Genomic DNA, 115,343 nt, shown 5'->3' with positions numbered 1-115,343 from the left:
GGCGACGCGCCGCTTCACCATTGCTTGATACCGCAACGCGCTCCACATTAGGGAAATTCACATCTAGCCAATGACGACACTGCGCCAATGACTGCTGGTGCGAATAAATACGGCTCAAACCATCAAGCTTAGTATGCTCAGCGACCAAGAAGTTTTGATGAATCGGTAGTTCAACTTCACCAATAATTTTTAGACTAGAAGATAAGAATCCATCCAAAGTATGATTGACCACCCCTTCTGAAGAGTTTTCGACAGGGACAACGCCATACATCGCCGTGCCTGCTTCAACCTCACGGAATACATCGGTAATGGTCGTCATTGGCACGGTATCAGCAGCTTTACCAAAATGCTTTAATGCAGCGGCATGGGTAAAGGTGCCAACTGGTCCTAAGAAAGCAATACGCTGCGGCGCTTCTAAGTCTAAACATACGGACATAATCTCACGAAACAAACGTGCCATCTTTTCGTCAGCGATTGGACCCGTATTGCGCTCCATGACCGCTTTTAGCACCTGTGCTTCACGCTCAGGACGATAAAAAATAGGGTCACTACTGTCATCAGCGGCCGTGTGGTTTTTCTTTACCGCTGCTACTTGTTGCGCCAGCTTGGCACGATTATTGATGAGTGTTTGAATCTCGCAGTCGACCGCATCAATGTTTTGGCGAATATTATCTAAAAATTCTTTTTCAGTTGCGGTATCGCTAGCGCCTGCGGCGGTTTGATTTAGATTATCCATGGTTTGTTCTGGTGACTGCTCGCTCATTACCGCCCATCCTTTTTAGATTTTATCACTGTTAGGTATTATTAATATTTAGATATGAATATCTGCTAAATTTTACTGTGTTTTTTAAATGCTTCGACTATCTCTATATACCGATAGTGCTTGAGAGTGTCATTATGAAGTCATTGGTAAATAGCGGTCAATGACCAAAACTATTTTAACCATCATCCAAAAACAGTCTATCAGAAATATCGCGTGTCATTGGCGTTCTCTGGAATTACTGCTATATTGGTCGCCAAGTACAGCAGACCAGTGGATGACCGGCTCTACTATAGCAAAAACTCAGGTCAGTGCCCATTCGTAAATAGTGATAAGCCAGCAAATTATTATTAGGGCGTATTGAACATTCGCAAATAGGCACTGCTGATCGCTAAAATTGTTCCAGACAAGACACAAAGCGACGATAATGCAGATGCCTTAGCGAGATTTGTAACACAGTATGGGGCAATTTTAGCATCAGCCCCAACGATAAAAGCAGGGGACAGGACTCTTTTTTGCCGCTTCATCGTTAAAAATAAGCGCTTAGAATGACTAAACTTATTATTTTTAACATCGAATCGCCTAAAAAATAGTCGCTGTCAGTGCCATGGTCGAATGTTCAACACGCCCTAATATTATCACAGTTAAGTGATATGACAGTGGCGCATAGCACAACTATGAGCAAACACACGTAGTAAACTGTGTTACAGTTTCCATTCAGCTCCCTACCCTGCGACATATAAGAGGAGCACCATATCATTAATAAGAAAAAGGATATCTGATGAGCGCATTACAACAATTACGTACCATGACGACCATTGTCGCTGATACTGGCGACCTTGCTGCTATTGCCCGACTAAAACCTATCGATGCGACCACCAATCCAAGCCTCATCACCAAAGCCCTCATTCATCCTGATAACCAAGGTATGCTATCAGAAACAATGAGCCGCCATAATGGCGATGTAGATGCAGTGATTGACGCCCTGACCATTCAAGTTGGTTGTGATATTTTGGCGCTTATTGAAGGGCGCGTTTCTACCGAAGTCGATGCGCGTTTGTCTTATGATACTGGGGCGACGATCGATAAAGCCTTGGCTTTTATGGACGCTTATCAAAAAGCTGGCATCGACTCAGAGCGAGTATTGATCAAAATGGCAGCAACTTGGCAAGGCATTGAAGCGGCGCGTTATCTTGAAACCCAAGGCATCCACTGCAATTTGACCCTATTATTTGGTCAACATCAAGCAATTGCCTGCGCAGATGCGGGCGTGACGCTCATCTCTCCTTTTGTAGGGCGTATTTTGGACTGGCAAAAACGTCAACAAAACCGTCAAAACGTACCGGCTTCTGAGGACATGGGCGTACAATCTGTCAAACGCATTTACCAATACTACAAGCAGCATGGCTATCATACGCAAGTCATGGGGGCGAGTTTCCGCTCAACTGAGCAGATATTGGCACTTGCAGGTTGCGATTTGTTGACCATTGCACCCAACCTAATCGATGAGCTGGCAGCCATGGATATTGATGTGCCTCGTCAGTTATCGCCGAGCATGTCCATGGATATGCAAGTGATGAGCCAAGTGAGCTTGACGCATGAAGAGTTTAGCGCGGCCTATCAGCAAGACACAGTCACACAAGACCTATTACCAAAAGGTATTGATGGTTTTATTGGAGCACGTGATGAGCTGGCAAAGACGTTAGCGGCCATCCGCGGGCAATAAACGAGACACAATAAGCACTCGTCTGGCACAAAAGATATTTGCCTGCCCACAGTAAGTTGGCTATTATGAGCGACTTCAGATAACAAGAAGCAAGGCTTAAGTATGAAACGGCTATCAATGTTATTGGCAGGCAGTGTTTTAATGACCAGCGCCCATGCGGTCAATTGGGTCGAGGTGACCAAGAGCGACTCTGGATCGACGTTTAGCTTAGATGTAGACTCTATCGAACACTCTGACATCAACATCATAGACGAAAAAGACGTCGAAAATATCACTGTCTCTTTGCTAAGAACCTATCCTTATCCTACGCAAAAAGATAAGAGCACAGTGAAAGAAAAACCCATCCATCATAGTGATCAGCAATTACTGATTTCTTGTAAAGATTTCAGTTACTATAAAAGAGCTTACGTCGATTATAGCGCTGATAATAAAGTCATTAAGTCGTGGCAATCAGAAAAGCCTATACTGACCACCAAAGACTTTAAGATCACCACACCAAAGACGGTTGGTCGCACGCTGATCGAGTACGCCTGTAAAAGCTATGAGCAAAACAAATCGTAATATCATTAGACTCACCACAAAAAAAGCGCCCTGATGATTTTCAGGGCGCTTTTTTATACTCTATAAACTCTCTTGAACAATCAGACTTACGCTTTTAATACCGTATAGACAGGTACTGGGAACTCGCCATGTAGCTCAACCAAATCTAATAAAACTAATGCGCCGACCACAGTATGATCGGCTGACTGGCATAACTCATAAGCGGTCGTCAATGTGCCTCCAGTCGCCAAGATATCATCGACCAGTAATACACGTTCAGGTGGCAAATTATTTTGCATCTCAAGCGTGTCTTTGCCATACTCAAGCGCATATGCTTTATTAGCGACAGGTGGTGGCAGTTTACCTGGTTTACGGAGCAAGATCATACCCTTACCCAATCTTCCTGCCAGCATACTGGCAAATACAAATCCACGTGCTTCAACAGCCCCTAAGCAATCCACCTCATCCATCAGTCCCTCTGGCAACGCGGCAAGCAGCGCATCAATGACAGCATCAATATGACTGCGCAGTAACGGGGTAATATCATAAAAATCAATGCCGACTTTTGGAAAGTCTGGTACTGTGCGAATAATCTGCCAAAACGGATGGTCTGTATTGAGCATTGGAGTCGTCTCATTTTCGGTAGTGGCAGATGTGGCGGCGTTAATACTCATGAAAACCCTTAGCTTGTATATGTTATATGGCTTGGACAATAGTTAGACACTGATAGATCAGCAGGCAATTATGGCTGACAGTGTCAATTTAGCGGCCGTTATTATAGCATGATTGGCTTTTTTGTGGCGGCTTATAGCCCAAGATCGTACTTCGCTTCGGTACAATGGTACAGATGATGGACTTGATAAAAGCCAATTTCATCTCAATATACAAGTGTAAACTTAACTATGAAAATAACGGTTATATGCTAAACTACGTGCGCTTTTACCGTCTAATATAATGACTGTAATACGAAATATAAGCGTTTATGGCGCACTGTGACACTGGTAATGATCGATAGGACTATTTATGAAACGTTATGAATGTATTGTCTGCGGCTGGATCTATGACGAAGCGCTTGGCTGCCCTGAAGAAGGTATTGCCCCTGGCACCAAATGGGAAGACATCCCTGATGACTGGACCTGCCCTGAGTGCGGTGTCGGCAAGCTTGATTTTGAGATGCTTGAGCTGTAGTAGATGACCCTCTAATTAGGACACTTCATGACAACATCAAATGACATTAATAGTGCCAAATTGCCGGAAACGTCAGATACCAGTTTAGACAATACTCTAGACTTTTACCCTAATCCTGAATGGCAACGGTTTGGGGAACATCAGTGGCGCGACTCCGATCTTAGCCAACACCTTCATCAAGCGATGATTGATATTGGTGATGGTATAGAGTTGTGTGTCGAAGCGGGTGGCAACCCTAATAATCCGCCCCTACTGATGATCATGGGACTGGGTTCGCAAATGATATTTTGGCCAGACAATTTTATTAAGCGCTTTATTGATGCTGGTTTTTTTGTGATCCGTTTTGACAATCGTGATATTGGCCTGTCTTCTAAAGTACAGATCGAGGGCCTACCGCGTATCAACCAGCTCAAAATGATGGTACGCCTACAAACGGGTCTATCAAACAAAAGCACTCAGGTGGCTTATAACTTGACTGACATGGCAGAAGACACCGCCCGTTTGATCAAGGCGCTAAAGCTTGGCAAAACACATCTGCTTGGTGCCTCTATGGGCGGGATGATTGCTCAAATTGTGGCGGCACGTTATCCAAGCTTGGTGCAGCGTATGGCGCTTATGTTTACCACGACCAATCGAGCATTTTTAAAACCGCCAAGACCTAAGCAGCTATACACCCTTATCAATCGTCCAGAGAGCCACTCTGAGCGTGATATCGTACGCCATAGTGTCTGGTTTATGAAAACGGTTGGCACACCAGGTCACGTCAATGTGCGCATGGTGCGTGAAATTGCCAAAATCCGCTATCAACGCAATTTTCACCCACTCGGTACGGTGCAGCAGCTCAATGCTATCTTGGCATCAGGCTCTATCAGCCGCTTTAGTAAGCAAGTCAAAGCACCAACGATTGTCTTACACGGTAGCGCTGACGGACTACTACCGGCGTCACAAGGTCGAGTGGTGGCAAAAACCATTCCTAATGCCAAGTTTCATTTAATCGAAGGTATGGCGCATGATATTCCAGAATATTATCAGCCTTATATGGTCGATTTGATTAGCAATCATTTGTTAGAAAAATAGCTATTCGCCTATAGTAACACTAGCCATAAAAAAGAGTGTAAACCCTATCGATAACGAATAGAGTTTACACTTTTTTTCGTTGTATACCAATTATAGATTATGGATATAACGCTAATCGCAGCTGACACCTGTACCTTCTTTATTGATGCACATTTTATTGCCGTTTTTTAAATTGCCGATCCATGCCTTACCACCTGTAAATACAAATGAGGGTTGACCCTTATAATTATCATCAGTTAATACCCCATCACTAGTGAAGCGAAAAGGAATCACTAGCTCACCGCCCAGATTGACAAAGCCCCACTCCTCTCCGATACGAACGCCCGCGAATCCTTCAGAGAATGGACGGACTTCATCGAACGAATAGGTAATCATCGTGACGTCGTTGTCGTCAACGAAGCCCCACTTTCCATCTTGCTGACGTGATTGTAATGTCGTAAAACGTGTAGGTGCAGGTTGTCTTGATTGTGATGACGTATTGTTAGTAGAAGCTGTGGATTTTTTAGTCGACTGACTCTTATCCTGAGCATTTGGATCACGCGTTGCATTACCATTTTTATCTAACCAGCTTATCACACTGTTTTTACGGACGCGCGCTCTCCCATTACGATAATCATCGATCTCGTCAATCGATGCTGAAAACGAGACAACCGTGCTGTTGGAGGTATTGATAACACCGTAGTTACCATCTTTTTTTACGACGATACGTCCTTCAGATACTGGACGCGCCCACCCTTGATTTCCTTTGAGCATATCGTACATTGCAGGCACGACTTCACGTCCCTGCATATTGAGATAACCGACCCGACTGTTGCGCAATACAGGTAGTAACCCGCCCGATATCTTGTCGGCATCGACTTTCTGATAACGTGATAAATCAACGACCCTTTTACCTTTGCTGTCAATCAGAGCGACTGGCGCACCAAAATCTTTGATTGCTAAAAAATAGCCGCTAGTAGACGTACAAGAGACGTTTTTATAGTAGCTTTTGGGGAGCTTGCAACTGGCCGCTTGGGCGCTAGGCATTAAAAAAATTGCACTAGAGACGATACCTATCGCAAAGCTAAATTGCGATATTTTTAGAGGCAAACAAGAGGTCACATTTGGTTGTATTTTTGACATAAAATGTCGGAGTATAAGCAAACCTAGGCAAATAATATTGTTTGATATAGCGAATCATGACTGGTGATTTTATGAGTACTAGACTAACAAATTGCGATATCAGAGCCAATATCATTCCTGTAAGGATGTGACTCGATTATATAAGCGCTGTTGTACAAGCATTATTGTGTGAGTAAGGTCACAAGATGGTTCTACTGCCTACGAGACTTTTTCGTACTATTTGGTTTAATAAATTATCTACAGCAACGATCTATCTAATAACCAGAATAAATTTTGGTTTTGCCATTTTATTTTTTGCTTAAAACCACGACAATAGGGCTTTGGCTAACCCTCACATTGGTCTAGGACCATAAGAATAATAATATAAGGACGTTTTATGGCGACTGCTTCTTCACGCGCTGCCCCTATTGGTCTAGTTATCGGTTGTATTATCTTTGGGCTGGGCAGTCTGATTGTCGCTCACGTCGATATCGGTGGCTGGGCGATGTCATTTTGGCGACTGGCCATTTCAGGTATTGTCTTTGCGATTTTAGCCAAGGTGATGCGCCAACAGATGCCACAATCAAAACGTGCTATTTTTTATGGTTTATTGTCAGGTGCATTTTTAGGATTAGACTTGGCGCTTTGGCACGAGAGTATTTATGCTGTGGGTCCTGGTATTTCAACCCTGCTCAATAGCTTACAAATCTTCTTTTTAGCTGCCATTGGTTTTTTATATTTCAATGAGCGCCAATCTATCGTGCAGATCATCAGTTTATTTTTAGCGATGCTGGGCGTTGCAATGATAGGCAGTCCTGAATTTGCATACAATTCCGCTGCCACTTGGGGATTTGTCACGGGTATTGTGTCAGGAGCAATGCTAGGTGCGTCGATGACTTTTATTCGAAAGACACATGATACCGAACCGACACCGATATTTATGCTGATGCAGCTGATTAGTATCGGTGGCGTCTTAGCCATGATTGTGCCTATGTTTATATTCGATACAGGTCATATTTTGCCCAACACATGGTCTAAGATTGGTTGGGTGCTTATCTACGGGACAGTGATGCAGTGTTTGGCATGGGGTCTGATTGCTTATTCTATTCCTAAGTTGTCTCTGGCATTGACGGGTCTGTTATTGTTAACTGAACCCATCGCCGCTTTGGTTATTGACTATAGCTGGCTGGACAAACCTATCAATGGCTTACAATGGGGCGGCGCCTTGTTAACCATGCTTGCTATTTATTTAGGGTCACTAAAACCAAAACCACGCGCGCTACGCCGCTATCGATTTTTTTCAAGATTTTATAAGCGAGACTATAAGTAATTAAGTAGTATTGATACGATTGTCTCACGCAGACATTTAATAAAAAGCGCCCATACTATTCATAGCATGGGCGCTTTTTATTAGAGAAGATATACGTTTACTATTTTTATTCGATAGGCTCAAATTTTAATCTTATCAGCATTACTTATTTAACGTCAGAACTTTTATTAAATAAGGCATTTAGCAAGATAGCAGCCAACGTAGCGGTGCCGATACCACCCAAATCAAAACCACCTAAGTGCAAGCTAAAGTTACCTGTACCCATGATTACGGTCACTGCCGCGATGATCAGATTGCTATTTTTACTAAAATCAATGTGGCTGTCGATCCAGATTTTTATCCCAGCGATCGTGATCAGACCGAAAACGACGATAGAAGCGCCGCCCAATAAAGCCGCTGGTATCGTTTGAATAATGGCACCAAATTTTGGTGATAACCCTAATATAATAGCGACCATACCTGCGACGACAAATATCGTTGTGCTATATACTTTGGTGACCGCCATCACCCCGATGTTTTCAGCATAGGTAGTCACACCTGTACCGCCAAATCCTGCTGAGAAAGTCGTTGCCAAGCCATCGGCAAAAAATGCTCGGCCCATATAAGGGGTCACGCGAGACTTGGTCATACCTTCCACTGCCTTAAAGTGACCTAAGTTTTCAGCGACCAAAATAAAGGCGACAGGCGCAATGAGAATAATAGCGCTCATCTCAAAGCGTGGGGTATGGATGCTGGGAAGACCAAACCATGCAGCCGCAGCGACTGCGCTAAAATCAATTGCCGTCCCAAAACCTAGGATATTGGTCATCACAAAATAAGCGATGTATGATAATACCAAACCCACGAGTAGCAGCAAACGACGTAACATGCCACGGGTAAATACCGCCACTCCACTGATGAGTAGTACGGTCAACGTAGCCATCCAAGCATCAAACTGATTGGCAGAAACCCCTTGGATAGTAACTGGTGCCAAATTAAGACCAATAATCATGACAATAGCACCAGTGACGATAGGCGGCATCAAGCGCTCAATCCAGCCAGTGCCTGTTTTCATCACTAACAGGCCAATCAGCGCATAAATGATACCGCAGGCCATGATACCGCCTAGCGCGACATTCAAATTGGCATTGAACCCTGCCCCTGCATACGCAGTTACCGCAATCACTGGACCAATAAAAGCAAAGCTTGATCCCAAGTAGCTTGGCATACGCCCACCAGTGATCATAAAGAACATCACCGTACAGATACCAGACATCAAAATGGCTAAGTTAGGGTCAAATCCCATCAATAATGGCGCAAGGACGGTCGCACCAAACATGGCAAATGTATGTTGTATACCAAGTAATACACTCTTTGACGGTGGCAGATAATCATTGATGCCTACAGGATCGCGATCCAAATCGCCTTTGTAAGGTCGCCATGTCGGAAACCAGCGACCATTTTCAAAATCTGGATTGTGCGGATAACTGATGGCTGCTGAATCAATACCTGCAGCTTCCAATGCATTGTGAGCTGACTGGTTTTGAGCGCTGTTGTCTGAAGCTGATGATGGGTCTTTTTGAGATGGCATGCGCGCGTGTCCTATGTGAGCTGAGGTAATAGGCTAAAATAACTAATAAAGTAAAAACTGAGCTAAATTGAGAGGCTGATAGACAGGGTTGTATGGATAGCAGGTCATATAGGTAGAAAAACGTTATAATCCTCTACTCCTAATATGTCATCCCAATTCATTCATTTATGTTGTAATATGACAAACCAAAAGTATTATTTGGTATGATAGCCAGTTCTTGGCTGGTTGTATTAGATCACTATGTATAACCAAAGATGCTGTGTGATCAAAAGCACGTTTGCTCTTCTACCAACCAGCCTATTTAATAGCGATATTGACTTACAGGATGTTACATAGTCGTTGACTCCGAGCATGATAGCGGAGTTTCAAAACAAATAAAAGTGATTATTCAGTCACCATCTGTACTCTTTAATAGCAATATTTTTATAGACGGTCGCTCACAAGTCTTCTGTAGTGGGCCTTGAGAGTAATGACTGCCTATTATATTTTCAATAAAAGCGCTCAAGGCAATTATCACAATTGTTCAAGCCTTTGAATTTTCGGTAACTCATTATGATTAGTATTTTTGATTTATTTAAAATCGGCATTGGTCCATCGAGCTCACATACAGTGGGACCAATGGTGGCAGCCAATTTATTTTTAGCCTCATTGACCAAGCAAATGGAACTGACGGCTATCGCAAAGATTGAAATCGAGCTTTATGGCTCTTTGGCGGCGACAGGAAAAGGGCACGCAACAGATACTGCCATATTGTTAGGGTTACTTGGCCATACACCTAGCACCATCGATACACGTATGACCAGCAGCTATCTTTCTCCTATTTTTTCTGGCAAGACATTAAATGTGTCAGGTATTCACACGATTGCATTTGATACAGAGCAGGATATTTATTGGTACGACGATACTGTCCTGCCCTATCACCCTAACGCACTGACGCTTCGTGCTATATCGACTGACGGTACTCGTTATCAGCAGACCTACTATTCGATTGGTGGTGGTTTTGTCATCAATAAAGAAGATGCCACCGATCCAGATGAAGATCATGCCAGCCCAACGATCGATAGCGTTCCTTATCCTTTTAATAATGCAGCAGAACTACTAGAACAATGTCGTCAGTATGATTTGAGCATCAGCGAATTGGTACTGGCCAATGAATGCCACTTCCATGACAAAGAAGAAGTATTTGCCTACCTAGATAGCATTTGGGAGGTCATGCAAGATTGTGTTAAGCAAGGCTGTGAAAATGGCGGTATTTTGCCAGGTGGCTTGGATGTCAAACGCCGCGCACAAGATTTGCACAGGCAGCTGTCTGCGGAAAAAGACCAACCTGTCACCAACAATGACAAATTGGCCGCCATGGACTGGGTAGACTTGTATGCGCTCGCCGTCAATGAAGAAAACGCCAATGGCGGCAAAGTTGTGACCGCACCCACCAATGGCGCAGCAGGTATTATTCCTGCAGTACTGCACTACTATCGTGATTTTTTACCTAACTATAGCCAAGATGGTGTCCGCAAGTTTTTATTGAACGCCACCGCTATCGGTAGCCTAATCAAGCAAAACGCTTCCATCTCTGGTGCTGAAGTCGGCTGCCAAGGCGAGGTTGGATCGGCATGTGCGATGGCAGGTTCTGCATTAGCAGAGATCATGAATGGGACACCAGCTAAATGCTTAAATGCGGCAGAAATCGGTATTGAGCATAATTTAGGTCTAACCTGCGACCCTATTGGTGGACTGGTGCAGGTGCCTTGCATCGAGCGCAATGCCATGGGGGCGGTCAAAGCTATCAACGCAGCACGTCTAGCCTGTAGAGGAAATGGCCAGCACTTCGTCTCTTTGGATAAGGCTATAGAAACCATGAAGCAGACAGGTGCTGATATGTCTGATAAATATAAAGAGACCGCTCGTGGTGGCCTAGCTGTCTATGCTGATAATAGAATTCCTACTGCGATGCGCGGCGTTAGTGTTAACTACAGTCAATGTTAATGCAATTGATAAATGTTACTTTTAACCACGCTATCTCATCATAGCAGCAGATATCGTATCAATAAAAAGGCCGCTATATATTAGCGGCCTTTTTATTAGTTGTATACTTGCAAGCTGTACTATTCAGCAGTTTTTGAAACGACTTCGTTTAAAATCCAAACTGGTTTGACCACATTAGATCCTTCAGCAGTGACTGCTTCTTGGCGTACATCTAATACATAACGGTAGTTTGGCTCATAAGTGAAGCCTTGAATGTTACCACTTAAAGTGGTGTAGTTTTTCTGATAAGTTTGGCGATACTGTAGGCACTGTGATTCAACCATCGTACCGTCTGTTGCAGTCAGGTCACAAACTGCTTTACGCGGTGCGATTTCTACTTCAAAACTTGGAATATTTACCACTTTGACGTTCATAGGCTGTCCTTCTACAACCATTGTACGCTCATTGTCCATGTCCATAGTAGAACAACCAGTAAGAGCAAAAGTTGTCATCAATGCTGCAAGTGCTAATCTTTTCATTATTCAATCCTCAGATAATTGGTAATAATTCTTCATTTTCTATCTAAATTTATTATTTTAAAAACTCTACTGCATTTCTTCATACAACAAAGCTTCTTTCTATCATGATGATATTTAGAGTCACGCTAATTGAAATCTCTAGCCAGCTTTACTAGCGTTGTAGTGGATATCATCTGCTTACCCCAGCAAGTATAGGTCGCAACTCACCTTACTCTCTATGACTGCTTTGTAAAGTAACGTCAGCTTTTGCAACTGATGTTAATAAAGCGTATTGAATAAAAGAGTAATTTGATAACAGCTTAGTATTAGACATAAAAAAGCCAGAGCAATAATCACTCTGGCTTTTTATAAATAGATTTAAAAAATCTGTCAAGATTGAAACTTTTAAGACTGTTTCTAACTGCGATAGTCAGCGTTTATCTTGACATAGTCGTATGACAAATCGCAGGTATACACCGTATCGCTAGCATCACCACGAGCCAAATCAATGTGAATAGTAATCTCAGCGCGGCTCATGACGGCCTTACCTGCTTCTTCTGTATAGCTGGGCGCGACACCGCCATTTTGACAAATCATCACCTCATCTAAATACACATCAACTTGCTCGGTGTCTAGGTCGTCAATACCAGCATAACCGACTGCCGCCAAGATGCGCCCCCAGTTTGCATCACTCGCAAAGAATGCCGTTTTTACCAGCGGCGAATGCGCCACAGCATAAGCCACATCGCAGCACTCTTGCGTGGTCTGCCCGCCAGTCACTTTGACGGTCATAAACTTGGTCGCCCCTTCACCGTCACGGACAATGAGCTGTGCCAAACGTACAAACACGTCGCGCAGTGCATCAAAAACGGCCTGATAATGCGGATGCGCTGGACTATCAATCACCTCTGAGCTGGCAGCGCCTGTCGCAATCAACACGCAGCAGTCGTTGGTCGATGTATCCCCATCAACGGTAATACGGTTAAACGACTGTTCATTGATAGCGCTGAGCATCTCTTGCAACAGATCAGCGGCGATATTGGCATCGGTTGCGACATAACCCAGCATAGTCGCCATATTTGGACGTATCATGCCTGAGCCTTTTGACATGCCAGTGATATGATAGCTAGTACCTGCAACGTCGACTTTTTGGCTAGCAAGCTTAGGGACAGTATCTGTCGTTCGGATACCGTTAGCAGCAGCCAACCAGTTATCAGAGGCTAAGTTTGCTAACGCATCGTCTAAACCTGCAATGACCGCGTCACTATTTAATGGTTCGCCAATCACGCCAGTAGAAAATGGCAATACTGTATTAGCCTCTACGCCAGCTTTTTCAGCCAAGGCAATACAGATTTCAGTAGCGCGGCGTTTGCCATCAGCGCCCGTCCCTGCGTTTGCATTACCTGTATTGGTTACCAGATAACGCGGACTAGCCTTGGTAAAGTGCTCACGTAATATACGTACAGGCGCGGCGCAAAATGTATTTTTGGTCGTGACAACTGCGGTCGTGGCCTGTTCAGCGATTTCAATCACGACCAAATCATCACGATTTTTGTAGCGTACCCCTGCTGCGGTTGCGCTAAGCTTGACGCCATCGATGGGATAGATTGTGTTAGGTACTGCTACGTTTCCAACAGCCATAATAAAATCCTTATTTTTCAATTTTTATCGTTGTTTTTAGGTGATGTAATAAACACTATAGTTGATCCAATTTAAAGGTGGTACAAGGCAACCGAGTGCAGATGTATATGTCATACTTCAAGCGAGGTTAACGCCGTAACGCCTTTATAGTGGATTGACTATATATCTGAATATTACAGTTTTTTTAGATCAAATGCCGACCAGATTGGCGCATGATCTGAGGGTTTTTCCATCGCACGTAGCTCATAGCTGATGCCAGCACCAATGCATTCACTAACGAGGTCTGAGGTGCATAAAATATGATCGATACGTAAACCGCGCTTGGGTTCATCATTAAAGCCGCGGCTGCGATAATCAAACCAACTGTATAATTCGGTACTCTCTGGATAATGCAAACGGTACGTATCGGTCAACTCACGCGACATTAATGCTGAGTACCATTCGCGTTCCTCTGGCAAAAATGAGGTTTTTCTATTTTTTAACCAGCGCTTTGCATTGACCTCACCGATACCGATATCTATGTCTTCTGGTGCAATATTCATATCTCCCATGACAATGATCGAACGACCTTCTGCCTTTAGTGTATCAATATAAGCCATTAAATCTGCATAATAAGCACGCTTCATCGGAAATTTAGTCGGATGGTCTTGGCTCTCTCCTTGTGGAAAATAACCATTGAGCACATCAACCTCACGCCCTTCAAGCTCATAGCGTGCGTGTATAAAGCGCTTTTGTGCTTCTTCGTCATCACCAGGAAAGCCTTTTTGTACAAATATAGGCGCAACTTTTGACAGTAGTGCCACGCCATAATGTCCTTTTTGCCCGAAATACTCTACCTGATATCCTAGAGCTTTTATGTCATCAAGTGGAAATTGATCGTCATGAACTTTGGTCTCTTGTAGACCCATGACATCAGGATCGATTACCTCGCGCACTGCCTCAAGCTGATGCTGGCGAGCGCGGATACCATTGATATTAAAACTGACAAAACGGGTCATAAACTGTCCTATACTGATTGATTAAAATACGATGCTGATATAGATGAATCTGATACAAAAGCCTATGATAACAGACCTAGGCTGCCCTAGCTGTTGCATGGCCTTATATCTTGAGCTAGAGTAGCGCTTATTATAAATATAATAGAGACTATTTTTTGTCGGGTTTTTTATTTGCCCACATATATAAATTACGTTCGCTAAACAACCTTTATCAAAAATACTGAGCCCGTTATGACGACAACTGAGCATAAAAATACAAATACAGCCGTAAATAACGACATTGAACCACTATTTGCTAAAGATTATAACGTCTACATCAACCATACGGATGCAGGCGGCATCGTTTATCATGCCAACCATCTGGTGTTTTTTGAGAACTGCCGCCGTGATTGGTTTACCAAACTGGGCTTAAACGGATACTTTTTGCAAACTGATGATGGCGACATACAGCATTTTGTCGTGAGTCAGGCGGATTTACAATACAAGAGAGCCATTCTCTTAGATGAAGTCATCTCTGTACGTATCGATAAAGTAGAGCTAAAGCCTGCTAGCATCATATTTTATCAAAGCATTCGCCGTAGCACATCAGATAATAGCGCTACAGACAAAACCACTAGCCAGATATTAAGTAGCACTAAGATCGTCATTGCTTGTGTACAAAACCTCGTTAAGCCAGAACCAATGGCTAATAACGAAACAAATAACGCTCAAGCTGACAACGCAGTAAATACCACACCCATGCGCCCTATCCGTGTACCAAAAGAGCTACGCGATGCCATTGAGCAGGCGATTAGTGAGCAAACGAACGAGCGACTGTAGAACGCTATGCGCATTGATCCTGATAGAACTTTGCTTGAATTTAATAATCTCTGGGTGCATGGCAGGCCGGTAGTCGGTAGCAATAATCCTAAGCATAGTAGTGGTGAACAGACAAAAACCTTTGTACCGCATAAACTCTATCAAAGGTGGTTAAATAAGCGACAAAAAAATGCGCTATCTGATGGACTATCGCCTCATAGCCGCATATTGATAAACGGTGCGAGTGGCAAGCTACTATCAGGACAAATCACCGTGTTGACAGGGGCTTCTGGTAGTGGCAAATCTGTCCTCTTGCGGGTGCTGGCAGGATTGTTGCCGATGAGCACTGGTGATATTCATTTGCGTAGTGATGCCACGCCACATCAGCGAGATGAAAGCATTCACGCCACATCGCCAATTACTTGGCGCAAGCAAGTGGCGCTGCTTGCTCAACAGCCACAGCTGTTAGAGGGCAATGTCCTTGATAATTTAAAGATGCCTTATGCTTTAGACGCGCATCAGACCCAAAGTTTTGATATAAACTGGCATTTGACCCAACTTGCGTCTTTGAATAAAAATGCAGACTTTTTGCAACAAGAGGCCAACCACTTATCGGGTGGTGAGCGTCAGCTGGTCAATACCTTACGCCTACTACAACTCAATCCGCGAGTACTATTACTAGATGAGCCAACCGCCGCGCTAGATATCGACACCTCAGCGCAGTTGGTCAGCTTGCTGATGAGATGGTTGCAGGCCAACAGGCAGCGCTCGTTATTATGGGTAACTCACGATACCAAAGAGATTATGTCATTGGCCAGTAGACATTGGCATATGCAAGCAGGTGTACTAACCGAAGCGCTCTAGGGCACGATATGATGCTCAAAAACTTGCTCGAAACCTTCATTACATCGTGCTCATGACATTACTGCCTTCCTTTATAATGAGCCCCATCAACGGTATGAATCATATGCAAGTATTTTTAACTTACAGTGATGTTGCGCTTGCCAGCGGTCTGATTGTCATCGTATTACTCATCTCATGGAAGCTGCGTTTGAAGCTGACGAGCACACTCTTAATGGCCGCTGTTCGTACTATCGTGCAGCTGAGCTTTATCGGTCTGATACTCGCATGGATTTTTGCACGCGAACAATGGTACGAAGTGTTGCTGATTTTGACCATTATGACCCTGATTGCAGGGAGTGCTGCCAAAAATCGTGTCAAACGCAGCTATAAAGGGCTGCTAACCGATACGCTAATAGCCGTCGGCACCTCAGCGACACTGGTCACTGCGGTAGCGATGATCGTTATCCTAAGAGTACAGCCTTGGTATACGCCGCAATTCATTATTCCTATATTGGGGCTGATATTGGGCAATTCTTTGACAGCCATCTCCTTAACGAGCAATCAGCTGATCGAAGCTTTTCATGAGCAGCAAGGGCGTATCGAGATGATGCTGAGTCTTTCTGCTCGACCATTTGAGGCCGTCCATGAGCAGATTCGTGCCGCAATCACAAATGGCATGACCCCAACGCTCAACTCTATGCTAGTCGTCGGTATTGTCAGCTTGCCCGGTATGATGACGGGGCAAATATTGGCTGGTGCCGACCCCACACAAGCGGTCCGCTATCAGATAATCACGATGTTTTTGATCTGTGTGAGTAGCACACTTGGCTGTACCATCAGCGCGCTGCTCATTTATCGACGCTTTTTTAATAAAAACAAGCAGTTTGTTCTGCCTCATTGATACCATTTTCTCTTTGCATGATATTCATCTTATTGACCATCAAACGTTGCCAGCTTAGCGACTTGCACCATGAATGAGTCATATCCATTTTAATACTTACGCAATCACTTCTCTGTTTTATCAATAAATCCTTCTACCCTATTGACACGTTTGACTCACTCAAAAACTTACCTTGCGGTAGCAAATTTCTTATACATCATATATCTGCTGTAGTGTTCAGCTTTATCTATGCACTGCTCAGTCTTGCTTTCTATTATTGTCTTCAACATTATTCATGCTACTGTATTGCTTAAATGTATCGTTTTTTTGATACCATAGTTGCAAAAACCAGATAATATCTACTTGAAATACAGCTTATTTCTGTCATCGGATTATCTAATTGTTTGATTCATTTAACTCACCCATCAGTAGTTAATTAGATTGAACAACGGCAACAACAGCAAGCAGACATGGACGTTACTGCATCCAATAGCAGGTTAATCACATTAATGTTGATTTGTGATATTGACATGCATATGACTGCTTTCTTAAAAAACATTCACCTATATCAAACTGCAAGGACGCTGACTATGATGCGAAACAAACCTTGGCTTGACCAATATCCCGATGGTGTACCTAAGACTATCAACCCTGATAGATATAGCAGCATAATGGAGCTGTACGAGGAATGCTTTGACCGCTTTCGTATGCACCCTATGAGTATCTGTATGGGTGTGACTCATACTTATCATGATGTGGATGAAGCCTCGTTGGCCGTCGCCGCATGGCTACAATCTCAGGGACTACCACAAGGCAGTGTGGTGGCACTGATGATGCCAAACGTGCCGCAATATCTGCCCACGATGATTGGTATCTTGCGGGCAGGCTATGTATGCACCCCAGTCAATCCACTCTATACAGGCCGCGAGCTGCGTCATCAGCTCAACGACTCAGGCGCACAAATTATCTTTGTGGTAGACAACTTTGCCCAAGCGCTCGAGCAGGTCATCGGCGAGACCAAAATCAAATGTATTGTCTTATCAAAAATGGGCGATATGATGGGGCTCAAAGGCATCTTGGTCAATACTATCATTCGCCAAGTCAAACGTCTGGTCCCCAAATACAAGCTCAACGACCCAAAGTATCAAGTCACCAAACTCCCTGATGTGCTCAAAAAAGGCAAAAACCTTCCCTTTCAAAAGCCAAAAATGTCACTTGATCAAAAGGCGTTTTTGCAATATACCGGCGGCACGACAGGATTATCAAAGGGTGCCATCTTGTCGCAGCGTAATATCGTGGCGGCGGCGATGCAATCAGAGGCTTGGACCCGCCCTATCACCTCTGAGATCAATGAGGTATATATCAATATGGTCATGGCGCTACCGCTGTATCATATCTTTGCCTTTATGCTCAGCTTGCTCGGCATGCGCTCAGGTTATACCTTTATTTTGATACCCAACCCGCGCGATATACCAGGGTTTATCAAAACCTTATCAAAACAGCCTTTCCATATTTTTCCAGCGGTCAATACGCTGTTTAAAGGCTTGCTAGATCATCCAGACTTTAAACACCTAGATTTTAGCTCGCTACGTATCTCGCAGGCAGGTGGTATGGCGGCGACCGAACAAACCGCCACTCGCTGGCTTGAGACCACTGGCTGTGCGATGATCGAAGGCTGGGGGATGACCGAAGGCGTGGCGGTCGGTACGGCCAACGTCATCACATATCGTAAGTTTAACGGCACAATTGGTGTGCCTGTCCCTAGCGTCGATGCCATTGTGATTGATGATGAGGGCAAGCGCGTCGGTGTAAACCAAGCAGGCGAGCTGTGTATCAAAGGCCCTAACGTCACCTCAGGTTATTTAAACAGAGACAGCAGTGATGACTTTACCAGCGATGGTTACTTCCGTACTGGTGATATCGTTAGTATGGATGAAAAAGGCTATTTTAGACTGTTGGACCGTAAAAAAGACATGATTTTGGTCTCTGGTTTTAACGTCTTTCCTAATGAGGTCGAGTCTGTCATGCTTGACTGCGACGGTATCATTGATTGTGCGGTCATTGGTATTCCTGATGAGCGCCAAGGCGAGGCAGTCAAAATCTATGTGGTGCCTGCGGACAACAATGTCACCAAAGAAGCTATCAAAGAATTTGCGCTGGACAACTTAACGGGTTATAAATGTCCGCGCTATATTGAATTTGTGAGTGATCTGCCAAAGAGTAATGTCGGTAAAGTATTACGTCAAAAACTGCGTGAGAAACATCATGCAGACCACCCTCAACACTAAGTAACTTCTCTTGAAAAAGCGCCCTATATCAATAATAAGGCGCTTTTTTGTTGCGCCTATTTGCTTTTAATATCTCATTGAAAGCTAAATGTATCGAGCACAAATTTTTATCTACTCTGATCAATTCTTTATACCTTTCACTCTCCAACATATATTTTTTCATATATCAAACCCAAATATAAACTACCAAGTTCTCGTATGCCTGTAACGAGTTTAGTTGTAGTTATGTTAATGTAAGTCCGCAATGTGTCACTAAGTTTTCTGTCGATTTAGATTAATCGAATATTGACTTTAGACACGTCAAAACTGTTGATTTGAAAGGTATTTCAATTTTAGAAACAGTAACCCGTTATTTGATCTACCCAGAAGCGTATTTATTAAGCATTTAGTCTTGGTAGTTAAATCAAATTTTATAGAGGACTCTGTACGTTAGCAGTATGTGAAAACAAAGGATAGCACTCGACAATTCATCGCTCGAAGAGCACTGATGTATATCGTCGACATGGATGTGACTACTTTTTTATAGACCCTTAACTTATCTTAATTTAAGGACGCTTGGCATGACAGTAGAGAAACCTTGGCTTGCTCAATACCCAGAAAACGTACCCAAGACCATTAATCCCGATCAATATGAAAGCCTCATAGAGTTGTATGAAGAGTGCTTCAACCGTTTTCGTATGCATCCGATGACTATCTGCATGGGTGTGACTCATACTTATGATGACGTTGACAAAGCATCATTGGCAGTAGCAGCATGGTTACAAGCTCAAGGCTTACCTAAAGGCAGCGTCGTGGCACTCATGATGCCAAACGTCCCACAATATTTACCAATCATGATTGGTATCTTACGCGCAGGTTACGTCTGTACCCCGATCAACCCACTATATACAGGTCGTGAGCTGCGTCATCAATTGAATGACTCAGGCGCTCAGGTGATTTTTGTGGTGGATAACTTTGCTCAAGCGCTAGAGCAAGTCATTGAAGAGACCAATATCAAGCGTATTGTACTCTCAAAAATGGGCGATATGATGGGCTTAAAAGGTATTTTGGTAAATACTGTCATCCGTCAAGTCAAACGCTTAGTGCCTAAATACAATCTAAATGACCCTAAGTACAAAGTCACGAAATTCCCTGAAGTACTGAAAAAAGGACGTAATCTACCGCTTCAAGCACCCAAAGCCACCTTGCAGCAAAAAGCGATTTTGCAGTACACAGGCGGCACAACGGGTCTGTCTAAGGGTGCTGTTTTGACGCAGCGTAATGTCGTCGCAGCGGCGATGCAATCAGAAGCATGGTATCGTCCAGTCACCTCAGATATCAATGAGGTATATATCAATATGGTAATGGCATTGCCGCTCTATCATATTTTTGCGTTTATGCTCAGCTTACTTGGTATGCGTTCAGGCTACACTTTTATTCTAGTACCCAATCCGCGTGATATGCCAGGGTTTATCAAAACGCTATCAAAACAACCGTTCCATATTTTCCCTGCGGTAAACACTTTGTTTAAAGGTTTACTTGATCAGCCAAATTTCAAAGATTTGGACTTTAGCTCATTGCGTATCACGCAAGCCGGTGGTATGGCGGCAACCGAGCAAACAGCAGCCCGTTGGTTAGAAGTTACTGGCTGTCCGATGGTTGAAGGTTGGGGTATGACTGAAGGTGTTGCAGCGGGTACCGCCAACGTCATTACTGATCGTAAGTTCAACGGTACAATCGGCATACCAGTTCCTAGTGTCGATATCATCGTCGTTGACGAAAATGGTGAACGTGTCGCCATGCATGAGGCAGGTGAGATGTGCATCAAAGGCCCAAACGTCATGTCAGGCTATTTCAATCGAGACAATACCAATGATTTCACAAGCGATGGTTACTTCCGTACTGGCGATATTGTGAGCATGGATGAAAAAGGCTACTTCACTTTACTAGACCGTAAAAAAGATATGATTTTGGTGTCAGGATTCAATGTATTTCCAAATGAGATTGAAGCGGTCATGCTTGACCATGAAGGTATCGTCGATTGCGCCGTGATTGGTATCCCTGATGAAAAACAAGGTGAAGCCGTCAAAATCTATATTGTGCCTGCAGACAACAATGTCACCAAAGAAGACATCAAAGAGTTTGCATTAGACAATTTAACGGGTTATAAGTGCCCGCGTCATATCGAGTTTGTCAGCGAACTACCAAAAAGTAATGTCGGTAAAGTATTGCGTCAAAAGCTACGTGAGCAGCACATATCAGACAACCCGTAAACACTATAATCTGTACATGATTATCTAGCCATAGAGACAAAAAAGCCCACTGTTATTAGAGTGGGCTTTTTGTTTTTATTGCACGAGCGTGTTGCATCAGCTCAATCGACTCATCACTTGCAGCGGCAAACGCTTCATCGCCTGTCCCACGATTGACCATGGTAAGCTCGGTACACACGCCTCTTCTACCTCGGCCTCAATCGCGGCAACGATCGCTTTGGTACCTGTCTCAGTATCGACTTCAAACGGCAATGGCTTGGCATTCGTATTAATCTCAGTACGGATGTAACCGGGATAAATAGTAGAGACCTTAATAGGCAACTTAGTCAATAGCATATCAGCACGAATCCCTTCTGCAAGATGTGCCAAACCTGCTTTACTCGCGCCATAAGCTGTCAGGTGCTTAGGCAGGCCGCGCATCGCTGACATGCTCGACATGACGACCAGATGACCACTGTTTTGAGCCCGAAAGATATTCATCGCCGCTTCGCATTGCGCCAATGCCGAGATGAAATTAATCTCAACGGTACGGCGATTGGTATCAAAACGTCCTTTACCAATACGGCGACTATCGCCAATCCCTGCATTGACCACGATACGATCAATAGTGCCAAAGTCAGCAGCAAATGCGTCAAATACCTTAAAAACAGCCTCATAATCACTGACATCTAACGCTTGGTATTCAACGCGTATATTAGGATATGCTGCTACCAGCTCTGACTGCAAGCGCTCTAAACGATCAGTACGGCGCGCACAGATAGCAAGATTATAACCAAGCTTAGCAAACAATCTTGCCATACCCTCGCCCAATCCTGAGCTTGCTCCTGTGATCAGGACGGTTTTGCCTTGACCAACCTGCTGTTTGTTTAGGTCTTTTAGATAGCGTGATGGCTGAACGGCGCTAAATACCTGAGCTTTACTTTGTTTGGCGCTTTTAGTGACTAAATTAAGCAGTTTGTGTTGCATAAGCCCTCCCTTGTATCGACTCTAAATGACACTCCAGTTTTATAGATCCTCTGTACCAACGACAAAAACTGGTTGACTAAAATCGTTTATTGTAATGGCTAATGCTCTACAAATACGTGGCGATTATGTATAAAAGCGCATCCAAACCCATTGACTCAATTATCGCCACGTCACAAACTGCTTACCTTCAGAAAATAAATGACTGTATTCATTTAAAGACAATAAATGCGCGCGCTGACTCTTTAGGGTGATCGATGTCACGCCCGTATTGACTAAGCTCTTATTTAACTGATAAGCGGTTTGACTGCCTTGGCTCAGTAGCTTTGCGGTAATGGCAGCGATGACACCGCCTGAGGTAAAGACCAATACAGTGCTATGTTGGTCTAAGTGCATATCGGCTATCTTTGTACGTACTTGTTCAAGCGCTTGCTGCGCTCGCTCATTGAACTGCGGCCAGCTTTCAATATAATCCTGATCATTGTTGCCACCATGCCAGCGCTGCATCGCTTGATCAAACAGCTCAGCAAGACGCCGATTTGGTGATTGAGCATTGGCAATTTCAGCGGATATCTCAGCTTGGTTATCAAAATCACCAGCGGATTTCACAAACACATCTTTGTGATTGAACTCGTCAAATTGTGGCAAAATATAGCTTTCATGCTCATCAAAGTTGATGGCTGTCGCAATGGCCATGTCGTCATTATTGGCCTGAGCAAACGGTTGATACCCTTGCCAAAAATGGCGAGCAGAGTCTTGTTGCCTGACCAGATTACCCGTAAATATCGCATCGATACGGCGCTGGGTATTTGCATAGTGTTGACCCAGCATTTTTGCTTGGGTTTCACCTAGCTCTGACAGCCGATCATAGTTTTCTTGACCAAAAGAAGCCTGACCATGACGGGCTAAAAGTATGGTTGTCATAAAATACTGCCTTTTATTATATTGTCCAAATTGCGGTTTTTCTTATACTTCAGCTGAATCAGAGGGCTTAGCAAAATAGCCTTTTGGTAAAATGCCTTTCACTACTTTTTGTACAGGGTCTGGCAATTTCTCAATCGTTGCCGCATCGACTCCTCTGTCTTCTAAATATGGCTGAACGTGTGTATTGAACAGCGCTTCGCCTTCATATTGTGCAATCAGTTTGAGACATTTGGCATGCATGACATGTATGGCAAGCCACGCGTTTTTAAATGCTGGATTGGTGGTTTGTTTATGATAGTAGCGATAGTAGATTTGCTGAATGATACCTGATAGACGAAACAGCCCAAACACTTCATAAAAGGTCCAGTTATCTATCTGTAGTCCAGATTTTTCTAGATAATAAGCAACCACTTCGTCACGCGTCATCATACCTTCTAAGTGAGTTGGCTGGCGACGAAACTGCTGCATGACAATATTGTCGTCTTCCTCAATCCAGTAAGCCAACGCACTACCCAAGTCCATTAGTGGATCGCCAAGGGTTGCCATCTCCCAATCGAGGACTCCGATAACTTTAGTCGGCTCGTTTGCATCGAGTATGACGTTGTCAAAGCGCCAGTCATTGTGAATAATGCACGTTTTGCTATCAGCAGGGGTATGCTTTTTGAGCCACTGTCTGACCAAGGCAAAGCTTGGGACGTTGGGTGTCTTTGCTTTGATATAACGCTTGTCCCAGCCACTAATTTGGCGCGCGCAGTAGCCATCACCGCGACCCAAATCAACCAAATCAGGATGCGCTGTATAATCTATTTGATGCAGCTCTACTAGCGCATCTAAAACATTGGTGCAAAGCTGACGGATTTGTTCAGGATCTAGATCGACCCCTTTTGGTAAATTGGCACGGGGAATGATCCCTTCCATACGCTCCATGACATAGAAATCAGCACCGATGACAGATTCATCTGTACATAGCGCAATCATTTCGGGCACATAAGGATAAGCATTTTTTAATGCTTTTTGAACGGTATATTCGCGTACCATGTCGTGCGCAGATTTTGCCTTGGTACCTTTTGGTGGACGGCGTAAGATAAGATCTTGGTTTTTATCATCGCCTTCATATTGTAAGCGATACGTCCAGTTAGAAGCCCCGCCTGAGAACTGAGTGACTGTAGGCTCGCCTACGACATCGACACCTTGGCTACGTAGCCATTCACTTACCGCTTTGGCATCAAGCTCCTCACCCTCACGTACGGCACCGCCTTTATCGAGTACTTTATTGTCAGTTGACATGTGACATTCCTTATCATGTGATCAGTTATTTTTATAACTTATACTTATAGTAGTAAAAAATTAGTAGTAAAAAACAGTCATAGTGATGAAAAATTCACTACTAAAACGTTAATAGTGAATTTCCAATTTTTTATTTTCAGCAATAGTGGCGTGAGCAACTTAAGGTTTACTCACACCCAATGATTAATATTAGGCTTTGTTAGACTTAGAACGGCTAAAACCCTGACGCTTTAGCTCTAGCTTGGCAATCATGGTTTTATGTACTTCATCAGGACCATCTGCCAACCGTAGCACACGAGCTTGCGCATAGAAATTTGGTAACAATGTGTCTTGGCACACACCCATGCCACCATGAATCTGAATCGCCATATCAACCACTTCTTGTAGCACCGTTGGCGCAACCACTTTGATCGCAGAGATTTCCGTCAATGCCGCTTTGGTTCCTTGAGCATCCATTTTTTGCGCCGCATAAAGGGTTAGCAAGCGCGCTTGGTCAATTTTGATACGCGCCTCAGAGATACGCTCAAAGTTTCCACCCAATTGTAGTAATGGTTTACCAAAGGCCGTGCGCGACATGCCGCGTTTCACCGCCAGCTCTAAAGACTTCTCAGCCGCGCCAATACAACGCATGCAGTGATGAATACGACCTGGCCCCAAGCGACCTTGCGCAATCTCAAAACCCTTACCCGGCCCACCAATAAAGTGACTGACGGGCACACGTACATTATCAAAGCTGATCTCACCATGACCGTGCGGCGCATCATAATCGCCAAACACTTTAAGCATACGTTTAATATTCACACCCGCAGTATTGACTGGTACCAGTACCATCGAGTGCTGATGATGACGATCTGCGCTTTCATCCGCGGTATAGGCCATAACAATCAAAATATCAACCGCAGGATCGCCAAGGCCCGATGACCACCATTTGCTACCGTTAATGACAATTTCATCACCATCGACCACAGCAGTTGCTTGCATATTGGTGGCATCGCTTGAGGCCACATCAGGCTCAGTCATACAAAACACTGAGCGGGTCTCACCTTCTAATAGCGGCGTGAGCCATTTGTCTTGCTGTTCTTGCGTACCGTAGCGCCATAATAGCTCCATATTGCCGCTGTCAGGCGCATTGCAGTTAAACACATGCGGCGCGAGCAAACTGCGACCCGTCAGCTCTGCAATCGGTGCATAGTCAGTGACAGAAAGCCCTGCACCTAAGGTGTCGTCAGGTAAGAATAAGTTCCATAAACCCGCTTCACGTGCTTGTTTGCGTAGGTTGTCATAAGCGTCTGGCCATTCCCAGTTTTCCCAATTTCCATCAGGATTTTTCTTATGACATTCTTCCCAGAATTGGGCTTCGATGGGTTCAATATGCGTTTCAATGAACGCTTTGACTTTGGCATGCATGGCTTGACCATGTTCCGTTGCGGTAAACATTAAATTGTCGCTAGACATAAATGACTTCCTTTTCTTTATTGATTGTCTAAATCAGGTTTTGACAAAAAGCTCTGCGAGATCTTTAATGCGAGCTTTAGTGTACGGACGTATACTGTTTTCTGTATCCTACATTTATAACACAGCAATTATGATTAAACAGCAAAAAGGCGCGACCCGTTAGGACACGCCTTTTACAAAATACAAACAGTGTATTGCTGAACATATGACCGCTAAACTATTAGCTATCAGACATCATAATGATATCTAACACTATTTTAGAATATTCAAACGGCTGTTTAGCTCAAAACGTGCGAGCGCATCTGGCAGTTTATCCACTGCCATACTGAGCGTCGCTTCTGCGGCTTGCGCAAGGCCCAGCTTCTCTGCCAGCGTCGGCTTTTGACGTGAATGTAATGCGTACACCTCATTGTCTTCCATACGCTCTAAAATGTAGCTGTCAGAGGTCTGCAAGCTGTCAATTAGGTTAAGCTTTAACGCATCTTCACCATACCAATGCTCACCTGTGGCCACTTTAGCAACATCAAGTTCTGGACGATAGGTATTGACGAAATGCTTGAATAGCTCGTGCGTCTGCTCTAGCTCTTCTTGGTACTTGGCACGATCTTCGGCATCATTTTCGCCAAACACCGTCACCGTGCGTTTATAGTCGCCAGCCGTAAACATCTCATAATCGACATCATGGTTTTTGAGCCATTTATGAAAGTTTGGCAATTGTGACACCACGCCGATTGAGCCAATAATCGCAAATGGCGCTGCCACCACATTGTCTGCCACGCACGCCATCATGTAGCCACCACTTGCCGCCACTTTATCGACGCAGACCGTTAGCTTTAGACCAGCGTCCTTTAAGCGCACCAATTGCGCGGCTGCCAATCCATAACCATGCACCAAACCGCCACCTGATTCGAGGCGTACAATCACTTCATCGCCTTTGTTAGCCGTACTGATTAAGGTGCTGATTTCTTCGCGCAGATGCTTAACGGCAGTGGCTTTGATATCACCTTCAAAATCCAAAACAAAAACTTGCGAGGCATTGTCAGGATTTTTTTTCTGCTTTTTACTTTTTGCTTTTAGCGCCTGCTTGGCTTTTTTTGCCATAGTTTTTTTGAATGCTTTAAGCGCAGCTTTGCCTTGGGTGGCTTCCATTAAATCTTCACGGCGCTGTTTTTGCGCTTCATTTAAGTGTCTTACTTTTAGCTCAACCGGGTTTTTTGGTGGATGAAATAGCATGATTACAAATCCTCAAGTCAGTAGGTATATCACTATAGATGTTTTTATTCAGGTATGGTTGATATGCGCACGCTCGCTGGTATTTTCAAGCAAAATGACAATATTTAACCTAATATAGATATCGCTCAATAAATACAGCCGATACCAATGCATGGCTACGCTTTGATTGAACTCAGCCGGTTGTATAACAAAGGTAGATTAGGCATAATATGCGTTTATATCAAATTTTCTGCAGCCAACGTGATGACCCTTTGTCTTGATCGCGTTGTTTGTGTGTTTTTTTGGCAAATCGCTTGAAACGCACAGCAATGGCTGCATTATTGTACTTCGAATTGGGCTGATAACTGGATAACAATATTATGACGCAAAGCACTATGACGCAAAGCGAATACCGAGACGAATATTGCGGAGCTGTAACCGAGAGCTTGCTTGAGCAAACCATTAGTATCGTAGGCTGGGTACATCGTCGTCGCGATCACGGTGGCGTGATTTTCTTAGACATGCGTGACCGCGCGGGTATCTTGCAGGTGGTTGTCGATCCTGATACACCAGAAGCTTTTGCAACGGCCGATGCGGTACGTCCTGAATACGTACTAAAAATCACTGGCCGCGTACGTCGTCGTTATGAAGGTACTGAAAATAACAATATGACCAGTGGCCAAATTGAGCTATTGGGCAAAGAAATTGAAGTACTGGCCAAATCTGAAACACCGCCATTTCCCTTGAATGACGAAAAAACGACTGTGTCAGAAGACTTACGTCTAAAATATCGCTATCTCGATATGCGTCGTCCGCACATGCAAGAGCGTATGGTATTCCGTGCCAAGGCAACCTCAGCGATTCGTCGTTATTTAGATGATCATGGTTTCTTGGATGTAGAGACACCTATTTTGACACGTGCAACGCCAGAAGGTGCGCGTGATTATCTTGTACCATCACGTACCCGTCCTGGTAACTTCTTTGCCCTGCCGCAATCACCACAGCTATTTAAGCAATTATTGATGGTGTCAGGTTTTGACCGTTATTATCAAATCGCGAAATGCTTCCGTGATGAAGATTTACGTGCCGATCGTCAGCCTGAATTTACACAGGTCGATATCGAGACATCTTTCTTGAACGAAGAAGAGATCATGAACATCAACGAAGGTCTGATCAAGCATTTGTTCAAGACCATGATGGATGTTGAGTTCGAGCAATTCCCTCGCATGACATATGCTGAAGCAATGCGCGACTATGCATCAGACAAGCCTGATTTACGTATTCCACTGAAACTGGTTGACGTTGCCGATTTGATGAAAGACGTTGATTTCAAAGTATTTGCAGGTCCCGCTAACGATCCTAAAGGTCGCGTCGCTGCCCTTCGCATTCCTGGTGGCGCTTCATTAAGCCGTAAGCAAATCGATGCTTATACCAAATTCGTCGGTATCTATGGTGCACGCGGTTTGGCTTATATCAAAGTCAATGACGCAAGCCTCGTCACCAATGGTGTGGATAAAGAGTCTGGCCTACAATCACCAATCATCAAAAATATGACTGATGATGTACTTGTGAGCTTGATTGAGCGTACTGCTGCGGAAGATGGCGATATTATCTTCTTTGGTGCAGATAAAGCCAGTATCGTGAATGACGCAATCGGCGCATTACGCCAGAAAATCGGTCTAGACTTAGACATGACAACTTGTGAGTGGGCGCCGCTTTGGGTGACTGACTTCCCAATGTTTGAAGAAACCGATGACGGTCAATGGACGTCAATGCATCATCCATTTACCAAGCCTAGAGGCTCTGTTGAGGAGTTAAAAAACAACCCAGAGTCTGCACTATCTATCGCTTACGACATGGTGTTGAACGGCACTGAGATTGGTGGTGGTAGCTTACGTATCAATACTTATGATATGCAGCAAGCCGTCCTTGAGGCCTTGGGTATCGGCGAGCAAGAGGCAGAAGACAAGTTTGGTTTCTTACTTGATGCCCTAAAATTTGGTGCACCACCGCACGGCGGTTTGGCGTTTGGTTTGGATCGCTTGATTATGCTTATGGTAGGCGCTGACTCTATCCGTGATGTGATCGCATTCCCGAAAACCAAAACTGCTGAGTGCCCCCTAACTCAAGCACCTGCTGGAGTGGATAGCAAACAGTTACGTGATCTTGGTATCCGTGTGCGTGAAAAAGCACAGGCTGATACCAACAAACCTGCTCAATAAAACATTTAATGATGTACTATTGCTGTCTACAGTGCTTGTTACGCGATTCATCACCATGTGAGTGGTTATGAATCCGTATCATATTTTTAAATTCGTGCCATTGTCTGTACTACAGATGCTGGCACGTTTTGTCGCTTGGGTTATCATCAAGATACCAAGTCTTAGCATCATGCGTACCATTCATATTAATATGGCGCTGATTACTGACAAATTGTCTGAGCCACAAAAACGCGCACTGACCAAAGACATCATCTATCATCAATGTCTGAGCAGTATCGAATCTATAAAAAGCTGGGCAATGCCACCTGAATGGAGTATTGCCCAGATTCGTGACGTCCATAATAAAGATATTCTACTAGAAGGTCTTGCCAATCCCAATGGCATGCTGGCTATCGTCCCTCATCTCGGTACATGGGAGATGATGAACGCGTGGCTCAATCAGTTTGGTTCGCCAACTATTATGTACAAGCCTGTAGACGGCAGATTCGCTAATGAGTTTATTCTTCAAGGGCGTGCGCGTCTCAATGCAACCTTGGTGCCTACCGATGGTAGCGGTGTTAAAGCCGTGTTTAAAACCCTCAAGCAAGGCGGCTTTAGTATTGTATTACCAGACCACGTCCCAGATCCGTCAGGCGGCGTAGTCGTTCCTTTCTTTGGTATCAAAACATTAACCAGTACCCTTGCCTCAAAACTGGCGAGCAAAACCAAATGTGCCTTAGTTGGCTTGTCTTGTATTCGTCGTAATGATGGACGCGGTTTTGATATTTACTGCTATAAGCTCGACGATCCAGCGCTATATGACCGCAATACCGAAGTCGCGACTCACGCACTCAATCAAGCCATGGAGCATATGATTAAAGACAACTATAGTCACTATATGTGGGGCTATCGACGTTTTAAGCGCATACCAAATCTAGGCAATCCTTACCGAAAAGATAAAGCCACTTTAGCAGCCTTTATTCGGTCTCATCACGCTACTGCTAGTCGTTCTGGTAACGATGTAAGTGGTTCTTTTACTGATGACACTAACATCGATAATCGCAAGTAATAACTGTACTATCGTTTACTGATTTAGACATATCATCAATCACAGTTATGCTAATATTGGCTAAGTTCTGTACCCTCTAATTTCTATTAGCCCTTCATTTACCTCACTATTATCTCACTACGAGTGCATTATGACATCTGACGTAACTAAAACCTTACCTATAGAACCAACACAAAGCCATACTGCTGAACAGCGTTATATTATTTGTATGAAATGGGGTGATAAATACGGTCCTGAATACGTCAATCGTTTGTACAATATGGTGAGCCGTCATCTGAGCTTAGATTTTCAAATGGTTTGCCTAACTGATGACAGCACAGGTATTGATCCTGCGATTGCTTGTTATCCCATACCTGACATGGATCTACCAGCAGGTCCTGAACGTGGCTGGAAAAAGCTCACGACCTTTAAACCTGAGCTATATGGTTTAAAAGGGGTGGCACTATTCTTAGATATTGATATTGTGATTGTCGATAATATTGATGCGTTTTTCACTTATCAAGCGAAGCATGAAGACAGTGTGGTCATTATCCGCGACTGGAAAAAGCCGTGGCGTATGATTGGTAATAGCTCCGTGTATCGCTTCAATGTTGGCATGAATACCTATCCTGATTTGCTGGCAAACTTTGAGCGCAATTTTGAAACCATTCGCACGCAAGTGCGTCACGAGCAGGCTTACCTCTCTAACTATTTGCGCGAGCATCATCACCTAGAGTACTGGGATAAGACATGGTGCGTGAGCTTCAAGTATCAATGTATCGCGCCCATCCCTTTTAACTTTGTGCGAGCGCCTGCTCTACCTGATAATGCAAAAATTGTTATTTTCCATGGTGAGATTAACCCGCCCGATGCCATTGCTGGTAGCGGCGGTAAATGGTATCGACATGTGAAACCAAGCCCATGGTTAAAGCAACACTGGCAGTAAATATATAGCCATGAACCATGTGTATATAGTTTACCAATAGTCCAAACAATTTGCAGGCAATGCATTAGGATACAGGTTATTTGAGGTCAACGACTGGAACATAGTATGGCGTTATATTTGAGGTTACCTGCTACCGCTGGGTTCAACATTGATAACGAGCTCATCGTTATTAGTGCTTTTAATGCCAATGAAGCAGAGCAAAGTTTGCTTGGACAAGACGTCAATATTATTGCCTCAGGCCCATCGGTACAACAACTATCGTTGTCAGAACTATTAGACACGCCCACTATTTTTGTCAACGGTAGTATCAGCCTTACTGAGCACCACGCCTTCGATCATATTGCTGGTTATGTCATCAGTGATGCGCGCTTTATCAATCATCAACCTGAAATTTTACGGCAGCATTATACGGGTCAACCTTTGTATGCAACATTAGCCGTCTTTGAAGCGATGGCCACGACTCACCCTGATATCATACGCACGCACCACCATGCCATGCCATGCGGGTATTGTATCCAGTAGACAGACCCTGGGGGGTCAAATCAAATAAGCTATCATTCAATAAGCTCATATTTAAGAAAAAACGGCTCAATAAAAAAATGCCTTTATCCTACTTTATCAATCATCCGAATTCTGTTATTGATAGCAGTCAAAGCGCAACTGAGATCGGCGTCTCACTCAATGTTACTCATGGATTTGTCGAGGCGGGTACGGTTGCTTACGTAGCCACACAGCTGGCTTTCTCACGCCATGCAGCGACCATTCACCTATATGGGATTGACTTACTCAATAGCGATCAACCACGGTTTTATGAAAACAACCACAACCGCGCGCCAAGCACGCTAAATAAAGTCATGAACGAGCGCATCGTACCTTCGTTTAACTTATTGGGTAGAACTTATAAGACTCACGGTATCGATGTCATCAATCACTCTCCTGTCTCCAAATCTCTATTTGATGATCTTTAGTCATTCTTATCTGATGAATTCAACGCTACACCGAACTCTAAATATTGCTGCGCGATATGATTTGGCAGTAGCTGCTGATTTAGCGGCACTATGTAATTCGTCAGATTGTTTACTGCTTGATCGATGAGTATCGCCAATCCCTCAATATCACCGACAGGTATCAAGTTTTTGACAGGTAGCAACTCTCTTGGACCAAATGGACAATCGGTACTGATTACTGGTACGCCAAGAGCTTGCGCCTCTACAATAACATAGCCAAAACCCTCGAATTTGGAAGTGAGCACCATCAATGCCGCTGAGGCAATGATCGGATAAGGATTACTCTGAAAGCCCAAAAACCTAACACGGTCACTAATATTAAGTTGAAACGCTAGCGCTTTAATCTCTGCTTCAAGCTTGCCTTTACCGACCAATACTAATGGCAGCTTCCGCTCTGTTTTCGCATAGGCTTGTAGCAAGTCTCGATGACCTTTCATGGTATCGAATGAGGCCACATGAATAATATACTGTTTATCTGCTAAGCCAAACTGTTCGATATGTGGTTTTTGTAACGCTTTGCTTTGGATCCAAGTGGCATCGCAAGGATTATAAATGGTTGTGGTTTTAGTGATGTCTCCTAAAAGTGAGATTAAGTCCTTGCGAGCGCCATCGCTGACGCAGCTACAGGTATGAGCACCATAGACCATACGTAAGTGACTTATCGTCTGTCGTGGTTTATCAGATAATTGATACTCAAACTGCTTAGATAGCGCTGTATGCAGCACATTCACGATGTTGGGTAATTGGCTGTACGCCATAATCCAATTCACTTTATAAATATTAGCCAATATCAGATTTGGTGTCCCTATTTGGCTGAGCACATACTCATCAATACGCTTAGCGACTGCCTCGTAAGCCTGTGCCTGTTTAGAGTTTGGCTCAATATCTTGCTCAGAAAACACCTCATCGTATGGCACGATATGATAGTGAACGTCAGCATCTAGCGGCATATCCTGTGTTTCTTCTAGACATAAAATATGGACGCTATGACCCATTTTTGCATAAGCGCTTGCCAATGTAGTCACCATCCGCTCAGCACCTCGGCCTTCAAGTGCTTTTAAAATAAATAAAATTATAGGTGACATTAGTGTCTCAGCTTAATTGTATGTAGGTATAAGTATAATGAGTTAGCCAAACAAGGCTACCAAAGGTCAGAATTATTGCAGCGTTCTGACTTTATGTGCTAGTCTCATCTACTTTTATTCACTACAGTATAAGCTAGGCTTATCAACTGACGCGTAAAAAATCATGAATATTGTTGATTTTATAAAACAGTTAACCCTTGCTAATACAGTTATCAATAAATATCATAGCTGATCTAAGTAGAATCAACATTTAAATAGAATGTATAACCACTAAAGACACCTATTGAAAAAAAACAGGATCAATCATGCAGCAACTTGATGAGAAAGCAATAGACATTGTCATCGCTTGGGTGGATGGCGCAGATCCTATACTCAAACAAAAAAGAGAGTCCTACAAGCCAAGTAACACCGTAGCGTCAGATGCCATAACTGCCACCCGCTTCGCAAGTGATGATGAGATATATTACAATATTGCCTCTATCATCAAATACGTGCCTTTTTGTCGTCATATTTATGTGGTCACCGACCAACAAAAACCTGCATTCATTGATGAGTTTGCCAAGCAAAATATCTGTGCAGCAGATAAAATACGTATTGTCGATCACAAGGAAATATTTTCGGGTTATGAAGAATACCTACCGACCTTCAACACTCGATCAATTGAGACGATGATCTGGAATATTAAAGGCTTGTCTGATTATTTTATCTATATGAACGATGATTTCTTTTTTAATCAACCAGTGACGATAGATGATTTTTTAGACAATGAAAAGCTAATCATTCATGGTGAGTGGCGCAAAAGTGCTGCTTTGAGTGCCAAGCTCAATTTTCGAAAATCACGCTTTAAATTGTTTGGCACACCGATACAGCCAAGACATACTATCGCGCAAATGTTAAGTGCTAAAATACTGGGCATGAATCAGTTTTTTGAAATTCATCACTACCCTCATATTGTCGATAAAAATACCTTAAAGTCCCATTTGTTGAATCATCCGCAATTATTGACCGAGCAGATAAAATATAAATTTAGAGATATGGCCCAAGTGAATCCTATAACGCTAATGAATCATCTAAAAATTCAAAAAGGCGAAGCAAGTTTAAAACCTAACACCTCTATCAACTATCTAAAAAACGAAAGTAGCGTAGAAGATTTTATTCTTGCTTTAGAAGATAAAAGTATTAAGTATGGCTGCATTCAAAGTTTGGATCTTCTCAAACCAGACTTATATAAAAAAATCAGTCAAGCCATGAGGCACAAATTCTTGGATTATCTACCTGCTTCTTTGATAGCAAGCACCGATAAATAAATTTAGTTTAAGATTGAATGGTGATTAATTTCACTTCCTCTTGATCTAAACCAATAAAAGCTCAAAAATCACTTGGATATATTATGAAAATAGCAGTAGTAGGTACAGGCTACGTAGGCTTATCGAATGCAATGCTGTTAGCACAGCATAATGAAGTCGTTGCTGTCGACATTGTCGCTGAAAAGGTAGAATTACTAAATAATAAGCAGTCTCCTATCGAAGATACAGATATCGACAATTTTTTATTGAACAAAGTGCTCAATTTTTCTGCAACGCTGGATGCCAAAGAAGCTTATAAAGATGCAGATTTCATCATCGTTGCCACGCCGACTGATTATGATACCAAGACCAATTATTTCAATACCTCCACAGTAGAAGCCGTCATTGAGCAAGTGCTGTTAGTGAATCAACAAGCAACCATTATTATTAAGTCTACAGTGCCAGTAGGTTACACAACCAGTATCAAAGAACGTTATGCCACTGATCGCATTATTTTTTCGCCTGAGTTTTTGCGAGAAGGTAAGGCACTACATGACAATCTTTATCCTTCACGTATCATTGTAGGCGCACAGACTGAGCAGGCTCGAATATTTGCCAATTTATTACTTGAAGGCGCAATCAAAAAAGACGTACCGCTATTGTTCGTTGAGCCAACAGAGGCAGAAGCCATTAAATTATTTTCTAATACTTATCTGGCAATGCGAGTAGCGTATTTTAATGAGCTTGATACTTATGCGCAGACGTTTGGACTCGACACCAAACAAATCATCGAAGGGATTGGCTTAGACCCTCGTATTGGCAATCATTATAATAACCCTTCCTTTGGCTATGGCGGCTACTGTCTGCCCAAAGATACTAAGCAGTTATTAGCAAATTACGATGAGGTGCCAAGCAACCTGATAAAAGCCATTGTCGATTCTAATAGAACCCGCAAAGACTTTATTGCCGATAAAATCATCGAAAGACAGCCAAAAATCGTGGGAATACATCGCCTAGTAATGAAAAGTGGGTCAGATAACTTTAGAGCATCTGCCATACAAGGCATCATGAAACGTATCAAGGCAAAAGGTATAGAAGTCGTTGTCTACGAGCCTGTGCTAAAAGAAGACAATTTCTTTAATTCGCGTGTGATTCAAGATTTAGAAGCCTTTAAATCAATGAGTGATGTCATTGTCGCAAACCGCCTATCTGATGAGATAAAAGATGTGGCGGATAAAGTATTCACTCGAGATCTATTTGGGAGCGACTAATGAAAATACTGGTCACTGGTGCGGCAGGTTTCATTGGTTTTCATTTAATCAAGGCGATACTAGAAACAGATCTATCTGCTAGGGATTACTGTATCGTTGGTATCGACAATATCAACGACTATTATGATACAGATCTAAAAGAAGCGCGTTTGAGAATATTAGGTGAGATATCAGATCCAGAAAGTTTTACATTTATTAAGTTAGACCTTGCTGATCGTGAAGCCATGTCTGAGCTTTTTGCAACCTATCAATTTGATACGGTTGTTAATTTAGGTGCCCAAGCAGGTGTGCGTTACTCTATCGAAAACCCTAATGCGTATATCGACTCAAATGTGGTTGGCTTTGTTAATATTCTAGAAGGCTGTCGTCACCACGATATTAAGCACTTAATCTACGCAAGCTCTAGCTCTGTTTATGGTATGAATATAAAGCAGCCATTTACCACTGCTGATTGTGTTGATTTTCCTATTAGTCTATATGCCGCCACCAAAAAATCCAACGAGCTTATGGCACATAGCTATAGCCATTTATATAATATTCCTACGACAGGATTAAGGTTCTTCACTGTTTATGGTCCTTACGGTCGACCTGATATGGCATATTTTTCGTTCACAAAGAAAATTCTAGCTGGCGAGCCAATTAATGTTTTTAATAATGGTGATATGCAGCGTGACTTTACCTACATTGATGATATCGTCAACGGTATCATTCGCATTATTAATAAAGCACCTTCGCCCCAGCATTCTACTATTACGACTGCAGCTGCCCCCTACAAGATTTACAACATTGGTAATAATCAGCCTGTCACTTTGCGCCGTTTTATTACTGCCATTGAAGATGCTTGTGGTAAAAAGGCACAGGAAAACTTATTGCCCATGCAAGCAGGTGACGTACCGATTACTTACGCCGACATAGATGAATTGGTAGAAGATATTGGCTTTAAGCCTGAAACTAGTATCGAAGAAGGTATCAAACAATTTGTCGATTGGTATAGACAATATTATTCAGTTTAAACAAATAACAATGATCTCTAAAGCTTATATCATAGAGATTAAGGCGCTAATATCTTTATATATTTTTAAAGGATTTTGATAACATGGCTACACCTTCAAGTTGGCAGAGAAAATTGATATTGATCTTTCGAAGCGAAAAAAGATTGAATGCGGGTAAGATTATCAAAACCTATAATGATAGAAGCTTTGATGAGATGAAAGCAACAACCATTACTGAATCAATGTGTGATATTGAAGCGTTAACTAACGAGCGTAAAAGCACAGATTTAGAAACCCATTTGAATAACTTGAAATACAAATCGCTTGGTGAGTCTGAGCTCTGCTTTTATCACAACACACTTATTATACTAATGCGCCGTAAGTACAAAATAGATAAAACATTCGTTGAATTTGAAAGACTATGGGAAGCAGAGAGCGACTATTTATTGACACATCTGTCGTTGCGCTGGATTGTCTCTGCTTGCGATACGTTTATTGATCATTCAAACAATACTCATAGAGCAGCTATCTTGATGAATGTCGTAACTCTAATGAATACTTTACGTACTTATGAAACCAAAAACTTTCTGCAGTTATCCACTAATGCTGAATCTATGCCATTGCTAACTGAAAAAACCGATATGCTTTATGCTGGTGACTTGCCTCTGTACGATGGTCTTACTTATTTTCGTATCGGCACCGATGATAGCTTGAGAAATATGCGAAAACGCTATAATAAATTTCAGAAAGTTGATAAATTGGCCACGACCATGTTACTGGCAGTGTTTGAAAAACTGCAGAATAATGACAGTGCTTTTGCTACTCTACGGCAGTTGCACAGAGATGATTGGTCTAAATGGTGGTTGGATTAGTCTATTTCATATATTACTACACGACTACACCCTACACCTTTTATCAAGGCTGCAACCGAGTAATGTCTAACCATTAGTTCTCATAAAATCTATATATTGTTGAGCAATATTAATTGGTGATAACTCTTTGTCAAACGAGGACTGATATGTATCAGCCTTCTCCATTGCTTCATCCATCTTCTTAGCTAATGTATCAATATCTCCCACAGGGACGAGGTTGTGTGGTGGTAGCAACTCACTTGGACCCGATGGGCAGTCTGTACTGATAACAGGTGTCCCTAAAGCCAGTGATTCAGCAATAACCCGTCCAAATCCCTCAAAGACTGATGACAAAACCATAAACTGTGCTTTTTGGATATAAGGATATGGATTTTTTTGAAAACCTAAAAAATGTACACGGTTATCCAAACCTAAAGAAGTAACCAGCTCTTTCATTGACGCTAGCAATACACCTTCACCCAATAATAGAAGTGGCAATGTTTTCCGAGTCTTTGCATAACTTCTAATCAATACTTCATGAGCTTTTTGAGTCTTAAAACTACCAACGTGAATAATGTAACTGTCAAACTCTGGCTCAAACTCTGATGCCAATTGCACAATCTGTCTTTGGTCAATCGGGTTGTATATTGTCGTTGTATTCATCACACCCAATGTAGCTTGAAAGTCTTTTTCGACTCCTTTACTAATACATATACAAGGATGCCGAGAATATATATTGCTTAATCTTTTATCATTTGCTTTTTTGCCTTGGCTTCTAAACAATTCAATTTTTTTAGAAATAGTATTTCTAATTACGTGTGCAATATTGGGCAGACTACTATGGCGCAAGACCATATCGGCTTTATCTAAATTCGCTAGCGTCAATATTGGAGTACCAATCTCTTTGAGCACGTATCTGTCTAATACTTTTGCAAAATACCAGTACCTAAGACTTTTAGTAGGTATAGAGTTATAATCATTTAGGTCTAGTTGATGATAAGTAATATCATCATTGAGCTCATAAGCTACTTTGGATTTGAAGCGTAAAATATGGACATCATAACCTAACTCGTGAAAACCTTGTCCCAGCGTCAAGACCGAACGTTCTGCACCGCCACCTTGCAAGCAGTTAATAACCAATAGCACTTTTTCTTTACTATTCGAATTGTCTTTTTTTTCTGTAGTATTATCAATCATTTATTAAGTATTCTTAAAAATAAATATTTAGACTTAGAGATGTAGCGGCCCAACTGTTTTACCAGCTAAAGATTTTGGGTAAATTCTACGTATCTTTCTGCTATTTTGGCTGGTAGCAGCGCTTCATCGAATGGCGCATGAAACGCTTGCGGATTACTCATCGCTTGCTGCATTTTTGCGGCAATGGCATCAACATCGCCCATCGGCATTAAGTTACGTTCTGGTAGTAATTCACTTGGGCCTGATGGACAGTTGGTACTGATAACAGGAGTACCTAGCACAAGAGCTTCGGCAATAACTAAAGCAAAACCCTCCCAGTCAGAGGTCAGTATCTTAAACTGCGCATTTTTGATATAAGGGAAGGGATTATCACGAAATCCTAAAAATATCACTTTGTCTTCTAGGCTTAACTCTGTTACCAGTCGCTCTGTTTCACCTTTATGCTTACCTTGACCCAAGAGCAGTAAAGGCATAGATTGATCTGTTTTTGCATAAGCATTTACCAATACATCATGACGCTTGGCATCTTTAAAGCTACCCACATGGATAATATAGTTTTGGTAGTCAGGGACAAAAGCATTAGCCTGCTTTTGAATACTCTCTTTATCAATTGGATTATGAATGGCAGTGGTTGGCGTAATATGACCAAAGCTCTTAATAAAATCTTTTTGAGCGCCTTCACTGACACACACACAAGGATGCTTGGCATATATATCTATCATTCTTTGCTTTAACTGCTCAGCGTCGTGATTTTTATTAAACTTATAGAGTAGTGATACTGTATTATGAATAATATAAGTGATATTAGGCAGTTTACTATTACTTAGTATACTATCGGCACGATCTAAGTTGGACAGTATGATGTCAGGCTGACCGATATTTTTCGACACGTATTTATCAACAGCACGTGCAAAAATCTGGTCACGTCTTTGTGCCCCTGGTATAAGTTTATACGGCTTAAACTTAAGTACATGGTAGTTAAGATTCGGACTTAAGTCATATTGTACTAACGGCTTAAATCTTAGAATATGTACTTCATAGCCCAATTCATAAAACCCTTGCCCCAATGTTAATACGACACGTTCCGCACCACCGCCCTGTAGACAATTAATAACGAGTAACACTGTTTTTTTATGCTGCTTCATACACGATAACCTATGGAGTAATTTTTCATTTTCTTAGAAAGGCTTATCATTGCTTCATTAAAAAACTAGCGTTTAAATAGCTTCGAAAAAAATGATTTAGAAGCGTGTGGACGAGTCACCTTATTACCGGTATAACCTTCTTGAGATTTTTTAGGAAAATGACCAAAAGGTTCCACCCTATAACTGTCTAAATCGTATCCAGCAGCAAGTGCTTCGTTATAATATTCATCAAAAACCTCAGATAAATCCTGCCTCGGGTGCGACATTATTTCACCGTCAAACCAGTGCTCGATACCTTCTTCACTGACTCTAGGTAATGAATATTTATGACTGAACTGCGTACCCATATCTGAATAATGCAAAATCCTAATATCTTCTAACGCTAAGTTTTCGCCATCTATACAGTTGTAACTATCCTGATAAGGCTCAATGAGCTGATTATTATCTTTAAATACAGCCATCATTTCTTTATGGCTTTTGGGATCTTTCCTGAGTTTTTTAATTGGTAGGACAATGTTTTTTGCCGCCTTGCAATCCCATACGCATGTACACAATCGAGTCATATCCGCATTAGTCTTAGCAGCTACAACAGACTGTCCTTCAATAGGATGGTGCCACAGCTTTGCCAAATCATCTAAAATAATGACATCAGCGTCCATGTAGATGGCACGACCAGAGTATTGACAGTACTCTGGAATTGCCCAGCGAAAGCCTGAAAAAGGCGTTGACCATTTAGTGGTATTCCAACCCTCTCCAGTCTCAGGATTAGAATACCAATAGCTATTAGGATCACGTGACAGCTGCATCCATACTATCTCAACGGGTACACTGGTATGTTTATGAATACTATAATCTAATACCATCATCTGCTCTAGATCACAGTTATTTGGGTCACAACCAACAAAGACTTTAATAGTATCTTCTGTATTCATAATTTTATCCGTTCACTGACTAATGTTTATCTTTGCTAATGCAATGCGATAATACTCAAATATATAATGGGACCTATTCTTTCCAGTACTTTTCGATCCACCCTACTGGCAAGATAAAATGACGCAAGTGACGTAGCGGTCTTTTTAGATTTTTGGGCTCAGCTAATCTTTTTAAATGATCTTTGGCATTGTTAGCAGCATTTTTATTATATCTACCTTCGATCGCATGTGTAGGATATAAGTCGCCAGGGAAAATAACAATTCGAGCACCTTTAGGAATCTTTGGTTCTTTGATATAGTTAAGTGGGAACGGTTGACGACATTTGCGTCTAAAGTGCGCAACCCATGCTTTTGGAAACAGCTTGACACCGCCTGGGGCGTTACGCGTCACAAAGCGCTGCTCAAAACGATATTTGTCCGCGATGCCTTGTGGATCTGCTTTGAATTTTTCTTGTAGTGAGACAAGCGACCCTACCTGGAAGCGGAAGCAAGAAGTCTGGCCGAGGCGCTCTAGCGGGTTACTTGGGTTATAAGACAAAATAACATCGTCCGGCTCGCCATACTCAAAGAAAGGATCGAGGCTATCTACTATAATCACATCCAAATCTACAAATAATACTGTCCCTGTCAAATCACCTAACTTCTCACCCCACAAACGTGATTTTGGCCACTTGCCAAGTGTGTTGGTTGGCATGGTGACATCTAAAGGCGGTAATTCTTGGCATTCAATCTCAGGACGTACATCAGTAGTGTCGTCAGTAAAACAGACAAAACGAAACGGTGGCGTAATATTGCGAGATACCATGCCATACAGTTTATTGGCGTAATCAGCCCCGTACTTTGTACCCCATTTAATACAAATAATTTGTTTGATATTTTTATTATCTACTGTACTAGAATCTATTGGCATGGACTGCTCACTTTAATCTTAAGAATAAATATGATGGCTATATTAGCATAAAAAAAAGACTGAACAATTATGTTCAGCCTTTTTGGTCTTTAAACTAACGACTTTATTAGTCAATAAAGCTTAACCAATCCATATATTTCTCATTACGACCATGAACCACATCAAAATATAGAGTTTGGAGTTTCTCAGTCAATGGTCCGCGGCCGCCATTCCCGATAGTACGATCATCGTATTCGCGGATAGGTGTCACTTCAGCAGCGGTGCCTGTCATAAAGATCTCGTCTGCTAAGTAGAACTCATCACGAGTGATACGGCGCTCAACAACTTTGATGTCTAGATCAGCCGCGAACTGAAGGATAGTACGGCGAGTAATACCATCAAGCGCGCCGCCGCCCAGATCTGGCGTATGTAGCACACCGTCTTTGACCAAAAACAAGTTTTCGCCTGCGCCTTGGCAGACATAACCTTGTGGATCCATTAGGATGGCTTCGTCATAGCCATTGCGGGTGACTTCTTGATTGGCCATGATAGAGACAGGATAGTTGCTCGAGGCTTTGGCTTTACACATGGTCACATTGGTCATGTGGTGGGTAAATGATGAGGTTTTTACACGGATACCATTTTTGATACCTTCCTCACCAAGATATGCGCCCCAATGCCAAGCAGCAACCATGGCATTGATACTGTTATCACGCGAAGATAAGCCAAGCTTTTCTGCACCTACCCAAATAAGCGGACGAATATAAGCTTCTGCTAAGTTATTTTGCTTGACCACATCTTTATGTGCTTGCTCTAGCGTGGCCGCATCAAACGGCACGTCCATTTGAAAGATTTTCGCTGAACCAAGTAGACGTTCGGTGTGTTCTTTTAGACGAAAAATAGCGGTGCGGTTGTCAGCTGTTTGATAAGCGCGTACGCCTTCAAACACAGCCATGCCATAGTGCAAGCTATGGGTAAGCACATGAACGTTGGCATCTGGTTGTTCAATTATTGTGCCATTCATCCAAAGCTTACCGTCTTGTGTTGCCATATTCATTTTATAGTCCTTATGCTAGCGCTAACGTCTAACTTTTTTAAGTAGGTTTTATTTAATAGTATTGATCAACATCGTGTGATAATACTGCAGCGTTCATTTTTATTGCTCAAATACCGCTTCATTATGACGAACACTTGACTGTATTATAATGATGTGTGACCGATTATATCACTGGCCGTGTTGGCAAATGAAATCTTTTGGTTTGAGACCCTATAGTTTTTAATTACGGTTTTTAATTATCATAAGGCCTTACAGTTTAAGCGCCTCTTTGGTTATCAGCAAGGCCTTAATAAAAACAAATCTCAAAATTACTCTATTACTCTTTGACAGATTTTACGCCCATTAGATGCTGCCATTGCGCTTGTACCAGTGCGCGTGTCTCTTGCCAAAGCGACTCATCGACCAATAATGATTGCTCTGATAGTGCCAGTTGATGAGTCGCAGCACGTATTCTAAGATAAGCATCTGTTAATGCCTGACAAACTTGCTCCTCCCAAATACCAAGTGAAGCAACTTCTTCAAAAATACGGACATTATCACTCCATTTGGTCAAGCTTGGATGCTCATGTGAGTAAGCCAATACCGCAAACTGTGCCAAAAATTCAATATCGACAATGCCGCCTGCATCTTGTTTGAGTTGAAACTTACCCGCTTGCTGTTGCCACTGGCTGGTGCCTAAGTGCTTCTGCATTTTGATACGCATACTGGTGACCTCAGAGCGTACTTGCTCTAACGTCCGCGGCAGCGCCAGCACATCTCGGCGAATATCACAAAAGCGCGCAGTCACTCGTCTGTCACCACAAATCGCCCGAGCGCGCACCAGTGCTTGATGCTCCCATGACCACGCTTTGTCCATTTGATAAGTTTCAAAGGCATGACAAGATACCACCATCATGCCAGCGTTGCCCGACGGACGCAGACGCATGTCAATCTCATATGCCCTACCATCTCGCGTTTGGGTATTGAGATAATTCATCAGCTTTTGTACCAGACGTGCGGCAAACTTCATGCCACTGACTGACTTCTCACCAGTGGTCATGCCCTGCTCTTTTATCTTATGTAAGAATACCAAATCCAAGTCGGAAGAATACGAGAGCTCTAAACCACCCAGTTTACCGTAGCCAATGATCGCAAAACCACAGTCAGCCTCAGTGACTGGATCGCCATCTTGACCGATAGGATAGCCATAGCGGTTGACGATTTCGGTAAACGCTCGCTCTAGCGCGGCTTCTAGTACCACTTCAGCAATATAAGTCAGTGAGTCTGAGACTTTCATGATTGGACGCTCAGCCAACACATCGCTGGCAGCCACAGCCAACACTTGGTTTTTCTTGAACAGTCGCAGGACACTCAGTAGCTCTTCTTCGTCATTGGGTTCGACACGCAATAGCTGTTGGCGCAGGATGTCACGCAGCTCAGGCTTATCTGGCAGGTGGCGATAGTGTTGCTGTAAAAAGGTATCTAACAATACAGGATACTGTGCCAACTCTTTTGCAATCCACGGGCTTGCCGAGAGCATCGGAATCAGCTCAATCGTTGCATTGGGGTTTTCTGCAATCATGACCAAGTAGATTGAACGTCGGCAAATGGCTTCAAGCAATGCAATCAATCGCGGTAAGGCAGCATTGGCAAGTTTTTGCTGCTCTTGATGGGCTAATAGCGCATGGACAATGACAGGATACGCATCATCTAAGCGCTCTCGGGCCTCCTCGCTGAGGTTGGCAACCATCTTTGATTGCCAAAAATTCTGCAATAACTCGCGATTTTCTTTTGTTAGTACCTCATTTAAGCGCTTGATTTGCGCTTCTAAATGCTCAGGCTCTAGATCGGTATCATCATTGTCAGGTACTTGACGCTCTGTCACCATACGTTCAAATGGCACATTCACATTGTCTCGATGAGCATTTAATTGGGTCAGTAATGCCTGCCAATCATTAAACCCAAGCGTCACTGCAAGATTATGCTGCCAATAAGCATCATGCGGCAGTCTTTGGGTTTGCTGATCGTTAATGGCTTGAATCGCATGTTCAAGTCGACGCAAAAACCGATACGCGGCTTGTAAGTTATCGTAGGTAATCTGCTCTAGATATCCAAGCTCACGCAACACTTGCATCGCCTCCAAACAAGGCTTTACCTGTAGCTGAGGATGCCGACCACCGTAGATCAGCTGAAACGCTTGTACAATAAACTCAATATCTCTGATACCGCCCGCGCCAAGCTTAATATTGTCTAGATCTTCACGCTGTGCAACTTGATTTTGAATGAGCGACTTCATCTCCCTGAGTGCTGAAAACGCGCTGTAATCCACATAATAGCGAAAGACAAATGGTTTGATTAGCGCCTGAATCGCATCATAAAATGGCTGATCTATCTGCCCAACGACTCGTGCTTTTAACCAAGCAAAACGCTCCCACGCGCGTCCATGCAACGCAAAATATTTCTGTAACGCTGAGAGATGGATGGCCAAATCACTGCCATCACCCCATGGACGCAAGCGCATATCAACCCGAAAGACAAAGCCGTCAGCCGTTTTATTATCAAGCAGCTTAATAATCCCTTGACCCAGACGAGTCATAAAACGTTTATTGTCTATGCTACGCGTGCCCTTTGCCTTGTCACCATTGGTTTCGCCGCGCGCTTGATGTACAAATATTAGGTCAATATCGCTCGATAAATTCAGTTCCTGAGCACCAAGCTTACCCATGGCCATGATGGCCATATCATCGATCTGCACATTGCCTTGTTCATTGATAAAGGTTGGCTCACCGTATTTAGCAATCAAATGCTGATAGGTATAGTCCTTGGCAAAGGAGATACAACCGCCTGCAAACTCTGATAGCTCATCAGTCAATTGCTCAAGACTAATCATCTGCAAGGCATCTTGCCAAATCCAGCGCATCATTAACAGCTTACGCAAATTACGTAAGCCACTCATGACTTTCGTTTCATCGGCGAGTTGATAGTTTTCATCTAGCGTATAATCTTGTATCAGATCATCGATTTGCTGACGAGTCAGCGTACTGTTCAGTGGGTAGCTACGCAAAAATGTTTGGCAGGAAACCGTTCGGCTCTCCCAAATTTGATAAGCAAACTCACTGGCTGTTTGCAGTACTTGCAGTTGCTCTGCTGTCGGCTGATAATCTGTACCACTGTTCATACGTGAGGGCATAGCAGGTAACATAGTGACAAAAACTCCTTACATAGAATGGTAAGACTACGTGAACCCAACTCATAAGTTTATTGTTTTTTCTTACGAGACAGTCACAGCATCAGATGAACATACTCAATATATCATTACAAAACATAAAGCCCTGTTTAGTAACAGTGACTCTATTTGCTTTGAGCCGCTTTATGGTAGCATAAACATCTTTAATCGAAATGCTTTGAGACAGCTTCATTGCAGCGCACCTTTATACTCAATAAAAATAGCGTTTTGACTCAATGGTATTAAGAAATATTAGGGCGTGTTGAACATTCGACCATGGCACTGACAGCGACTATTTTTTAGGCGATTCGATGTTAAAAATAATAAGTTTAGTCATTCTAAGCGCTTATTTTTAACGATGAAGCGGCAAAACAGAGTCCTGTCCCCTGCTTTTATCGTTGGGGCTAATGCTAAAATTGCCCCATACTGCGTTACAAATCTCGCTAAGGCATCTGCATTATCGTCGCTTTGTGCCTTGTCTGGAACAATTTTAGCGATCAGCAGTGCCTATTTGCGAATGTTCAACACGCCCTAAAACTCGACTATAAATCGATTAGATTACTTTACACAAAACATTTATAGCCTTTCAATAATATTGTCTCACCCTTATAACACTCTCTAAACGCTTATTTATAATATGTGATACTGTCCCCTATGACTACTACCCCGCTACTACTCATTACCGCTGATCCTAGTCACCCATTAGCGCATTTAGCATTACGTTATGCGCGCGCGTATCTTAAGAGCGCATCAGCTGATCATAATATCGACAGTCACGCAGACGATATCGTCAATAAAGAAGGCATCGACAATCCTATCACCAAACGGCCATTGCTCAATGTCTTTTTTTATGGGGATTCGGCGCATCTGGCGAATCGGCTACTCTGGCAGTCCGCTGATCAAATGAATTTGACCAAAGAATGGCAAATGTTGGCTGAACAATATCAGTTGCCACTGCCTGTTTGTGTTAGCACAGCTCTTAGCCGCGGTGTGAGTGACACAGATAACAGTACCCGCCATCAGCTTGATGGTGACAATCTGGCGACAGGATTTACGTTGGTGGGACTCAGTGAGCTCGCTCTGATGATGCAGGATGGCTGCCGCTTAATAAAGTTTTGATAGCGTACCCATTACGACATTAGCCTGCGATAAATATATTTAGGAATACATGATGAGATTATTAATCCAGCTGCATACACCCACCGAAGCAGCAAGCTACGAAGGCTGCGCTCTGGCACTGACATTAGCGACATTCGGTCATGAAGTGCAGCTGTACTTGGATGCACCTGTTTTTGGCTTATTGATGCAGCCTGAATCACGTTTGCACGGTATGATTCAGTCGCTTGATCTTTACGACATGCCAGCGGCTTGGCTACCTGATGATGTCTTTAGTGGTTGGGTGATTGGGATGCTGCCAGTAGATCTGACTTCACAGCTCATGCTGGTGCCAGAAATGATCCGCTCGCAAGATTTTGAGCAGATTTTAACTTTTTAATTGGCAATATAATCAGACTTATAAAATAATAAAGTACACACTTGGACACTGTTATGGCAACTTTATATCAATTACACAGCACGATGGATACCCTCAGGCGCAGTGCTGAAGAGATGTCTCGCACTTGGCGTACTGGCGACAGTATTATCTTACTTGGCACCACAGCCGCTTTTATTGACTGGCTCAACGCCTATTTGAATGATAGTGAAATAGATGGTATTGCAGGTATTTATGCATTAGCCGATGATATATCGCAGCTGACAGTTAACACTGCTGGCAAGCTAAATTTAGAGAGCAAATTGACTGATATTTTAACGGATGAAGAATGGATTAGCCTATCTCAGGATAGTCAGTTTGATAAAGTGGTGACGATTGCCTTATGACGACTCATACCTCTACGACAACTCATACTGCCACAGCATCGACCGATATTGCATTAGATCAAGATGGGCATTTGTGTGACCATACGATTTGGACACCTGTTATCGCACAACAACTAGCAGACACGCTAGATGTCAGCCTAACGAGTGAGCACTTACAAATCTTGCAGCAAGTGCGCGCGTTTTTTGTCAAATTTAATCATGCGCCAGCGACTCGCCCATTGATTAAATGGCTACAGAAAACTTTGCCTGGGTACGATATTAGCAATCAAAAACTACAACAGCTATTTAATACAGGATTGGTTGCGCGCCATGTCAATCGTCTAGCTGGACTACCCAAGCCGCCCAATTGCCTATAAAAGTGTCTTTTTTAACTGTAGCTGCTTACCAAGTGAGCACTGATGAATAAGTCATATCATCGACTCATTTGGTACATCGCTACTTTGGATCGCTATTTCGGATCGTAGACTGTCAGCGTTTCATAACCGACACTTCGTCCTTCATCACCCAAAAATCCTTGCTGTCGCCATATTTCATACAAACATATGGCGACACTATTGGATAAATTGAGACTGCGCGAATCAGCCAACATTGGTAATCTCAACCAATTATCAGCACCGATATCTTCTCGTATATCATCTGCCAGACCTGCTGTCTCAGAACCGAATACCAGCGCGATATTGGGCATGGTTTTATTGTCAGGTTTTTCACTGTCTGCTTGCCCGCCAAAATCATAATCATAGAATGGTTTGCTCAGTTTGGTGGTCAATGCGGTGACAATATGGCAGTCGGCGGCTTGCAAGGCTTGCCTCGCTGCAGCCCAATCTTCGTGCACCTGCAAATGTGCATATTCGTGATAATCAAGGCCTGCGCGGCGTAGTTTTTTGTCATCAAGCTCAAACCCCAGCGGTCTGACTAAATGCAGCTGCGCGCCGCTGTTGGCACACAGTCGAATAATATTGCCAGTATTACTCGGCATTTTTGGGGCGACCAACACGATATGAATGGACATATTTGTTTACTCCACAACTAGTCGATGCTCTGTTATTTAAATTTATGAGCGGTAGGTAATTAAAAGTTACAGTTTACTGCCAATAATTACATTTTGATACTGTGCAGGGTTTTTAACTTTCACTATGATGTCTGTAATGGATAGCGAGATAGCATTTATGTATGACTGTCTCATCCAATACCCCTTCAGTGAAGCTTGAGCAAGATACTTAGCGTCACTGTTGTTATTTATAACCATTCATTTATCTTTGAGGATACTATTATGAAAAAAGTAATCATCGCATCTTTAGCTGCTATGTTTGTTCTAACTGGTTGCAACACGTTTAAAGGCCTTGGCCAAGACGTATCAAGCGCCGGAAATGCTGTAACTGGCAGCGCACAAGACGTACAAGATAAAATCTAAGGTCTGCTTTTTTTAGATTTTTTGAGGGACTTACTATTTTGTAAGTCCTTTTTTTTGGTCACGAATTCTTTATTCTAAGTAGTTACTGCACATACACTTTATCAGATGCTACAAAAAAACACGCAATATCTGATTGAGATAACGCTGACCTAACAATGTTGGTTGCAGCTGAGTTTTACTATCTATCAGTAGCCCTTGCTTAATCAACTTGTCTACTTGTGTGGTAACGCTTTCAAGCTTAAGCCCTGTTCTCTGCTCAAACAACGCCCAAGCGACACCGCCATGTAAGCGTAATGCGTTCAACATAAACTCACTCACTAACTCTTCACTATCGATTGCCTGCCAACCAACCATTTTTGGTACGTTTTGAGTGCTCTTGGATGTTTCCGTCTCTATATCTCCTACATAATCTTTTGGCAAACGTGATTTGCTAAAACGATAGATGCCAGATTCTGCTAACAAATCGTTTTCTGATTTATCACTTTCCTTTGACGGCGCGCTACCTCTGTCTGCGTGACAATCAATCGTCACTTTACCATGTGCACCAGCACCTATTGCTAGATAGTCGCCAAACTGCCAATAGTTGATATTGTGACGGCAAGGCTTATCTGACTCGCCCGCCCACGCAGACACCTCATAATTGCTGTACCCCAGTTGCTGCAACAGCGCTTGCCCCGCTTGTTCGATATCTGCCAAGTTGTCTTCATCGGGTAAAATAGGCTGGCTACGATAAAACACCGTGTTGGGCTCAATCGTTAATTGATACCAAGAGATATGCGTTGCGCCAGCATCGTGCGCCATTTGAATATCATTTAATGCTTCGTTCATGGTTTGCTGCGGCAGACCATGCATAAGATCGACATTGACTCGCGTAAATCCAGCAGCCTTAGCAGCGCGTATCGCTGATAACGCTTGTACAGGATCATGGATACGTCCAAGCACTTTGAGCTTATCAGCGTCAAAGCTCTGTACACCGATAGACAATCGATTGATACCAACCTCTAGATACTGAGCAAATGGTGCATGCTCGAGTGTTCCGGGATTGGCCTCCATCGTAATCTCAATGTCCTCTGCAAATTCAAAACATGACCGCAAACCAGAGAACAGTCGCTGATACTGAGCAATTGGCAATAGTGATGGTGTGCCACCGCCAATAAATATTGAGCTGATTTTACGCCCTTGCGCCAATGACTGTTGCATATTCGCATCCAAAAGGAGCGCATCGACATAATCATCATACATAGACAACTGACTGTTTATAGGCAGCTCATGCGAGTTGAAGTCACAGTAAGGACATTTTTTCACACACCACGGGATATGGATATAGAGCGACAGTGGAATGCTCGTCACCTCTACAACGCTAGTCTCTGTCATCTTTTCTGTGAGTTGTAACGTATCAAGGTTATTTGGCGAGCTATCAGCATTCATTTTGGACATAAATAAACTTATTGTGTAATGGGCAATAATGATCAGTATCAAAAGTATCGCTAGGATAACGGCTAGATGATATAAAGAAAAGCCTAACTGACGTAAAACTATTAACAAAGCCACGCATAAAGCCACGCACAAATTCCCTATTCACCATGGTAACTTGCAGGCAGTATATAAAAAGACTATTAACAGTACAGCATCCAAAGCGCAGCGCTGTATTCAGAATATAGTCAATCCTAAATAAAACAGATACATTATATATCAAGGTGGAACTGGTCTAAATTTTCCTTGCGTGCTGTGCCTACGCTGCTCGATGCTGCGAAAAATTTATCCCAGTCACACTGTATCGTTTTTATACTGAATTCACTATATAACCGTTACATTTGCGGCGCGCTTGAAATCTGCTTAATAAAAAACCACCCTGATAATATTAAATTTAAACATGAAGCAAAGGATAAGACATATGGCTTATTGGCTAATGAAATCAAACCCAAAGTTTTTTTAGTATTCACGATTTACAACGGCTCGGTACAGATAGCTGGGATGGTGTCCGTAACTACCGCGCTCGCAACTTTATGCGCGACGACATGAAGGTTGGTGATCAGGTATTCTTTTATCATTCTAGCGCAAGACCCTCTGGTGTGGCTGGTATTATGACGGTCAGTCAAGCAGGTTACCCTGACCCCACTCAGTTTCATCCTGAGCATCGCCATTACGATCCTATTGCAACCGAAGAAGAACCACGCTGGTATATGGTGGATCTCACTTTTGAGCAAGCTTTTACAGAGGTGTTGCCGTTATCAGCGCTGAAATTTTTGCCTGCGCTTGAGGACTCTTTACTGCTGAGAAAGGGCTGCGAGCAATTAACGGTCATTCCATTAGAGCCCAAACACTGGCACGCGATTATGAACATGGCCGAGACACTCGAACTCCTGCCAGAACACACCGATTAGCTCGACCCTCTATCTACTGATTATCAATACCAAGGTAAAACAAGCCTAAGATGAATATTCATATAGCGCTTCTAAATCGTTGACATCATAGTCTGGCTTCTTTACCATCTTATATGTATATGACCTGTCAATCTACTGCTTGGATTGACGGGTTATTTTTATTTTAGTGCCTTCACTTTTATTTTCTGACTCCGTCTGTATAAGCTTGCTCATATTATTTGTCGGAGTATCATCGTCGGCACGACTCTTCTCATACTGTGTCAATATTGAATTGACGACGATATTTACTTGTTCATCGTTACTACTTTCATAACAATTACCGCAAAGAATAAAAAGTTGCTCACCATGGTTTTCCCATTATCTTTCAGAGATTTTAAAAGCTACAGCTTACGCTTAGGGGTACTCGCCCTCCCTATCTTGATTACTCAGTTTTGTCAAGCAGCGCTTGGGGTTGTCGATGCCATTATGGCAGGCCAAGTATCTGCGCTTGATTTGGCGGCCGTGGCAGTTGGATCTGGCATTTGGCTACCGCTGTTTTTATTAGCAACAGGTGTGTTGATTGCCACCACCCCTCTCATTGGTGAGGCTGTCGGTCAAGATCAGCATCACCATGTTCCTCATATTACTCAGCAGTCTTTGTGGACAGCAGGCGCTCTTGGCCTTATTGGTTTTATTGTTGTCAATTTGGCACCCAATGTCCTTGGCATCATGGGTGTGCCTGAGAATATTCAGCCTATAGCAACACAATATTTGCATGGTGTGTCTTTTGGTTTCCCTGCATTAGCTGTCTATGCTGTGTTACGCAGTTATTGCGAAGCGCTTGGTCGACCTGAGCCAGTGACGGTTATTAGCATTGTCGGTCTACTCGCAGATATTCCTCTGAACTATATTTTTATCCATGGTTTATTTGGCATGCCCGAGATGGGCGGCGCAGGCTGCGGTGTGGCAACAGCACTGGTATTGTGGATAAATGTGTTGTTACTGGCGGCTTATACCAGCGTCACCAAGCGGCGGGAATTTGCCAGCACTCGCTTTTTTTATGGATTTGCGAGTCCAAATCGCACACAGATCAAAAAACTTCTAAAATTGGGGATTCCTATTGGTGTCTCTATCTTTTTTGAGGCCAGTTTATTTAGTTTGGGCGCTCTTGTTATCAGTCCGCTCGGAGAGCTTGCAACAGCCTCACACCAAGTAGCGTTATCAGTGACGTCACAGCTGTTTATGATACCGATATCTGTTGCGATGGCACTCACGATTATGGTCTCAAATCGTTATGGGAAAAAAAACCTCTTAGCCTTACGTCAAGTACAAGCAACTGGACTTGTCTGGACCGTATTGATTGCGCTCACTTGTATGCTTGGTATATGGCTATTTAGACCAGAGTTGGCAGCAGCATTTACCGATAATCCAGCGGTTAGAGCGGAGTCGATGCACTTGCTCATCTTTGCCCTTGCCTATCAGTTATTTGATGGCTGGCAGGTCAATGTCGCTGGTATATTACGCGGCATGCAAGACACCACCATACCGATGTGGGTCACGCTTTTTTGCTATTGGTTAGTGGCGCTACCACTGGGTATCTATTTAGTGCGTTTCACTGATGTTGGCGCTCAAGGCTTTTGGATGGCATTAATCACTGGCCTATTCTTATCTTCTATTCTATTGACCCTTCGTTTGCGCTATCAGCAAAGACGTTTAACCGCGCTGTGGGGTTGAAACTGATTGATTAAAACGTCACACCTCATAACCATTGCTAGCGATATATGGTCACATAGACTATGATAAATCGTAGATGATTTCTTGCTAAAAAGATGGCTTACGTCAAAATATGTAAAAAATCTCAGTTAACAACTGTACATTGATTGCTCATTACTCTGAATCTAGGTATCATTAGCAACTAATTAGACAATATTTAGTTACACTATTTTCGAATTTAGTACAAGGTCAGATAAAAACTATGGATATTGAAAAAATACGCACCCTCATCGCCCTTATGGAAGAAAGTGAACTGGTTAATTTAGAAATCAGTTCAGACGATGAGCATATTAGCTTGACTCGTCACTATGATGCGCCTACACCCACCATGATGGCCGCACCAACTGCTAGCGCAGCGCCTATTGCTGCTGAAGGAAAACCTGCGGAAAAAGCGGGTAGCGTCGAAAACTCGCCAATGGTTGGTGTTTTCTATTCAGCGCCAAGTCCTAACGACCCACCATTTGTAAAAGTTGGTCAAAAAGTTCAAGCGGGTGATACTCTAGGTATTATCGAAGCGATGAAAATTATGAACCCTCTTGAAGCGACTCAAAGCGGTATTGTTGACGAAATCTTGGTAGATAATTCTGAAGTCGTACAGTTCGGCCAACCTGTCATACGTTATAAAGCGTAACGATATTTGCCATACTTTATTTCATTATGGCTGGTTTTTGATATAGGTATCGCATCAAAGTCAAATAACAGGATGCTAGATATCAAAACTTGGTCAATAACTGATGCTTCGACAAGGATGAACCCATGATAAAAAAATTGCTCATTGCCAATAGAGGTGAGATTGCCCTGCGTATCGTTCGAGCTTGCAAAGCGCTAGGTATCGAAACGGTAGGCGTCTACTCTACTGCTGATGCCAACTTGATGCACCTGCGCTTTGTTGATGAGGCAATTTGTATTGGTAAGCCTAATGCCAATCAAAGTTATCTTGATATTAATACTATCTTAACTGCCGCTGAAATCACTGGCGCGGATGCTATTCATCCGGGTTATGGTTTTTTGTCTGAAAATGCTGAGTTTGCTGAGCGCGTAGAAGAAGCAGGATTGACCTTCGTTGGCCCTAATGCAGATCACATTCGCTTGATGGGTAATAAAGTCTCTGCGATCAACGCCATGAAAAAAGCGGGCGTACCAACCGTGCCTGGCTCTGTGGGTGCAGTTACGCTACATAATGCTGAAGAACAAGCGCGCAATATCGGTTTTCCGCTATTGATCAAAGCGGCTTCTGGCGGCGGTGGACGCGGTATGCGTGTGGTTGAACGTTTTGATGAGCTGGTCGGTCAAGTGCAGGCTGCTAAGCAAGAAGCTGAGCTTTGGTTCGGTGATGATACTGTCTATATGGAGCGCTATCTTCAAAACCCGCGCCACGTAGAAGTACAGGTACTGGGTGATGGCAATGGTAATGCTATCCATCTGTATGACCGTGATTGCTCATTGCAGCGTCGTCATCAAAAGGTACTAGAAGAAGCGCCTGCGCCAGATATCCCAGATGATGTCCGCGAACCTATCCTGAAGGCCTGTGTGAGAGCCTGTGAGCTTGTGAAATACCGCGGCGCTGGTACGTTTGAGTTTTTGTTTGAGAATAATGAATTTTTCTTTATTGAGATGAATACGCGCGTACAGGTTGAACATCCAGTAACCGAGATGATTACTGGTATCGATGTCGTCGTTGAACAGCTAAAAATTGCAGCCGGCTATGGTTTATCTTATCGTCAAAGTGAGATTGAAATCCAAGGCCACGCGATTGAGTGCCGTATCAATGCTGAAGATCCAGCAACTTTTGTTCCTTGCCCTGGTACTGTCAATCAACTGTTTGCGCCAAGTGGCGCAGGTGTTCGATTCGATTCACATCTATACCCTGGCTATGAGATACCGACTTACTATGATTCACTCATTGGTAAGCTTATCTGCCATGGTCAAACTCGTCAGCAAGCGGTTGCTAAAACCTTACATGCATTAGATGAATTGATCATTGAAGGCATCAAAACCAATATACCGCTACACCGTGATGTGATTTTGTCAGATGATAATTTTGCCAAGGAAGCGCAAAACATTCATTATCTCGAAAGAGAGCTTCTAAACACAGACAAAGCCGAGAAAGAGGCATAGATCAAAACAGCGCTAAGCTGTAGTTTGCTTACTCGTACTGACTGGGACAGTAGTCATTTCCCATAAAAATCAATTTCCACAAAAAAAGCCGCTATCGATATAGCGGCTTTTTTATGCTTAGTAGATGTCGAATAACTCGTGCAATATGATACAAGCCACTTATTATGGCAATACTCTATTAAAAGTCATAAAGCACTCTGTACCGTCAGGATCAGCACACCACTGCATCTGATTGCCATCATGGTATAAAAACGCAATCAACGCTTCGTCACTTTGATCCACTTGGTTGCCTGAGCAGTCTACTTCGTTATTATCATAAATCGTCTTGATAGCGATGACGGGCAGGCCTTCTTCGCGGTGTGTGACTAGATAGCGACCGTATGTCCACTCTTTGCCACTGACCGCCCACATCTCATTGTCCGCGCCAAAATTATATAGCTCACGGCATTGGTTTGACTTATTTACGGATGCCATTAAGTTTTTGCGGCTTGTTGGGTCAGCGTTCACGATGCGCGCTTCACTTTGAGTGATTATGCCACCGTCCATATCAGCTACCACCTTAGGCTCTGAACTGTTTTTTTGCAGACTATTCGATGATGCCGCTTGCTGAGCTTTCGCGTCTTTGGTCATGGTGATAGAACTGTTTAAATCTATCTCCCACTGTCCTGTAATGGCTGGACTAATATGCGTAGTGATTGTCGGCTCAGTAACTGTCTCACCATTCACTGGCAATGAAGCCAGAATAGATGCCAATGTAAATGAAGCAAATGATATAGGTTCCATGATTAACCTTTTATTTATAATATTTTATATACATTAGCGTAAGTCGTAGACACCAAAAACACAAGTAACATTATGCTATTGGGCAAAATACCTTAATCCAAACGATAAGCAAAACCTTAGTCAGTAGTGACGTTGAAGTAAGATAATGCCCGATAATCTAGTCGCTTTCTACTCATAAAAAAATGACACCGTAGCTTTGCTTGTTGAATACAAGGAGCTACGGTGTTATATATTTATGAAATCAAGACCAGTAAAGTATTACGATATAGTTATCTAATACTAAGCAGCTGCTACACTCAATGCTTGAGCAAAGGCTGATAACGCCCCTTTTAGCATGGCTGAGACCGTGCTACTACATGTACCGATGCCAGAGTACACTTCGCCATCTACATTCAGTTGAATATAAGCGGCGGCATTTGCATTGGTTTTATTATCACTATTGGTATCATCATCGATACCGTTACCACTATTATGATGCGGGTTAATGGCATGCTCTGCATAGTTAATAATATGCAATGATTTACCCGTATGCTGTGCAAGACCGTCGATAAACGATGATAATGGACCATTACCCGTACCATCGATATCAATGGTGTCGTTATTCATCTGGACTTGGCCGCTGAAATACACCTCACCGCCTTTGTTACTGACATTATAATCTAGTAACTCAAACTTACCTTGCTGCAAGTAGGTATCCTCAAAGGTTTGTAAAATTTCATCATTTTGTAATTCACGGGCAACCGCTTCCGCTTGCTTTTGTACCACACGGCTAAAGTCAATCTGCATCCAACGTGGTAGGTTAAAGCCATAATTACGCTGCAAGATATACGCAACACCACCTTTGCCCGACTGGCTATTGATACGTACTACATCTTGATAGCTACGACCAATGTGCGCAGGATCAATTGGCAAATAGGCCACATCCCACACGTTGTCAGTCTCAGTTTGGTTGTTTTCATTGTAATCGAGTGACTTCTTAATGGCATCTTGATGTGAGCCGCTAAAGGCGGTAAAGACCAATTCACCCACATAAGGATGGCGCGGGTGTAGCGGTAAGTTATTGCACTCGCTCACGACCTGTACGATTTCACTCATGTTGCTAAAATCAAGCTCGGGATCGATACCTTGGCTAAACAAGTTCATGGCCATGACCATAATGTCCATGTTACCTGTACGCTCGCCATTACCAAGCAACGTGCCCTCGATACGATCTGCACCTGCCAAAACACCCAATTCGGCTGCGGCTACAGCACAGCCACGGTCATTATGAGTATGAAGACTAATAATGACATGCTCACGCTGAGGAAGATTGCGGCAGAAATACTCTACTTGATCCGCAAAGACATTCGGCATAGATGCTTCAACAGTCGCTGGCAAGTTAAAAATCACCTCTTGGCCTTGTTGTGGCTGCCACACATCACAAACCGCATCACAAACCTCTACTGCGTACTCAGTCTCTGTTTGACTAAAGCTCTCTGGCGAGTACTGGAACACCCAATCTGTCTCAGGGTATTTGGCCGCATACTCTTTCAGTAGTTTGGCGCCAGTGATAGCAATTTCTTTAATTTCGTCTTTGTTTTTGGCATAGACTTTTTCGCGTTGTACACGGCTGGTTGAGTTGTAGACATGGACGACGGCGCGTTTGACGCCTTTTAATGATTCAAAAGTACGGGCGATCAAATGCTCACGTGCTTGTACCAATACTTGTAGCGTCACATCATCCGGTACGTGGTTTTCTTCGATAAGTTTACGGGTAAAGTCAAATTCAACCTGCGCCGCTGACGGGAAACCAATCTCAATCTCTTTAAAACCCACCTCTACTAAGGTCTTAAAAAAGCGCATTTTTTGTTCAATGGTCATTGGATCAATCAGTGCCTGATTACCATCACGCAGATCTACACTTGCCCATATTGGCGACTTCTCAATTGTTTTGCTCGGCCACGTACGATCTGGCAGCGATGGCGCAAAGGCAAATGGACGGTATTTACGGAAGTCAAAAGCGGCATTTTTCGGTGTAATCTTTGCAGTCTTTGCGACTGCCGTAGGCGTGGTTTGGTCAGACATAATCAATCCTTAGATGATATGGTTATTTGTATGTTTAGCTAGATGATTAGCTGTTGTTTAGAATTGTATTTATCATACGAGATAACGAGTAGTTACACCATAATAATAGCAAAGTTTAGCGAATAGAAACCTGCTATTTTTTACTTTATTTTCTATGATTTTAGTGAAAAAACCCAATTTAGTAGTTACAATCAACTAAATTCACTATTGAGGTACTAAAAATGCCAGAAAGTCATTTTAGAAGTATGGGCACAATAGATATAGATGACATCGATAAGCAATTATTGCGCTTGTTACAGACGCAGGCACGTATGAGTATTACGGAGCTTGCTGAGCGTGTCAATCTCTCTGCCACCCCTTGTGCCCGCCGTATTAAACGCTTAGAAGACGCTAATATCATTACAGGCTACCATACCAAAACCGATGCGCAAAAACTGGGCTATCCGCTTGCCGTGTTTATCGCCGTCAGTATGGATCGTCATACGGCTGAGCGTTTTGAGCAATTTGAGCGTAGCGTTCAGAGTTTTGAGGAAGTCGTGAGCTGTAGTATTGTCACAGGACGTACAGAAGACTATCTGATTAAAGTCAGAGTGCGTGATATGGCACATTATGAGGAGTTTTTATTGCATCGCCTCAATCGTATTGAGGGCGTTGCTCAAGTACATACCAGTTTTGAGCTGCGGGAGGTATTCAGCCGTAGCGTCGTATAGAGCGCTCATGGCGTTAAAAATGCTAAGCGAGCGTTGGTGACTGTCTACGAAACATTATTATCAAAATCAGTCCAATCATCAACCCAATAGCAGCGACCAGTAACCCTGCATTGAAATTGCCATCCTCTCCTGCCAATGCTACCGTCACCAAAGGTCCCAAGAACTGCCCTAGCGCATAGGCGAGCGTTGCCAATGCAATCAGTAAATTAGAATAAGCAGGATTGATGTTTTTAAACAACGTGAGGGTCATCGATACCATACCGACGAAGGTCAATCCCAATATCGCTGCATTGCCGTATAATCCAAGCGCACCATCAAACCATATAGGCAAACACATGCCAAACGCTTGTAATACCGTGAGACCCATTAGGGTTTTTACCTCACCGATACGTTTGGCAAGCGCACCCCATAACGGGTTTGATAGCATCGCAAAAACACCAACCACCAACCAAATCATCAATCCAGCATAGGTCTGTGTCGTTAAGCGCTGCGCTGCCATAACGGGCAGGAAAGTTGCTGAGCTGATATAACCAAATCCTGCCAATATATAACTGACAAAAAGCAAAGCAAGCGCTTTATGGTGTCCAGAAATCGCTTCATATAAAGAGCGTTTGAAGTTCAAATAGCTCTGATAAACGGACACGTGCTGATCATAGTCGGTCCGCTGTGATACTGAACTATCTACTGGTTTGGGTTTTATCGCGTAGAGGAGCCATATCAGCGGTAAACTGGTGCAGCCTGCAACCAGCCAAATCACATCAAAGTGATAGCCCAATGTTAGAAGCCACCATGTCACAATGGCAGAAGCACTAATACCAACACCAATACCTGCATAATGTACGGCCGAGAGTATAGAACGGCGCTCGGGGCTCAGGTTTTGAATCACAAACGATGAGCTCAATATCATCGCTACCCCGCTTGCAATGCCTGCGATTAGGCGAATGATATACCATAACGTGAGCGACATATTTGGTATAACGAGTAGCATTGTTGTGACAACACTGATTATTGCCCAAAGCGTCATCGCCTGCCATGTCGCACGCTGAGGCACAAACATAGCAATGAGGGCACCGATAAAATAACCGATATAGTTGATTGATGCTAGCCAGCCAGCAATCGTCGTTGATAGTGACAATTGCACCATAATATCAGGTAGAGTGGCGGTAAAGAGAAAGCGTCCATAGCCCATGACAACTGCCAAACAGTACATACCGATACAGGCAATGGCCGCTTCATTGGTGATGGTAGGAGCGACACGGCTTTTAATAGCAGTCATCATGACAGCGCCATTTTTGTGGCAATTAGCACACAATCCTTTGTGTTAGATAATTAAAAGCAATAGTAAAATAAGTAGGAGTCAAACAGTTATTAGAGCTATTGGGACATCATAAAATAAAAACAAACCCTACAATACATCTAACGTGGTTGTCCCTATCGTATCCTGTCCTAGCATTTGTACACGCTGATCGCTAAACATATCCATGTCAGGGGCTAGCGTACGCATAAACCGATCAAAATATAACATCTGCTTGGTCAATAAAGCAAAGTCGCGTGGAAAATGGATACCATGACGTTTGCCAACTTCGACAATCTCAAGCATCATTTTATTGAGCTCGTCAGCTTGCTCTTTACTGTTAAAAGGCACACCGCTGGTAAAGGTCTTATCTTCTGCCATGATCGTTATCATCATGCGCTCTAGATCGTTACCTAAGGCAACCACATCAACTTTATTGCCACCATGCGTCATTTCCATGTCAATCATATAACGTGCCATCGCTTGATAGTCACTGTCTTGCATCGCTTGCATCATACCCATGCACGCACGCCAGCTCTCGGCTTTTAATTTACCGACAATACCAAAGTCTAAGAAACCAATACGTCCATCGGTTAATAGCATCAAGTTACCCGCATGCAGGTCAGCATGAAAACTATTGCACAGCATAAGACTGGCAAACCAGGTGTTTAATGTATCTGCCATGATTTGCGCAGGATCGCTGCAATACTGACGCATGAGCGACTCATCAACCATAGAAACCCCATATAGGCGGCTCATCGTCAATACACGCTTGGTGGTCAGATCGTCATACACTGTTGGTGCCACTACCCGAGTATTACCTGAGACGGCTAAGAACTGCTGAAAATCGCGGATGTTTTGTGCTTCAGCGATAAAATCCGTCTCGGCAAGCATACGCAGGCGAATCTCATCGATAATTGGCGCGATACTGGCGAACTTCATCGATGGCATCACTATTTCAAGCAGCTTGGTCACGCCATGCAATACGCCCAAATCGGTCTGCATAATCGTCTCGACGCCAGGCTTTTGTACCTTTAGCACCACTTCATCACCATTATGCAGACGGGCAGCATGAACCTGAGCGATAGAGGCAGAGGCTAGCGGCTCTGAGTCAATATGCGCAAACTTATCATCAAGGCTCATACCATCAGTCGCCAGCTCTTCTTTTAGCACCTGCTCGATATAAGCATAAGACAATGGCGTGGTTTGATCCAAGCAGCTCTGGAAAGCAGTAACATAATCACGTGGAAACAGCGAGGGTGTACTGGCGATAAACTGACCGATTTTGATATAAGTCGTGCCTAACTGCTCAAAGGTTTCTTTGAGTAGCATTGCATCAGGTTTTTCCCCTTTTGCCACTCTTAGCGCAGATAAGCCTGCGACACTCGCGGTTTGGCGAACACGGTTGACGACATTAAAGGTATGCTTTAACAAATGCGGACGATGAATTTTCATAAAAAACAACTATGGTAATAGAAAGGATTTGAAAATAGATAATTTCGAAAATAGACTAAAAATATATCAAAGACATAGTATTCAATCAGGGCTGCTACAGACTGGGCATTCTGGATCTTTTCTATAACCCATCAGCCGCTGCTGCATCTGCCTACCATCCCATATAAGCAGCTTATTTGTCAGTGGATTTTTGGTTAATCCCAAATATTGCAAGGCGGTATTGGCTTGTAGGTTACCCATAACCGCAGTGGTGCTCGCAAGCACACCTGAATTGGCACAGGTACGCTCATCGGCAACCTCATCATGCACAAGCGCGCCAAACACGCAATGATAGCAACCTGTGTCCAGATGTGGCTCAAACAGCGCCAGCTGCCCTTGCATCGCAATTGCCGAGGCAGATAATAATGGAATCCGATAATGGACGCTAATGCGATTGATGACGTCACGAGTCGCAAAATTATCCGTACAGTCTAGTAATAAGTCTGGCTTACCAGAGGCTAGATTGAGCAACTCATAAGCATTGTCTTCATCTAACCGCGCCACGGTGCCGTAAGCTTCTATCAAAGGGTTGATGCGTGCCAGCATAGCCGCTGCTGTCAGCGCTTTGGACTGACCGATATCTTCTGGCAAAAACAGCGTTTGCCGTTGCAGGTTACTCGCTTCGATCGCATCATCGTCAATCAGATGCACATAACCAACCCCTGCACGCACCAGTGTCTCAGACGCTGGACAACCAAGGCCACCTGCGCCTATTATCACCACGCGTGCTGACTTTAATCGCAGCTGAGCATCCATATCCCAACCGTCGAGTAGTATTTGCCGTGCATAACGGAGCAGCTCATCATCAGATAGCTGTGCCAAATCGTCTGCCATATTTTTTGCAACCTATAATTAAAAATGTCTATCCATAAAGCCTATTTATGGATATTGCCCTACTGTGACACGATCATTACCACCGTAATCTTGTACCGTGTGTACTGACTCAAGACCATTCTCCAAAAATAACCGTCGAACCGCAACCCCTTGGTCATGGCCATGCTCGATAGCCAGCAGTCCTTTTTTGCACAAATAAGACGGTGCCTGCTGGACAATATGCTCGATATCAGCCAAACCATGATTGGGTGCACTCAGCGCGCTGATCGGTTCAGCGGTTAGTCCCGCCAAATGCTCATCTGCCTCATCAATATAAGGCGGATTTGAGACAATCACATCAAACCGACATTCGTCATCAGTAGGTAACGCTTGATACCAACTGCTTTGGATAAATTCAATATTAGTGACACCATTAAAATCCGCATTATGCCGAGCAATATCGAGCGCCTCAAGCGACAAATCAACGGCGACCACTTGCCAATTGTCTTTTTTTAATTCATGAGCCAGACTGATAGCAATACAACCTGAGCCTGTACCCAAATCAAGTAAGCGCTTATGAGGATTAGATACCGGCTGAGCATTGATCCAATTCAATACTTGCTCGACCAATACCTCGGTATCGGGTCTGGGAATCAAAGTATGCTCATTGACCACAAAATTCAGCGACCAAAATGCTTGCTGACCCGTCAAATAAGCGAGCGGCGTCCCTTCTTGCATCTTAACCATACCAGTATAAAACCGTCTTTGCTCACTTTCTGTCAGCTGATAATCTTCGTCAGTAATCAAAAATAGTGAAGGTTTATCAATAACATATAGCAGCCAATCCGTTGGCCAAAACGATGGTATCTGACGATTTGTCTCACCATTCGTCAGTTGGCCAATTTGCTGCTTTATTTGACGAATGGTCAATGCGGTCATAAGTCACTCTTAAAGATATCGTAAATAAAGATAAAAGTACTGCCAATGCTACTCTGAAGCGCGCGGTGGCTCATTGGTATCGGTCAGGTTTGGATTTGCTTTCGCTAGTTTGTCATCACCATATATGTCATCATTATCACCAATCACAATGTGTTTATCGACCAAGTAGATTAAGATCAAAATTGGCATACCAATCGCAAAGGTGAAAATAAAGAAAAATGGATAGCCCATATTGTCAACGATAGCCCCAGAGTAGCCACCCATCACCTTAGGTAGCAACGTCATTAATGAGGAGAAAATAGCATACTGTACCGCGGTAAAACGAATCGAGGTCAAGGCAGACAAGAACGCAATGAATACAGCGCTGGCAAGGCCTGCCGCTAGATTATCAAAAATCACTGCCACGTACATATGCGGCAAGCTACCAGGATGGTAAGTGAGCAGGACAAATAATAAATTCGTCACACAAGCCAAGATGGCACCGACCATCATCGCCTGCATCATACGCAGTTTTTGAGCCAAAATACCACCCAAAAAGCCACCCGCAATAACCATGATGACACCAACCAGTTTCACAGCATTGGCAATGTCTGTCTTGCTAAAACCCATGTCTTGATAAAAGACATTCGAGATGACCCCTGCGACGATATCAGAAATCCGGTATAACCCAATCAAGGCCAGTAGCAATAATGCTTTTTTGCCATAACGACGGAAAAAATCAACGACTGGTTCGACCCAAGTGGTATAAGCCATTTCTTGTTTGACCACGCCCACTTTGACAGACAGGTAACCCACAACCGATGCCACCAGTAAGCTGGCTAACAGGTGAACCACTTCGAGTACAAAGGCAAACATCACACTGTCTGTCTCTGGCAGTAACGCACCAACATTGACAAAAGCAATGATAAAAGCGGCGACCGACAATACAAATACCAGTACCAAACGGGCATAGTCAGAGGCGGGACGATCAATACGTATCTGCTCGCTCACAGGCTCCCGAATTATCAACGTGGTCACCACACCTACGCCCATCACCGCTGCCATGATCCAATAAGTATTGCGCCATGCTTCGTAACTATAAAACTCTTCGGTCGAACCGAAATAATCTGCCAAATAGAGCGCACCTGCGCCTGCAAAAATCATCCCTAAACGGTAGCCTGCGGTATACATTGCCGACAATACTGACTGAAAACTCGCAGGGGCAAGCTCAATACGATAGGCATCGACCACAATATCTTGCGTGGCGGATGAAAAGCCCAACAGCACCGCTGCCATGGCCATATAGTGCAAACTGCTCTCATCGGTCGGATTGATGCTGGCCATCATATAAATCGCCAAAATAATTAAGAGCTGTGCAATCAAAATCCAACTACGACGACGGCCCAGTAATCTAGTCAATATCGGTAGCGGCACCGCATCCACTAAGGGCGCCCAAATGAACTTGAACGAATACCCCAATGCCGCCCAACTAAAGGTCGTCACTACACTGCGATCAAATCCCGCCTCACGCAGCCATAACGATAGGCTGGAGAAAATAAGCAAAATAGGAATACCAGCCGCAAAACCCAAAAACAGCATGATCATAGCACGCCGATCAAGATAGGCTTTCGCCGCCTCGCCCCATGATTTTTTGGCGATGGGAGGTTTGGGTGGTACAGATTTGACAGCAGACATAATAACTCACCAACAATTGAGACAAATAACACAACTGCGCACAATTTTTATCAATCTTTAGAATCAGTTATCCATCAAGAGATCGATAAAAATTGCTCTACGTTGCACCAATATGATCATTACAACAAAATTCAGTTATGGTACTTGAGAACCGCTACCTTGACTAGATGTTTTTGCATTAACTCATTGATTCTGGCACTTTCATAACGGCTTATATTTCGCTGCAGTAACGAAGATTATAGCAATCTTTCACTATGGTTAAACCAGTCCTTAGTTTTCTTACTACTTACTCTCATCAAAGATGTCTAATAACGCTTTCAGTTATCGGCAATATATAGATAGAGGTAGGATCAATACAAACTTGATCGGCTTATTACTGTCCCACCTAGTAGCAAGAGCAATGGCGTTAATAGCAAGCTGGATGAGGTACTACACCAAGAATTAATGATTAATAATTTAAAACATATAATTTTTATATATTAGTTTTATAAATAAACAGTACTTCGTTATGCTCTCTATATCAACAATGATTATCTTAATTGACGGTTTGTTCTTTCTATTACCATAGCCCAGGAGTTTTGCCATGTCCGATTCAACCAACACCCCAACCGACAAAAACACCACGCAAGATACTGCCGGTTGTCCTGTGAACCACGGCGATAACAACGCATCGACTAACACAACCTATGATCAAGGTGATGATAAGGGACCGACGATTCATAGTGAAAACGCTGATCAAACACACGCACCGCAGCGTCCTAGCATGGGCGGCTGTCCTGTCATGCATCAAGCGCATACTACCACCGCCTCTGCTGCGACTGACTGGTGGCCGAATAGCTTAAACCTAGACATATTGCATCAGCAAGACAAAAAGACTGATCCAATGGGAGCAGACTTTGATTATGCTGAAGCGTTCAAACAACTTGATTTAGAAGCGGTCAAAACCGATTTGAAAAACCTCATGACCGAATCACAAGAGTGGTGGCCAGCAGATTGGGGTCATTATGGTGGCTTGATGATTCGTATGGCGTGGCATTCAGCGGGTACATATCGCGGTGCCGATGGTCGCGGTGGCTCTAATACTGGCAACCAACGCTTTGCGCCACTAAATAGCTGGCCGGACAACGCCAACCTAGACAAAGCGCGCCGCCTACTATGGCCCATCAAGAAAAAGTACGGCAACAAACTATCATGGGCTGATTTGATGATTTTGGCAGGCAACATGGCTTATGAGTCTATGGGCTTTAAAACGCTAGGCTTTGCTGGTGGTCGTGCTGATATTTGGCATCCAGAAAAAGACATCTACTGGGGTTCTGAACGCGAATGGCTGGCACCGACCGAAAACCGTTACGATAGCGATAAAGACCGTGCATCCCTCGAAAACCCACTAGCAGCGGTACAAATGGGCTTAATCTATGTCAACCCTGAGGGCGTCGATGGTAACCCTGACCCATTGAAAACCGCTCAAGATATGCGTACGACGTTTGCGCGTATGTCAATGAATGATGAAGAAACGGTTGCTTTGACCGCGGGTGGTCATACCGTTGGTAAGTGTCACGGTAATGGCGATGCGACGACACTAGAAGACGAGCCAGAAGCGGCAGACGTCAAAGAGCAAGGTCTAGGCTGGCGCAATCCTAAAGGTAATGGCAATGCAGGTGATACTGTTTCAAGCGGTATTGAGGGCGCGTGGACAACCAATCCAACCCAGTGGGATCATGGCTATTTTGAATTATTATTGAACCACAATTGGGCATTAACCAAAAGTCCAGCAGGTGCATGGCAGTGGGAGCCGACTGACATAAAAGAAGAAGAACGTCCATTAGACGCTCATGATCCAAGTGTCCGCCGTAATCCGATCATGACTGATGCTGACATGGCACTGATTAAAGATCCTGTTTATCGTGAGATTTCAGAGAAATTCCATAACGACCCAGCGTATTTTGATGAGGTGTTTGCCAAAGCATGGTTCAAGCTAACTCACCGTGACCTAGGGCCTAAATCTCGTTACTTAGGGGCAGATGTACCGAGCGAAGACTTTATCTGGCAGGACCCTATTCCAGCAGGCAATGCAGACTTGAATGCTGATGATATTGCAGCGCTAAAATCACAAATATTGGACAGTGATTTGAGCCGCCGTGAGTTAATCATTACCGCATGGGACAGCGCACGTACATTCCGCGCATCAGACTATCGCGGCGGCGCAAATGGCGCACGTATCCGCTTAGCCCCGCAAAAGGACTGGGCAGGAAATGAGCCAGAACAGCTGCAACGTGTGCTTGAGGCGTTAACCCGCATTCAGTCTGATTTTGATAAAGACGTGAGCTTGGCCGATTTGATTGTGCTTGCTGGTAATGCTGCTATTGAGCAGGCAGCGAATGATGCAGGCATAGAGGTTACGGTACCATTTACCGCAGGTCGCGGTGATGCAGAAGCGGCAATGACCGATACCGAATCTTTTGCAGACTTGGAGCCTTTGCATGACGGCTATCGCAACTGGGTCAAAGAAGACTATGCAGTCTCTCCTGAAGAGATGCTGCTCGATCGCACGCAGCTAATGGGATTGACAGCGCCTGAGATGGTAGTATTGATCGGCGGTATGCGCGTCCTTGATACCAACCATGGACAGAGCCAACAAGGCGTCTTCACTGACCGTGTTGGGGTCTTGACCAATGACTTCTTTGTCAACTTGACCGACATGAACTACACGTGGCATCCCGTGAAAACAGGTGACGAGCCAAGCAACACGGTCAATAGTTACGAAATACGTGAGCGTAGTACCGGTAATACCAAATGGCAAGCCAGCCGTGTGGATTTAGTATTTGGCTCAAACTCTATCTTGCGTGCTTATGCTGAGCTATATGCGCAGGACGATAACTTAGAGAAATTCGTTCGTGATTTCGTTAGCGCTTGGAGTAAAGTCATGAATGCGGATCGTTATGACGTTGCTGAGTAAGCGTTATTGATTAGATTAATGAACAGTGAGTAAGTCTATCAATCATGAACAGCTATCTTTTAGAAGGTAGCTGTTTTTTTATGCCTAAAATTTAGATATTCAACAGTCTTAAATATTCTGAGTTACACACCCCATCTAAATAAAACAAACGACTAAACGACTATAAGAAATACTGTAAAAGCAAGAGGACTATAAAAAACCTATATTCATAATTATTATAAATTGATAGCTATTTATTATATACAAGAATAATAGCTTTGTTTTACACTACGCTCTTATGGCACATTTGTAAGTTTTTACTTTCATATACAAATCTTTCAAATATAGGTAAGGTTTGTATTGTTACACAATAGGATTCAGTGATGGCAATCGATGTAGTGGTCAATCAGCGACATTTGCAAATTCAGCTCAAACAGTTGGAAACAGTCTGGCATACGGTGATTAATGGCTATAACTTAAGCCAAGCAGCGACTGTACTGCACACCAGTCAATCGAGCTTGTCAAAGCATATCGCGGCACTTGAAAACCAACTGAAGACCGAAGTATTTATTCGTCAAGGAAAGCGGCTGACAGGGCTGACCACCATGGGCACCGCGCTTATGCCACATATCGAATCCATCTTTGCCGAGATTCGTACCATTGAAAATCTGAGCCTTGATTTTAATAATCCTAATATCGGCACATTGACCATTGCGACGACCCACACGCAGGCACGCTATGTGCTGCCGAAGGTGGTTAAAGAATTCAAAGATCGCTTTCCCAAAGTCAATTTGATCTTGCAACAGGCCGATCCTGAAACCATCGCGCAGATGGTGATTCGTGGTCAGGCTGATATCGGCATCGCAACGGAGTCCCTACTTCACAATAACTATCTCAGATGCTACCGCTATTACGACTGGACGCATCGTGTCATCGTGCCAAGCGATCATGAACTTGCCAAGCAAGACTCTATCGATTTGCCTACCCTCGCAAGCTATCCCATTGTGACTTATCACGGCGGCTTTACTGGACGCGGCGCGATTGATAATACCTTTGAGGCCGCAGGTTTGGAGCCAGATATTGTGTTAGCAGCACTTGATGCGGATGTGATTAGCACCTATGTAGGACTTGGCTTAGGCATTGGTATCATTGCCGAGATGGCCTTTGAACCAAGTCACTATCAGAACTTGACCGCGATTCCAGTCGATCACTTCGGACGCTTTACCAGTTGGATGGCGGTGCGCGATGATGCTGAGATTCGCCAATACGGTCGTGCCTTTATGGAGCTGTGTCAGAAACAATTTGACAACTAAACAAAGCGGCTAGAGCGTCTGTCCTACCTTACGCCACCTTTACCGAGCTTATGCATAAGTGATAAAATACAGTCTCAAACGTTATTCAAAGTTTGATTTCGTTTTTATTTCTGCATGTATTGCTGGACGCCTAGACATTTAATTGTACTGGGTGTCGATCACTGCATGTCCATTTGCTTCTATGTAACAGGTGATACCGCTCATGGAAAAACTCGTAGCGATCATTATGGCAGTTTTTGCCGTCCCCTTGATTATTGGCGGCGCTTATCTGCTCTCTTTAGGCGGTAGTCCTTACTATCTTTTTGCTGGCGCAGCGATGCTTGCGACCGCTTTTTTGTTGTTCAAAAAACATTGGAGTGCTTACGGCCTCTACGCTCTTTTCATCGTCATAACGATGGCTTGGGCCCTGTGGGAGTCTGGATTTTATTGGTGGGCGCTGGCAACTCGCTTGGGTTTCCCACTAATATTTGGTTTATTAATGCTTTTACCGTGGGTCTCTAAGAAGATGCACGGGAAACACGCTCAAGTAACAACCACCAACAACACTAAGAAAAGTCCTCTTTATTATTGGGGACTAATGGCCAGTGTGGTTGTGGGCGCACTGCTCTCTTTCGGTAGTATGGCCAATAATGCCACCGACAAATTGGGCGAGCTCGATTTAACTGCCAAAGATGACGGCGATCAAAATGCCACTTCTACCAACCTTGGCGACCCATTATCCAATGGTGAGCAAACACCAGATGGTGAGTGGAGCGCCTATGGCCGTACTAACTATGGCCAACGCTACTCTCCTCTGGCTCAGATCAACACTGATAATGTCAAAGATTTAGAACTCGCTTGGCAAATCCAAACCGGTGATGTCAAAGGTCCTAATGACGTTGGCGAAACCACTTATCAAGCAACCCCACTAAAGATCGGCAACGCTCTTTATATGTGTACGCCGCATAACTGGGTGCTAGCATTAGATGCCGACTCTGGTGAGACTCTATGGAAGTTCGATCCTAAGGTTGGCGAAAACCTCCAACGTCAGCATCAAACTTGCCGCGGTGTCTCTTATTACGCTGGTCAAGCTGGTACAAACAGCACTACGCCAGCAGCTAATGCTAGTACCGAGACAGCTAGCAATAGCGCCGTCAGTGACACCACTGATAACAACGTAGTAGCGGCTAATAAACCGGCTGCGACTGGCGATACATTGGTGCAAAAAATTGCTGGGAATACCTTTGAAAATCCTTCCAAGCAATGCGATGCCAAGATCTTTATCCCAACTTCTGATGCCAAGCTATATGCCCTCGATCCAAAAACAGGACAACGCTGTCAAGAGTTTGGTGAAGATGGCGCATTAGATTTGATGCACAACATGCCGTTCCAGCAAGCAGGCTACTACTACTCAACGTCTGCACCCGTCGTCGCAGGTGGGGTTATTATTGTTGCTGGTGCCGTCAATGATAACTATGATGTGAACTCACCCTCTGGTGTTATCCGTGCTTATGACGTGAATACTGGCGAGCTTATGTGGAACTGGGATTCAGGCGATCCTGACAACACAGCCCCTTTTGATGTCAATGATCCAACTCAAGTCTATCGCACCAGCTCGCCAAACTCATGGTCGACTGCCAGTGCTGATGAAGAGCTTGGCTTGGCCTACTTCCCAATGGGCAATCGCACGCCCGATCAGCTCGGTAGCTATCGTAATGCTGCTGAAGAAAAGTATGCAACCTCTGTGGTCGCACTAGATCTGAAAACTGGTGAAGCGCGCTGGGTACAGCAGTTTGTCCATCATGATCTTTGGGATATGGATACGCCTGCGCAGCCAACATTGCTTGACTTAAATACCGCTGATGGTGTCCAACCTGCGTTGGTTATACCGACCAAACAAGGCGATGTCTACGTCTTGAACCGTGCAACAGGCGAGCCTATTGTACCTATCAAAGAGCGTGATGCACCGCAAGGCTACCTCATTGCTGGTGAACATGCTGCTCCGACGCAGCCTTACTCTGGTCTGAGCTTTGCGCCTGAGAAACTGACTGAAAAAGATATGTGGGGCGCAAGTCTCATCGATCAGATGATGTGCCGTATTGAGTTCAACAAACTCAACTACGACGGTCGCTACACGCCGCCATCAACCAATGGTACGTTAGTCTATCCTGGTAACTTTGGTACCTTTAACTGGGGCGGACTCGCTGTCGATCCTGAAAATGGCGTCATGTTTGGTATGCCAACTTACCTTGCCTTTACCTCAAAACTCATCCCTAAAGACACACTTGGCGATGTTGAGACCAATAAAGGTGAACAAGGTGTGAATGCCAACGAAGGCGCAGACTATGCGGTAGAGATGGGACCATTCTTATCACCACTTGGTGTACCTTGCCAGCAGCCACCATGGGGTACGATCGCAGGTGCTGATCTGGCCACAGGCGAGATTGCTTATCAGCGCAAAAACGGTACCGTACAGGACTTATCTCCTATTCCAATCAAGTTTGAATTGGGGGTGCCTGGTATCGGCGGCCCTATCATCACTAAAGGTGGCGTCGCATTCTTGTCAGCAGCAACAGAAAACAACTTCCGAGCTTATGATCTAAAGAATGGCGATATCCTATGGAATGTACGTATTCCAGCAGGCGGACAAGCCACGCCTATGACTTATTTGAACTCTAAAGGTGAGCAAATGGTGGTATTGGTTGCTGGTGGACATGGTTCAGTTGGGACAACCATTGGTGATTATGTGGTCGCTTATAAGCTTGGCGATCAAGCCAAATAAGTGATTTAAAAAACTTACCATTTACATAATGTCATTTCAAAAAAGCAGGTAACTTAGGTTGCCTGCTTTTTTTATGTGCGACTGGTTTTGTTATACAAATACTTTTGATATAGATGTGTTTGATAGCAAGCTTATCAGCAGCCTTATCTTTTGCTAGCTATACCTACTACCCACTAATGGCGCTTTGTTATGAATTATTACTGCTTGGTCACACGGCTTGAAATCGATATCAATGACAAGCATATCAAGAGAAAGTAATTAATCACTCTACTGGATAATTTATGAATAACAAAATCCCTTTATCTTTTTTAGATCTCGCACCTGTACCTGAAGGCAACACCATTGCTGAAGGCATCGCCCAAACGGTTGAAACCGCACAGCAAGCAGAAAGATCTGGTCTAAACCGTTATTGGATGGCTGAGCATCACAATATGCCAGGTATCGCCAGTGCAGCAACCTCAGTATTGCTATCGCACATCGGTAGCCAAACCGAGCGTATCCGTATTGGTGCAGGCGGTGTGATGCTACCAAATCATGCGCCTTTGGTAATTGCTGAGCAGTTTGGTACTTTGCAAGCATTATATGGCGATCGAATTGATCTCGGTTTGGGCCGCGCACCTGGCACTGATGGGGCGACGTTTCAGGCACTGCGCCGCCAAATGAAAGACGCCGAGCGTTTTCCACAAGATGTCCAAGAACTGATGTACTTTTTGGGCAATGATACAGATGGCAGCCCTGTACAAGCGTTCCCTGGCGCCAGATCAAGCGTCCCTATTTGGATATTGGGCTCGTCCCTATTTGGTGCGACCTTAGCCGCGCATTTAGGACTGCCCTATGTGTTTGCCTCACATTTTGCACCGCAAATGCTAGGACAAGCAATTAAAGCCTATCGTGAGCAATTCAAGCCGTCTACCTATTTAGATAAGCCTTATGTCATGCTGGCTGCAAACTTGTTACTGGCTGACGACGATGAGACTGCTCAGTATCACTTTACCTCAGCACAGCAGAGTTTTGTACGTTTGCGCCGTGGTGAGACAGGTCAAATGCCAAAACCTACGCACGATATGGACAGCATCTGGAGCCAAGCAGAAAAAATGATGGTAGATAATGCGCTGTCAGTTTCATTCATCGGATCTGTCGAAACGGTCAAACCGAAATTGGCTGCGTTTTTGGCAACCCATCAACCAGATGAATTGATTGTAACCGCTAATGTACATAATCAAGCAGCGCGTATTCGTTCACTTGAACTTACACCGGAGCTAAACTTATTTACTTTACAATCAAATGAGACACTTGCATAATTATTGCCAAACCTTAACTGGATTTTTGACATGGAAGCAACTGCTATTGTTGGTGCATCACTTATGATTGGCTCGTCGATATTTATGTATATCGTGGCATTTCTTGCAGTCATGGCCATCGGTGGTTATCTGACCTACCGTACCAGTCCTAAGCGTAAGCAACGTCGAGAAGAAAAACGTAACCGAGACAATATAAATTGACATTAAAAATCCCCTTTTTTCAAAATAAAAAAAAGGGGGTTTTAGTATTACAACGACCAGTTGACGCTATGTCCAACAAAGCACTGACTATATAAGCTACATCAAACCAAGCGCACGTAAGGCGGCCGCACCAAACGCCATGCCAAACATACCAACCACCGTCGTAAACGCCAAGATATTGGCCGCCAATATGTCATTACCCCCCATAGCCTTCGCCATCACATAACTGGCCGCAGCGGCTGGTGAGGCCACCATCAAGAATAACACGCCCATATGGACGCCTGATAAACCAAATGCCAAGCCAATCGCAATGGCGACAAGGGGTGCAATCACAATCCGACCAATACTTGCCTGCATAGATAACCCTGAGGCACTCAGCATCGATTTCAAATCAATACTAGCACCAGCGCAAATCAGTGCCAGCGGCAATGCAACCGCCGCTAATAGATCACCCGTTGTATGAATGACGCCTGTAAGCGGTGGCAATGGCAATGCCTTATAAGCAAATGCTGATAGCAATGCCAAAATAAGTGGGTTGGTAAATACCTTTTTGATGATCATAATACTGCGACTGATCAAAGTATCATCCACATTTTTAGAGACACGACTTAACGTAATGACCGCTAAAATATTGAACAATATGGTGACTACGCCCATGTAAACGGCACCAATACTTAAACCACGCTCACCATAAGCATTGGCAACGGTTGCAAGGCCAATAATAGCCATGTTGCTACGGAAAATACCTTGTACGAACACGCCTTGGTCGGCAGGACGTTTGATGAAGCGTTTGGCATACAGCTCCGCCCCAAAGAACAGGACAAATGTCACCAAAATACCAACAAAAATTAGCTTAACTTGCTGACCATAATCAACATCGCTATCGACCACGCTAAAGAATAGCAAGCAAGGCAGGCAGTAGTTAAAAACAAAGCTGGATGCCTGATCAATGAAACTTTGGCTCGCCTCGCCACGTCTTTGCATAAAAAAACCCAACCACATCAAAGCAAGGTTGGGGAATACAATAGTAATAGCAAAAACAATAGCATCAATCATAAATAGGCTCAATTCGGTGACAAGCCCATCATGATATGAGCATCAACAAGAAAATTTAATAAGTAATAATCAGATTTTACGACCTAGTATAGAGACAAAGCAGCAAGTAAGACAAGTTTGAATGAGACTTTATTTCGATAATAGAGTGGTTTTTCAATAAACAAAAGCCCGCAATAAAATATTATTACGGGCTTTTCATATCATGGATGCTTTGTTATAAAAGGCTTTGGCATACTACCGTTACGAGTCAAGCGCAGCTTTTGCTTTTTTATGTTTTTTGACCGTCATCGCCAATAACTGTATGGCCGCAGGTGTGACACCGCTGACACGTCCAGCTTGAGCTAGCGTCGCAGGACGAACTTGCGTGAGTTTTTGTACAATCTCGTTTGATAGCCCTGATACCACACTATAATCAAAATCTAGCGGTAGCGCCGTGTTTTCTAAGCGCTTCATTTGATCAATATCTTCTTGCTGACGATCGATATAGCCGGCATATTTGACAGAAATCTCGATCTGCTCTCCTACTTGCGCATCAACGGTTGAGTCAGTGATAGCCGCGATATCAGCAAAACGTATCTGCGGACGCTTGAGCAAATCAAAGGCAGTCGATTCTTTAGAGAGTACCTCACCTGTCTGCTCAGATAGTTTCTGACCCAAGGTATTTGTCGGCGTGGCCCACATGTCTTTTAGGCGTGACGTCTCTGTCGAGATCGCCTCCATTTTTTCTTGATATGCTTGCCAGCGCACATCATCTACCAGCCCTAGCTTGCGACCCGTCTCAGTTAAGCGCTGATCGGCATTGTCTTCACGTAGCAATAAACGATATTCTGCGCGGCTCGTAAACATACGATAAGGCTCGGTCGTACCATGGGTGATCAAATCATCCACAAGTACGCCAAGATACGCTTCATCACGGCGCGGGGTCCACGTGTCAAACTCGCTATTGTTAGTAGTGACCAATGCGGCATTGGTCCCTGCTAGCAAACCCTGCACGCCCGCTTCTTCGTAGCCAGTCGTACCGTTAATTTGACCAGCAAAGTACAGACGATCAATCGATTTGGTCTCAAGCGTGGGCTTTAGGTTTTGCGGATCAAAATAATCATACTCGATGGCATAGCCTGGACGAGTAATATGCGCTTTCTCTAAGCCTTTCATACTGTGAATGAAGTCTAACTGCACATCAAATGGCAAGCTCGTTGAGATACCGTTTGGATACAGCTCATGCGTGGTCAAACCTTCTGGCTCAATAAAGATCTGATGGCTGTCTTTGTCCGCAAAACGATGAATTTTATCTTCGATAGACGGACAATAACGCGGGCCTACGCCTTCGATTTTGCCAGAGAACATCGGTGAGCGGTCAAGATTTTCACGGATAATGTCGTGAGTACGCGCATTGGTATGCGTGATATAGCAGTTAACCTGCTCAGGATGCATAGAGACATCACCCATATAGCTCATGACAGGCAGCGGCGTATCACCAGGTTGTACCGTCATCACGCTAAAATCAACGCTACGTGCATCGATACGCGCTGGCGTACCTGTTTTTAGACGACCGACTGGTAGCTTAAGCTCACGCAAACGATCTGCAAGCTTAATAGAAGGCTGATCGCCTGCACGGCCACCATTTGAGTTTTCTAGACCAATATGAATGACGCCGCCCAAGAAAGTCCCTGAGGTTAATACGACTGTTTCGGTCTTAAAAATAATACCTGTAGAGGTCACAACAGCTGTAGCACGGCCATTCTCTACCAAGATATCGTCAGCAGCTTGTTGGAACAAATCCAGATTGGGTTGGTTCTCTAGTGTATGGCGAATGGCGGCTTTATACAAGATACGGTCGGCTTGCGCACGCGTGGCACGCACAGCAGCCCCTTTACGGCTATTTAGCACGCGAAACTGAATACCTGCTTTGTCCGTTGCCAGCGCCATCGCGCCGCCTAACGCGTCAATCTCACGCACTAAATGCGATTTACCGATACCGCCAATCGCGGGATTACAGCTCATCTGACCAAGCGTCTCGATATTATGGGTCAACAATAAGGTCTGAGCGCCCATACGTGCAGCCGCCAGAGCAGCTTCTGTACCGGCATGACCACCGCCGATTACTATCACGTCATAATGTTTTGGGTATTGCATGTGTGCCTCACTTGACTCATAACGCTGCTGATTGACGTATCTTATGTTCAAATAAGAAAACCATCAGCAAATAAACGTCAGTCGTATTTATAAAAAAGATAACGACTCAGATAAGTCGTTCATAATTGGTTGAATAACCCATCATTATAACAATTTTTTCACGCTTAAAAAACGCTAGGATAAAAACTATTATAATTAAGCGCAAAGATACTTACGCCAGCATCACTTTGGTTGTTAGCTTTTGAGTTCGTAATGATCTCTTAGTTATTACTGTTTCCACGGCTCAAGGGTACGATCTGATCCGATTGACCGCTAGACAGCATATGATGGCTACCATACCCTTCTGGGTTTATCTGTAGATACGCATTCATTTGACCAATCGCCTCACCATCATCACTCGCTAAAATCTGCGCTTTGATAAGCTCAACTGGCGGTAATGGTAAGTTTCTGAGCAAGGCCAAGCGCTGATGGTTATCACCCTTGTTGACTACTAATTCGATAAGTTGACGAGCATCGATTGGCAAATCTGGCGTGTTTTGAGCCAACAATGCCAAGTGATAAGCACCTGCTGGATCTTGGTCCACAACAATGCGCTGTTCAATAGCGATATACGTCGCTTCAGTTGCACCGCCTGCCACACTAAGCTGATGAATACACTTCAGTGCTGAGTATGACTCATTATTAGCAATCTCAATGATCCGCGTAGATTCGTTTTTTAAACGCGCGCGACGCTTTTCAATCGCTGCTTGCTCAGCCGCTTCTGTTTGCTCATTTGACTGTTCATTGGTTTGGTTATTCATAAAGCTCTCTTAATTATCTGATAATTATTATTTATATCGCTGGTATCTTGGACACTATATGGGGGTAAATCCCATAAAAACAACGAAGCCTAATGACATAGGCGCGTGGAAATACTAGTAGGGACAAGAATAGTTAGAGTATTAGTGACACTAATAGCAATAATAAAAAAACCCAAATAGCCATTAATGACTACTTGGGTTTGCTGTGCTCGTATCTTACAAAGACTAATTGGACATTAAAGACATCCAATTCACACTTTTAAGTATTAAGCAGCAGGGCTGTTTGCTTCAACCAATGGCTTTAGCTCGCCTGATTGATACATTTGCAAGATGATGTCTGACCCGCCCATCAACTCGCCATCAATCCATAATTGTGGGAACGTTGGCCAGTTCGCAATTTTTGGCAACGTTGCACGGATTTCTGGGTTTTCTAAAATGTTTACAAACGCAAATGGACGACCAATCTGAGTCAACACTTCGATAGAGCGCGCTGAAAAACCACACTGCGGAAATTGCGGTGTGCCTTTCATGTAAATAATGACTTTATTGTCACGGATTTGATCACGGATCAATTGTTCAACGTCGTTTGCAGTAGTGTTTGGGGTTTGCTCACTCATAAAAGCTCCTATTGATAAAGCGGTTCATTAAAATGATTATTTATATAAAAATAATTGTGTAAAGACGTGGCTGATACATGGGGCAACTGCCGCTGTATTACAAGCACGAATTTCGATCTATGTAGGTTCAACAGTATTAGGGACTAATAATACCACGGCATTGGCCATGATGCCTTCTTGACGACCCGTAAATCCCAATTTTTCAGTCGTGGTGGCTTTTACACTGATATTGCTAATATCTGTTTGTAAGTCGCTCGCGATATTAGCGCGCATCGCTTTGTTGTGCGGTGCCAGCTTTGGACGTTCACACATCACCGTGATATCAGCATTGCCTAGACTATAACCAGCCTCTTGCACTTTACTATAAACATAACGCAGCAAAATCCTTGAATCCAATCCAGCATGCGCCGCATCGGTATCAGGAAAATGCTGCCCAATATCGCCAAGTGCAAGTGCGCCCAGCAGCGCATCAGCCAATGCATGCAAGACCACATCCCCATCAGAGTGTGCGAGCAAACTATGAGAATGCTCAATCGGCACGCCCGCTAGAATGACATATTGTTGCTGCTGACCATTATTATGAAAAGCATGAACGTCAATACCTTGACCAATTTTTATCATTATTATTCCAAGATGAGTTAAAGGTGATTAAAATAATTCAAAACCACTATCTGAATTTTCAAAGTGGTTTTACGAGTAGCCAGACACCATCGGTCGCCACCAGTTTCAATTAACTGGTATAATATGACGTTTATTTTATCATAATACCAGATCCAAAAGACAAGATGACGTTGTTCTGCTGAGACTACGCATTGTAGTGATTGCATAACGCTTGGCGTCGGCATGTACTTTGGATAACGTATAAATAGTTGAGCCGTTTTATGTCAGCCATACAATACACTTCAAGCACAACCGTTTCTGAGTCTTTTAATGCTCATCGCCCTTTAACACTTGCTGATGTCGAAAATCCTAGCACCAAGCATGTGATCGTCGGTATGTCAGGTGGGGTCGATTCTTCTGTATCAGCCGTATTACTTCAGCAGGCAGGCTTCAAGGTTGAAGGCCTGTTTATGAAGAACTGGGAAGAAGATGACGGCACCGAATACTGTACAGCAATGGATGACCTCGCAGACGCGCAAGCCGTATGTGACAAAATTGGCATCAAACTGCACACGGCCAACTTTGCGATGGAATATTGGGATCGCGTATTTGAGCACTTTTTGGCAGAATATAAAGCCGGCCGCACCCCTAACCCTGATATCTTGTGCAACAAAGAAATTAAGTTTAAGGCGTTTTTGGACTATGCGTTGACGCTTGGTGCAGATTATATCGCGACCGGTCACTATACGCGCCGCAGTGTGAACTATATCAATGCCGAAGGTGACGAGGTTGCGCAGCTCTTACGCGGTCTTGATAATAATAAAGACCAAAGCTACTTTTTGCATGCGGTTGGCGGTGACAAAATCGCTAAAACCTTATTCCCAGTTGGCGAGCTTGAAAAGCCAGTGGTACGTCAAATCGCTGAAGAGCATGACCTAGCGACGGCTAAGAAAAAAGACTCTACGGGTATTTGCTTTATTGGTGAGCGCCGTTTTAAAGATTTCCTACAACAGTACTTGCCTGCCCAAAAAGGCGAGATACTTACTGATGACAATAAAGTCATCGGTACTCATGATGGCCTCATGTACTACACATTGGGTCAGCGCGGTGGCATTGGCATTGGCGGTGTCAAAGACCGTCCCGAGGAGCCGTGGTTTGTATTGGCAAAAGACTTAGAGAAAAATCGTTTAATCGTCGGTCAAGGGCATGAACATCCCATGCTAATGAGCAACGAGCTAAAAGCCTATAAGCTCGATTGGATTGATGGTTTACCACCTGCGGATGTGTTTAGCGACGAAGGCTTAGCCTGTATGGAGAAGTCTCGCTATCGCCAGCCTGATCAAGCGTGCCGCGTGTTTGCGACCAATGCTGATGGCAGTGAGGTTCGAGTGGTATTTGATGAGCCGCAGCGCGCTGTCACTCCTGGACAGTCAGCGGTATTTTATATCGATGAAGTATGTTTAGGCGGCGGCGTGATTGAATCTATCGATGCACCATGTGGATTTTAATTGATTCCTAACACCCAACTTAAAGCACAGATGTTGATGCAGCAAATAGATTTATTTTGACGAGGGTCAACATCGCTTTATTTGCATAGACCACTTTTTTAATATCATATTTCTGCTATATTACGCGCAACGATTTCGACGTCGTTTTTTATATGGTAATTTTTTATCTAGACTCTTGCAGTTTTTTATTTCATAACTACTGAGGCACAACCATGACCCCACTTACCGCTCTCTCTCCAATTGATGGTCGTTACGCATCAAAGGCTGACAGCTTACGTCCTTATTTATCTGAATTTGGTCTAATCAAAGCTCGCGTTACGGTAGAGATTCGCTGGTTGCAGTCTTTAGCTGACAACAGCGCAATTGGTGAATTAGCAGCATTTGATGACCAGACCAACGCTTTTTTGAATGCAATCGTTGATGATTTTGGTGAAGCCGATGCCCAAGCGATCAAAGACATCGAAGCGACGACCAATCATGATGTAAAAGCGGTTGAGTACTTTATCAAGAACAAGTTCCGGGGTCAGGACGCTTTAATTGATTCTCTTGAGTTTATTCACTTTGCCTGTACCAGTGAAGATATCAACAACTTATCGTATGCATTGATGCTCAAAGACAGCCGCAAGCTTGTCGTTGCCAAAATGCAGCAAGTGACTGATAGCATCGTTGACTTAGCGATTGCTCATGCTGATCAACCAATGCTATCACGCACCCATGGTCAGACAGCCAGTCCAACGACATTGGGTAAAGAGATGGCAAACGTGGCCTACCGCCTTGCTCGTCAAATCAAGCAAATCAATCAAGTAGAGTTATTGGGTAAAATCAATGGCGCCGTTGGCAACTACAATGCGCATTTTTCAGCGTATCCTGACGTCGACTGGCAGAGTCATGCTGAAGCATTTATCAATCAGCGTCTAGAGTTAACCTTTAACCCTTATACGACTCAAATTGAGCCACATGACTATATCGCTGAGTTGTTTGATGCTGTTAAGCGTTTCAATACCATCTTGATCGATTTTAACCGTGATATTTGGCAATATATTAGCTTAGGCTATTTTAAACAGCGCCTAAAAGACGGTGAAGTTGGCTCTTCTACCATGCCGCATAAAGTTAATCCAATTGACTTTGAAAACTCTGAAGGCAACTTAGGCGTTGCCAACGCGATGCTGGCCCATTTGGGTGAGAAGTTACCGATTTCACGTATGCAGCGTGATTTGTCAGACTCTACCGTATTACGTAATATCGGTGTTGGCCTAGCACAGAGCATGATTGCTTTTGATGCGTGCCTAAAAGGGGTGGGTAAACTTGAGCTAAATGCACAGCGTTTAAATGACGACTTGAATCAAGCGCAAGAAGTGTTGGCAGAACCGATTCAAACGGTCATGCGTCGCTACCGTGTTGAAAACCCGTATGAAAAACTAAAAGCCTTGACTCGCGGTAATGCCATGACTCGTGAAGCCATGCTAACCTTTGTTGAAAGCGATGAGCTATTGGCTGTTAGCGACGCGGATAAAGAACGCCTACGTGCATTGACGCCTGCTACTTATATCGGTAATGCCGCTGAGCAAGCACGTGCTATTAAAGAGTGGATTGCCAAGCTGTAAAGTTTGCCAAGCTGTAAAGTTTGCTAAGATGAATTGAATACCTTAAAGCAATAGAGATAAGGCACAATTGCCTCATCTCTATTTGTTCAAACTGGCTATACATTCGCCTAAGTCTATAAAAAAACAACCTTACTTTGCATGCTATGATGATCTTAAAAACTCATAGGTGATAAGTAAGGTTTTATTTTTTATCCTTTTTATCATCATCGTCATCACTATCGCCTGGTATGATAGCTTTACCGACCGCGACCGTGCCTTTGACTACGCCTTTGGTGGTTTTATAGGCGACTTTGGCAGGCACGGTGACGATTTTATGGACACAAGCTTGCAAGAAAAACACGCTAGCAATAATGACAACAAAATGTAATTTTTTCATAACTTTCCTACGATTTGATGGCTGCTCTGATGATAGCCATCAGATAGGTGATCATCATAAACGATTAATCCCTTCCTATAAAGCATCCCTTACCATCAATCTTGTACGTATTTAAAATATGGATTTACCCATGACCTCTATTCCTCTTTGTCTACCCGACTCTATTACGCCTGAGCAGTTTTTGGCTGAATACTGGCAGAAAAAACCACTGCTTATCAAGCAAGGCTTACCGCAGCTGATCGATATGTTTGAGCCCGATGATATGATGGGTCTTGCCCTTGAAGAAGATGCTAGCGCACGCTTGCTAACCCAAGCAGCCAGTAAAAAAGAAGGTCAAGCGCAGTGGCAACTCAAAAAAAGCCCACTGAGCGAGACTGATTTTGAGAACCTACCAGAACAATGGACCGTATTGGTACAAAACCTAGAGCAATGGTCACCAGAGCTCGGTCAGTTGTGGCAAGCGTTTGACTATATTCCGCAGTGGCAGCGTGATGACATTATGGTCTCTTACGCGCCTAAAGGCGGCTCGGTCGGCAAGCACTATGATGACTATGATGTATTTTTGGCGCAAGGCTATGGCTCTCGCCGTTGGCAGCTAGGTAAATACTGTGATAAGAATACGGAGTTTGTCGCAGATGAGCCGATAAGACTGTTTGATGATATGGGCGACATCATCTTTGATGAGATATTAGAAGCGGGTGACGTGCTTTATGTGCCGCCCAAACTCTCGCATTTCGGCGTGGCGCAAGATGATTGTCTGACGTTTTCTTTTGGCTGCCGTCGTCCAAATTTGATGCAAATTATCGATAGCTTAGCGGATATCGCCACCAACGATAGCGATTTGTTTATTCCGCTGCTATTGCCGCAAGCACTACAGGCATCTGGCGCATTGCAATCAGAGAGTATCAGTGCGATCAAAGAGCAGCTCTTGCACATGCTACAGTCTGAGCGTGGTGATGATATGATTCGTCAAGCAGTCTCTGAGGTGGTGAGTAAGCGCCAATACGATGCGCTGATGCCAGAGGAAACACTGGGCACCGATGAGCTTGTACAAGCCTTGTCTGAAGGTGCGCTATTGCAAGCGGACTATAGCAATCGCCTACTCTATAACAAAACTGGTAATGGTATTGTGCTGTATGCCAATGGGCAGCGTCTCGATGGACTTGATGATGCAGCAATAGCAGTGTTGGTACGTTTGGCTGATGGAGAGCCATTACAATATAGTGATGTGAAGGATATCGATACAGATGATTTAAGCGAATGGTTAGAAAACGGTTGGATATGGGTCAATATGACTGAATAAAACATAATCATCAAATTTTAGCTGAATAATGCACAATAAAAAAACCGCTATCTGATAATTACTCAGATAGCGGTTTTTTCTTATGCATATTACACAATTACTCGTTCAATACTCATAATGATGTATCAAACGCCGCTTAGTATTTATTAAAACCACTATAAACACTAAACGTGTTGGTCGTTAATACTATTACTCTGTACCAAGCTCAAGCAAGCTAGCATTACCACCAATCGCTGTGGTGTTAATCGTCTTAACACGCTCAGTGACAAAACGATGCAGATAATCAGGCGTTAACATCTCAGACAGTCCTTCCATATCAGTGACACTGATGACTTGAGTCAAAATACCATCTGTCTTTGCAAGCTCTTGACTGATGGCTTGTACTTCACTACGACTGCCAGAAACGGCCACCTGAGCAAGACGATCAATGTATAAAAGCGTGATGGTTTGCGAGTCATTAGCCACGCTCAATACATCTTCGCTAATACCCGTATCGTACAGGATTTTAGCGGCTTCATTGCACATCTCATTTTGGCTTGGGCAATGCAGTATGACTTCATTACCAGTCAATAATGCAGCCACAAGCTGACCTAGTACGGCCATTGCTCTGGCTGATTCGCCACCAACGACCATTGTCTTACCACGACCAGTGACGTACAAGTCGTTTGACTCACCTGTCGCACCAGTCATACGATGCGTCTCATCTAAGCTTGGCGCCGCGTTCAATAGGTGATTGAATAAACGCTTTGCTTTGTTGGCATCACCAGTCAATAGAGACAACTTTGGAATTGCCGCCTCTAGGTACGTTGCGCGATTGACCGCGCCAAGTAGTCGCCAAGATTCACAAACCTGGGCATGATTTTTTTTGAATTCAGTCGCCATGTTGCTACTCCTTATGCGAGTTCTGTTTGAGTGGTTGTTTGGGTGTTAACATTTGTTTGGTTGCTACCATTTGATTCTGAGCTAAGCTGCATCAGACGCGCAACATAGTGCGGGCCACCTGCTTTCGGGCCAGTACCAGACAGACCACAACCACCAAATGGCTGGACGTTTACGACCGCGCCGATTTGGTTACGGTTGATATAAGTGTTGCCTACAAAAGCACGGCGCTCGATATGCTCAACAGTTTTTTCGATACGGCTATGAATACCCATCGTCAAACCAAAGCCTGTGTTGTTGATAGCGTCAATCAGCTTATTCAGATCACGTGCTTGATAGCGCAATACGTGCAGGATTGGACCAAAGTGCTCACCACCAATCACATCAATACTGCTTACCTCGATTGCGGTTGGCAATACAAAGGTAGAGTTTTCTTGGCTGACAACCGAGCTTGAACTCATTGGGGTTTGAGCCAAGATAGTAGCGGTTGGCTCAGCGTCCATACGGGCGATATGCGCCTCTAAACCATTTTTGGCATCAGCATCAATCACAGGACCCACATCTGTGGCAGCGTATAGTGGATTGCCAACAGACAGCTCAGCCATATTGCCTTGTAACAGCTCAATCAAATCATCCGCCATCTCATCTTGCACGCACAATATACGACAAGCTGAACAACGCTGACCTGCTGAACCAAAGGCCGACAATACCGCATCTCGAACGACTTGCTCTGGCAGTGCTGTTGAGTCAACAATCATTGCGTTCTGACCGCCAGTTTCAGCGATAAATACAGGCAGCTCGCCACTCGCTTGAGCATGATCATTCAAGCTTTGATTGATACGCTGAGCAGTTTGGGTTGAGCCAGTAAATATCACACCTGCTATGTTATCAGCAGCCGTTAGCGCTCCGCCCACATCACCGGCACCTGTCACCAATTGTAGTGCTTCTGCTGGTACACCCGCTTGATACATGAGTTGCGCAGCAAAATGCGCAATCAAGCTGGTTTGTTCAGCAGGCTTAGCGACTACCGTATTACCTGCTGCCAGTGCCGCCACGATTTGACCCGTATAGATAGCCAATGGGAAGTTCCATGGACTAATACACACAAAAGTGCCACGTGGTTTATAAACTTGACGAGATGGCTTACCAGACAAATCTGTAAACTCATGCACGACATCGTCTAGGCGCTCTGCTTCATCAGCGTAAAAACGACAGAAATCAACGGCTTCTTTGATTTCATCGATGCTGTCTTGCATAGTCTTACCAGCTTCGACTTGGCATAGTGCCATTAGCTCAGCGTAGTTTTCTTCAAATAGCTCAGCGATTTTACGCAGTATTGCCGCACGCTTGGTCACGGCTACGTTTTGCCACATGCTTTGACCAGCGACAGCCACATCAATTGCTTGACGAGCCAATTCTGCATTGGCATATTTGACTTCACCAGCGCTTACGTCATGATTCCAAGGCGCAAGTACAGGCTGCGCATCAAGCTGATGGGTGACGCCATCTACTTCATATTCATTAATTGCTTGGCCGTTGATGATAGGTGTCGCTGACCATTTTTTATTGAGATGGCTATCAATAGCTGCTTTGAACGGTAGCCATTGTGACTCTACAAATATATTAGGGCCAAAACTTGCACGGCGCGAACCATAAATCTCTAGTGGTAGCGGAATATCTGGGTTGTGCAAGGTTGGGTTGGCAAGTAGCTTGTCATATGGATGCACAGTTAGTTTTTCAATCGGATACGACTTGTCTAATAACTGATGAACAAAAGAGCTGTTGGCACCGTTCTCTAACAAACGACGTACCAAATATGGTAGCAAGTCTTTGTGCGCGCCAACTGGTGCATAGATACGTACAGGAATCTCATAAGCTTGCAAAATATGGTCATAAAGTGCATCACCCATACCGTGCAAACGCTGGAATTCAAACTCTTTATGGGTGCTCATGGTCATGATTGAAGACAGTGTGTGCGCATTATGCGTCGCAAACTGTGGCCAAATAAGACCGCGCAGATGGTCTGATAATAAGAAACGCGCACTGGCAAGATATGCGGTATCTGTACCTTCTTTGCGTGTCCAAACTGGATAGCCTGATAGACCTTTTTGCTGAGCAAGTTTGATCTCAGTATCCCAATAAGCGCCTTTTACCAGACGTACTGGAATGCGATCGCCTACTTCAGAAGACAAACGAGCAAGCCAAGCCAATACAGCGATAGCACGTTTAGAATAACCTTGTACAACGATACCTAGGCCATCCCAACCAGCTGTTGAGTTATCACGGTATAGAGACTCAAACAGTTTTAAAGAAATCTCAAGACGATCCGCTTCTTCGGCATCAATACTAAGATCAACATTGACCTCGCGTGCCGCTTCAATAAGGAGCAAGCAGCGTTGACGCAATAGACCCATGACCTGAGCTTCTTGTGTCGCTTCATAGCGAGGATGCAGCGCAGACAATTTGATAGATACTGATGGCTTAGGCATACCTTCTTTGACTTTGACGTTGGCCGTCGCTTTGATCGCATGCAAGTAGTCATTAAAGTATTTTTCAGCATCTCTATGCGTGATAGCCGCTTCACCTAGCATATCGAATGAATAGGTATAACCTTTATTACGATATGGCTGGCTGTTTTTATTGGCGTCTTCGATGGTTTCACCCAATACAAACTGATGGCCCATGATGCGCATGGCTTTTTGCATGGCACTACGAATGACAGGCTCACCCATCTTTTTGGTCATGCGATCCAAGAAACCTGATGCAGTAGTGCTGCTATCAATACTGACGACACGGCCTGTCATCATCATGCCCCAAGTAGAGGCATTAACCATGAAACCATTGTCATTTTTGATGTGCTTTTTCCAATCTGCCACACTCATTTTGTCATGAATCAATGCATCAGCAGTATAATTATCCGGCACTCGAATCAACGCTTCTGCCAAACTCATGAGCAAGATACCTTCTTGGGTATCAAGGCTATACTCAAGCAATAATGAGTCAACCATCTTGACGGCTTTACCATCGTTACGCACATGCTCAACCAGCTTGCGTGTCTGCTCAGCGGCAGCATCACGCTCCTCTGCACTAGGCTTGGCAAGTGGCAATAAATCAGTCAACCAACGCTGTTCATCAACGCTATATAGTGGCGAAATACGCTTATATAACTCTTCTATTGGCTGGGCAAGATACTCTGGCGACAGCATATCAACAGGATTGAACAAAATCGGCTCTTGCGGGGTAAACTGGTCTACTGGGTTCATAACAACTCCATAACTATCGTTTAAAAACCATAATAAATGGTGCTTTAGGAAGTCTGATCGTCCTGCATAACTGCTCGTAACCGCTATCAAAATAGAGGTTATGGAGGGATATTCACAGCAATAACCAAAAGACCAAACGGCGCCATCACAAAACTAGAAAATCCAGCACATGCTGGAGATGGTTAAGTAGGTCGTTCCACTGTTAAACGGGCTACGTTAACAATACAAAGGCAACAACGAAAAATTAAGCGGCATTAGTGCCTTCTTCTTGTTAGTAGTGAAAGGAGTGTGATGGACAAATATCGCTTGAATGAAGTGATAAAAAATCACTTAAACAAGCCCAAACATACCATCTTAAATGTGCAAATTCACTGTAAGAAAAACCTCTACGGCGTTGATTGAGGTGATGCGCTTAACTCGGCTATAATATCATGAAAAAAAAATTCAAACTAACGCTTTTTTTATTTTTAAAAATTAATTTTTCTTTAAAAAACAAACATTTACAATAAATTTTTCAGTCATGACGCTTTGGTTATATTTTTTAGTTTACTATTACTGATTAATTATTACCAAAATTTTGGGTTTTAATCGTACCAATTTTGGGCTCACTAGTAAGCTAAGTACTATCTCCAAATAATAAAAACCCTCTTTACCATCAAGTGATAAAGAGGGTTGTATGGTTAGGTCTCATACCTAGCGCAATACGCCTTATAAGAAGATAATTTTAACCAATAGCACAAGAGTCAAAAGCCATACAGCAATGCTGATATCAGCGAACTTGCCAGCGATTGCTTTGACCGCGGTAAAGGTGATAAAACCAAGTGCGATGCCATCAGCGATAGAGTATGTCAGCGGCGTGAACAGCAATACAACCACAACAGGCGCCGCTTCTGTTAAGTCGCTCCAGTCGATGTCTTTTAGGGTGCCCATCATCAGTACGGCAACATAAAATATGGCACCGGCCGTCGCGTAGGCTGGGATCATACCGGCTAATGGAGAAAAGAAAATGCTTAGTAAAAATAACACACCAACAGTGACTGCCATCAATCCTGTACGGCCACCTGAGGCAATACCAGAGATACTTTCGATATAACTGGTTGTCGATGAAGTACCAAGTAAAGAGCCTGCAACTGTCGCTGTTGAGTCTGCTAATAGCGCCTTGCCCATATTAGGAATATTGCCATCTTTGTCAGTCAACTTGGCTTGGCTAGTGGTTGCAATGAGCGTACCTGCAGTATCAAATAAGTCCACAAATAAGAAAGCGAAGATCACACTGATCATACCCACATCAAATGCGCCAGCGATATCGAGCTGCATCAGTGTCGGCGCGATAGAAGGCGGTGCAGATATGATACCGGTAAACTGTGTATAGCCCATTAGCAAACTAATCAGAGCAACCAGCAAAATACCAATGGTTACCGCACCTGGGACTCTTTTATAAGACAGACCAATAATGACGACAAAACCTAGAGATGCCAATACAGGACCAAATGACGTCATATCACCAAGAGCAACCAAGGTCGCATCATGATTGACGATGATACCTGCACTCTGCAAAGCAATAAAAGCCAAGAATGCACCAATACCAGCGACCACGCCGTTTTTGAGAGAGTTTGGAATCGCATTGATGATTGCCTCACGAATCTTAAAGAGGCTTAATAGAACAAAGATACAACCTGACAAAAACACCGCACCCAGCGCGGTTTGCCATGCATACCCCATACCTAAGACCACGCCATAGGTGAAGAAAGCATTAAGTCCCATGCCTGGCGCTAATGCCACTGGTAGTCGGGCATAGATACCCATGATGAAACAACCGACTGCTGCGGCCACACAGGTTGCGACAAATACGGCCCCTTTGTCCATACCTGCATCGGCTAAGATATTAGGGTTAACAAAGATAATATAAGCCATCGTCAAAAACGTGGTTATACCAGCGACGATTTCTGTTTTGATCGTGGTATTGTCACCATTAATCCCAAAATAGCGTTCAATTGCATTCATAAGTGTTCGCCCCCAACTGGCTAATAAAAAATCACCACTACCTAAAACTAAACATGACCTCAGCAAAATGGCGATGCCGCAGTAAGAATAATGTAGTAACAAAGCGTAACATATTAGACGAGTTGTCTTACAAACTCAATCGCTGATAATGTCTAACTCGTATAAAAAACAATTAAAAACACCACTTTTATAACGATAAAAAGTCTATACAAATTTGAATTTTCTTATAGTCTCTAGCTCAAATCATTTATGTATACTAGTAGGGCGTGTTGCCACTATATTGTTAAAATATTTGATGTATCGTACTTTTTGTCTGGTTAACACATTAATAATGACGTTTCTTTTATTTAGAAGTAAACTAACAGGTTATTATGTTGATGTCTCAGTGGTTGAGCGTGGTCTCAAATAGTCTCTTACTAAACCCGATTGCCGAGATCTTTACTGCGCTTAAGATTCAACGATAAAGTATGCTTATTATTTTTAGGGTTCGTTTGGTTTGGATGTCTTTATTTAAACCAGCTGTTGTCAATTATCCGTGAGTCCATTACATGCCTGAATCATTAAATATTATTGATCTTATTACCCAAGCCAGTCTATTGGTACAGATTGTGATGGCGTTATTGCTATTAGCCTCTTTGTTCAGTTGGGTCATTATTTTCCGTATGAGTGCGCGGCTCGGTACAGCCAAAAACTTTGATCAACAATTTGAGACTTGGTTTTGGTCAGGCGAAGATTTAGCAAAGCTGTATCAAGGCGTACAAGGCTCACCTGATCGCCAAGGACTTGAGCAGATTTTTTATGTGGGATTTTCAGAGTACCTGAGAATGCATAAAAAGCGTCAACCTAAAGATGACATCATCGACGGTGTTGAACGTAAACTGCGTGTCGGCTTGGGCCGTCAGCAGCAATTACTCGAGTCAGGACTGACGACGCTAGCGAGTATCGGCTCGGTGGCTCCTTACATTGGACTGTTTGGAACCGTTTGGGGCATCATGAACGCGTTTTTGGGACTGTCGCAAACCGAGCAAGCCACCCTAGCCTCTGTCGCGCCTGGTATTGCTGAGGCGCTGATTGCGACAGCCATGGGCTTGTTTGCCGCTATTCCTGCTGTATTGGCATACAATCATTTTACGGCAAAATCTAGCCGTCTTTATGATTCACGAGCACTATTCTGTGACGAGATGACAGGCATGCTACAGCGCGAGACCAGTGTGCAAATCCCCGTTGCTAGAGAGACGCAAGTGAGTGCCACTCAGGTGAATAGGCTATGAAACCAAACCCCTATCGCCGTGAGAAAAAAGCGCTGAATGCAGAGATGAATGTCGTTCCCTACATCGACGTTATGCTGGTGCTATTGGTGATATTTATGGTGACCGCACCCATGCTCATTACGGGTGTCGATGTTGATTTGCCAAAAGAGCAAACCAATACCATGAGTCAGAGCCAGTTGCCCGTCATTGTCTCATTGACTGACAAGGGCGAGATTTTTATCAGTTATGAAAATAATATCGACTTGCCTATTAGTGAGCCTGAGCTAATTAACACTTTATCCAACTTACAGTCTCAGAGCGGTAATACCAACACTGAGCCATTGCAAGTGATGATTAATGCTGATCAAAATAACCAATATGGCGCTATCATGACGCTCATGGCAACTTTGCAGCAGGCAGGTATTGAAAAAGTAGGGTTATTGACTGGTGCGCCTTTACCGACGCCATCACTCCAATAGCTATACCTTCTATATAGGTATGTCACATCATAGCAGCCAATCCGATAAACCACGTTCATGAGTATCCATATCATGCATAATGCGCCTGCCGTCTATGTCCCCACCGAACCTGAAGGCAACGGGCTAACACTGCCTACGTTACTCAGTTTGCTAGCACATGGTCTTATAATCGGCATACTGATTTATAACTATCAGACCACTGAGGTTGAGACTGCTGGTAGCATCGAGACGGTCATGGTATCTCCTGAGCAGCTCGCTGAAATGCAAGGACAGATATTGGCCAATCGTGCAGCAGCCAGCGCCATGCAAATGGACAGCAGCACCACCGACTCAGCCAGTAGCGCTCAACAAGAAACCTCAAGTAGTAGCAGCTCAAGCGCTCAAAATCCAAGCCAGCCGAACTCCCAGCGTGTCCCTGTGTTTACGCGATCTGACGAGCCTGCCAGTCAGCCTATGCTTATGAGTGAAGAGCAACATCAACGCCTGCGCGAGCAAAACCAAGAATATGAGCGCAGAATGGCTGAGTGGGCAGCGCAGCTAGACGAAGCCGCGATAGAGGAGCTTGATCAAGTAGAGCAAGACAAAAGAGAGCAGATGATCGAAGAGCAAAAAAGGCTTGGAGATTTTCGTCAAAAGCAAAACAACCCACCCAAGATCAGACGCCCCACGGCTAACGATCGTAATATACAGATTGATACCGATGGCTCTGGCAATGCAGGCCGAACCTTTAGTCTCTCAGATGGTCAATCAACCATCTCCGGCGACACCTCAACCTCTAGTACTTCTAAAGGTAGTAGTCGCTCTGCCTCAAGTGGTAGTCGCGGTGCCAGCAATAGTGAAATCATCAACCTAATCAAGCGCAACTATACACCGCCTACCGCAGCGAAAGGCTCTACCCAGCGTGCCACCTTAAACATCACCGTTAATGCCAATGGTGACGTGGTCAATGTCACCGCATCTGGTCCTGATAGCGTCGTCAATGAAGCTGCCAGACAAGCAGTGCTTAACACAGGTAGCCTACCAATCGATGCTGATGACCCAAAATATCCTACCTTTACTATACAGTTTAAAGGTAGCAATTAATCAGTTGCTAGCGTCTTGTATTATTGATAACGTGATGTTAAGCGGCTTTTATCGCATCGTTTTTTCATCTAAATATAGTAAAGCCCAAATAAAACTGATATAGCATCACAAACACACTCGATTAAATACTATTTTCCTTGCTTGCTGTGACTTCGTCTCCAGAGGCTGCGAAAAATAGCCTTTAATCTCGTTGTGTCATTTTTAAATTGACTTATCTATACTTGCCTCATCGACTATAAAAATGACTATCATATTAATTTTAGGAGCGCCATTGACCCATGTATACTCATAAAAAACTACTAGCCTCTTTACTTGCGGGTAGTTCAGCATTACTTATCTCGCAAAACGTGCTCGCAGCCCCTGTCGTATTAGAATTGGACTATGAGATTCCTGTCCAACAAAACCAAGTCGCGTTTGTACCATTCGCAGGCGATTCTGTTTTGTCCCCTATTATTTTAAATGATTTGAATAATACAGAACTAAAAGTCACCAGCCAAAACCTACCGCAGCAGCCACGCAGCAGTAGCGAGCTGGCAGGCACACTGCCAGTATGGCAAAGTATGGGCATACCTTATTTGGTCGTCGGCAGCACTCGTACCAATCGCGGCAAAATCGTCACCGATTATGAGGTCATCGATGTCAAATCTGGTCGCGTGATAGAAGGCAAGCAAAGCCTAACCGCTGACAATAACAGAGAAAGCATGCGCTACGCCGGTCACGTCATCGCAGATAAAGTCTATGAGCTGATTACGGGCATTCCAGGGGATTTCTCAGGGCGTATTGCTTATATAGAAGAAACAGGCACTGGTAAACAAAAAGTCTCTCGTCTAAAAGTGATGGATGCTGATGGTGAAAACGCCAAAACCATCACTGAGGTGGCAGGGTCTATCTTCTCTCCCGCTTGGTCGCCCGATGGTAATCGTATCGCCTACTCGGTACAACGTGAAAAATCATATCCCGTCATCTACATTCAAAACGTCAGTGGCGGCGGCGCCAGTGTGCTAACGCCTTTTTCTGGTAGTAACTTGAGTCCGTCATTCTCTCCTGATGGCAGCAAAATCCTATTTTCTAGTAGCTTTGAGGGTAGCGCCGATATCTATGAGATAAGCGCAAGCGGCGGTACGCCTAGACGCCTCACTAATTTGCCAAGCAGTGAGGTGCAGCCAAGCTACGCTCCTGATGGCAAGTCATTTGTATTTGTCAGTGACAAAGCTGGATTCAATAAACCACAAGTCTATCGTTATGAGTTTGGCTCGGGACGCACCACCAAAGTATCTAATGGTGGCTATGCAACCAGTCCGCAGTTTAGCAGCGACGGAACACAAATCGCCTTTTTAAGTGGACGCTCAGCCGCGATTATGAATAGCAATGGTGCGGTGACGACCAACCTTGGTAATACGGGTATCGATGAAGCCCCAAGCTTCTCACCCAATGGCAAGCGCGTGGTCTATGCGTCAACCCAAGGCGGCAAAGGTGTACTAACGATTAAATCATTGAATGGTGGCGAAGCGTTCGGCAAATCAGGACAAGGCATCATCCGCTCACCCGTATGGTCATCAAGTCCAAAGTAATTTAGGCAACTGAATCACAACGTTAGAATTTACTCATACAAAAAGCCTTAATCATAATGAATATGATTAAGGCTTTTTTGTGTCATAAGCTGCTAGAAGAAAAGTGATAAAACCTACTTAGTAAAACCTGCCCGCCGTCTTATGCACTCTTCTTAGGTACCCTTCATTCGAACTCATTTTTCTTCCTTATTGTTAGTAATAAACCCGTAAACCGGTTAGTACCAAAAAAAACATTGCATTAACTTTCATTTTACCTATATCCTAAATAGGTCTGACTAATTGGTCAGGTTATTTAGATATTGGCCAACAAATATAAACTATTACTGTTGTCTATTTTAAGGTCGGGAACTTACCCCTATTATTTGAATCGATAAAAAACAGGTCAAGGATTGGATTTTAATTTTTATCTAATGATTTGTTACGTTGTCTGATATATACAGTTAATTGGGTGCTAAGCAGTTATTCTAGGAGGAAACCACCATGAGTGAAAACGTTCCAGCAAATACTGATTTATTATATAGACTGCACGACCGCCCCAACCCTATCAAAGCATTCTTAGGTGCCATACAGCACGTACTTGCTGCTTTCGTTGGTATTATTACCCCTTCATTAATCATCGGTGGCACTTTAGGTTTAGGGGAACATATCCCCTATCTGCTAAGCATGTCCTTAATCGTATCTGGAGTCGCGACTTTTATTCAAACGCGAAAAGTAGGGCCCATCGGCTCTGGCCTTATGGCATTACAAGGCACCAGTTTTGGTTTTTTGGCGGCAGTATTGACCGCAGGATTTGTAGTAAAAAACCGCGGTGGTAGTCCTGAAGAGATTTTATCCGTTATCTTTGGTGTGTCGTTTCTCGGTGCATTTGTTGAGATATTTTTGAGTCAATTTATCACCAAACTCAAATCATTTATGAGCCCTATTGTTACTGGCTGTGTGATTGTCACGATTGGTTTGTCCCTAACAAAGGTAGGTCTCACTGATTTGGCAGGTGGGTTTGGTGCTGAGGATTTCGGTAGTATTCCAAACCTACTCTTAGGTGGTGGCGTACTCGTCAGTGTGGTGCTCATTAGCATTATTAACAATAAGGTTATTCGCTCAAGTGCTATCTTTATCGGTCTGATGTTAGGCTTGCTCGCTGCCGTATTTATGGGGCGCATTGATTTTTCATTGGTGTCTAAAGCGGATTTTTTCACCGTTCCCATTCCCTTCAAATATGGTTTTGGTTTTGATTGGCAGGCATTTATTCCCATTGCCTTTATGTACATCATTACCAGTATTGAGACCTCAGGCGACTTGACCGCTACCTCGATGATTTCAGGCGAACCGATCAAAGGCCCTCTCTATGAGAAGCGCATTAAAGGTGGTGTGTTGGGTGATGGTGTCAACTCGCTGATTGCGGCTGTATTCAACACTTTTCCTGTGACAACCTTTAGCCAAAATAACGGCGTGATTCAGATGACGGGGATTGCCAGTCGCTATGTTGGTTTTTATGTTGGCGGTATCTTGTGCCTGATGGGTCTATTTCCTATCCTTGGTGCGATTTTCACGCAGCTGCCCAAGCCTGTCGTAGGCGGGGTCACGCTACTGATGTTTGCCACTGTCGCAACTGCGGGTATTCGTATACTATCCACCGTGGATTTTACCCATCGTAATGTCTTGATTATCGCCACGTCACTAGGATTAGCAACGGGTATTGCATTCGTTCCTGACGTACTCTCACAGACGCCGCAATTTTTCCAAAACATCTTTGGCTCAGCGGTGACGATGTCCGGTATTGTGGCAATCACGCTTGATATAATCCTACCAAAAAACTACGGTGTAGAATTTGATACGGCTGAACAACATGCCGAAGATGGCTTAAAAACAGCGCAAAAAGTGGCATAAATTTGAATGTTTAGCCCTGTCTGAAAGTAAAACGAGGTGCCATAAAATTTGTTTATGCACCTCGTCCACTGTGATCGCTTAATCACAATGACTTAACTGTATATAGTCATTCAAGTCCACAGCCTCGTAAAATAAAAGGCACTAGAAAATCTGCTGCGCGCGCTTCATCTTCTGCGTCATAAGCTGTTTTGTCCATCAGGCCGACAATTTCAATCTCAAATTCAGCGTAACGCTGGGTCGTCGCCCATATCAAAATTAGTAGTTGCAAGGGATCTGTAATCCCAATCTTGCCTTGCTTATGCCACTCTTTCATGACTTGCGCTTTATCATTTACCCAATCTTTCATCGTTGTTGACATAAATTCGTGCAAGTGAGGCGCACCGCCGATGACCTCAATGGCAAACAACTTATGACGACTAGGATTGACAAAAGCTTGATGCAGCTTGGTACGGACAAACTTTTCAATGACAGTTTTTGGATCGCTGTCCACTGTCATGGTCACCAAGCCGTCATTCCATTCTTCAATAATCGAGCGTAGCACCGCCATATATAGGTTTTTTTTGTTTTTAAAATAATAGTGAACGTTGGCTTTAGGCAGTCCTGCTCGATCAGCGATGCCTTGCATTGTAGCGCCGCGATAGCTTTGGAGCACGAACTCCTCTTCAGCGGCTGCCAGTATCAACGCTTGATTGTGCGCGCGCGTAACTTGTTGACTACGATGCGATGGCGCATCAGTAGTCAGGATATCCTCTTTCTGATTATCTTGAGTCATAACAATGGTATCTCACTCCAAGTGGCTGGTTCGACAAAATAGTCGCTATATTTTTGAATGTTTTTATATATCAATGCACAGATTTTCGCAGCATGAGCCACCAAATAAAAAAATTCTCATAAAACAGTTGACCAATTAGTCAGGTTTTAGCAGAATGGTAATTATAAATCACACGTATTACGACCAAAACTATACTGCCATGTCATTTTGCGGCTCAACTATTAGTATTTCCTCAAAAAATACGTTCTGTATCGTCAATTTATCATGATTAGAAAGCTAGCAACTTAAATACGCACTGTGGGTTTGCTTAAATAAAAATGCAAACGTCGAAAAACTAAAAAATGAACCATAAAAACATCGATTGCTATCGCTAAGTCTAAGCAAAAAACCACCATGTATAAACCTTTATTAAACAATAGTTATCCAGTCCACATAATGGGCTGTCATATCAACAAAAAGGATATCACCATGAGCTTAACCTTAGCGCAATTTAATAATTTGTCTCAGGAAGTAGCTATTGCTCAGCTTTTAATCTGCTGTACCAGTAGCGTTTGGGCAAATAAGCTTGCCAATGCGCGTCCTTTTGCAGATTTCGATGCGCTCTTAGCAAGTAGCGATGCTATCTGGCATGACGTGCAAACCAATGAGGCCAACTTGCTAGAAGCATTTGATGGACATCCGCAGATCGGTAATGTGGCTTCGTTAAAAGAGAAGTATCGCAACACACAAAGTAGCGCCGCCCATGAGCAATCTGGCGCTAATGATGCGGCAGACGACGTACTCGAAGCGCTCGCTAAAGGCAATCAAGATTATCTTGATAAATTTGGTTTTATTTTTATTGTCTTTGCAACCGGCAAAAGCGCGCAGCAAATGCTGGATCTGTTATTAGCGCGCCTGCCAAACGACCGTGCCACAGAGCTGGCCAATGCCGCCGCTGAGCAAAATAAAATCACACGTTTACGTCTAAGCAAACTATTAGGTAATGCTTAGATGATCAACAGCTATCAAACCACATTATTACTATCAATGTTTGTCCGACGTTCTACTTATCAAATACGCTAGCATCATTACTCTATTTACGTCTTTACTAAATACAAAGGAAGCCTTATGTCTGCCACCTTATCGTCACATATCTTAGACACTCATTTGGGCACGCCTGCAGCTGATATCGCCGTCCGCCTACACCGCATACCAGACAGCGGTGGCACGATACTGCTTGCGCATGGGACGACCAATCACGATGGCCGCGTGACACCAGATGCTTGGCAGTTTGAGTCAAGCATTGATGGCACTGAGCGTCAGCTAGATACGGGGCGCTATACCGTGACGTTTGATACTCAGGCATATTTTGATGCCCAGCAGTTGACGGCATTTTATCCGCAGGTGGTCATCGACTTTGTGATAAAAGACGCAAGCCACTATCACGTGCCATTACTTCTGAGTGCGCATGGTTATAGTACCTACCGCGGATCATAACCGACCCTTATTATCAAAAAACTGTGAGCGAAAATCGTTATCCGCTCATAGCCATTTTATTTAGACATTGTCATATTAAAGGACATTTACCGCATGGGCGCTTATCTTCTCGAATGGTTGAGTTTATTTTTTCGCTGGTTTCATGTTATCGCAGGGGTGGCATGGATTGGTGCATCGTTTTATTTTGTGTGGCTGGATCTGAGCCTACGCAAGCCACCACAGTGGAAAGCAGACAAAGGCATCTCAGGAGATCTGTGGGCCGTACATGGTGGCGGGTTTTATGAGATTGCCAAATACAAGCTCGAACCAGAGGAAATGCCAAAAACGCTACATTGGTTTAAGTGGGAAGCTTACACGACTTGGCTGACGGGCGCGGCGATGATGTCTATCGTCTATTATGCCAATGCAACTGCCTATCTGATCGATCCAAGCAAAGTGCCTTTTACCAGTATCGGTGCCATTGCGACAAGCTTGCTGTTTTTATTTGGTAGTTACTTTATTTACGAAGTCATTGTGCGCAGTCATTTGGGTAAAAACGCCTTTATCTTTAGTACCCTGATTTTTATCTTGTTGGTTATCGCGAGTTGGGGTTCTTATCAGCTGTTTAGTGATCGCGCCTCGTTCATCCATATCGGGGCGATTTTGGGCACGGTGATGGTCGGTAACGTATTATTCGGTATTATGCCAGCGCAGCGAGCGCTCGTAGACTGTGTGCGGCGCGGCGAAAAACCGGGCAAAGAAGTCGCTGAATTGGCACTGCAAGCCAAAAACCGCTCACTGATGAATAACTACTTTACCCTGCCACTCATCTTTACCATGATTAGCAACCACTATCCGATGATGTATGCTCATGAAAAAGGTTGGTTGGTATTGGTCTTCGTCGGCGTTATCACTGCAACGGCACGTCATTATTTTAACCAAAAACATTTGGGGCATAAAAAACCACGCTACTTGGTTATCCCAGCCATACTGACGGTATTGTTGATTATTTGGATGCGACCTGAACCAATTGATCCAGCGCCTGCAATGCCCGCTACTGCCGCAGTAACACCTACGACAACTAATAGCACCCCAACAGCTACAAGCGCGACTACTAATACTGATAACGTTAATAATAGCAGTGTTAGCAATAATGCTGCCACTGCTGCTGAAGCCGTACCAGTGAGCGCATCAGTAGATGACGCTATGATGGATGTTGTACATACACGCTGTAGCACTTGTCATGCAGTGCAGCCCACACAGCAAGGCTTTGCCGCACCGCCAGCCGGTATTATTTTGCAAACACCAGAAGACCTAAAAATACACAAAGCAAAAATTGTTACTGCGGTACAAACTGGCTATATGCCACTTGGTAATATCACTCAGTTAACAGATACAGAACGTCAGCAGCTTGTAGCGTACGCATCATCCCTGTAGTTTGTTATCAATAGAAAACTTTCCTTGGCGAGCAATATTCAATTAAATATTTAAGGCTCTACGAGATATAGGAACATAAACAATGAGCAAAAAAATCATCAGTGATTTTGATCAAAATACATACCCACGCGACCTAAAAGGCTACGGTGGCAAGCCACCAAAAGCCAATTGGCCAGGCGGTGCAAAAATCGCCGTACAGTTTGTCTTAAATATCGAAGAAGGGGCAGAAAATAGCGTCATCCACGGCGATGGACAGTCCGAGCGCTTTTTGTCGGATATCTTGGGTACGCCCGAGTTTAACAACCGTCACCAGTCTATTGAGTCTGCATTTGAATACGGCAGCCGTGTTGGTGTGTGGCGGGTGTTGGATGTATTTAAAGAGTACGGCGCTCCTATCACCACTTTTACTTGTGCTGCCGCTGCCGAAAAAACCCCGCATATTATCGAGCGCGTATTAGAAGACGGTCATGAGATTGCCAGTCACGGTCTACGCTGGATCACTTATCAATATATGTACCGCGAGACGGAACGTGAGCACATTCGCCGTGCAACCAACATATTTGAGCGCATGCTCGGCAAACAGCCGCTCGGCTGGTACACGGGACGCGATAGCCCAAACACGCGCGAGCTGGTCGTCGAACAAGGTGGCTATCACTATGACTCTGACTCCTATGGCGATGAGCTGCCTTACTGGCTCAATGTCAAAGCCCAAGAAGGCGATCTAATCACACGCAAGCCGCATTTGGTCATCCCTTATAGCTTAGAGACCAATGACATGCGCTTTTCTTCTAGCCCGGGGTTTACTCACGCCGAGCCATTTTATCAATACCTCAAAGACAGCTTTGACACCCTGTATGAAGAAGGCGCAGAAACCCCCAAAATGCTGACCATCGGTTTGCATTGCCGTATTATCGGACGGGCAGGACGTATCAAAGCGTTAAAGCAGTTTTTGCAATACATCACCAATAAGCCTGACGTTTGGATATGCCGCCGTGATGAGATTGCCAAACACTGGTATGAGAACCATCCTGCAACACCAGACAATACAGCCAACTGGATGTAGCTTTTGCCATTGTCTCGCTCATTGAATACATCGCAGTGTGTCGAATAAATAAAACAAGCGGCACACGATCAATTAAACCTAATATTAAACAAAAGGAATCATGATGAGTCAAAACACCTCAGAAGTCGGACAAATTATCTCAGCAAACAATCTGCCTGAGAGCCTGCCAGCCTTTACTAAAAAATCTAACGTGGCTGACAGTCGCTTGGGTGCCAAAGCGCTATTTGCGACCGATGACTTTTTTGCGGATAAAAGCCGCATCCTAAACCCTGATGCGCCTGTCTTTGTGGTCGGCAAATTTGATGATAACGGCAAATGGATGGACGGCTGGGAGACGCGTCGTAAGCGTCATTTGGGCTATGATTATTTAATCATTCAGCTGGCGCGTCCGACCAAAATTGCGGGTCTCGATATTGATACCAGTCACTTTACGGGTAACTTCCCCTCTTCTGCTAGTGTCGATAGCTTATACGCGCCAGAGCTACTACAGCAAGATGAAATTGAGCTTACTAGTCTCAGTAAAAAAGACTGGGACAGTAAAAACTGGCAGCCCCTTGTTGGCATGACCCCACTACAGGGCAATCACCATGAGTTTATCGAAACTGATAACGAGCAAACGGTCACACATATCCGTTTGAATATTTACCCAGATGGCGGCGTGGCTCGACTGCGTGTCTATGGTGATATCCAACTTGATGCCAGCCTAAACAATCAAGGTGAAATGCTCGACTTGGCAGGCGCGTTAAATGGCGGTCGTGCAATCGCCAGTAACGACGCACATTTTGGTGCCGCCAGCAATCTACTGTTACCGACCAAAGCGCCCAATATGGGTGATGGCTGGGAGACGCGTCGCCGCCGTGAGCCAGGCAATGACTGGTGTATTATTGCCTTAGGTCAAGCAGGTATCGTGGATTCTATCGAAATCGATACCGCTCATTTTAAAGGCAACTACCCTGATAAAGTCTCCATTCAAGCCGTCTACTCGCCAAATACCCCAGAGCAAACCTTAGTGACGCAAAGTATGTTTTGGGATACGTTGCTTGAGCCGCAAAAGACCAATGCGGATGATGTCCATACCTTTGGTAACGACAAACTCCTGATAGACCAGCCTATCTCGCATATTCGAGTCAATATCTTCCCCGATGGCGGTATCAGCCGCGTGCGCGTGTTTGGCAAAGTAGCAGATCAGGCGGGTACTAAATAATGAGTGTCATCCTAACGGCTCAGCCTTTGACCAAAGCCGACTTTGCCCCTTACGGCTCGGTTATCGAGCGCTATAGTGAGGAGGAGCAAACCGCTGACAACACTTATGAGATCAATAATGGCTATGCGGTTCGCCATCATGCGCTTGCTGCGAGTCAGCTTGAGGGTGGCACTGTCGGTATGAGTATCTTTCGGGCCAAAAAACGTGAGAATCCGATTGCCCTCTCCGTCATGGAGTATCATCCGTTTGGCACGCAAGCATTTGTCTCGATGGAAGGTCAGGATTATGTCGTCGTCGTTGCCAAAGCAGGCACGCCGCCGCAATCGCCTGATGATCTGGCCGTGTTTTATGCCAAGTCGCATCAAGGCGTACAGTATGCTGCCAACGTTTGGCATCATCCCTTACTGGCGCTTGGGCGCGACAGTGATTTTTTGGTGATTGATCGTATCAATGGCGAAGGTAACAACTGCCATGAGATAGACATTACGGACTGGGATGTGCTTATTGAGTTAGAAAATGCCAGTTAGGAAAAAAGCCGCCAAGCTATCTCATAAGCACAGACAAAAAAGCACAGAACAAAAGATACAGACCAATCAAAGCCCCGTTTATGATATATAAATGGGGCTTTTTTGTGACTCATGTTTTTCGCCAGTTTATCAGACCGTAGATTTTCGATAGCGGCTCTGACCGGCAATTATCGTCTGCTCAATCACTCTATCATCACCCAGCATCATCAGCACAAATAACTGCTCTTCAAGGGTTTTGGTCTGCGCCATACGCCGCTCTAACAATGCTGTGGCCTTCATATCAATCACGACAAAGTCCGCTTCTTTATTGGGCATAAAGCTACCAATCTTATCATCTAATAGTAGCGACTGCGCATTGCCCAAAGTGATCTGATACAACCCTTGGTGTGCTGATAATTGATTACTTTGTAGTTGCTGGACTTTGTATGCCTCTGATAACGTCGTGAGCATCGATAAGCTCGTGCCTGCTCCAACGTCGGTGGCGATACTAACACCGGTATAACTTAACGTCTTTGGTAAATCGAACAGCCCACTACCCAAAAACAGATTGGACGTTGGACAATGTGATATCTGCGTACCAGTCGCGCGTAGACGCTCGTATTCTGGTGTCTCAAGATAGATACCATGTGCCAAGGTGGTACGGCGGCCCAGTAATCCCATATCATCATAGACGTCGAGGTAACCTTTATGATTGGGATACAGCTCCTGCACAAAAGCCACCTCATCACGGTTTTCTGCCAGATGCGTTTGCAAATACACACTGTCATGGCTGGCATACAACTCACCTGCCAGACGTAATTGTGTAGGGCTCGACGTAATCGCAAAGCGCGGGGTGATGGCCACATGCTGACGCCCACGCTCATGCCAATTATCAATGATATCTTGAGTGTCACGGATACTTTGCTCAGCAGGCACACATAGCGGCTCAGGCGCATTTTGGTCCATCAAGACATTACCCGTGATCATACGCGTATTGAGCCTATGGCTTTCAGCAAAAAACGCTTCGGCAGATAATGGATGACTGGTCGCAAAAACCATCGCACTGGTCGTGCCATTGGCAAGTAATTGGTTCAAAAAAAACTGCGCGGTATCATGCGCTATTTTTGGATTACCAAAGTTGGCTTCCGTCACAAAGGTATAATTATTGAGCCAGTCGAGCAGTTGCTCACCATAAGCGGCGATCATATCTATCTGCGGATAGTGAACATGGGTATCGATAAAACCCGGCATGATGAGTTTGTGCCGATGGTCATGAATCTGTACTGGTTCTTGACCGTCATTAGTAGCGGTCAGCACATAATTTGCTAGCATCGCCTCTCGACTGCCATAATTAATAATCAGTCCAGTCTCATCATCAATAACAAGTGCGCCGTCGGCAATATACTCAGGGTAAACACGCACGCCTGCAATTACTGGAAGCAACGTTGTATCTTTATCAACGGTCAGATTTACGAAAAATTCAGGAATTCTAGTATCGGATAATTCAGCAGCCGTACGCTTAGCAAGGTCATCTTCGCTAATATAATGTAATAAATGAGCTTGATAAATATGTAGGGTCATTTGGTAGTCTCACAATGGCGTAGTAGTACTGAGCGTTTTAATTATTTAATGAAAAATGACACGGTTTCATGAAGTAATTAGTCCCTTCAAAGAGCAACCTGATGATAACGTTGTAATAGCTGCGCTACGATAGACACGGCCACCGCCATCGGCTCTTTACCACCAATTGGTAATCCGATTGGCATGATGAGCTGATTGACTAGTTGCTCACTATAGCCACGCTGAATCAAACGATCTCTAAAACGTTTGGCTTTGGTGGATGAGGCAATACAGCCAATATAAGGTAATGAGATATCCGAGCGCTTACTATCAGCTAAGCAGATATCAGAAATAGTATCTAATGCTGCGCGCACCAGCTCAAAATCCACACTATGGTCATGCGTCATAACCAAAATAAAACGCTGACCACCCTGCTCGATAAATGGACGCACAAAATCGACAGGATCGTCATCGATATGCGGACGGATATGCCTTGGTAGCTGATAGAGTTGTGATTGATTCGGTGTAGGGTTTTGGTAGGCACTGTTGCCTGCTTGGCCCGTTTCACTGGAGTTGGTTTTATCAATCAAGTAACGCTCAAACATCTCTGGGCGACTGTCTACCCAATCTACTTGACATGGCAATTCAGCAAGGATAGTCATGAGCGCTGATGCCACATGACCTGCTCCAAATACCAGTACAGACATTGGCGGTGTCACGTTAAAGCATTCGAACATAACAGTGACGCTACCGCCACAGCATTGGGCCAATTTCGCACCCAACGGGTAATGCTTAGTATAAACCGCGTCTCGGCGTACTGTTTTAGAAGAAGCTGACGCGCTTGTCTCATTAGCTTCAGAAATTTTTGGTTTGACTTGTTTGGATACCGTGGCGGATATCTCACCACTTAATAGCTGACGAGCAGTAGTAATCACATCGTGCTCTAGACCGCCGCCACCCAGCGTATCTACGATACCATCCTGCGTGATAATCATCTTTGCCTGTAGTGCACGCGGGGCCGAACCATTCACAGCCACGACCGTTGCCAACACATGAGCCATGCCGCGCTGCTGATATCGCGCTAGACCTTCATACCAGATGTCTGGCGGGGCTAATGACTCACTCACTGTGCGCAGGACCTCTTGCCCCTGCAACATTTGGGTGCTCTATCGCCTCTGGCTGCTCATCGGTCTGTTTACCGGCTACCTCTTTTGGATCGATATCTTTGGCATGACGCACATCTTGCGGCATGACTTTGTCGTTATAGAGATCGCCCTTTTCTTCTACACCTTTGGCAAGGCTATCCATCGTATCCTTGTCCGCCTTGGTCTCTAGATCCCAAGACGAACCTTCCATACGCATAACTGCTTTTAATACGGCTTCTGGGGTCGCAGGCATGGTCAGCTCTGGATTTTTTCTGTAGTCTCCAAGGCTAGCCACCGCGTTATTGAGAGCGCACCAGACACTGGCAGCCAGCATAAACGGCGGCTCACCAACGGCTTTAGAGTTATAAATCGTTTGTTCTTCGTTTTTGCGATCATATAATTTGACATTCCACTGCTTAGGCAAGTCATGCGCTGTTGGAATTTTATAGTTGGCAGGACTGTCGGATGCAAGCTTTCCTTTATCATTCCAGATCAGCTCTTCTGCTGTGAGCCAGCCCATACCTTGCACAAAACCCCCTTCAATCTGACCGATGTCAATGGCAGGGTTGATTGATTGTCCTGCATCATGCAGCACATCACAGCGCAGCACTTTGTACTCACCTGTCAGCGTATCAATCTCAACCTCAGCACAAGCAGCACCTAGCGCAAAGTAGAAAAACGGACGTCCCCATGCTTTAGAGCGATCATAAAATATCTTCGGCGTTTTATAGTAGCCAGTAGACGATAGGCTGATGCGATTTTGATACGACAGCTGAATCATTTCGGCAAAGGTTAGTGTCTTTTTATCACCGATATAGACATGGTTTTGTTCAAAGCGTATGTCTTCTTGTGACACCTCAAAATGCTCAGCTGCAAATTCAACAATGCGTGCTTTGATGCTTAGACAGGCATTTTGCGCTGCTTTACCGTTGATATCGGTACCTGATGACGCGGCAGTTGGTGAGGTATTAGGTACCTTATCCGTACGAGTCGCTGACACTTTTACTGTATCTAGATCCACATCGAACTCATTGGCGACAATTTGGGCGATTTTAATATATAAACCCTGCCCCATCTCCGTACCGCCGTGGTTGAGATGGATGCTGCCATCGGTATAAACGTGTACCAGCGCACCCGCCTGATTGAGCGCCTGCACCGTAAATGAAATACCGAATTTTACGGGCGTTAGCGCGATACCTAAACGCTTGTCACTACCTTCAGCGGCGGCTTGTTTATTGGCTGCTATAATTTGTTGACGGCGCTTGTCGTAATCGCAATCGGCTGCCAGTTTGGTCATGATGTTTGCTAAATCGAAATGCTCAATGGTCTGACCGTAATGGGTGCTTTGACCATCTTGATATAAGTTTGTTAAGCGCACTTGCAGCGGATCCTGCCCTAATGTATAGGCAATATGGTCCATCATATATTCAGCGGTCATTAGCCCTTGTGGACCACCAAATCCTCGATAGGCCGTATTGGATACGGTATGCGTCTTACAGCGATGACCCGCCACACGAGCCGCTGGATAGTAATAGGCATTATCACAGTGGAACATCGCTCTATCGACGATGGCATCAGATAGGTCTGGCGCATAACCGCACAGACCAGCCAATTGCATATCGACGCCCAATATACGCCCAGACTTATCTAAGCCAACCTCATAACGATTGGCAAACTCATGACGCTTACCGGTCACGACCATATCATCTTGGCGATCTAACCGCATACTGACAGGAACGTTATGGCGCTTGGCAACGATACCGCACAGACACGCCCATGCCGCGGCTTGCGTTTCTTTACCACCAAAACCACCACCCATACGGCGTACGACCGTATTGACCGCATGAAAGGGCAAATCCGTCACTTCGGCGACGAGCTGCTGCACTTCACTTGGATGCTGTGACGACGTATACACTTCCAGCCCGCCATCATCACAAGGCACCACATACGACACTTGTCCTTCAAGATAAAAGTGCTCTTGCCCGCGCATATGAATATGACCTTCAATACGAATCGGTGCACTCTCAAGCGCCGTCGCCGCATCACCACGCTTCATAAAATGACTTGGACGCACAAATAACTCTTGCTCTAGCGCTTTATCAATACTAAGTACCGCTGGCAATGGCTCATATTCTACTACTGCCTTGGTGGCGGCTTTTTTGGCAGCGCGATGGCTGGTTGCCACCACCACAAATAGCGTCTGACCGACATACTCTGTAATGTCATTCACCATCAGTGGCTCACCATCAAACACCGCACCGATATCTGTCTGCGCCGGTAAATCTTTAAAACTTAAAACATCAACGACCCCATCAGCCTCTCTGACAGCACTCAAATCCATACTCAATATACGTGCATGAGCATGGCTGCTTTTACCTACTGCTAGATGTAGCGTGCCTTGTGGTTTGGTAATATCATCCACATAAGTTGCCGTACCCATCACATGGGTAATCGCACTATCGTGTTTGGCTGACGTGCCGATCTTGTTTTTTGGCGGACGCACGCGGCGGATACTATAACTGTCAAATAAAGACGAATGATGGCTCATAGCAAATCTCTTCTATTAGTACGCATTTACTGATGCGCTTTTTTATTTCTGACAAATACACTCATGACGCAGTATTGATACTCAATTACGCTGACAGTCAAGCGCTCTCAGCCTGCCTCTCTGCTACTAATTGTTTACCGCACTTCACCAGTAGACGCTGCACCACATGCATGCGATATTCACGGCTGGCTCTGACATCCGTCATCGGTGTGACATCTGCAGATAGCACCTGTGCCGCCTGCTCAAAACTTGCAACATCAGTAGCTTGACCAATAAGCGCTTGCTGACAGTGCACTGCAAGCAGTGGTATCGCTGCCATGCCGCCGAGCCCAAGCTTTGCATTGTCGATAATTGCACCATCTGCTGACACATCAAGCCGCGCCGCAAGCAAGCACGCTGAGATATCATCTTCGTAGCGTTTGCTAATCTTATGAATAAATAAATGCTGATGATCTTGCATCAAAGGAATATGAATAGCGACAATATAACTGCCTGCTTGCAGCTTGGTCTTTTTATAATCTAAGAAAAATGCTGATAACGGTATGATCTCATCCGTATAAGGCGCATGACTTGGCTCTTCACGATTCGGCGCGCAATGACGCAAATGAATAGACGCATCTAACGCCAATAAAATCGGTGGCAAATCACCAATTGGAGAAGCGTTGGCTATATTGCCGCCGATGGTGCCCATATTACGAATTTGCGGAGAGGCAATGCGCTCAAACACTTGCGCAAAACTTGGAAAATACTGCTCAAGCACAGGGAGCATTTGCTTGTAACTCATGCCAGCACCTAGCACTAGCGACTGACTTTTAGTTTGTTCGTCAGTCGATGTGTTACTATTTGCATCTGATAGCGACCAAGACTTTAGCGCCTCAATACCTGAGAGCTGAATAATGATCTCGTGATCGATTAGATGCTGGGTCACACTCAATCCCAAATCCGTACCACCTGCCCAGATCGTCGCCTGCGGATTAGCTGCTAATATTTGATTAAGCTCGTCTAGTGACTTGGGTATATATAACTGTCGCCCAGCATCATTGAGTGCAGGGGCAATGGCTGTTGACTCTACATTGTCCGACTCGGCTTCAGCTGGCGCATTTGCAGATACTGCTGATTCCTTTGTACTACCCATCGCGTCTGTTGCGAGACTGATAGTCAAGTCTTTCACCACCGACTGCTCTGCCTCTCTTTTCTGACCGATATCGCTCATCAGTAGGCCTGCCTCGATAATCGGACGATAGCCTGTACAGCGACATAAATTGCCCGATATTGACGCAACCACTTCATCATAGCTCAACTGCTTAGCATCACTCTGACTTGCTGCTTCTGAACTTGTCTGCATACGATTGTTTTCGTAAACGCAAGCCAGTGACATGACAAACCCAGGGGTACAAAAACCACACTGCGACCCGTGACACTCAACCATCGCCTGCTGTGCTGGATGCAGCAAAGCACGTTCTGGATGATGCTCAGGATTTTCCGCCAAGTAGGACGCTGTCATCAGGTGATGACCGTCCATCAGCGACACTAGCGTAATACAGGAGTTAATCGTATAGAATGGAGGCGTAGCATTTTTTTCGTTGCCATTTTCATCATTAAGCGTTTGCTGGTTAGTGCTAGGCAGGCGTTGAGCCATTACCGTACAAGCACCGCAGTCACCACTGCCGCAGCCTTCCTTCGTATCCGTTTGGCCTTCATGCAATCGTAGATACTCAAGCACTGTCGTATTGGGGTTAAGCTGGGTTAGCTCATGGTATTTTCCATTGAGATAAAAACTAATCATAGCAAGGCTCGGCTAAAATAATGAAAGTGAGTATAAGACTGAGAAGCATTCGTGGTTTGAGTACGAAAGGTAAACGCTTAATCTATATTTTGCTGCAACCGCTCAAGTAAGTTTATCGGCAAGTACGTTTTTAGTTTTTAATATACTTACTATTTATTCTATGTCGCATTTGCAGGATGTCGATGAGCAGGATATCGCACACTCTTTTATAGCAAATAAATCGACCATAAATAGCAGTAATTATCAGGAGCTTTTGCCAAGAATTAGTACTGCTATATACCTGACTATTTGGTCAGCTTTCAACATATTATCACTATTCTTATTTATAACACAACCCATTCAAACATCTGTCGATACTGCTAAATGATTGACCCTCAAGCCGCTATCTGATAACCGCTATCAATCCTAACAGCAGAGATAGTTTATAAGACTCGTCATGTTAGTCATTGATATATAGTCGAACCACTATTAAAGTGTTACAGCGTTAGACTCGTTTAGCCTACTACTGTAGTACTTGCACTCGTCTGCCTCGTACCACTTTTAATATTGATTGACTATAGCTAATACAAACGCATAGTAGACAAGTTACGTCATGACTGAATAAATAATTTCTTCAAAAACAAAGCCAAGTCTTCGTACCTTTTTAAGGTTATATAACCGACCTGTTTTTATATATAATACCTAAAAGTAAACCTTACTTTTAACTGTCATCGCTTCTAACGATAGATAGACATACAAGATATATTACTGGGTAATATATCGTCTCTGAGATACTATTATGAAGTCACTTACCTCTATTTGTCTGCTGATAGCGTCGCTAATGCTGACTGGTTGTCAACATTTCCAATTTGTTGATAGCCCTATTCCTGTTAAGCCTGTACCGACTAATCTGGTTGCTCCATAAAATGGTTACTCCATAACATTGACATAAAAAAAGCAGACATCAATAGTGTCTGCTTTTTTACTGGAGTAGCCTGTCACCCACTGTGTTATCTAACGCTTACTATCCGCTGGCTGATGTTTAATGATGGTTTTAGCCAAATGATCACCAAACCAAATAGCGGTATCAATATCTCCTTTTCCTGGCGTCTCCTCAGGCGGGCCATCGAGAGATTGCGTCATCAAACCTAAGAAGCTAGACAGACGATTGAGATCGTGTGCCTCATGACCCGTCGGCATAAGCGGCAGCCCAATCCAGTTCATGCCGTGCTGCATGGCATACAAAGAAATTTGCTGCAACACGGCAAGTTTATCACCGCTCAGACCGCCTGAGTTGGCAAAAGCTGCGGCCCATTTGCCTTCCCACGTGCGGTTGTACCAACGCTTTGAGGTTTCATCCATAAAGGTTTTGAATTCAGCGGTGACGCTGCCCATATATACCGCGCTACCGAAAACCAATAGATCTGCCTGATCTAAATAATCCCAGTCAATATCATGAATATCAACCGCTTTTGCTTGGGCCTCTGGTAATTGCTGATGCGCGCCTTGTACAATCGCTTCAGCGACACGCTTAGTATGACCATAGTTGCTATGGAAAATAACGGCAATCGATACGTTAGGCGTACTATCAGGAGATATTTTTGAGGATTCGCTAGTTGTATTCATACAGACTCTAATAATGACAATAATGGTTAAATAAAAATAATATAGTGTACGAGTGCAAAACGACTCAGCGCACTCAATAGGTTTGTTAGTTGTGAGCTGACATCTACGTAGCGGCGCGGCGCACAATCACGAGCGCCATTCTTCCCGTTGCAGGCTGCTGCATATGCGTTTGACGACGATAAGAATAGTAATGCCGATCTGCATAGCTACAGCTGATAGGTTCTTTACTATCTATCGACACGCCAGCAGCTGTTAATTGATCAGCGGCCAGTTTTGGTAAGTTTAGCTTAACTTTATGCGTGTGCACTGTAGCGCAATTCGATAGTTTATCAACTGTCTTATGTAAATGCTGAGTATCGCTATGATTTTCAAGACCACTATCTGAGCGCATCACATATAAACTGTCAAAATTATCACTATCTGACGCCGTGAGTAATTGATTATCTAAGCAACCAGCCAATAATTGGTCACGAACTTGATGACTCACTTCATAATTGGCCTGACTGATACACACCCCTATCCAAGCCTGTATAGCCCCTGAATCGGTAAAGCGCTGAGCAGTCTCTCGAATCACGCCGCACGCTAATCCTTGCCAGCCTGCATGAATGGCGGCGATTTTACCGCTAGCGGGTTGGTATAAGACAATCGGCACACAATCTGCCGTCATGATCGCCAGTCCACGACCACTTTGCTTGCTGATTATGGCGTCAGCCGCCATTGGTGCCATGCTCAAAGGCGTCGTATCAATATCATGGATCTGTTTACCATGAATCTGACTGACCCAATGTAAGCTGTGAATAGCAGTATGTTGCTCAGTTTGTGATGACTCACTTGCCATCTGTGTATTAATCGCAGCCAACAGACTCATACGATTACCTAATACCTTTGCCGCCTCATCGTTGACATGCAGGCCTAGATTTAGCGCGCCATAATTTGCTTGATGGTTTGCTTGACTGTCAAGCCCTCTTTGCTGGCTTGCGGTAGCAGGTTCGTCAAAATTATTCGGCGCAAAAGCAGCCGTTTGGAAAACAGCCACGTCATCCATTTGCGCGAGCATGGTCATTGGAAAATTATCTATTATCGGAAGCTTGTTTGTCACGACTGCCCCATCCTTTTATCTACTGACTGTCTAAAAATTGGCATCACTAAATCACTATAAACTTGGCAATTGTCGTAAACACCTTTAGACAGCCGCTTTTCTCAATAGCGTTTACTCGTCATCATAGCCGTCGCTTAATACGGCTATTAGCAGTTGCATGTCTTTTGGCAGTGGCGTCGTCACTTCAATATCCTCACCAGTTACCGGATGCACAAACCCAAGAGTATAGGCATGCAATGCTTGGCGCGGGAAGTTGCTGATGGCTTGGCGCTGTGCTTCTGTCAAACCTGCTCGCAGTTGACGACGACCACCATAGACACGGTCCCCGACTAGCGGATGGGTCACATGGCTCAGATGCACGCGAATCTGGTGCGTACGACCTGTTTCCAGTCCGACATCTAACAGACAGTAGTTGTCATTCAGTGGCGTGACATTTAATAGATGGGTTACCGCTTCACGGCCGGCAGTCATGACTGTCATTTTGGTACGCTGAGTACGATGTCGCCCTATCGGCGCATCAATACGGCGATGACGCAGCAAGCTTGCTTGATCGCCTGCTACCACACACTGATAATGACGATAAACAGATTTGTCTTTTAGCTGCTCCATCAGCGCCATTTGAGCCGGTTTGGTTTTACCGATGAGTAGTAATCCAGAGGTGTCTTTGTCAATACGGTGTACCAACCCTGCACGCGGCAAGTGATGCTGCTGCGGATAATGATATAGCAAAGCATTGACTAATGTGCCTGTCTGGTTACCCGCACCCGGATGCACCACCATACCGACAGGTTTGTTGATCACCAGCACATCATCATCCTCATAGACCACATCGATATCGATATTTTCTGGTTGATCTTCACTATGCTGCTGCAACGTCGTTGATAGATGTAGGACATCACCTGCTTTGACACGAACCTTTGGTTTTTGCACACTGCCGTTATAAAGTAAGCTACCATCCGTGATCCAACCTTGTAATTGCACGCGCGAAAAGTCTGCAAATACTTGCGAAGCGACTTTATCGATACGTAAGCCAGACTCATCTTCTGTGACGATATGCGTTATATCTACCACCACTGGTACCGCTTGACCTGCTACTGGCGCTTCATCGTCGTCGCCTTCATCCATGTCGCTGTCATCAATTTCTTCATCAATATCGCTATCTTCTTCGAGCAAGTCGTCATTATCAAGAGCATCAGTGTGCTCGTCCATTATTTCCTGCTCATCCATCATTTCTTGATTGTCAGGCTCGTCATTATTTAAAACGTTATTTGGCATTGGTGACTCTTGTGCTGATGAATCAGTCTCTAGCGATTGATTCGGTGATAAATGGGTAGTCATGGCATCATTATTCATAGCGGATTGATACCTAGCAAAGTTACTAACTATGTAAAGTTGCTAACTATATTTTGTTAGGTGACTTCATTCAAAGATAAAATAATAAAAAATTGTCGTTTTTTGACCTCTAGCAAATAATAAAAGCTATGCAGGTCAAAAAAGCGGAGACAATACCGCCCTAGTGTATCATGTCACGCGTCCAAGCCCTATAAAAGTGCATACTATCTGTGAATTTTTGAGCGCTTCTGAGGTGCCAAGCTTTACTGCTTAGCTCTCTAGAACATAACATTGCTGTAATTTACTGTATATTTGTTCCTGCCAGCGATATTCGGTATCGCTCGTGATAGCCGCTCATGGTAAACTGCCTGTAAAATATAGATAGCGAAAAAATAGACGAAGCAAACGTTATTCTATAAAGTATAGCCATGTTTTGCTGTATGCTATGGCACTGTATTGCTATGCCATATTCAAATACAGTATAAAAATACCATTGGTTTTTATTGACAGTGTTTGCCATTTAAACCGTTTGAATATGATTAAATGCATTTGATCTATTACAGGCTTACTATAAAAGCTCTATGTATCAGACCCAATCTACCAGTACAATACGTCATAACAAAAACTGCATTCGATGAAAAACGTGTTGCTTGTGCATCGCTGAATACTCAGCATCGTTTTTTATCACTAATTTTTTATATAGCATGATAGCACTGCTGCTATTATGCGTCTTGTGTCGGAGAAGAAGTATGCAAGCTGTTGGCAATACGTTTATCAAACTGTCCTCAATCACCTTACTTGCGCTTAGCGTCAATCTAGTAGGTTGCCAGACATTCAAAAACCTCACTGGCGCCAAAGATGTCGACGCGGTAGAAACAGCGGAGAAATCAGAGCAAGGTTACTATAACGATGCCATCGCTCAAATCGATAAAGGCCGCTATGTTCAAGGTGTTGAAGAACTGACCAATCTGCGTACCTTTTACCCAACTGGGCAATACGCTGAACAGGCATTACTTGATATGATGTATGCACAGTATCAAAGCGATAAATACGAGATGGCAGCAGCGAGTGCTGAGCAATTCATCCGTCTATATCCTTCTAATCCCCAAGTCAGCTATGCTTACTATGTACGCGGCGTTGCCAATATGGAAGGCTCGTCTGA

Annotated in this window: 95 protein-coding genes (2 of these 95 cut by a window edge); 50 read left to right on the top strand and 45 right to left on the bottom strand. The window is 44.1% G+C overall.

Translation table 11 applies throughout. The features are described from left to right. A protein-coding gene (gene pheA, locus AOT82_RS01375) for a prephenate dehydratase (protein WP_071001479.1) crosses the window boundary here: on the bottom strand, positions 1-763 show its 5' portion. The gene continues 410 nt to the left of window position 1, outside the view; 763 of the gene's 1,173 nt are visible here — the first part of the coding sequence; it begins with the start codon at positions 761-763; its stop codon lies beyond the left edge, outside the window. Between the two features lie 778 nt (positions 764-1,541). Between pheA and AOT82_RS01370 the strand changes: the two genes are divergently transcribed. After that, complete coding sequence (locus AOT82_RS01370) at positions 1,542-2,486, top strand: transaldolase (protein WP_071001478.1); 945 nt, start codon at positions 1,542-1,544, stop codon at positions 2,484-2,486. 102 nt (positions 2,487-2,588) lie between these two features. Next, a complete protein-coding gene (locus AOT82_RS01365) occupies positions 2,589-3,047 on the top strand; it encodes a surface-adhesin E family protein (protein WP_071001477.1) in 459 nt (152 codons plus the stop codon). Between the two features lie 86 nt (positions 3,048-3,133). On the opposite strand, the gene AOT82_RS01360 is transcribed toward AOT82_RS01365, so the two are convergent. Further along, on the bottom strand, positions 3,134-3,700 hold the full coding sequence (locus AOT82_RS01360) for an adenine phosphoribosyltransferase (protein ID WP_083328800.1): 567 nt from the start codon (positions 3,698-3,700) through the stop codon (positions 3,134-3,136). Positions 3,701-4,049: 349 nt separating this feature from the next. On the opposite strand from AOT82_RS01360, the gene AOT82_RS01355 reads away from it, so the two are divergent. Both AOT82_RS01355 and AOT82_RS01350 read left to right on the top strand, forming a co-directional pair. Further along, on the top strand, positions 4,050-4,214 hold the full coding sequence (locus AOT82_RS01355; protein WP_057759803.1) for a rubredoxin: 165 nt from the start codon (positions 4,050-4,052) through the stop codon (positions 4,212-4,214). Positions 4,215-4,241: 27 nt separating this feature from the next. Further along, the gene (locus tag AOT82_RS01350; RefSeq protein ID WP_071001476.1) at positions 4,242-5,291 is read left to right on the top strand and encodes an alpha/beta fold hydrolase; all 1,050 of its coding nucleotides are present in this window, start codon (positions 4,242-4,244) and stop codon (positions 5,289-5,291) included. Positions 5,292-5,402: 111 nt separating this feature from the next. Here the strand turns inward: AOT82_RS01350 and AOT82_RS01345 are convergent, their stop codons facing one another. Beyond that, positions 5,403-6,413 (bottom strand): WG repeat-containing protein, encoded by a 1,011-nt coding sequence (locus AOT82_RS01345; RefSeq protein ID WP_083328799.1) that lies wholly within the window; start codon positions 6,411-6,413, stop codon positions 5,403-5,405. 376 nt (positions 6,414-6,789) lie between these two features. Between AOT82_RS01345 and AOT82_RS01340 the strand changes: the two genes are divergently transcribed. Beyond that, entirely contained in the window at positions 6,790-7,722 is a 933-nt protein-coding gene (locus tag AOT82_RS01340) for a DMT family transporter (protein WP_071001475.1), read from the top strand. Positions 7,723-7,867: 145 nt separating this feature from the next. Here AOT82_RS01340 and AOT82_RS01335 read toward each other — a convergent pair whose 3' ends face one another. Then, on the bottom strand, positions 7,868-9,292 hold the full coding sequence (locus AOT82_RS01335; RefSeq protein ID WP_071001474.1) for a solute carrier family 23 protein: 1,425 nt from the start codon (positions 9,290-9,292) through the stop codon (positions 7,868-7,870). 552 nt (positions 9,293-9,844) lie between these two features. Between AOT82_RS01335 and AOT82_RS01330 the strand changes: the two genes are divergently transcribed. Beyond that, positions 9,845-11,278: an L-serine ammonia-lyase gene (locus AOT82_RS01330; RefSeq protein WP_071001473.1), complete on the top strand. Its 1,434-nt coding sequence runs from the start codon at positions 9,845-9,847 to the stop codon at positions 11,276-11,278. A 119-nt stretch (positions 11,279-11,397) separates the two neighbouring features. Here AOT82_RS01330 and AOT82_RS01325 read toward each other — a convergent pair whose 3' ends face one another. The 3 genes from AOT82_RS01325 to xthA form a co-directional block, all read right to left on the bottom strand. Beyond that, entirely contained in the window at positions 11,398-11,796 is a 399-nt protein-coding gene (locus tag AOT82_RS01325; RefSeq protein ID WP_058024290.1) for a DUF4377 domain-containing protein, read from the bottom strand. A gap of 396 nt (positions 11,797-12,192) precedes the next feature. Further along, the gene (gene argJ / locus AOT82_RS01320; protein WP_071001472.1) at positions 12,193-13,416 is read right to left on the bottom strand and encodes a bifunctional glutamate N-acetyltransferase/amino-acid acetyltransferase ArgJ; all 1,224 of its coding nucleotides are present in this window, start codon (positions 13,414-13,416) and stop codon (positions 12,193-12,195) included. A gap of 173 nt (positions 13,417-13,589) precedes the next feature. Beyond that, entirely contained in the window at positions 13,590-14,414 is an 825-nt protein-coding gene (gene xthA / locus AOT82_RS01315; protein WP_071001471.1) for an exodeoxyribonuclease III, read from the bottom strand. A 231-nt stretch (positions 14,415-14,645) separates the two neighbouring features. Between xthA and AOT82_RS01310 the strand changes: the two genes are divergently transcribed. From AOT82_RS01310 to AOT82_RS01290, 5 genes are all read left to right on the top strand, one after another. Continuing rightward, positions 14,646-15,233, top strand: a complete 588-nt coding sequence (locus tag AOT82_RS01310; RefSeq protein ID WP_071001470.1) for a thioesterase family protein — start codon at positions 14,646-14,648, stop codon at positions 15,231-15,233. A 6-nt stretch (positions 15,234-15,239) separates the two neighbouring features. Continuing rightward, on the top strand, positions 15,240-16,076 hold the full coding sequence (locus AOT82_RS01305) for an ABC transporter ATP-binding protein (RefSeq protein WP_083328798.1): 837 nt from the start codon (positions 15,240-15,242) through the stop codon (positions 16,074-16,076). 103 nt (positions 16,077-16,179) lie between these two features. After that, on the top strand, positions 16,180-16,956 hold the full coding sequence (locus tag AOT82_RS01300) for an ABC transporter permease (RefSeq protein WP_071003588.1): 777 nt from the start codon (positions 16,180-16,182) through the stop codon (positions 16,954-16,956). A gap of 569 nt (positions 16,957-17,525) precedes the next feature. Then, positions 17,526-19,223 carry an AMP-binding protein gene (locus AOT82_RS01295; protein ID WP_071001469.1) on the top strand — a complete coding sequence of 566 codons (1,698 nt, stop codon included), beginning with the start codon at positions 17,526-17,528 and terminating at the stop codon, positions 19,221-19,223. 560 nt (positions 19,224-19,783) lie between these two features. Further along, a complete protein-coding gene (locus tag AOT82_RS01290) occupies positions 19,784-21,475 on the top strand; it encodes an AMP-binding protein (RefSeq protein WP_071001468.1) in 1,692 nt (563 codons plus the stop codon). A 96-nt stretch (positions 21,476-21,571) separates the two neighbouring features. Here the strand turns inward: AOT82_RS01290 and AOT82_RS01285 are convergent, their stop codons facing one another. The 5 genes from AOT82_RS01285 to sohB form a co-directional block, all read right to left on the bottom strand. Continuing rightward, positions 21,572-22,441: an SDR family oxidoreductase gene (locus AOT82_RS01285; protein ID WP_071001467.1), complete on the bottom strand. Its 870-nt coding sequence runs from the start codon at positions 22,439-22,441 to the stop codon at positions 21,572-21,574. 159 nt (positions 22,442-22,600) lie between these two features. Further along, positions 22,601-23,362, bottom strand: coding sequence for a histidine phosphatase family protein (locus tag AOT82_RS01280; RefSeq protein WP_071001466.1), 762 nt, complete (start codon positions 23,360-23,362; stop codon positions 22,601-22,603). A 42-nt stretch (positions 23,363-23,404) separates the two neighbouring features. After that, positions 23,405-24,649, bottom strand: a complete 1,245-nt coding sequence (locus tag AOT82_RS01275; RefSeq protein ID WP_071001465.1) for a phosphotransferase family protein — start codon at positions 24,647-24,649, stop codon at positions 23,405-23,407. Between the two features lie 189 nt (positions 24,650-24,838). Continuing rightward, a complete protein-coding gene (locus AOT82_RS01270) occupies positions 24,839-26,086 on the bottom strand; it encodes an acyl-CoA dehydrogenase family protein (RefSeq protein WP_071003587.1) in 1,248 nt (415 codons plus the stop codon). Between the two features lie 270 nt (positions 26,087-26,356). Beyond that, positions 26,357-27,337: a protease SohB gene (sohB, locus tag AOT82_RS01265; protein ID WP_071001464.1), complete on the bottom strand. Its 981-nt coding sequence runs from the start codon at positions 27,335-27,337 to the stop codon at positions 26,357-26,359. A 374-nt stretch (positions 27,338-27,711) separates the two neighbouring features. On the opposite strand from sohB, the gene aspS reads away from it, so the two are divergent. The 5 genes from aspS (at position 27,712) to AOT82_RS13995 (ending at position 32,479) form a co-directional block, all read left to right on the top strand. Then, on the top strand, positions 27,712-29,538 hold the full coding sequence (gene aspS, locus AOT82_RS01260) for an aspartate--tRNA ligase (protein WP_071003586.1): 1,827 nt from the start codon (positions 27,712-27,714) through the stop codon (positions 29,536-29,538). Between the two features lie 67 nt (positions 29,539-29,605). Next, the gene (locus AOT82_RS01255; protein ID WP_071001463.1) at positions 29,606-30,586 is read left to right on the top strand and encodes a lysophospholipid acyltransferase family protein; all 981 of its coding nucleotides are present in this window, start codon (positions 29,606-29,608) and stop codon (positions 30,584-30,586) included. A 130-nt stretch (positions 30,587-30,716) separates the two neighbouring features. Continuing rightward, a complete protein-coding gene (locus tag AOT82_RS01250; RefSeq protein WP_071001462.1) occupies positions 30,717-31,511 on the top strand; it encodes a glycosyltransferase in 795 nt (264 codons plus the stop codon). A gap of 105 nt (positions 31,512-31,616) precedes the next feature. Then, positions 31,617-32,033, top strand: coding sequence for a hypothetical protein (locus AOT82_RS14000; RefSeq protein WP_227517167.1), 417 nt, complete (start codon positions 31,617-31,619; stop codon positions 32,031-32,033). Between the two features lie 77 nt (positions 32,034-32,110). Continuing rightward, positions 32,111-32,479 (top strand): hypothetical protein, encoded by a 369-nt coding sequence (locus AOT82_RS13995; protein ID WP_227517166.1) that lies wholly within the window; start codon positions 32,111-32,113, stop codon positions 32,477-32,479. On the opposite strand, the gene AOT82_RS01240 is transcribed toward AOT82_RS13995, so the two are convergent. Further along, entirely contained in the window at positions 32,476-33,603 is a 1,128-nt protein-coding gene (locus tag AOT82_RS01240; RefSeq protein ID WP_071001461.1) for a glycosyltransferase, read from the bottom strand. The two genes, AOT82_RS13995 and AOT82_RS01240, sit on opposite strands and share 4 nt — an antisense overlap. Positions 33,604-33,908: 305 nt before the next feature. Between AOT82_RS01240 and AOT82_RS01235 the strand changes: the two genes are divergently transcribed. From AOT82_RS01235 to AOT82_RS01220, 4 genes are all read left to right on the top strand, one after another. Then, the gene (locus tag AOT82_RS01235) at positions 33,909-34,910 is read left to right on the top strand and encodes a Stealth CR1 domain-containing protein (protein ID WP_071001460.1); all 1,002 of its coding nucleotides are present in this window, start codon (positions 33,909-33,911) and stop codon (positions 34,908-34,910) included. 83 nt (positions 34,911-34,993) lie between these two features. After that, on the top strand, positions 34,994-36,160 hold the full coding sequence (locus tag AOT82_RS01230) for a nucleotide sugar dehydrogenase (RefSeq protein ID WP_071001459.1): 1,167 nt from the start codon (positions 34,994-34,996) through the stop codon (positions 36,158-36,160). Continuing rightward, entirely contained in the window at positions 36,160-37,173 is a 1,014-nt protein-coding gene (locus AOT82_RS01225) for an NAD-dependent epimerase (protein ID WP_071001458.1), read from the top strand. Before AOT82_RS01230 ends, AOT82_RS01225 begins: the two co-directional genes overlap by 1 nt. A gap of 83 nt (positions 37,174-37,256) precedes the next feature. Next, the gene (locus tag AOT82_RS01220) at positions 37,257-38,024 is read left to right on the top strand and encodes a hypothetical protein (protein WP_071001457.1); all 768 of its coding nucleotides are present in this window, start codon (positions 37,257-37,259) and stop codon (positions 38,022-38,024) included. A 66-nt stretch (positions 38,025-38,090) separates the two neighbouring features. Here AOT82_RS01220 and AOT82_RS01215 read toward each other — a convergent pair whose 3' ends face one another. The 6 genes from AOT82_RS01215 to glnE form a co-directional block, all read right to left on the bottom strand. After that, positions 38,091-39,200: a glycosyltransferase gene (locus tag AOT82_RS01215; RefSeq protein ID WP_071001456.1), complete on the bottom strand. Its 1,110-nt coding sequence runs from the start codon at positions 39,198-39,200 to the stop codon at positions 38,091-38,093. A 65-nt stretch (positions 39,201-39,265) separates the two neighbouring features. Further along, on the bottom strand, positions 39,266-40,345 hold the full coding sequence (locus AOT82_RS01210; RefSeq protein WP_071001455.1) for a glycosyltransferase: 1,080 nt from the start codon (positions 40,343-40,345) through the stop codon (positions 39,266-39,268). A 65-nt stretch (positions 40,346-40,410) separates the two neighbouring features. Then, positions 40,411-41,277, bottom strand: a complete 867-nt coding sequence (locus AOT82_RS01205) for a glycosyltransferase (protein ID WP_071001454.1) — start codon at positions 41,275-41,277, stop codon at positions 40,411-40,413. A gap of 73 nt (positions 41,278-41,350) precedes the next feature. Further along, positions 41,351-42,187, bottom strand: a complete 837-nt coding sequence (locus AOT82_RS01200; protein ID WP_071001453.1) for a glycosyl transferase — start codon at positions 42,185-42,187, stop codon at positions 41,351-41,353. A gap of 106 nt (positions 42,188-42,293) precedes the next feature. After that, positions 42,294-43,223, bottom strand: coding sequence for a branched-chain amino acid transaminase (locus AOT82_RS01195; protein ID WP_071001452.1), 930 nt, complete (start codon positions 43,221-43,223; stop codon positions 42,294-42,296). Between the two features lie 316 nt (positions 43,224-43,539). Further along, positions 43,540-46,404: a bifunctional [glutamate--ammonia ligase]-adenylyl-L-tyrosine phosphorylase/[glutamate--ammonia-ligase] adenylyltransferase gene (gene glnE, locus AOT82_RS01190; RefSeq protein WP_156770946.1), complete on the bottom strand. Its 2,865-nt coding sequence runs from the start codon at positions 46,402-46,404 to the stop codon at positions 43,540-43,542. Between the two features lie 678 nt (positions 46,405-47,082). Here glnE and tusD point away from each other — a divergent pair. From tusD to AOT82_RS01170, 4 genes are read left to right on the top strand one after another with little or no spacing between them, the layout of a single operon-like run. Beyond that, positions 47,083-47,547 (top strand): sulfurtransferase complex subunit TusD, encoded by a 465-nt coding sequence (gene tusD / locus AOT82_RS01185; RefSeq protein ID WP_071001451.1) that lies wholly within the window; start codon positions 47,083-47,085, stop codon positions 47,545-47,547. Between the two features lie 52 nt (positions 47,548-47,599). Then, complete coding sequence (locus tag AOT82_RS01180; RefSeq protein ID WP_071001450.1) at positions 47,600-47,923, top strand: hypothetical protein; 324 nt, start codon at positions 47,600-47,602, stop codon at positions 47,921-47,923. Between the two features lie 53 nt (positions 47,924-47,976). Then, positions 47,977-48,306 (top strand): hypothetical protein, encoded by a 330-nt coding sequence (locus AOT82_RS01175; RefSeq protein WP_071001449.1) that lies wholly within the window; start codon positions 47,977-47,979, stop codon positions 48,304-48,306. Further along, the gene (locus AOT82_RS01170; RefSeq protein WP_071001448.1) at positions 48,303-48,662 is read left to right on the top strand and encodes a TusE/DsrC/DsvC family sulfur relay protein; all 360 of its coding nucleotides are present in this window, start codon (positions 48,303-48,305) and stop codon (positions 48,660-48,662) included. The genes AOT82_RS01175 and AOT82_RS01170 overlap by 4 nt, the downstream gene beginning before the upstream one ends. Before the next feature lie 92 nt (positions 48,663-48,754). On the opposite strand, the gene AOT82_RS01165 is transcribed toward AOT82_RS01170, so the two are convergent. Further along, complete coding sequence (locus AOT82_RS01165; RefSeq protein ID WP_071001447.1) at positions 48,755-49,315, bottom strand: tRNA (cytidine(34)-2'-O)-methyltransferase; 561 nt, start codon at positions 49,313-49,315, stop codon at positions 48,755-48,757. A gap of 261 nt (positions 49,316-49,576) precedes the next feature. Between AOT82_RS01165 and AOT82_RS01160 the strand changes: the two genes are divergently transcribed. Next, positions 49,577-49,717: an entericidin A/B family lipoprotein gene (locus AOT82_RS01160; protein ID WP_071001446.1), complete on the top strand. Its 141-nt coding sequence runs from the start codon at positions 49,577-49,579 to the stop codon at positions 49,715-49,717. Between the two features lie 108 nt (positions 49,718-49,825). On the opposite strand, the gene hemW is transcribed toward AOT82_RS01160, so the two are convergent. Further along, positions 49,826-51,091, bottom strand: coding sequence for a radical SAM family heme chaperone HemW (gene hemW / locus AOT82_RS01155; protein ID WP_071003584.1), 1,266 nt, complete (start codon positions 51,089-51,091; stop codon positions 49,826-49,828). Positions 51,092-51,654: 563 nt separating this feature from the next. On the opposite strand from hemW, the gene AOT82_RS01150 reads away from it, so the two are divergent. From AOT82_RS01150 to accC, 4 genes are all read left to right on the top strand, one after another. Beyond that, on the top strand, positions 51,655-52,101 hold the full coding sequence (locus AOT82_RS01150) for an EVE domain-containing protein (RefSeq protein ID WP_237182810.1): 447 nt from the start codon (positions 51,655-51,657) through the stop codon (positions 52,099-52,101). A 345-nt stretch (positions 52,102-52,446) separates the two neighbouring features. Then, complete coding sequence (locus AOT82_RS01145) at positions 52,447-53,814, top strand: MATE family efflux transporter (protein WP_071001445.1); 1,368 nt, start codon at positions 52,447-52,449, stop codon at positions 53,812-53,814. Between the two features lie 241 nt (positions 53,815-54,055). Continuing rightward, positions 54,056-54,484, top strand: coding sequence for an acetyl-CoA carboxylase biotin carboxyl carrier protein (gene accB / locus AOT82_RS01140; RefSeq protein ID WP_071001444.1), 429 nt, complete (start codon positions 54,056-54,058; stop codon positions 54,482-54,484). A 125-nt stretch (positions 54,485-54,609) separates the two neighbouring features. Beyond that, the gene (accC, locus tag AOT82_RS01135) at positions 54,610-55,971 is read left to right on the top strand and encodes an acetyl-CoA carboxylase biotin carboxylase subunit (protein WP_071001443.1); all 1,362 of its coding nucleotides are present in this window, start codon (positions 54,610-54,612) and stop codon (positions 55,969-55,971) included. 162 nt (positions 55,972-56,133) lie between these two features. On the opposite strand, the gene AOT82_RS01130 is transcribed toward accC, so the two are convergent. Together AOT82_RS01130 and leuA are read right to left on the bottom strand one after the other, a co-directional pair. Further along, on the bottom strand, positions 56,134-56,754 hold the full coding sequence (locus tag AOT82_RS01130; RefSeq protein WP_071001442.1) for a hypothetical protein: 621 nt from the start codon (positions 56,752-56,754) through the stop codon (positions 56,134-56,136). Positions 56,755-57,033: 279 nt separating this feature from the next. After that, entirely contained in the window at positions 57,034-58,818 is a 1,785-nt protein-coding gene (gene leuA / locus AOT82_RS01125) for a 2-isopropylmalate synthase (protein ID WP_071001441.1), read from the bottom strand. Positions 58,819-59,039: 221 nt separating this feature from the next. On the opposite strand from leuA, the gene AOT82_RS01120 reads away from it, so the two are divergent. Next, a complete protein-coding gene (locus tag AOT82_RS01120; protein ID WP_071001440.1) occupies positions 59,040-59,528 on the top strand; it encodes an Lrp/AsnC family transcriptional regulator in 489 nt (162 codons plus the stop codon). Positions 59,529-59,550: 22 nt separating this feature from the next. Here the strand turns inward: AOT82_RS01120 and AOT82_RS01115 are convergent, their stop codons facing one another. The 5 genes from AOT82_RS01115 to AOT82_RS01095 form a co-directional block, all read right to left on the bottom strand. Next, positions 59,551-60,807 (bottom strand): YbfB/YjiJ family MFS transporter, encoded by a 1,257-nt coding sequence (locus tag AOT82_RS01115; protein WP_071001439.1) that lies wholly within the window; start codon positions 60,805-60,807, stop codon positions 59,551-59,553. A gap of 126 nt (positions 60,808-60,933) precedes the next feature. Next, positions 60,934-62,277 (bottom strand): ABC1 kinase family protein, encoded by a 1,344-nt coding sequence (locus tag AOT82_RS01110; RefSeq protein ID WP_071001438.1) that lies wholly within the window; start codon positions 62,275-62,277, stop codon positions 60,934-60,936. 81 nt (positions 62,278-62,358) lie between these two features. After that, a complete protein-coding gene (locus AOT82_RS01105) occupies positions 62,359-63,150 on the bottom strand; it encodes a HesA/MoeB/ThiF family protein (RefSeq protein ID WP_071001437.1) in 792 nt (263 codons plus the stop codon). Between the two features lie 45 nt (positions 63,151-63,195). Then, positions 63,196-64,068, bottom strand: coding sequence for a peptide chain release factor N(5)-glutamine methyltransferase (gene prmC / locus AOT82_RS01100; protein WP_071001436.1), 873 nt, complete (start codon positions 64,066-64,068; stop codon positions 63,196-63,198). 48 nt (positions 64,069-64,116) lie between these two features. After that, a complete protein-coding gene (locus tag AOT82_RS01095; protein ID WP_071001435.1) occupies positions 64,117-65,742 on the bottom strand; it encodes an AmpG family muropeptide MFS transporter in 1,626 nt (541 codons plus the stop codon). A gap of 763 nt (positions 65,743-66,505) precedes the next feature. Between AOT82_RS01095 and katG the strand changes: the two genes are divergently transcribed. The 5 genes from katG (at position 66,506) to AOT82_RS13740 (ending at position 74,253) form a co-directional block, all read left to right on the top strand. After that, on the top strand, positions 66,506-68,698 hold the full coding sequence (gene katG / locus AOT82_RS01090) for a catalase/peroxidase HPI (RefSeq protein ID WP_071003583.1): 2,193 nt from the start codon (positions 66,506-66,508) through the stop codon (positions 68,696-68,698). Positions 68,699-69,060: 362 nt separating this feature from the next. Next, entirely contained in the window at positions 69,061-69,990 is a 930-nt protein-coding gene (locus tag AOT82_RS01085; RefSeq protein WP_071001434.1) for a LysR substrate-binding domain-containing protein, read from the top strand. A gap of 202 nt (positions 69,991-70,192) precedes the next feature. Then, on the top strand, positions 70,193-72,751 hold the full coding sequence (locus AOT82_RS01080) for a membrane-bound PQQ-dependent dehydrogenase, glucose/quinate/shikimate family (RefSeq protein ID WP_071001433.1): 2,559 nt from the start codon (positions 70,193-70,195) through the stop codon (positions 72,749-72,751). Between the two features lie 281 nt (positions 72,752-73,032). Next, on the top strand, positions 73,033-74,052 hold the full coding sequence (locus AOT82_RS01075; RefSeq protein WP_071001432.1) for an LLM class flavin-dependent oxidoreductase: 1,020 nt from the start codon (positions 73,033-73,035) through the stop codon (positions 74,050-74,052). A 30-nt stretch (positions 74,053-74,082) separates the two neighbouring features. Further along, positions 74,083-74,253, top strand: a complete 171-nt coding sequence (locus AOT82_RS13740) for a hypothetical protein (protein WP_156770945.1) — start codon at positions 74,083-74,085, stop codon at positions 74,251-74,253. Between the two features lie 96 nt (positions 74,254-74,349). Here the strand turns inward: AOT82_RS13740 and AOT82_RS01070 are convergent, their stop codons facing one another. The 5 genes from AOT82_RS01070 to ispF all read right to left on the bottom strand — a co-directional run bounded on the left by AOT82_RS01070 (position 74,350) and on the right by ispF (position 79,483). Beyond that, the gene (locus tag AOT82_RS01070) at positions 74,350-75,309 is read right to left on the bottom strand and encodes an AEC family transporter (protein WP_071001431.1); all 960 of its coding nucleotides are present in this window, start codon (positions 75,307-75,309) and stop codon (positions 74,350-74,352) included. A 240-nt stretch (positions 75,310-75,549) separates the two neighbouring features. Then, a complete protein-coding gene (gene mnmG, locus AOT82_RS01065) occupies positions 75,550-77,445 on the bottom strand; it encodes a tRNA uridine-5-carboxymethylaminomethyl(34) synthesis enzyme MnmG (RefSeq protein ID WP_071001430.1) in 1,896 nt (631 codons plus the stop codon). 260 nt (positions 77,446-77,705) lie between these two features. Continuing rightward, positions 77,706-78,245 (bottom strand): hypothetical protein, encoded by a 540-nt coding sequence (locus tag AOT82_RS01060; protein ID WP_071001429.1) that lies wholly within the window; start codon positions 78,243-78,245, stop codon positions 77,706-77,708. 266 nt (positions 78,246-78,511) lie between these two features. Continuing rightward, positions 78,512-78,862 (bottom strand): Grx4 family monothiol glutaredoxin, encoded by a 351-nt coding sequence (grxD, locus tag AOT82_RS01055; RefSeq protein ID WP_071001428.1) that lies wholly within the window; start codon positions 78,860-78,862, stop codon positions 78,512-78,514. A 117-nt stretch (positions 78,863-78,979) separates the two neighbouring features. Then, the gene (gene ispF / locus AOT82_RS01050; RefSeq protein ID WP_058025333.1) at positions 78,980-79,483 is read right to left on the bottom strand and encodes a 2-C-methyl-D-erythritol 2,4-cyclodiphosphate synthase; all 504 of its coding nucleotides are present in this window, start codon (positions 79,481-79,483) and stop codon (positions 78,980-78,982) included. A gap of 374 nt (positions 79,484-79,857) precedes the next feature. Here ispF and mnmA point away from each other — a divergent pair, with 374 nt between their 5' ends. Both mnmA and purB read left to right on the top strand, forming a co-directional pair. Continuing rightward, a complete protein-coding gene (gene mnmA / locus AOT82_RS01045; protein ID WP_237182809.1) occupies positions 79,858-80,970 on the top strand; it encodes a tRNA 2-thiouridine(34) synthase MnmA in 1,113 nt (370 codons plus the stop codon). Between the two features lie 212 nt (positions 80,971-81,182). Further along, on the top strand, positions 81,183-82,574 hold the full coding sequence (purB, locus tag AOT82_RS01040) for an adenylosuccinate lyase (protein ID WP_071001426.1): 1,392 nt from the start codon (positions 81,183-81,185) through the stop codon (positions 82,572-82,574). A 181-nt stretch (positions 82,575-82,755) separates the two neighbouring features. Here purB and AOT82_RS01035 read toward each other — a convergent pair whose 3' ends face one another. After that, the gene (locus AOT82_RS01035) at positions 82,756-82,950 is read right to left on the bottom strand and encodes an NF038104 family lipoprotein (protein WP_071001425.1); all 195 of its coding nucleotides are present in this window, start codon (positions 82,948-82,950) and stop codon (positions 82,756-82,758) included. A 130-nt stretch (positions 82,951-83,080) separates the two neighbouring features. On the opposite strand from AOT82_RS01035, the gene AOT82_RS01030 reads away from it, so the two are divergent. Next, positions 83,081-84,253, top strand: coding sequence for a cupin domain-containing protein (locus AOT82_RS01030; protein ID WP_071001424.1), 1,173 nt, complete (start codon positions 83,081-83,083; stop codon positions 84,251-84,253). A 189-nt stretch (positions 84,254-84,442) separates the two neighbouring features. Here the strand turns inward: AOT82_RS01030 and AOT82_RS01025 are convergent, their stop codons facing one another. The 3 genes from AOT82_RS01025 to AOT82_RS01015 form a co-directional block, all read right to left on the bottom strand. Beyond that, positions 84,443-85,135 (bottom strand): 1-pyrroline-5-carboxylate dehydrogenase, encoded by a 693-nt coding sequence (locus tag AOT82_RS01025; RefSeq protein ID WP_071001423.1) that lies wholly within the window; start codon positions 85,133-85,135, stop codon positions 84,443-84,445. An 11-nt stretch (positions 85,136-85,146) separates the two neighbouring features. Then, entirely contained in the window at positions 85,147-88,395 is a 3,249-nt protein-coding gene (gene putA, locus AOT82_RS01020) for a bifunctional proline dehydrogenase/L-glutamate gamma-semialdehyde dehydrogenase PutA (protein ID WP_071001422.1), read from the bottom strand. Between the two features lie 708 nt (positions 88,396-89,103). Beyond that, complete coding sequence (locus AOT82_RS01015; RefSeq protein WP_071001421.1) at positions 89,104-90,399, bottom strand: NCS2 family permease; 1,296 nt, start codon at positions 90,397-90,399, stop codon at positions 89,104-89,106. A gap of 548 nt (positions 90,400-90,947) precedes the next feature. Between AOT82_RS01015 and tolQ the strand changes: the two genes are divergently transcribed. From tolQ to AOT82_RS00990, 5 genes are all read left to right on the top strand, one after another. Further along, positions 90,948-91,670: a protein TolQ gene (gene tolQ / locus AOT82_RS01010; RefSeq protein ID WP_071001420.1), complete on the top strand. Its 723-nt coding sequence runs from the start codon at positions 90,948-90,950 to the stop codon at positions 91,668-91,670. Then, on the top strand, positions 91,667-92,128 hold the full coding sequence (gene tolR / locus AOT82_RS01005; protein ID WP_058025343.1) for a protein TolR: 462 nt from the start codon (positions 91,667-91,669) through the stop codon (positions 92,126-92,128). The genes tolQ and tolR overlap by 4 nt, the downstream gene beginning before the upstream one ends. Before the next feature lie 57 nt (positions 92,129-92,185). After that, entirely contained in the window at positions 92,186-93,211 is a 1,026-nt protein-coding gene (locus tag AOT82_RS01000; protein WP_227517165.1) for a cell envelope integrity protein TolA, read from the top strand. 278 nt (positions 93,212-93,489) lie between these two features. Beyond that, a complete protein-coding gene (locus AOT82_RS00995; RefSeq protein ID WP_071001418.1) occupies positions 93,490-94,782 on the top strand; it encodes a PD40 domain-containing protein in 1,293 nt (430 codons plus the stop codon). Between the two features lie 480 nt (positions 94,783-95,262). Further along, the gene (locus AOT82_RS00990; RefSeq protein WP_071001417.1) at positions 95,263-96,669 is read left to right on the top strand and encodes a nucleobase:cation symporter-2 family protein; all 1,407 of its coding nucleotides are present in this window, start codon (positions 95,263-95,265) and stop codon (positions 96,667-96,669) included. Between the two features lie 106 nt (positions 96,670-96,775). Here the strand turns inward: AOT82_RS00990 and AOT82_RS00985 are convergent, their stop codons facing one another. Next, the gene (locus AOT82_RS00985) at positions 96,776-97,441 is read right to left on the bottom strand and encodes a TetR/AcrR family transcriptional regulator (RefSeq protein ID WP_071001416.1); all 666 of its coding nucleotides are present in this window, start codon (positions 97,439-97,441) and stop codon (positions 96,776-96,778) included. 468 nt (positions 97,442-97,909) lie between these two features. On the opposite strand from AOT82_RS00985, the gene uraD reads away from it, so the two are divergent. From uraD to AOT82_RS00955, 6 genes are all read left to right on the top strand, one after another. Next, entirely contained in the window at positions 97,910-98,431 is a 522-nt protein-coding gene (gene uraD, locus AOT82_RS00980) for a 2-oxo-4-hydroxy-4-carboxy-5-ureidoimidazoline decarboxylase (protein ID WP_071001415.1), read from the top strand. A gap of 117 nt (positions 98,432-98,548) precedes the next feature. After that, on the top strand, positions 98,549-98,917 hold the full coding sequence (uraH, locus tag AOT82_RS00975) for a hydroxyisourate hydrolase (protein WP_071001414.1): 369 nt from the start codon (positions 98,549-98,551) through the stop codon (positions 98,915-98,917). Positions 98,918-99,010: 93 nt separating this feature from the next. Continuing rightward, complete coding sequence (locus AOT82_RS00970; protein WP_071001413.1) at positions 99,011-100,333, top strand: urate hydroxylase PuuD; 1,323 nt, start codon at positions 99,011-99,013, stop codon at positions 100,331-100,333. A gap of 82 nt (positions 100,334-100,415) precedes the next feature. Next, positions 100,416-101,396: an allantoinase PuuE gene (gene puuE / locus AOT82_RS00965; RefSeq protein WP_071001412.1), complete on the top strand. Its 981-nt coding sequence runs from the start codon at positions 100,416-100,418 to the stop codon at positions 101,394-101,396. Positions 101,397-101,499: 103 nt separating this feature from the next. Further along, positions 101,500-102,600 carry an allantoicase gene (gene alc / locus AOT82_RS00960; RefSeq protein ID WP_071001411.1) on the top strand — a complete coding sequence of 367 codons (1,101 nt, stop codon included), beginning with the start codon at positions 101,500-101,502 and terminating at the stop codon, positions 102,598-102,600. Next, positions 102,600-103,127 carry an ureidoglycolate lyase gene (locus AOT82_RS00955; protein WP_071001410.1) on the top strand — a complete coding sequence of 176 codons (528 nt, stop codon included), beginning with the start codon at positions 102,600-102,602 and terminating at the stop codon, positions 103,125-103,127. Before alc ends, AOT82_RS00955 begins: the two co-directional genes overlap by 1 nt. Positions 103,128-103,256: 129 nt before the next feature. Here AOT82_RS00955 and guaD read toward each other — a convergent pair whose 3' ends face one another. The 7 genes from guaD to AOT82_RS00920 all read right to left on the bottom strand — a co-directional run bounded on the left by guaD (position 103,257) and on the right by AOT82_RS00920 (position 114,202). Continuing rightward, positions 103,257-104,687 (bottom strand): guanine deaminase, encoded by a 1,431-nt coding sequence (guaD, locus tag AOT82_RS00950; protein ID WP_083328797.1) that lies wholly within the window; start codon positions 104,685-104,687, stop codon positions 103,257-103,259. 86 nt (positions 104,688-104,773) lie between these two features. Continuing rightward, on the bottom strand, positions 104,774-105,793 hold the full coding sequence (locus AOT82_RS00945) for an XdhC family protein (protein WP_071003581.1): 1,020 nt from the start codon (positions 105,791-105,793) through the stop codon (positions 104,774-104,776). Further along, positions 105,786-108,359: a xanthine dehydrogenase molybdopterin binding subunit gene (gene xdhB / locus AOT82_RS00940; protein ID WP_071001409.1), complete on the bottom strand. Its 2,574-nt coding sequence runs from the start codon at positions 108,357-108,359 to the stop codon at positions 105,786-105,788. The genes AOT82_RS00945 and xdhB overlap by 8 nt, the downstream gene beginning before the upstream one ends. Positions 108,360-108,456: 97 nt before the next feature. Then, complete coding sequence (locus AOT82_RS00935) at positions 108,457-110,145, bottom strand: xanthine dehydrogenase small subunit (protein ID WP_071001408.1); 1,689 nt, start codon at positions 110,143-110,145, stop codon at positions 108,457-108,459. 993 nt (positions 110,146-111,138) lie between these two features. Then, positions 111,139-111,750, bottom strand: a complete 612-nt coding sequence (locus AOT82_RS00930) for a flavodoxin family protein (RefSeq protein WP_071001407.1) — start codon at positions 111,748-111,750, stop codon at positions 111,139-111,141. A gap of 103 nt (positions 111,751-111,853) precedes the next feature. Then, the gene (locus AOT82_RS00925; RefSeq protein ID WP_227517164.1) at positions 111,854-112,849 is read right to left on the bottom strand and encodes a polyphenol oxidase family protein; all 996 of its coding nucleotides are present in this window, start codon (positions 112,847-112,849) and stop codon (positions 111,854-111,856) included. A 111-nt stretch (positions 112,850-112,960) separates the two neighbouring features. Beyond that, positions 112,961-114,202, bottom strand: a complete 1,242-nt coding sequence (locus AOT82_RS00920; RefSeq protein WP_442965706.1) for an RluA family pseudouridine synthase — start codon at positions 114,200-114,202, stop codon at positions 112,961-112,963. Between the two features lie 728 nt (positions 114,203-114,930). Here AOT82_RS00920 and AOT82_RS00915 point away from each other — a divergent pair. Then, positions 114,931-115,343 carry the 5' end (the start) of an outer membrane protein assembly factor BamD gene (locus tag AOT82_RS00915; protein ID WP_071001406.1) on the top strand. 769 nt of this gene lie beyond the right edge of the window, so the window shows 413 of its 1,182 coding nt (coding positions 1-413); the start codon lies at positions 114,931-114,933; its stop codon lies off the right edge, out of view.

It is taken from the genome of Psychrobacter sp. AntiMn-1 (assembly GCF_001854065.1).
Classification (GTDB): Bacteria; Pseudomonadota; Gammaproteobacteria; order Pseudomonadales; family Moraxellaceae; genus Psychrobacter; species Psychrobacter pacificensis.
The sequence above is the reverse complement of the archived record's forward strand: the minus strand, read 5'-3'. Positions and strand labels throughout refer to the sequence as shown.

Bases quoted from the DNA above. Each gene is read 5' to 3' on its own strand.
- AOT82_RS01165 (WP_071001447.1), bottom strand. From the start codon at position 49,315: ATGTCCATTCATATCGTGTTGGTCGCCCCAAAAATGCCGAGTAATACT.
- grxD (WP_071001428.1), bottom strand. From the start codon at position 78,862: ATGAGTGAGCAAACCCCAAACACTACTGCAAACGACGTTGAACAATTG.
- AOT82_RS01160 (WP_071001446.1), top strand. From the start codon at position 49,577: ATGAAAAAAGTAATCATCGCATCTTTAGCTGCTATGTTTGTTCTAACT.
- AOT82_RS01030 (WP_071001424.1), top strand. From the start codon at position 83,081: ATGACCTCTATTCCTCTTTGTCTACCCGACTCTATTACGCCTGAGCAG.
- AOT82_RS01080 (WP_071001433.1), top strand. From the start codon at position 70,193: ATGGAAAAACTCGTAGCGATCATTATGGCAGTTTTTGCCGTCCCCTTG.
- mnmG (WP_071001430.1), bottom strand. From the start codon at position 77,445: ATGCAATACCCAAAACATTATGACGTGATAGTAATCGGCGGTGGTCAT.
- AOT82_RS01370 (WP_071001478.1), top strand. From the start codon at position 1,542: ATGAGCGCATTACAACAATTACGTACCATGACGACCATTGTCGCTGAT.
- leuA (WP_071001441.1), bottom strand. From the start codon at position 58,818: ATGTCTGACCAAACCACGCCTACGGCAGTCGCAAAGACTGCAAAGATT.
- AOT82_RS01225 (WP_071001458.1), top strand. From the start codon at position 36,160: ATGAAAATACTGGTCACTGGTGCGGCAGGTTTCATTGGTTTTCATTTA.
- puuE (WP_071001412.1), top strand. From the start codon at position 100,416: ATGAGCAAAAAAATCATCAGTGATTTTGATCAAAATACATACCCACGC.
- AOT82_RS14000 (WP_227517167.1), top strand. From the start codon at position 31,617: ATGGCGTTATATTTGAGGTTACCTGCTACCGCTGGGTTCAACATTGAT.
- AOT82_RS00920 (WP_442965706.1), bottom strand. From the start codon at position 114,202: ATGAATAATGATGCCATGACTACCCATTTATCACCGAATCAATCGCTA.
- AOT82_RS01015 (WP_071001421.1), bottom strand. From the start codon at position 90,399: ATGAATGCAATTGAACGCTATTTTGGGATTAATGGTGACAATACCACG.
- AOT82_RS01310 (WP_071001470.1), top strand. From the start codon at position 14,646: ATGACGACAACTGAGCATAAAAATACAAATACAGCCGTAAATAACGAC.
- AOT82_RS01075 (WP_071001432.1), top strand. From the start codon at position 73,033: ATGAATAACAAAATCCCTTTATCTTTTTTAGATCTCGCACCTGTACCT.
- uraD (WP_071001415.1), top strand. From the start codon at position 97,910: ATGAGCTTAACCTTAGCGCAATTTAATAATTTGTCTCAGGAAGTAGCT.
- AOT82_RS01350 (WP_071001476.1), top strand. From the start codon at position 4,242: ATGACAACATCAAATGACATTAATAGTGCCAAATTGCCGGAAACGTCA.
- aspS (WP_071003586.1), top strand. From the start codon at position 27,712: ATGACGCAAAGCGAATACCGAGACGAATATTGCGGAGCTGTAACCGAG.
- alc (WP_071001411.1), top strand. From the start codon at position 101,500: ATGAGTCAAAACACCTCAGAAGTCGGACAAATTATCTCAGCAAACAAT.
- AOT82_RS00970 (WP_071001413.1), top strand. From the start codon at position 99,011: ATGGGCGCTTATCTTCTCGAATGGTTGAGTTTATTTTTTCGCTGGTTT.
- AOT82_RS01285 (WP_071001467.1), bottom strand. From the start codon at position 22,441: ATGCAACACAAACTGCTTAATTTAGTCACTAAAAGCGCCAAACAAAGT.
- AOT82_RS01305 (WP_083328798.1), top strand. From the start codon at position 15,240: ATGCGCATTGATCCTGATAGAACTTTGCTTGAATTTAATAATCTCTGG.
- AOT82_RS01240 (WP_071001461.1), bottom strand. From the start codon at position 33,603: ATGTCACCTATAATTTTATTTATTTTAAAAGCACTTGAAGGCCGAGGT.
- AOT82_RS01195 (WP_071001452.1), bottom strand. From the start codon at position 43,223: ATGAATATGGCAACACAAGACGGTAAGCTTTGGATGAATGGCACAATA.
- AOT82_RS01205 (WP_071001454.1), bottom strand. From the start codon at position 41,277: ATGAATACAGAAGATACTATTAAAGTCTTTGTTGGTTGTGACCCAAAT.
- AOT82_RS01325 (WP_058024290.1), bottom strand. From the start codon at position 11,796: ATGAAAAGATTAGCACTTGCAGCATTGATGACAACTTTTGCTCTTACT.
- AOT82_RS01280 (WP_071001466.1), bottom strand. From the start codon at position 23,362: ATGACAACCATACTTTTAGCCCGTCATGGTCAGGCTTCTTTTGGTCAA.
- AOT82_RS01235 (WP_071001460.1), top strand. From the start codon at position 33,909: ATGCAGCAACTTGATGAGAAAGCAATAGACATTGTCATCGCTTGGGTG.
- AOT82_RS01025 (WP_071001423.1), bottom strand. From the start codon at position 85,135: ATGGCGACTGAATTCAAAAAAAATCATGCCCAGGTTTGTGAATCTTGG.
- AOT82_RS13740 (WP_156770945.1), top strand. From the start codon at position 74,083: ATGGAAGCAACTGCTATTGTTGGTGCATCACTTATGATTGGCTCGTCG.
- putA (WP_071001422.1), bottom strand. From the start codon at position 88,395: ATGAACCCAGTAGACCAGTTTACCCCGCAAGAGCCGATTTTGTTCAAT.
- AOT82_RS01200 (WP_071001453.1), bottom strand. From the start codon at position 42,187: ATGCCAATAGATTCTAGTACAGTAGATAATAAAAATATCAAACAAATT.
- AOT82_RS01300 (WP_071003588.1), top strand. From the start codon at position 16,180: ATGCAAGTATTTTTAACTTACAGTGATGTTGCGCTTGCCAGCGGTCTG.
- AOT82_RS01000 (WP_227517165.1), top strand. From the start codon at position 92,186: ATGAGTATCCATATCATGCATAATGCGCCTGCCGTCTATGTCCCCACC.
- AOT82_RS01220 (WP_071001457.1), top strand. From the start codon at position 37,257: ATGGCTACACCTTCAAGTTGGCAGAGAAAATTGATATTGATCTTTCGA.
- AOT82_RS01295 (WP_071001469.1), top strand. From the start codon at position 17,526: ATGATGCGAAACAAACCTTGGCTTGACCAATATCCCGATGGTGTACCT.
- AOT82_RS01210 (WP_071001455.1), bottom strand. From the start codon at position 40,345: ATGAAGCAGCATAAAAAAACAGTGTTACTCGTTATTAATTGTCTACAG.
- AOT82_RS00985 (WP_071001416.1), bottom strand. From the start codon at position 97,441: ATGACTCAAGATAATCAGAAAGAGGATATCCTGACTACTGATGCGCCA.
- AOT82_RS01180 (WP_071001450.1), top strand. From the start codon at position 47,600: ATGAGATTATTAATCCAGCTGCATACACCCACCGAAGCAGCAAGCTAC.
- AOT82_RS01095 (WP_071001435.1), bottom strand. From the start codon at position 65,742: ATGTCTGCTGTCAAATCTGTACCACCCAAACCTCCCATCGCCAAAAAA.
- accC (WP_071001443.1), top strand. From the start codon at position 54,610: ATGATAAAAAAATTGCTCATTGCCAATAGAGGTGAGATTGCCCTGCGT.
- AOT82_RS01170 (WP_071001448.1), top strand. From the start codon at position 48,303: ATGACGACTCATACCTCTACGACAACTCATACTGCCACAGCATCGACC.
- AOT82_RS01070 (WP_071001431.1), bottom strand. From the start codon at position 75,309: ATGATTGATGCTATTGTTTTTGCTATTACTATTGTATTCCCCAACCTT.
- AOT82_RS01060 (WP_071001429.1), bottom strand. From the start codon at position 78,245: ATGAATAACCAAACCAATGAACAGTCAAATGAGCAAACAGAAGCGGCT.
- tolR (WP_058025343.1), top strand. From the start codon at position 91,667: ATGAAACCAAACCCCTATCGCCGTGAGAAAAAAGCGCTGAATGCAGAG.
- tusD (WP_071001451.1), top strand. From the start codon at position 47,083: ATGACTACTACCCCGCTACTACTCATTACCGCTGATCCTAGTCACCCA.
- AOT82_RS01330 (WP_071001473.1), top strand. From the start codon at position 9,845: ATGATTAGTATTTTTGATTTATTTAAAATCGGCATTGGTCCATCGAGC.
- AOT82_RS00995 (WP_071001418.1), top strand. From the start codon at position 93,490: ATGTATACTCATAAAAAACTACTAGCCTCTTTACTTGCGGGTAGTTCA.
- AOT82_RS01275 (WP_071001465.1), bottom strand. From the start codon at position 24,649: ATGTCAACTGACAATAAAGTACTCGATAAAGGCGGTGCCGTACGTGAG.
- AOT82_RS01115 (WP_071001439.1), bottom strand. From the start codon at position 60,807: ATGATGACTGCTATTAAAAGCCGTGTCGCTCCTACCATCACCAATGAA.
- AOT82_RS01230 (WP_071001459.1), top strand. From the start codon at position 34,994: ATGAAAATAGCAGTAGTAGGTACAGGCTACGTAGGCTTATCGAATGCA.
- accB (WP_071001444.1), top strand. From the start codon at position 54,056: ATGGATATTGAAAAAATACGCACCCTCATCGCCCTTATGGAAGAAAGT.
- AOT82_RS00935 (WP_071001408.1), bottom strand. From the start codon at position 110,145: ATGATTAGTTTTTATCTCAATGGAAAATACCATGAGCTAACCCAGCTT.
- AOT82_RS01250 (WP_071001462.1), top strand. From the start codon at position 30,717: ATGACATCTGACGTAACTAAAACCTTACCTATAGAACCAACACAAAGC.
- tolQ (WP_071001420.1), top strand. From the start codon at position 90,948: ATGCCTGAATCATTAAATATTATTGATCTTATTACCCAAGCCAGTCTA.
- glnE (WP_156770946.1), bottom strand. From the start codon at position 46,404: ATGTTACCTGCTATGCCCTCACGTATGAACAGTGGTACAGATTATCAG.
- AOT82_RS13995 (WP_227517166.1), top strand. From the start codon at position 32,111: ATGCCTTTATCCTACTTTATCAATCATCCGAATTCTGTTATTGATAGC.
- xdhB (WP_071001409.1), bottom strand. From the start codon at position 108,359: ATGAGCCATCATTCGTCTTTATTTGACAGTTATAGTATCCGCCGCGTG.
- argJ (WP_071001472.1), bottom strand. From the start codon at position 13,416: ATGGCTGTTGGAAACGTAGCAGTACCTAACACAATCTATCCCATCGAT.
- prmC (WP_071001436.1), bottom strand. From the start codon at position 64,068: ATGACCGCATTGACCATTCGTCAAATAAAGCAGCAAATTGGCCAACTG.
- AOT82_RS01145 (WP_071001445.1), top strand. From the start codon at position 52,447: ATGGTTTTCCCATTATCTTTCAGAGATTTTAAAAGCTACAGCTTACGC.
- katG (WP_071003583.1), top strand. From the start codon at position 66,506: ATGGGCGGCTGTCCTGTCATGCATCAAGCGCATACTACCACCGCCTCT.
- AOT82_RS00930 (WP_071001407.1), bottom strand. From the start codon at position 111,750: ATGAATACAACTAGCGAATCCTCAAAAATATCTCCTGATAGTACGCCT.
- AOT82_RS01255 (WP_071001463.1), top strand. From the start codon at position 29,606: ATGAATCCGTATCATATTTTTAAATTCGTGCCATTGTCTGTACTACAG.
- ispF (WP_058025333.1), bottom strand. From the start codon at position 79,483: ATGATAAAAATTGGTCAAGGTATTGACGTTCATGCTTTTCATAATAAT.
- AOT82_RS01120 (WP_071001440.1), top strand. From the start codon at position 59,040: ATGCCAGAAAGTCATTTTAGAAGTATGGGCACAATAGATATAGATGAC.
- AOT82_RS01340 (WP_071001475.1), top strand. From the start codon at position 6,790: ATGGCGACTGCTTCTTCACGCGCTGCCCCTATTGGTCTAGTTATCGGT.
- hemW (WP_071003584.1), bottom strand. From the start codon at position 51,091: ATGACAGAGACTAGCGTTGTAGAGGTGACGAGCATTCCACTGTCGCTC.
- AOT82_RS01035 (WP_071001425.1), bottom strand. From the start codon at position 82,950: ATGAAAAAATTACATTTTGTTGTCATTATTGCTAGCGTGTTTTTCTTG.
- guaD (WP_083328797.1), bottom strand. From the start codon at position 104,687: ATGACCCTACATATTTATCAAGCTCATTTATTACATTATATTAGCGAA.
- AOT82_RS01360 (WP_083328800.1), bottom strand. From the start codon at position 3,700: ATGAGTATTAACGCCGCCACATCTGCCACTACCGAAAATGAGACGACT.
- AOT82_RS01365 (WP_071001477.1), top strand. From the start codon at position 2,589: ATGAAACGGCTATCAATGTTATTGGCAGGCAGTGTTTTAATGACCAGC.
- AOT82_RS01105 (WP_071001437.1), bottom strand. From the start codon at position 63,150: ATGGCAGACGATTTGGCACAGCTATCTGATGATGAGCTGCTCCGTTAT.
- AOT82_RS01085 (WP_071001434.1), top strand. From the start codon at position 69,061: ATGGCAATCGATGTAGTGGTCAATCAGCGACATTTGCAAATTCAGCTC.
- AOT82_RS00990 (WP_071001417.1), top strand. From the start codon at position 95,263: ATGAGTGAAAACGTTCCAGCAAATACTGATTTATTATATAGACTGCAC.
- AOT82_RS01270 (WP_071003587.1), bottom strand. From the start codon at position 26,086: ATGTTTACCGCAACGGAACATGGTCAAGCCATGCATGCCAAAGTCAAA.
- uraH (WP_071001414.1), top strand. From the start codon at position 98,549: ATGTCTGCCACCTTATCGTCACATATCTTAGACACTCATTTGGGCACG.
- purB (WP_071001426.1), top strand. From the start codon at position 81,183: ATGACCCCACTTACCGCTCTCTCTCCAATTGATGGTCGTTACGCATCA.
- xthA (WP_071001471.1), bottom strand. From the start codon at position 14,414: ATGACCCGTTTTGTCAGTTTTAATATCAATGGTATCCGCGCTCGCCAG.
- AOT82_RS01355 (WP_057759803.1), top strand. From the start codon at position 4,050: ATGAAACGTTATGAATGTATTGTCTGCGGCTGGATCTATGACGAAGCG.
- AOT82_RS01215 (WP_071001456.1), bottom strand. From the start codon at position 39,200: ATGATTGATAATACTACAGAAAAAAAAGACAATTCGAATAGTAAAGAA.
- AOT82_RS01345 (WP_083328799.1), bottom strand. From the start codon at position 6,413: ATGTCAAAAATACAACCAAATGTGACCTCTTGTTTGCCTCTAAAAATA.
- AOT82_RS00955 (WP_071001410.1), top strand. From the start codon at position 102,600: ATGAGTGTCATCCTAACGGCTCAGCCTTTGACCAAAGCCGACTTTGCC.
- AOT82_RS01335 (WP_071001474.1), bottom strand. From the start codon at position 9,292: ATGCCATCTCAAAAAGACCCATCATCAGCTTCAGACAACAGCGCTCAA.
- mnmA (WP_237182809.1), top strand. From the start codon at position 79,858: ATGTCAGGTGGGGTCGATTCTTCTGTATCAGCCGTATTACTTCAGCAG.
- AOT82_RS01130 (WP_071001442.1), bottom strand. From the start codon at position 56,754: ATGGAACCTATATCATTTGCTTCATTTACATTGGCATCTATTCTGGCT.
- sohB (WP_071001464.1), bottom strand. From the start codon at position 27,337: ATGCTATTTCATCCACCAAAAAACCCGGTTGAGCTAAAAGTAAGACAC.
- AOT82_RS01290 (WP_071001468.1), top strand. From the start codon at position 19,784: ATGACAGTAGAGAAACCTTGGCTTGCTCAATACCCAGAAAACGTACCC.
- AOT82_RS01175 (WP_071001449.1), top strand. From the start codon at position 47,977: ATGGCAACTTTATATCAATTACACAGCACGATGGATACCCTCAGGCGC.
- AOT82_RS01110 (WP_071001438.1), bottom strand. From the start codon at position 62,277: ATGAAAATTCATCGTCCGCATTTGTTAAAGCATACCTTTAATGTCGTC.